The sequence below is a fragment of the Pseudoalteromonas rhizosphaerae genome (genome assembly GCF_902498845.1).
Lineage (GTDB): Bacteria > Pseudomonadota > Gammaproteobacteria > Enterobacterales > Alteromonadaceae > Pseudoalteromonas > Pseudoalteromonas rhizosphaerae.
On record NZ_CABVLM010000014.1, the window covers coordinates 1 to 115,343 of the forward strand.

The window sequence follows — 115,343 nt, forward strand, 5'->3', positions numbered from 1 at the left end:
CTTAACAGCCGCATCGACAGACGAAGTAAACGAATTTGTTTATTGGTTTAGAATTGACCGTCAATTTATAAAAACGGTCAAAAAGAACTCTATTGCCTATTGACAGAGTTAAGGCTCATATGTGTTAGAATACTTTACTACCATCAACGACCTTGGGTTGAGTAGCTATTTCTGGATTCGTTTTTAACATATCAAAGGCTAAAGAAAAATCACTATTCGCAGAGTATACAAAGCGAGTGGAATTTATCACCTGACTTGAGTTACTAAAATCCATGTGACTAGGGGAAACATTGAAAGGTGTTTTATTTTTAAAACACTGAACCATAGTCTCCGCTTCAGATATATCCTGCTGCTTAGCAATACCTAACATTTTAGCTGCCTGATGGTTCATTACCGATTGTTTAAGTTCTGTTGCTACATCGGAACAAAGAAAGCTAAGACAATATTGAGGCGATATTGGAAAATAAATTTCTATACCGTATAACCCAATCCCTAAATTTCCTCGATGTTCCCTAGGAAAATGATTATGTTTAATAATCGGGTGATCTGATATATAAAAGCTACTATTAGGCGGTGCTTTTAATAAAGATAACTCCTTATCAATAAAGTTACCCACAAGCTCTGTTGGTAACGTATTTAACATACCTATGGAGGAACTTTTAACTTCTTCTTTCGACATATTAAAGAGGTTTTCAACTTGAGTATTGGGATCCCCTCCCCAATCTTGAATTTTTTCCGAAAGAATTTCATTAAACTCTTCAAGAAACTCTCTAGTATTATTGGTTCTAAGTAATTGAACAGAAGAAAATAAACAGAGTAACTTATGTTCAGACTCTGTTAGATTTTTAATTGTTCCTTCTGAAAGGATTTTGCTAATTATTGGTGCTGCATCGCCTTCAAGACCAGATAGTTTTATTTCAGTATTATTCTCGTAACCTAGAATTTCATCTTCATAGAAATTATTTTCATGGGCGATGTTTTTAACACTAGAAGGAAAGGACTTATTTGATTTTTTATCAAAGACAAAGATCCTTTTCTTATTACCTTGTGACCAATTTTTTAATAAAAATTGGGGGACGTAATGTTGTTTTTTTGGAACATTGCCCACGGAACCATCCTTAGTATTCTAACGCTTGTAGCAGTTGCCGGAGTAAGTTGGCTTGCGTTTTTGCGTGTTTTTGCAAAAACCAAGACAGCTTACGTAGGTCAACTGACTACACTGGTTAAGTGGCGACTACGTACCTAGCTACATGCACTTTACGAAGCGTTAGCGTAGTGCCACTTGATCATTTAGACCGTAAGAATATACAACTTACCGCCATACTTAAATACCTTATTGGCACATTGAGAAATAAACGCCAAAGGCCAATACGACTAACTTTCTAAAGGCACACCACGACGAAAATGCGGACGCGCCGAGGGCACTAATTTAACTAATGGCAACAGGAACGAAATAGAGAAATAAACGACGAGCGCTTTCCTTGCTGCCTGGATGCATGATTTTATGCACCCACTTTAAATTTAAACATTAACTCTGACGGCAGAGCCATTTAACAGCTTATTGAACACCACTTTGGGGGATTATAACACCCCAAAACGGCGTATATTACATAGCTCAATAATTCCACTAAATAACTCAATTGTAAACATGTAATTACGTGCTATATAAAATAACTCTTGTGCAATTACACCAAAACGACTTTTAATAATGTTATTGGACAAAACACTAATAACTGTCTATACATACAGTACCTTTTTATTGGAAATTGAATATTATTTATGAAATCTCTTTTTCTAAACATGATTCAAGAGCATATGTATAGCAAGCGTTATGCTAAGAGCACCATTGAGGCTTATCTTTTTTGGATAGCTGCCTATATTCGCTTTAATAATATGCAACATCCAAGTTGTATGGGGGATACGGAAGTCGAATTATATTTAAACCATTTAGTAAACACCCAAAATGTTGCTCAAGGCACACAAGCTCAGGCGTTGAATGCGCTTAGCTTTCTATATAAAGAAATAATTAAGGACCCTCTGTCGTTATCATTAAATTTTGTAAAAAGTGAGCGTCCGAGAAAATTACCCGTTGTGCTTACGCAAACTGAAGTAACCGCACTATTTAAACACTGTATTACAAAGCACTATTTAGCTTGTGCGCTACTTTATGGCAGCGGTATGCGGCTAATGGAAGCACTACGTTTACGGGTACAAGATATTGACTTTGATTATAGCTGTGTTCGAATTTGGGATGGAAAAGGAGGCAAAAACCGTATTGTAACACTCGCGATAGAGCTAATTCCTCAATTGCGCGCACAAGTACAATTAGTAAATAGTTATTTACAGCTTGATCTTAAAAATCCTCTATACAGTGGCGTTTACATGCCCCACTTATTACGTAAAAAATACCCCAATCATAACAAGCAGCTGGGATGGCAATATTTATTTCCATCTTATAAGCTCAGTGTTGATCCTGAAAGTAAACAGTTGAGAAGGCATCATATAGATGAAAAGCAAGTACAGCGCGCGGTTAAAAAAGCAGCTAAGGATGCCAACATTAATAAACACGTTACCCCACATACTTTACGCCATTCTTTCGCTACGCACTTACTCCAAAGTGGCGCTGATATTCGAACGGTTCAGGTACAATTAGGTCACACTGATGTGAGAACAACCCAAATTTACACGCATGTTTTGCAGCAAGGCGCCAATGGCGTAATTAGCCCATTTTCACGAATTGGGGCTAACATATGTTAGCCCCAACGGATGAATTTTATTTACAGTGTGTTATTCAGTAACAACAAACCATAAGCTGCGAGTTGCTCGTCATTGAGGTCGTGTTGCCAGCTAGGCGTTAACCCCTGACGTTTTATACCGCTGATGCTTTGCGGGTTAGCGGTTAAATTAAGTATAAACATCGATTTACTGCCGTTTAACTCGCGGGTTATTTCAACCAGGCCGTTGTTGTGTTGAGTTAACGCATAACTGCCTTTAATGCCGAGCTCTGGGCGCTGTTTTTTCTGCGAAATTAAGTGCTGATATAAACGCCAAAGTGAATCAGAGTCTGCTTGTTGCGTTTTTACATTGCGATCGCCTGCGCTAAGCTGCTCGGCTAAAAATTCAGGCCACCAGCTGGTAAAGTCTTTACCAAATAATTCACTTTGTTCAACCCAGCTCGTTTTAGCTTTGGTAAAACCGGCTTGACTGCTGTTGTCCCATTGCATAGGCGCACGTTTATACACATCGTGACCTGTGCCACCTTGTGTTAAGCCTATCTCTTCACCGTAATAAATATACGGCGTGCCAGGAGAGCTAAATAACATGGCGGCGGCAAGTTTTGCTTTATCGTCGTGCTCTGCAAGTTGATAAGCGATACGTTCTTGGTCGTGATTAGTTAAAAACGGTGCAAAAAAATCAAGCGGTGCATTTGAATCAATACGCTGTTGTAAATTTTGTTTGAGCACATTGGCATCAACTGTATTCACTTGTTGATTAGATTGCATAGTGCCAAATTGCGCTTCACCACTGGCATTGGGTTTTAATAAGCCCAGTATTTTATAGCCCACTTCAAAATCAAAGCCCTGATCAAGCCCTTTACCTTCGCCGTAGTATTTTGCCGCCACAGGAATATCTGCCCAGGCTTCACCCACCAAATATGCCTCAGGGTTTACACTTTTTACATACTGATTAAAGTGCTGCCAGTAAGCTATGGTTTCGTCTGTGTCGGCCTGTGTATTGCCGCCGCTTTCCATGGCAAAGCGTACAGCGTCTAACCTAAACCCTGCAACGCCTTTATCAAGCCAAAACTTGGCCATTTTTTCCATTTCGGCAATAACATCAGGGTGGCGTAAATTTAAATCAGGTTGGCTTGCTCCAAACGCACCATAGTAATACTGCTGACGTGTTTCATTCCAATGCCATACTGCGTCGGGTTGGTCGTTATTACTCCATGCGTGGCCCCAACCGCTACCGGCTTTTGGCATATCGTCGCGCCAAATAAAGTAATCAGCATAAGGGGCTTGTTGTTTTGCTGAACGCTGAAACCATTCATGGTTACTTGATATATGGTTTATAACTAAATCAAGTATGACTTTCATGCCTTTATCATCAGCGGCTTTTATAAAGGCTTCAAACTCGGCCATGCTGCCGTAGTCGTTTTCTACTTGGTAAAATTCAGTAAAATCATAGCCATGATACGACGGTGCTTCAAACATGGGGGTTAACCACAGTGCATTTACGCCGAGCTCTTGTAAATACGGGAGCTTTTGGGTCATACCGTTAAAGTCGCCATGACCATCAGCATCGCTATCGTAAAAACTGCGTGGCCAAATTTGATAAAATATCGCATTTTGCCACCAAGGCGTTGCGTGTTGCTCAGTGTTTAATTGCGATCTGGCGATATTGTTAGTGTTGGTATTTAATGATGGTGCGCTTTGGCAGCCTGTTAGCATGATTGCTAATGCTAATGCGCTCAAGGTAAATGTTTTCATTTCAGCCTCGTTATTATTGTAATAAATAACATAGCCGTATTTTACTACGGCTATGTTAATTAACCTGAACTGCGGATAGTTTGCGGTTATTTTAGTGCTTTAGTTACCACTGGGTAATGATCCCATACTTGCTTGTCACTTAATGAGCGCACTAGCTTCACGTATTCAGCATGCGTCCACGCCAGTGGTGTGGCCGAGTTTGTACCCTCGCCTAACGTGTATCCTGCTTTATTTACGCCTACGCCATCCCATACTTGTTCTGGTAGCATCATGCCTTCGTTAGCAAATTGCTCTAGCCCTTTTACATAGCTATTTTTAATAGCCTGCTGTTTTGTTGCATCTAAGGTATTATTAGCATTTGCGGCGGCAATTTCATAATGGCCCCGTTCACCGGTAAAAAATGGCCAAACTCGCCCACGTTGCCCTGGGCTATTTTTTCCACCTTGCGCATAGTTAGCGCCAGTTACTTCGTCTTCACCGTACCCGTCGTTACCATAGCGGCGGTATCCTGCAAATGTGCCGCTGCCATCAGTAAACTCAAAGCTGTATTTAACTTGTAGGTTATCTGTTAGGGTTTCGTCATCATATTCTGGGAGTGTTTTTACTATGCTAGGCGCTAGCGCATCACGTACACCATAGCGAACGAGCTCTAAAAACCCACCATCAAGTATTTGCTTTTTATTAAACCCGTCACGGCCATTATTAGCGTTAATTTTGGTATTTGAGTTAGCGTCTTTGTCTTGGCCAATACGTATAAAATATTCGCCGTCTGATGCGCTTGATTCTAAATTACCTGCGGTGGTAAACATCATACTTTCTATATCGGCGTTGTAACTTTTTGCTGTTGCAAGGTAGCGTTTAGCATTCACCTCATCACCTGCCATTTTTGCAATATCAGCGGCGGTAATTAAACCGGCAATAACAGCAGCGGTGGTTGATGGTGAATACCCTGCTTGCTCTTCCCAACGCTCTTGTTGAGTCGCAGGTGGGGTTATTTGCATGTCGTTCCATAGGATTTTAGCGCGCCCACCGTCTACCAAAAAGTCAGCGGCCGGTTTTAACATGCGGGTATACCAATCAGTTAGCTCAGCATCACTTAACACATCTGCCTGATGAAGCTTCCACGCTAGCATAATAGGCATAGCGGTTTGGTCTAGCTGTACGCCTACCCATTCAAGTTCGCCATCTACGTGCGTTTTTTGTAAAAACCACCCTGTGTCGCCGTTGTTGCCCGGGGTTTTGCTGTTTACTTGTACTTTTTCAAGGTATTCAAATGCGGTTTTAGCTGTTGCAGTATCGCCCATGGCCATAAATGCCATGGCAACTTGATAAAAGTCGCGCACCCATACCGCTTTGTAACCGGTAGAGCCGGTTTTCGCCGATACGGTTTCACCCCATGGGTTAGATAAAGAGGCAATAAGTGCCCCAGCATGAGTTTTGTCTTCTTGCGCTTTTAACACCATAGCACTGGTATAAAGTAATTTGCCGTTATCAGCGGTTTGTTCGCTCATGGTATTAAGTGGTGCAAGGCTTTGCAGGTAGTCTTGCCAACCAAGCGCTTCGCCTTTACCGTTGTAATTATCAAGCACAGCTTGGTAACCTTTGGCTAGCGTAGCTTGCCCTTGTTTAAAGCTTGATTGCTGGTTGTTACCAAAGCTTAGGGTTAAATCGAACTGGCTGTTTTCACCAATTTCACCCAGCTCTGCAAGTAGGCTAACATTACCCGATTGTTCACCGGTATTTTTATAAACGCGGGTAAGCTGCTGAGTTGTTTTAAGCTGGCTTAAACCATCACTCACACCTGTAAAACCAACACTTGTTTGTTTAAATGGCTGTGCACCTTGCAATGACAAGTAATTCTCGCCCTGCCACGCTACCAACCCTTGCTCGGTGGTTTTTGCAAAGTCATCTAAGCCGTTGTTGTTTATATACGGGTTAACCGTTACATAAGCTTTTACACCGTCGAGCTGGGTATTAAAAATACTGCGTACAAATAAGCTTTGCCCGTCTGGATCGGTAAATATATGTTTTTCTAGGCTAAAGCGACCTTGTTTGTCTTTGCTTACTACTTTGTATGCTAATGATAACGGGCGGCCTTTATCGTCTTTGTATAAGTAGTCAATAGTAACGTCTAAATCATCAGCTTCGGTGACTGTAAAATCTTTTCCTACTACAACAAATTGCATGTCTTTAATTTGCGCTTGATGAATAAGCCCGAACATGGTTTCGGTGATCATCCCTTTAGCAATCGAAAACCATACTTTTGACACTTTACCTGTAGGTGCTTCGTTACTGTAATGGCCATTTTGGTATTGCTCAAAAGACGTGCCTATCCCGGTTTTGCCTGCGTATGCCCAAAATGGGGCTTCGCCTGGTGCGCCTGGCGCACTCACTGATGTTTGCGCTACTGCACTGGTTTGCGTATTTTGCACGCCACAACCTACAAGGCCTGCGGCCAATATTGTCGCGGTAATTAGGTTATATTTTTTCATTTTAGACCCTTAAATTAAGACTGTTTAACACGCAGTACGGCAACCGCTGCAAGTACAAAAGACACAGCACCTAGCATCAATGCGTAAATAGGTTGATTTTGGAAAAAGTGACGAAGTATCAGGCCAAGTACACTGGCGGCTAATAATTGTGGGATCACAATAAAAAAGTTAAATATTCCCATATACACACCCATTTTATGACTCGGTACTGAGGTACTTAACATGGCGTAAGGCAATGACAAAATAGACGCCCACGCAAAACCAATACCTATCATTGGCCAAATAAGTAAGCTCGGATCTTGTATAAACATAAAGCTCGCCAAACCTAACGCACCTAAAATAAGGTTAAGTGCATGTGCTAGTTTTAAACCAACACGCTTAACGATGATCGGGATACATAAAGCCGCCAATGCAGCAAAACCGTTGTAAGCCGCAAATAAAATACCCACCCAGTCTGCACCGTTGTTATACGCCGCTGAACTTGTGTCGCTGCTACCATAATGAAAACTGGTTACCGCTGAGGTGGTGTAAATCCACATGGCAAATAATGCAAACCAGCTAAAAAACTGTACCCAAGCAAGTTGTTTCATCGCCTCTGGCATGGTGAATACATCGTTAACGACTTGGTAAAAGCCACCGCTGGTGTGGTTTTTTGCCTGTAGTGCGGCTGCAATAAATTGAATAACGCCAAAACTCACTAAGCCAGCTGCCAATAGGTACAGCTCTTTTTCTAGGTTTAATCCCATGACTAAACCAAGCACAGCAAGGCCTAACACAGTAAATACACTGCCGCCTTTACTAAAGTTAATTTGTGCAGATACAGCCTGTTCAGCCGCAGTTTGCTCTTGTTGATTAAATGCGGCCAATTCTTCAGGTGAATATTCTTTGGTGGTTATAATTGTCCAGCCCACTGCGACCAGCAATACAACTGCACCAAAGTAAAATGAGTACTTTACTGAATCAGGAATTTGCCCTGCAGCGGCGGTGTTAGCAATATCAAACCAGTTCGTCATCATCCAAGGGAGTGCAGAAGCAACCACGGCGCCTACGCCTATAAAAAAGCTTTGCATTGCATAGCCAGTAGCACGCTGTTTGTTTGGTAGGTTATCGCCTACAAGAGCGCGAAATGGTTCCATAGTGACGTTAATCGATGCATCCATTATCCATAACATGCCCGCTGCAATCCAAAGTGTTGGTGAGTTTGGCATAATAAATAACGATAATGTGGTTAAAATAGCGCCGTATAAAAAAAACGGACGACGGCGGCCTAATTTGCCCCAGGTTTTATCGCTCCAGTAACCAATAATTGGCTGTACAATTAACCCTGTGAGTGGTGCTGCTACCCACAAAATAGGAATGTCATCTACATTAGCCCCAAGGGTTTGAAATATTCGGCTTACATTACCGTTTTGCAGTGCAAAGCCAAATTGAATGCCTAAAAAGCCAAAGCACATGTTCCATATTTGCCAAAAACTTAAATCTGGTTTGTTATTTTTCATTATGAGCTCCAGTGGTTAATACTGCACTGCTAAGCGCATTTAAAGTTAAACTAATGTGTGCCTGCTCAGCTGTAATAGTTAGCTCGGCGTTTTGATTCGCCTCTAGCAAATCAAGCAATTGTATTTTTTCGTTGGTATTTTGCGTCAGTGTGTTAAGTGGAATATCAATACTGATCTGACTGACTTGCTCAGCAAAATTACTCACCACCCAAATTTGTTGATTACCGATACTGCGGCTAAACGCAGCAACTTTTTCGCTGCCAGTAACCATCAGTGGTTGCATGTCACCAGCGACAACTGCTGGATGTTTACTCAACGCCATAACGGCTTTGTAATATTCACGTAATTGACCTTGTGCCGGTGTTAATAAAGCACCATCAAACTTGCCGTTGCTCATCCACGCTTGATGCGCTGGCACGCCAATGTAGTCAAAAATACTGGTGCGAGTTGGTTTGCCAAAGCCTGCATCTTCAGAGCCATCTTCACCCACATCTTGAGCAAAATATAATAGTGTTGGCGCACGGCTAATAAGGTTTGATACTACTAATGCGGGTTTGCCCTTTTCACTACTACCTGAAAAGTCAGGGCTGGCGATACGTTGTTCGTCATGGTTTTCTAAAAAGTGCAGCATATGCTGCTCTATGTCAGCCACTTTTTGCTGAGCATTAAAAATAGTTTCTGCCGGTTGCGTGCCTTGCATAACAGCTTTTAAGGTGTCGTAAAAGCCGACTTTATCGTACAAGTAATCCATTTTTCCTTGCTGGATATACGGGCGATATAGTGCGGGATTGTATACTTCGGCTAGTAAAAATGCCTCTGGGTTGTGCATCTTGATTGATGAGTTTAGAAAGCTCCAAAACTCTACTGGTACCATTTCGGCCATATCATAGCGAAAGCCATCTACGCCTTTATCGAGCCAATATAGCGCGATATCACGAAACTTATACCAGCTGTTTGGCAACTCTTTATCCTGCCAAAACTCAAAGTGCGCGCGTAAATCTTTAGTAGCATACTCATCGGGCAGAGTTGGAAAGTCATAACTACCGTCAGGTTTTACGCCATAATTTACTTTAACTGTTTCGTACCAGTCGTTTATATCAGGCTTAGCAGCACGGGCACCATTACCAGTCCATTTTGCAGGCGTTTCAGCAAATAAGTTATCAGCAAGTGGGTGGGCATTACCGCCTAGCACTTGGTAGTTTTCACTGGTTGGTACTTGAAATGACTGCCCAGTAACGTAATAAAAGTTATTATCGCGGGCATACTCTACGCTGGTGTCATCTTGCTCACCAAAATCTTTAACTCCAGCGGGTTTAGCGGTTGATTGATAATGACGCGCCACATGATTTGGCACAATATCAATGACCACTTTCATACCGTGTCGATGGGTGCGCTCAATTAATGCAGCAAACTCTTCGAGGCGGCGCTCTGGATTAATGGCTAAATCTGGGTTTACATCGTAATAATCTTTAATTGCATACGGCGAGCCGGCACGGCCTTTCACTACATCCGGGTCATCTTGGCTAATTCCATATTGGCTGTAATCGCCGACCAAAGCATGGTGTAACACGCCGGTATACCAAATATGGGTGGTACCAAGTTCTTTAATGCCACTTAAAGCAGCATCATTAAAGTCACTAAATGTGCCTACGCCATTTTGCTCTTTGGTTCCCCACGGAATATTGGCTGTTTGCGTATTACCAAATAAGCGCGTGAATACCTGATACACAACCGGCTTTGAATGCTCGTTAACTTGTTCAGCTACCTTTTTGTCAGTACTGGGGGTTGTTGGCTCATCTGAGCAGCTCGACAATAACAAGCTACTAGCTAATACCCATGAGCCATATTTGAATGTACTAATTGTGGTTTTATTTGTTGTCATAATGTTCTTACTTAGATCTGACGTTTTAATGGGTTGTCATTTAAACGTCATTTTTATTATAAATTTAATACTAAAGTGAACTGCCACTGACTGACAGCGGCTGCATACGTATTCACACAGGCTTTATTCAATTATTAATACCGTTGCACTCATAGGCGCTAAGGTCACTGTATCTGTTATATTTATTTGCTGTTCAGTAAAAAGACTCACAGCCTGTTTGTGTTGCCCAATAACCTCTTGCAGATACGCTAATGACCAGTTTTTTGCTGCGGTATTTTTATTTAAAAACACCAACAAAGTTTGCTGCTCACTTATCCGCGCGTAACTGTATATACCTGATTTAGGAATAAAATGAACCAGTTTACCTTGCGCTATTGCTGGGCTTTGCTTTCTAAAATTAAGTAAGGTGGTGATGGTTTGCTGCATATCACGCTGCTCATCTGATAACCCTTGTCCTGTAAAAGCATTACTTGGCTGACCTTTAAAACCACCGGGGAAATCAATACGGATATCACCGTGATCATTACTGCCCGTATTATCAAGCAATACTTCGGTGCCATAATACATTTGTGCAATACCACGAGTGGTAAGCAACATAGTCATCGCCATTTTCGTTTTAGCAAGATCTTGCTTAAGCTGAGTGTAAACTCGGCTCATATCGTGGTTATCGGCAAACACGAGCAAGTTGTCTGGATTTGGGTATAAAAAGTCATTGGCGATTGATTGATACACTTTTACCCAGCCAGTGTTCCAACTCTCCTCTTCATTAAGTGCTTGAATAAGTGACTCTTGTAATGAAAAATCCATCACGCTTGGTAAGCTTGAGGTATAGCCGTCGTTATTTACCTTTCCTGCTTGCCAATATGAAGCAATCGCAGGATTGGTGGTCCACTCTTCGCCAACAATATTAAAAGCGGGATACTCAGTCATTATGGCTTTAGTCCAGTCAGCTAAAAAGGCTTTGTCTGAATATGAATAGGTATCAACGCGAATACCGCTTAAGTCGGCGTATTCAATCCACCAAATAGCATTTTGGATAAGGTAGTTTGCTAATAACGGTTGCCGCTGGTTTAGATCCGGCATTGTGGCTACAAACCAGCCATCGCTAAACTGGCGTTTATCAAACTCACTTGCATGTGGGTCTTGAATGGTTTGACGAGCATGGCTGGTAGCATGTTTACCGTTTGCAAACTCGCCATTAAAATTGATCCAATCTGATGTGGGTTTATCTGTCATCCATTCATGCTCAGAGCCAAAGTGATTAAGCACTAGGTCCATCACTATACCAATACCGTGTTGTTTCGCTTTGGCTGATAACTCTCGATATAACTCATTTGAGCCCATGCGTGGGTCGATAGTGTAAAAATCGGTAATTGCATAACCGTGATAAGAGTAGCTGGGCATATCATTTTCAAGCGGTGGTGTTAACCAAAGCTGGGTTATGCCCAGTTTTTGCAAATACGGCAGTGCGTTAATTACACCTTGAATGTCGCCACCGTGACGCCCACCTCGCTCAATTGGATTTGCAGCCTCAAGCATTCCTTTTACTGTGTCGTTGCTGCTATCGCCATTAGCAAAGCGATCCGGATTAATTAAGTAAATGGTATCACTGCTATCAAAACCGTTACGTTTACTGCTATTAGCTTTACGTGCATGCAATTGATACTCAAAACGCTCCCCTGATTTGCTGCTAAACACTAAAACACCTGGCTTTGCGATTGGATTTATTTCAATATTTAAAAAAGCGTAATTTGGGTTATCGGTTTTAGTTACACTTTTTAAACTCACCCCTGAGTAAGATGCTAATTGCCATTGTTGCTTAGCAATACCTTGATCATGCAGCATAATTTGCAAGGTATTATTTTGCATACCAACCCACCAGTTTTGTGGCTCAACGCGCATTTTTGCGTGCAGCTGAAAACTCAGCATTACTGTTACTAACAGTAATGCGCTTTTTGATAGTCTCATATTAATATCCTGATTATTTTTGCTGCGGGATGATGGGTGTAAGCGCTCTAAAATGGCTTGCACACTGATGGTTAAAATTATAAAGCTCTTTAATTTGCTGTTGTTGCGTATAACTTGGCTTAGCAACGCTAGGAGGGAAAACGCCATAACCGCTCAATAAGGTATGCCACGACAGACTTGAATAGTAGTTTTCAATCCCTTGATGGGCAATTTCGCTGGTTAAATCATTACGCGATAACCAGCACTGAAAAATATTTTTTAGCGAGGCTGATAGCATTTCATTTTGACCATTTGCTTGCCAATACTCTGTATCTCGCCGATTGGATGCGCGATAGTGACATACAATATAATCGCGAATACCTTCTATACGGTTATTAATTTGCGTATTGAACGAATCACGCTTTGCTTCACTCGGTTGGTTATGCTCAAAACATGCGATAAACGATTCGATTGTTTGCTGCACTAAATGTAAAGCAGTTGCTTCAAGAGGTTCAATAAAGCCTTGCGATAAACCTACAGCTAAACAGTTTTTATACCAATGTTGCTTAACTCGTCCTACTTTTATTGTTAGCTTACGTGCAGATACATCGCAATTGAGTAAGCCGAGTGTGGTTCTAAGTTCTGTTTCTGCTTCATCAGCACTGCAAAAGTCTTGGCTGTAAACATAACCATTGCCAATACGATTGGTAAGCGGAATAGCCCATTGCCATCCATATTTTAATGCGGTTGAAGTAGTTTGTGGGGCTTGTAATTGATTACTCATTGTCGGCAGTACAATAGCACTGTCGTTAAATAGATTTTCTTTAAAACTAAGCCAAGGTACGGCTAATGCTTGCTGAATAAGCAATCCTTTAAAACCACTACAATCGATAAAAAAATCAGCTGCAATACACTGCGGTCCATCACTGTTTTCATCGAGAACAAGCTGCTTGATATTGCCTGCGGAATCAAGCTCAACCTGCGCGATGGTGCTTTTTAGGTGCTTAACGCCTTTGCTTGTTGCTCTATTAGCTAAAAATAGCCCAAGCAGTCCCGAGTCAAAATGATAACCATAACTTTGCTGAAATGGAAAGTCCGCTTGAGTATGTGGCCCACGCTGTTGCTTAGCTAAGTAGGCTGCTAAAAAATAGCTGTCGGGATGTGCATCAATCGCTATACCTTGACGTTTTAACAAACAACTTTTTATAAATTGCTGCTGTGTATGTAAATCCGTCTGCCCATAAAATGAGTGAAAATACTGCTCATGACCTGGATGGGTAGACCAATTTTTAAATTCAATCCCCAGTTTGTAGGTTGCATTGCATTGAGGCATCCACTCACTTTCGCTAATATTTAATGTATCGAAGAATTGTTTTAACTGCGCAGTCGAGCCTTCACCAACACCAATAGGCGCAATTGTTGGTGATTCAATTAAAGTGACATGGGTATTAGTGAGAGAATGATTTAATAAATTAGCAGCCATCCACCCTGCTGTACCACCACCAACAATAATAATATTCATACTAGATCTGGCCTTTTGCTAACTCTGAACAACGACAAAATCGGTGTAAATATTGCTCATGTGTTGGTAAGTGAGTAACGTATTGCTGTTGGATAGTCGCTATATTGGATAAGAACTCATCAAGCTCAGAATCTGAAATTGCACGTGCGAGCGGGTGATAACTTTGTGGTCGGATCCCTTGTCCAATTAAAACTTGTAGCCAAGCAACCTCTGAAAAAAGTTCATCTGCTTGTATTGAAAGCGTGCCTGTTCGTTTAAATAGTGCAATACGTTGCTGTAATGAGTCAGGTAATGTCATAGCGCCACACCGTTGCCAAAATGGAGACTGCTTTTGATTAACAGCGTAATGCAAAATAATAAAATCACGAATTTTTTCAAATTCATTTTTGGCTTGTAAATTATAAGCATGCGCCGATAACTCACAATCAGGGTGCGCCGGAAATAACTTAATAAACCGAGCTATACTGGTTTGTATTAAATGTAAGCTGGTAGATTCCAAAGGTTCTAAAAAGCCACTAGATAAACCAATACTTAAACAGTTTTTAAACCACTGCTGTTCGCGTCTTCCTGGCGTGAACTTAATATGTTTTGGGGCCGTTATGGTCTCAGTTTCTAAACTATTTAATAACTGTTGTTCAGCTTGTTCAGCACTCATAAATTGGCTGCTATATACCAGCCCATTCCCCACTCTATTTTGCAGCGGAATTTGCCATTGCCACCCGGCATCTTTTGCAATCGAACGAGTAAATGGCGGCGTATTTTTCAGCGGTTTAGTTTGCACTGCAATTGCACGATCACAGAAAAGCCAATGCTGATAACTTTGGTATTTAACCCCCAACGCCTGTTCAATCAAGTGTGCACTGGAGCCGCTGCAATCAATAAAAAAATCACCTTTTATGGTTTGTTCATCACTGAGTTCAAGTGTTTTAATCAAGCCATTATCGTCTAATTTTACAGACTCCATCGTACCACTGAGATATTCTACACCTTGCGCAATTGCAAACTCTTGTAATAACTTTGCGTATTTGCCCGCATCAAAGTGATAAGCATAAGTAAGCCCAGCTAAAGGCGTTTTACCAATCTGTGGATTTGGGTGGAATTTATTATGGTTTGCCGCAATGGCATTAACACTGAAGTCCCATAAGGTTTGCGTTGTTTTGCTTTGGTTGCTTTTGAGCCAAAAGTGATGAAATGGGGTGATCCCAAGCCCTCTGCCAATATCACCAAATGCATGCTGGTAACTATCGCCTTGTTGGCCCCAATTTTCAAATTGAATACCAAGTTTATAAGTGCCTTGAGTGCGCTTTAAAAAAACGTGTTCATCAAGCCCCAAGACATTGTTGAAAGTCTGTATCGCAGGGATAGTTGCCTCCCCTACACCAACAGTTGGAATATCGGGTGATTCTATTAAAGTGATTGATAGCTGCTTAGAAAACACTTTTGCTAACATCGCAGCGGTCATCCAACCTGCACTGCCGCCGCCTAAGATAACAATTTTTTCTATCGCTTTCATTTATCACTCCTCACAAATAAAAAAGGGATCTCTATTGAGATCCCTAGTATCTTGTCTCAATCGCGTTTAATACAACTGAATCATACTGACTTGGGTATATTTAATTAAAATTTATAAGCAAAGCCTAATAAATAATTAGCCCCATAGCTTTGATAATCACGTACCGTTGCTTTATTGCCGTCATGATAAGTTACAAACGGCTCATCAGTTAAGTTTTGTGCTTGTAGCGATACAGTAAGACCTTGTAATGCTTCAATGCTAGACTCAGAGAAATCGTAACCAATTTGGGCATCCCAGATAGTCTCTTCTGCAACAACGACCGTTGTTCTTGCTAATGATAGACCATTTACTTCACCTAAGAAGTCAGAGCGGTAACGCATACTCACACGTGCTTGAAAACCGTAGTTTTCATAATAAAGTGTCCAGTTATAAACTTTATCTGATAGACCTGGAATTTCTTCTTTCTCACCATTGAGGTTATCAAGCGAAGAATCTAAAAAGGTAGCGCTAATAACTGTACCAAAGCCTTCAAGGCTATCGCTGAGTATATTACCTGGTAATGTCGCTGTTAACTCAAGGCCTGATACTTTTGCATCGCCTACGTTATCCCATGCGCTCACTAGACCTTGGTTAGTGATCGGCACTTCACCATTAGGTGTATCAACATCAGCAAAATCACCCACTATTTGCGTGTTGAACTGCCAATCTTCTATGTCTTTATGAAATAAAGCAGCTGCAAAATAACCTTCCGCACTAAAGTAATACTCATACGATAAGTCGATTTGATTAGCAATAACAGGACGCAAACTTGGGTTACCGCCACTTGCACTCCACGGTGAATTTTCTAGATTAGTCGGTGGTGTTGTAACGTTGTTTTTTGCCGCATCAAAGCTGTAGCTGTTACTTGCATTCATACGATCCATACGTGAACGCGACATTGTACGAGCTAAACCAAAGCGTAGCATTTGATCTTCAGTCAACGATAAGTTCAAGTTCAAGCTTGGTAAAAATTCGGTATACTTGTCGCCTGCTCTATTTGATTGTACACGGACAAGCCCTGTATCCGGATCTGAATCAACCGCATAACCGTCAGAGCTTTGATCTGTATTTACAATTTGCAAGCCCACGTTGCCGCGTGCAGGTAAACCAAACAATTCAGTATCTAAATCAGCTTTAACATAGGCAGTTAAAATATCCTCTTGTACAGTCCAAATATTTGCCCAACGGCCTGTATCAGTATCAGCTTGATTAAATGAATCGTACGCGCCGCTGTTGTATAGGGCTAACGAATCATACGCAATCATGTCACCCATACCAATAAAATCAAGTGATACTGAGCCTAGGTAGTATTCATCTGGGATACGCACCATTTCAGGATACTGCTTGAGGCGCAGGTACTCACCGGTATCTTGTTTATCTTTTTCACGGCTGCTGTAGTTAACACCAAATTCAACTTGGCTTATCGGGCTGTTTTCAATGTAAGTTTTTGCACTTAACTTTAATGATGCTAATTCATCTTCAACATGTGGTCTATTTAAAAAGCCATCTTGACCATCGCCACCAACAACACTATTTCCCCAAGTACGTGCTGCGCCCAGTTGAAATAAATCACGGTCTGAATAATCAAGTGTAGGGGTAAAAATGGCGCCAGCCATACCACTGTCAAGGCTGTATTGTAGGTTATCACCAAGGCCTTCGTTGTCACCACGTCCTGTCGCTGCATAGCTTTCAAGACCCCAGACATCACGTTCAACCTTTGAATAACTCACATCAGCAGCCACTTGCCAGCTGTCATTTATATCGTATTCAACGTTAAAACCAAGCGCGAGTAAATCAGCAGTCCTAAAGTTTACGTCATTACGAACTAAGGTTTTAATATTATTAACTTGGCCTTGAGTAACAACGCCACCATTGGTAGCTAACGATTCATAATTTGTATCTGCACGACCTGAATTTAATGGCAGCTCTATGCCTCGTAATATTTGCTTATCTTCAAAATCAACATACATCGCATCGGCGGTAATATGCAGTTTATCTGATGGTGCAAACTCAAGCACACCTAAAAAGCTATCTCTTGTTAGCTCTGATGAACGTGCATAAGGCTTAGCGCCCGTCAAACGTAAATCGCCATCAGCACCACTTGGATCATAACCCCATGCATTCCAGCGTTGTTCTTGATTTGGTGATTCCATGTGGGCATAAGCAAATGCAACACCAATGGTATCGTCAGCAAATTGATCTACATAACCAAACGAACCACGATAACCTTTATTATCCATTTCTGGATTAACTGCATCCATTTCGTTTTGTTCAAAACGCACATTTGCAGTAATTGATTGTTCACCGGCTGATAGAGGACGCGTAGAGCGTAAATCAACGGTACCGCCAATCCCTTGGGTCGTTAAAGATGCGTCTGGCGTTTTGTATACAACAACTTCGCTGATCACTTCTGACGGGTATAAGTCGTATTCAACACCACGGTTATCACCAATCGATACTTGCTCACGACCATTAAATGTTGTGGTACTAAAGTCTTCGCCCATACCACGAATAGTAATTGAACTTGCACGGCCATCTAATCGTTGCGCGGCAAGACCAGGTAGACGCGCAATTGATTCTGCAATAGACGAATCTGGTAACTTACCAATATCTTCTGCTGAGATTGCCTCTACTACTGAGCTGCTGAAACGTTTAGTGTCGATAGCTTGAATTAAACTACGACGAAAACCTTTCACTTCAATGACTTCTAAATCTTCATTCGCAGTTGTTTGTTGCTCAGCTGCAAAACCTGACATGCTAGTTAAGCCTGCGGTTGCAAGTGCAATTGTTAATATACTTGGTTTGAACATAGACATGATGTGTTTCCCGTTACCCAATTTTATATTACTAACTTTTAGCGAGTTGCTTGTGATAGAAGCAAACCATTTGTTAGCTATTTTGTTGTCAGGATGAATATTAACGCCCGCCTTATTTTTTTAACAACTTTATGCATACGTATTCAGGCTAGTACAAAACCAACAAAGTTAACAAAAAATTCACACAAATAATGGCAACACCTTGTTTTTATAGGTATAAAGAGGGGATAATTGATCATTCTATTTTATAAAAGAAATATGTACTGCTTCGAGCTCCTTCAGCGCGGCGATTTACAGTTTAATACCTTAATTATTAGTGCATTCACACTTTGCATTCGAGTCCCGATCGCCCCCCTCACAAAATGCCAATTGGTAAGACCATTAATGGCGCTGCACCATAACGCTACAGAACCCATATAATATGCACCAAGTTGGATTTGCTACTTTGTTAATGATACGAAAACGAGAATTGGTAAACATCTATTTGCCGCTCACATACCTTTGTTAATAGGTTTTTCAGAAGCTGTTTTCCTTATCAAAGCGATCTATTTAGCATGCATACGTATGCATCCTTTTTACAGTATCAAGCCCTTCACGTATGCTTTTTAAAAAATAACGTAGTTTGCTTTAATTGAACTGCTAACAAGATTACGAACACACCATTTCTAAACAGTAATAATTGCTAGGGTAAAATGGGGAGTGTTGTCACGATGGAGAAAAAAATGGCTCAACAGCAGTGGTATAAGGGTGCCGTGATTTATCAGGTTTATCCGCGCAGTTTTCAAGATACCAACGGTGACGGCATTGGTGATTTAAAAGGGATCATCAGCCGGATAGACTATATTAAAAGTCTGGGTGTTGATGCTATTTGGATCTCACCATTTTTTAAATCACCAATGAAAGACTTTGGCTATGATATCAGCGATTATCGTGACGTAGACCCTCTTTTTGGCGATCTTAATGACTTTGACGAGCTCATTGCACAAGCTCATCAACGTGATATTAAAATTATTATTGATCAAGTATTGAGCCACACATCAGACCAACATCAATGGTTTTTAGATAGCCGAGAAGACAAAACTAACGCCAGATCAGATTGGTATGTATGGGCTGATGCAAAACCAGATGGCACCCAGCCAAACAACTGGCTTTCTATTTTTGGTGGCCCTGCTTGGCAATGGGAGCCGCGTCGTGGCCAGTATTATTTACACAACTTTTTTACTGAACAACCGGATCTTAATTTTCATAATCCAGATGTCCGTCAAGCAGTATTAGACAATGTTGAGTTTTGGCTTAAAAAAGGGGTAGATGGTTTTCGCCTAGATGCAATTAACTTTTGTTATCACGATGCACAGCTACGTGATAACCCAGCCAAACCACCAGAAAAACGCCAAGGCCGTGGTTTTAGCGAAGATAATCCATATGCATTTCAGTATCATCATTATAATAATACCCAACCTGAAAATATCAGCTTTATGCAAGATATTCGTACCCTGTTAGACAAATATCCTGGTACCGTGTCTTTGGGTGAAATATCATCCGAGGATTCACTTGCTACTATGGCTGAATACACCGCTGGTGGCGATAAATTGCATATGGGTTACAGTTTTGAGCTACTAACCAATGATTATAGCAGTGATTATATTCGTACAACAGTTAAAACATTGGAAGAACGAATGACAGAAGGCTGGCCATGCTGGGCCTTTAGTAACCATGATGTAGAACGTGTTGCTAGTCGTTGGAGTAACAATGGTGAAGTAAACTCAGAGCAGTGTAAAATGCTTACCGCCCTACTCGCTTCATTGCGCGGTAGTGTATGTATGTACCAAGGTGAAGAGCTAGGTCTTGGCGAAGCAAGTGTGGCGTTTGAAGACTTACAAGACCCATATGGGATAACTTTTTGGCCAAACTTTAAAGGCCGAGATGGCTGTCGTACGCCTATGCCATGGCACAATGATGACGGTGAACAGGCCGGATTTTCTGCAACGAAACCTTGGTTACCTGTTGACGAAAACCACAAACGCCAGACTGTAAGCAAACAAGATAGCGATAGTGATTCTATTCTAAATGCGTTCCGCCATTTTATAACATGGCGTAAGCAACAAGCTATCTTACTCGAAGGCGATATTGAATTTATTAATACCCCTGAGCCATTGTTAGCTTTTTACCGTCGTTTTGCAGGCCAGACTATGTTGTGCGTATTTAACCTAGCGCAAGAGCCTGCAAGCCTCAACATTGAACACACTGATATTGTGCCACATACAGAACTGAATCATCACAATGGCAGCTTAGATAAACAAACCCTTACCCTACCTGGTTTTGGTTGCTTTTACGCAGCCATTAGTTAATATTTTTTAGTAATATAAAAGGGATTTGCAAGATTGTAATTTCCTTTTCAAAAAAGAGTAATCGGTCATAATCTATATTGTGGCCGATTTTTTTTGGTTCTTTATACGACTATAAACAAGATTCGCTTAACAATAATACAATTCATACAAAATGAGCCGCTCGAAATCAATTTATCTTAACCATTTTTTTACTTTCAAATGCTTAGTTTTTTTATGAATGACTAGTGAAGGATTTACAAATTGGACCTCTACAACTTGCCGAATAACTAACCTATTTCCCCTCGAGTAATATGGTGATTTTAGAGTATGTGCCAGATTAATAAAGCTAAATTACCACTCATCAAAATAATAATTAGCCCAAGTGGTTATAGAACACTCCCACTTACGAAGAAATAGGATGACAAGCATTACGTCGCTTATTTTCCATCAAAGGTAGGGGATTTAATATCAAAAAACCAGTCAGTATTAACTGACTGGTTTTGTTATTACATTGAGTTTAAAATGCTAATTACATTAAAACTTTTGCGTAAAACTTACATAGAAAAAGCGGCCAGGTGTTCTGTATGCTGGATCGTATGTATTAGCAAAAGCAGAGTATGCTTTTGGTGGCTCTTTATCTAACAAATTACGAATACCTACAGAAATCGTACTATTGTAAGGTGTATACCAGCTACCTTGTGCATCTAAATACACAGTTGGGCTTAGCTTATTTTCAGGTAAAGGTTGATTCTCAGTCACTTCAACATTGGTAGTACCAGGAATTAAACGGTAAGTATTGCCTTTATTATCAGGGTCTGAGCATAGGTTTTTCAGTTCCGGTTGTCCCAAACCATCTGCGGCCGTTATTATCCCTGTACAATCCTCAACTAATTTTGAAAAGTATTGCGCAGTTAAAGAAGCAGCAAAGTCATCATTATTCCAAGATAATGTTAGGTTTGATTTGATTCTGTGATTTGAACCACCACCAGATGCTCCCTTAGTTAAACGTCCAGCAGTATTACCTGATGAAATAGCGATATCAGGAGTTAGGTCACCTTCATTTAATTTACCAATATCACCATCATAAATAACATATGCGGTATCTGAGTTAATTCGCCAGTTACCCATGTCATTTGAAAAACGATAATCAATATTAAAATCTAACCCTTCACGCTCATTCCCGCCTAAGAAATTCATAGTCGTGCTAACAAGACGGCTAATTTCACCTATATTACCATTTAATGTGCCTGTAAAGTCTCGAGTAATCAGCTCACAATCCAAGCCTTGTTCATAACAACGGCTTGCGATAGAGCCTGCACTTCGTGACCCAATAAAGTTTTCAATCTCAATACGATACCAGTCAACACTCACACCTAAACCGTCAATAAACTCTGGGCTATATACAAAACCCAATGTATATGATTTAGACGTCTCAGGCTCTACATCTGGATTACCACCAACAACCGCTTCAAATTGTGGTGCTGCTTGAATGAACGTTGGAGAAACACCTTCTGCTGCGCAACGTTCACGAACTGATGCTATTGTTTTGTATTCATTAGAGTCAGTACTACAAGGATCAGTTCCAGGTGGACGACTATCACTTTGGCCTTGATATAAATCACTTAATGATGGTGCTCTAAACCCTTCACTCACACTTGAACGAATAAGTAATTCAGATGTTGGACGATATGTTAATTTAGCACTCGAGTTTGTCGTTGATCCGAAAGTAGAGTAATCAGAATAACGAGTGGCAAGACCAAGCTCTAAAGATTCAACAAATGGCATATCAGCTAAGATAGGAATATTGACTTCTGAATAGTACTCTTTTAGATTGAAACCACCTTTAGTTGGCGTTGCCGCATTATCACCTAATACTTGACCTAATACCGTTAGAGGTTCTGGTGAATCATAGCCTGATTCACGACGGATCTCAGTACCAACAACGAAGCCAACTGGACCTGCTGGTAATTCAAAAAGTTCAGTACCAATATTAGCAGTGTAGTCCCACATTTTAGTATATGTTATATCTCTTGGTGAAACTGTTAGATAATCAAGCATTTCAGGAGTTACACCGTCTGGACCACCAAATATATTGAACGGCACACAACCTGTGATTATATTATCAGCCGTACCACAACGAGCTTCACCATCAGAGTTAATAAATGACTTTCCTAACGACTCGTCTACTCGCCCAGAGTGGAAGAAGCCATTTTTAAGTTGAATCACATTATTATCAGCATACGTCGCTGAAGCATCCCAAGTAAAAAAGCGATCCAGTGCACTAAATTCACCTTGTAAAGCAGTGTTAAAACGCCAAGTAGTAGCTGTTGTAGAATATGAGCGAGGTGAAACGATAGGCCTAAAAGCCGCACCATTAATATCTTGGCCAAATGGATTGTAAACACTGTCTTTTGAGACTGACATGCCGCCTAATGGTTGAGCTGCTAGTTGCGCAGTTGAACTACGCTCATTATACATAGCTGAAAGTGTCCAAAGTACATCATCAAGTACCTCGTATGACGCCTGCCCATAAAGCGAAATGGTTTCTTGAGGCTGTTGAATATAATTCACCGGTGCAAAGTTATATCCATCAGTATTTCGATCGTATAACTTGAAATCTGCTAACTGACCTGTACACGTTTTATTTGGTGCACAACCTTGAGCGTCTTTATTAAGAGTGTACCGTTCTGCAACACCATCACCATCTAAATCAACAGGAAATCCGCCAAATGGAGTTGTTGGACTAGCACGACCACCAGAGCCTGAAATATTCGCTGGTAATCCATAAATAGGAACTGAGGAAATCTCACGATCACCACCCATAATAGCTTCTTGTTTAGTATAACTTACGTTTAGTAAAGCACTGCCTTTATTAGTTGTACTACCAAAGGTTGCAGAATAACTTTCGCGTCGGCCATCACCCTCAGATGTTTCACCTATATAAGCTTTTACTTCAGCGCCATCATAATCGTTACGAGTAATAACGTTTACAACACCACAAATCGCATCTGTACCATATACTGATGAGGCACCATCTTTTAATATATCGATAGTTTTAACAGCAGCAAGTGGAATAGTAGATACGTCTACACCGCCACCTAACTCACTAACCCAGCGACGACCATTAACTAAGACTAAAGTACGTGATGAACCGCAGTTACGTAAATTAACTGTTGAAGTTCCTGAAGTATTACCATTGTTTGTTTGTAGCCCTAATGAAGCTCCATTAGTAGAAATTTCTTTTAATACATCATTTAACCCACTTAAGCCTGAACGGTCAATATCAGCAGACGTAATTGTAAGAATTGGTTGTGAAGTCTCCATATCCGTACGTTTAATGCGCGACCCTGTTACTTCAATCCTTTCAACTTTCTCGACACCTTCATCAGCTGCAATAGAGCTTGCAGAAAACGCAGCTGTTGATGTTGCACCAAAAGCGATCGCTAAGCGAACAGCCTTTGAAACTTTATTATTTAACATTTGATTCTCCCTGGTCATATTTATATATGATTTTATTAGTTTTAATTACTCACAAAAGAGTACGAAAGTACCTTTAAAAGACACTAGTACCCAATCTAGCGATTGTGATATTAATATCACAGACAGCTAAAGGTCAACACTTATTTAACTTTAAAATCAGCGAATTTACAGTTTTGGAACAAAGAAAACAATTTCAACCATTTGTTTATATTGAGAATGTACTTTAAAATTTCGCAAGACTGATGCTTGTTTGTGATAATAAATTAACTAAATAAACCTAATAACTCTAAGAAAGCAATTTAGGCTCAGATAATATGACTGGAAAAAGTGATTAGAACACTCTGTTTGTTCCCCAAATTTGAGGATATATGTTATATACAATGTTGACTAAAATGAGCATCGCTAACACTTTGATTCAACTGTCTTTAATTACATTCTTAAATTAAAAAATTCAATGCAATGAAAAATATTTTCTTTAAAATACTCCCGCGCCCCTAATCTATCTTTTATCTACTTCTATTTTGATTTTTACAATTCAAACACTGGAAATAGATGTCAACTTAGGAAGAAAAAATTACATCAAGATACCTCAAAACCCAACCTATCAACCTCACTTTAAATATAATTAACATAAATAAAAGCTGAGTATAAAACACAAAAAAATGAGTCAAAAAATAATGATTTTTTACAATATTTCAACACTCCCATCTAATTTAGTCTAAATATAGAATAACTTGCTATTTATTTACTTTGTTTTAAAATAAAAATAACAACTTGTAAACTAAAAATTAAAAAGCAACAATATTAACCATGAATTTTTTGTGAATGAAATCATAAAGTAAAAAAAGGAAAACTTATGCTCAAATATATAGTACTCATAGCTGGCATTTATAACTCAATATCAGCAGTATCAGCTGCTCAAGACTTTTATCAACTTCCAGATGAATTTTCTGATTTTAGCTTAAATAGAGACATAACAGTCTCATATGACGATTTAGATGCCCTTCTTGAATTAACTGTCATTGACCTTGGCAAGTCTGATAGATCAAAACGAAATTCACAATCTTCGATAGGCACAAGGATGAAAGCACACAAGAATAACGATACAGCCTTAGAGGCTAATCGCTTTTACTTTGAAGAGGTTACGAAGTCTTCATTAAAAGATGGATTTCATAAAATTCGTGTTAGCTTAGAAAGCTTACCTGATGAAATTTCTCTCAATGAACTAAGTTTGGATGAGCAATTAGCCTATTGGCTAAACCTATACAATACTGCGATGCTTGAGAAACTCATTTCTCACTACCCTGTTAGAAACACCGAAGATCTTTTGTTCGGTGATAAATCTATTTTAGAGGAAGAGTTTATTACTGTCGCAGGGCATCAATTATCATTAAATGATATACAACAGAATATTGTTTTTAAGAAATTCGGTAAAAAGAAAGTTATCGTAATGTATGGTTTTTATCAAGGTAATATCGGTAGCCCTAATATTCGCTCAGAAGCATATAAAGGGAGCAAAGTTTATCATCAGTTAGCAGAAAATGGTGAAGAGTTTGTGAATTCTAACCGTGGTGTAATGATAAAAAATAAAGATCGTGTCTATGTTTCGAAATATTTTGATCAAACGAAAGGATTGTTTGATGATTTTGAAAAAGATTTACGCGCACATCTAATTGATTATGCAGAGTCGCCGATAAATTCAGACATTAAATATGCAAAACGTTTTAATGTTGATATAGAAAATTGGAACATTACGGACTTATATGGTTCAGAACGTGTATTTGGTGCAGGTACTGCTACAAATCCCGCAGCTATGCTTAATGCGGTTGTAGATAATTCAGCGTCACCGGTACAAAGAGGCGAGGGAGCTGACTCTGGTATAGGCGCAACAAATTTAGGTTTTTTATCAGACTCCATAACAGCTCATACAACTGACTATGGTCGCTTTTCACCAGAGGTACTTCAGAAGATTAAAAGCCTTAATTTGAAGAAAAAGGATAATAGTGGCTCAGTCAAAATTAAAGATTTAGAAGATAAAAAGCAATAGAACTTCACATTTTCGTACACCCTGTTACCATAAACTAAAAACAGGGTGTCGATGTGATTAACTACCTTCAACAAGCCTTCAGTGCTTTCAATAATAAGCAGTATTTACAAGTAATAGAAATTCTTAATTCTAATAAAACAAACTCAGCGGACTGGTATATGTTATATACCCTTACCCTAGCCGCACTCAATAACTATAATGAAGCTGAGCTTTGCTATAACAAAGCTTTAACATTACACCCTCTTAATCATGCTCTTATTGATAACTATACAAATTTACTATGTAAGCTTGGTAAGTACCTAGAGTGTATGAACTGGTGTGAAAATTCAACAGAAGCATTAAAAACACAAAAGGCATATTTTAATTACATTGAGAGCTTGATCCAAACAGAACATTTAATACAAGCAAAACACCATCTAAATAAGATTAGCTACAACGATGAGCTACTTACTCGCTTTCACTGGTTACAAATAGCATTGTATGAAGCGCTTGGTGATCTAGAAAAAATTGAACTTCAATTTCAACAGTTACCCGAAGCTATATTTGAACAGTTTCACTTTAAATATAAGCGCGCATGCAATTTTCGTAATTTAGGCCAATTTCAAGAGGCCTTAGCCTTATTTTTATCTCTCGATAAAATCCACTCAAGCGCCGAGCTTAACTATGTAATTGGCTGTACTTACTATGATCTAAAAAAATTAGACTATGCGGAAATACACTTAAAACAATGCTTAGCACAAGCTCCAAACTATATACCAGCTCATGAGAGTCTAAATAAACTCTATTGGGAAAAATCAGCTAAATCGTCACTAATGAGTTCTTATCAAACAACTCTCAAAAAATTCCCTGCAAATCCAGTATTAATTCACTCCCAAATTGGGCAATTATTGCAAATTAATGATCTTGAAAGTGCCATGAAAATATCAATTCAGGCAGTCAATCTATTTAAAGACAATTTAGATTTAAAGCATGCTTATAGCATTGTACTGGATAAGTTCGGTGAACATGAGCAGGCTTTCAATATATTATATACGCTTGTCCAGCAGGCTCCAGAAAATGCACGATATGCAGTAGACCTTAGCAATTTTTACATTCAAAATCATGAATATAAACTTGCTGTAAAACACCTAGAAGAAGCGATAAAGTTTAATCCTTATAATCAAGAGTTGTGGGCTTACTTAAGCACGGCATGGCGCTTATTAAATGATGAAAAGTATTTTTGGCTCACCAATTATCAGCAATTTGTAAGAGTAATGGAACTACCGCCCCCGAAAGGTTACAAGTCAATTGAAAACTTTAATGACGATTTAAAGTCTTTATTGCTCAATCTGCATACAAACGATAAACAGCCTTTAGATCAAAGTGTTCGCAGTGGTAGTCAAACTACTGGGCATCTGCTCTACCGCTCTAATGAGTTGTTAAATTTATTCAAAAAATCTATGACGTCATGTATCAACAATTACTTAATGGCGTTACCAAAAGATCCTACTCATCCATTACTTGTTCGAAATCAACACCGCTTTACAACTAAAGGAAGCTGGTCTGTAAAGCTTGATCATGGTGGTTACCATGCGAATCATATTCATCCTCATGGTTGGTTATCCGCACCAAGTTATATTTCGATACCTGATGAAATGAATAACAGTGATATTACTAAAAGTGGTTGGTTAAAACTTGGAGAAACAAGTTTAGAATTAGGTCAGAGAGAAGCAATAGCCATGGAAGTTTGCCCTGAACCCGGTCAGATCATCATTTTTCCTAGCTATATATGGCATGGCACTCACAAGCTTATAAGTAACCAACCCCGCTTAACTATACCTTGCGATATTATGCCTCTAAGATAAAGAGGCATAACCAATATTAATAGTTTAATTAAGCGCGTATGTACTACTATAAACACGTGTAATTAAATCAACAGTTAAGCATAAAAACCAGCTTTAGCTTTTGAGTAAATCTTTATATTCTCCATTTTCTATACATTCCACAATAAATGGCAAATAATTTAAGTAACGTCCTGATGAGGTATTATATAATGGCTTGCGTACTTGCCATACACTCGCTGTACTGACGTAATTTTTTTGTTGGTGAAAAGTATCTGCTTCCCCCTGATAAGCTAAACCTAAAAAGTTAAATAAAGTTTGCAGTGTTGCTGTTGGAGAAACAACTAATTGGTCATACTCGAGCGTAAAGATATCTTTATCAAAATATCTTTGCCAATGCTTTTTTATAATTTGCTGATGCTCGTAATGATGAATAGTATCATTTAGGTCTGTCGCATAATTCAAATTAGGTCCTAAATGCTGAAAATATGCAGATAAGCTGTTATCTCTTATATCTCGTTCTGTCCAAATGATTTTTGCATTCGGATATAAACTTTTAATAACATCAATATAAAGGTAATTTTCAGGCCGCTTATCTGTAACTAAACTTGTATTTTTAGCACGTAAGGCTAATTCACTGTGATAGCCTTTACTAAATTCACATGACTTCACTTTATGTAAAAAATCATTTTTACTACCAACTAAATTAAATAATTGGCTATGTAAATAAGTAATTTCTCCACCAGCGCTAACATCACAACAACTATTTAGTATTTGCTCAATTAATGTAGAGCCTGAACGAAACATGCCACAAATAATAATAGGCGTTAATTGCTCAGAAGCAGGTGCTTGATGCATACAGTGAGAACGGTTTAAAGTATGTTCGGTAACTTGATCAATCGCATTACGATCATATTTAGGCAGATATTTTTGGTTAAAACTATTTGCTTTAGTGTAGTAACCCCATGCTTTTGAGTAATTTTTAATATCATTAAAGACTTTCCCTAACGCATAATGTAAATCAGCGCATAGCACATCATTTGTTTCTTTTTTTAAAAGCTCTAAACTTCGCTGTTCGTATGCTAAGGCCGAAACTTCATCAAATGTATCTAAATCAGCTAATCGGGCAAGTGCTAAACTATGTTTAGGATCAATAGACAATACTGAATAGAATGCAAATTTTGCTTTTTGTTTTGCGCCTTGCTGTTCAAAAATATTCGCTAAATTAAAATGTGCCTGAATATTACTTGGTTCTGCCTCTATAACCTCTTTAAGGCAGTTAACTGCACTTTTATGATCTTGATAAAGCTCTGAATATACAGTTGCAAGCTCGGTTAGAGCGGTATATTTATTTTCTAAACTAGAATTAGTTACGGCGAGTAAGTGTTTTTTTGCCAGCTCTTTATGATTTGCCTTTTTTGCTAAAACTCCAAGTTCTAAACGGGCTCTATCATGATTGGGGAAAAGTGCTAAGTAGCTTTCTAATGCACTTATCGCGAGATTATACTCATTATCTGATAAATAAAGCTGTACAAGTGTATACACGTAATCAAATTTAGATGAGCAACTATTAATAAGCTGTAAGCAATAGTATTTAGCTTGATTAATATTATTTTGCTTCATTGCAATTTTAAATAACAAGGTTAGTGCTTGCTCAGCGACCTTAGCGTCAAGTGTTAATTCAATCAATAAAGACTTACCACTTTCAATATTGCCTGCATTTAAAAACTGTACTGCAACGGCTAATTTTTCTTTTCCTGATACCATTTTCACCTCATAAAAAAAGCGAGCCTAAGCTCGCTTTATTTTACAATATTCTATTGAAATTAGAACTTCAAAGAAACGCTTGCGTGGAAATAACGACCTAATGTGTCGTAGAAACCAGCAACTGCGTTACCATTGGTAGATAGCGTACCACCAACCATTGGCGGCTCTTTATCTAGTACGTTATTCACACCGACTAATAATGAAGTGTAGTCATTGATAGTAAATGAACCTTTAAGATCTAAATAGCTTTGTGAACCGATACCATCCTGTACTAAAGTATCAGTACCTGAGTAATCGCTAACAGCGCCAAAATAACGCCATTTAGCTGTTGCTCTCCAGAAGCTACCTGTGTCATAACTTGCAGTTAATACATGACGCCATACTGGTTGTGGGAAACAGCCATTATCTAATGTATCCACACAATCATACACTTCACTAACACCTGGAATATTATCAAACTCTTTAGTTAGCATGTACGTACCGATAATATTTGTAGATAACGTACCGCCAGCTACATCCATACTGTAGTTTGCACTTAAATCCACACCTTCGTAATGTAAATTACCTAGGTTAGTATTCGTTGCGACAACTTGACCTGAACCAATCCAAAGGCTACCACTACCTGGTGTACGTTGTATGTTATCACAGAATGCCGCGTCACCAGACTTACCACATTGCTCTACGATAATCTCTGGGTCAATACTACCTATTGCATTTTCAAGTTCAATATCCCAGTAATCAATTGAAAAATTGAAATCTTCAAACGGGTTACCAACAACACCTAGTGTAATCGTATCAGCAATCTCAGGCGCTAGATCTGGATTACCACCGAAGAAACCATTATATTGATCTGCAGGACTCTTATTAATGTTACCGTATTGAGCTGCGCTTACACCTGTATTAGCACACTCTGTAGCGCTTAAGCTAGGCGTAGCTGTTGCACATGGATCTTCACCTGGCCATAAACCTGTGCTTTGCTGTGCGAATAACTCACCATTATTTGCCGCACGTACTGCACGGTTATAGCTCGAACGGATTTTCCAATCGCTCGTTACATCCCAGTTTACAGCAGCTTTGTAAGTAGGCTCTGAACCTGAAGTACTATAATCTGACCAACGGTACCCAAGCTCAACTAATAAGCTCTCAACACCTGTAACACCTTCAACAATTGGAAGACTTAACTCACCAAAGAACTCAGTAACATCATATTCACCGTTTAAGCTCTTAGTAGTACCACCTTGACCAAGCAATAAACCTTGCGCATAAACTTCATCAGCAGTACGGCCAAATTTTTCTTCACGGTACTCAGCGCCAAATACAGCAGCTATAGGGTAATCTGAAGAAGGTAGGCCAAAATCAAACTCACCAGTAACGAAACCACTTAAGATAAACTGTTCAGTTACACCGTTAAGTATTGCAGTACCTGTTAGTGCTTTTGCTGATTCAGCTGTCACACCTTGGTATTGGAATACCTCATAAGGAATACAGCCATCAGTTGTTGCACAATCTTCACCATTTGCAGAAAGTGCCGTAGAAATACGTGGGCCGAAGAAATCGTTTTCATATGCTGATGATGATGAAGTAGAACCATACTGAGCAAACGCTTCATATGACCATAAATCGGTAATTTCACCTTTACTACCTAGCACTATACGGAAAGAGCTATGCTCTAGCGTATCAGCACGTGCGCCACCTTCAACGTTACGCTTACCAATATAAGTTGCAAATTGGTCACCAGAAGCTAAACCAAAACGATCTGTAAGCTGTTGACGTTGAGTGTCATTAAGTAAAGGGCTATCAAAGTCAATTAAGTAATTATCGTTAAAGAAAGTACCTGACTCAGCAATTGCAGCTGTTGTGCTATTACGCATGAACATTGCTTCCATAAATGGTTGGAAGTGATCATTAATTTCATAATTAGCAAAAGTACCTAATGTGTAACGCTCACTTGGGCGCATAAAGTGATTGATTGGCGCATAGTTATATAAGTTACCATCACCAGAAACAAAACTGCTATCTTGGCCTAGTGTCCAATATTCATAATCACCGAAGTCAACCACTCCTGTTGCATCTGGTGCCGAAATATAGAAGTTAGGGTTAACAGCATTGCCTGAACCACCACATGACGTACCTGTTGCACTTAGTGCACAAGATGAGTAATCACGTGCACCTTGGCGTAACTCATTTTGACGATTATAAGTAAAGTAGCCAACTGCATGGCCTTTACCACCATCAAATGAACCACCTAAGGTCGCGGCAAAATCGAAAGATGAACCGTCAAAGCCTGTGTTACCACTTTCGTATTCAAAGCCTTTATCATCCATTAAACCTTGGATGTAGTCATTATCGTTATCATGTTGATATGCAGATGTACCTACATTGACTTCAAAGCCTTCAAACTGGTCATTCATTACAAAGTTTACAACACCTGCTACCGCATCGGCACCGTAAGTAGATGAACCACCACCAGTCATAACATCAACACGTTTAATTAGTGCTGCTGGAATTTGGTTGATATCTGCAGATTGTGTGTAAATACCTCCCGCTTGCATACGACGTCCATTAATAAGAACTAGTGTACGCTGTGAGCCCATACCACGTAAGTCAAGTGTTGCTGTACCGGTAGCACCATTAGATTGAAATGCAGTATTAGAAGCTTCTAACTGAGGAAGACTGTTCATCATGTCTTCGATACGTGTAAAACCTGAAACAGCAATTTCTTCTGCTGTTGTTACTTGCACTGGTGTAGCTGTTTCCATATCTGTACGTCTGATACGTGAACCTGTTACTTCAATACGTTCAACTTTTTCAGCACCGGTATCTTCATCTGCAGCAAATGTATTTGCTGAAAATGCAGCTGACGATACTGCACCAAAAGCGATCGCCAAGCGAACGGCCTTTGAAACTTTATTATTTAACATTTGATTCTCCCTGGACCACTATGTTGTGGATTGTTTTTATTTGGATTTTTGTAAACTATCGCAACATTTATGTTGCAACCGCACATTCATATTAAACAAAAAAACCAAAGTTGCCAACAGTTGTTCACATTAATTTAATTTAAATAACAGTTAAATTCTGAATATACTGAAAAGCAGCACGAATGAAGCTTGATTAGCAACAATAATATTAGCGACACTTTTTAGAAACAAATTATTTAAAATACTGGTATTTGGAATTATCTAAAGAAGTTGTAATTGTGCCTTATTGGACGAGTTGAAATCTTTATTCAAGGGAAGAAGGATCATTTGTGCGATTGGTTTGAGTTGTTTTTCGACATAAATTGCATAATCATATTTTTGGCTTGTCTGGCTTTGCTGCACGTTTGCATAGAGCTCTGCACCAACATGGGTATACACATATTCAACAATTTGGCCTTTCTTAATGACAAATTCAGGGTGAGTTGCTTGATATTTTTTGACAGCTTGGACTTGAGGAGGGATATTTTTTTGATAATCAGCCAAGTGTTGGCCGAGTTTTTTTCTGTATACGAGTTTGTCGTCAAATTCCCCAGCATACAAACGGGTAATGTAACTTTCAATAATGGGTGTTAACATTTCAACAGTAAAACTGTCGCTGAATAAAGTTTCAAATAGTTCGGTTTGAAATTCATGCGCTAATTCTGTCCAGTCACTTCGCACGGTTTCCATACCTTTGAAAATTAATTCTTTTTTATCATCTCCTTGTACCTGGCCAACATAACGTTTTTTTGAACCGGTGGTTTTTCCACGGATAGTCGGCATAAAAAATGGGCTATAAAGTGTTTCGAATTCTATTTCTAAATAACTTTGTGTCGCAAAGCGCTGTTTTATTGTTTGCTGCCATTTTTCATTAATAGTATTAGCTAATTGCTTGCCAATTTCTTTGCAGTTATCTGAATCAAGTTCATCTGGTAGGCTCACAAATGTTGAATCGGTATCACCATAAATAACAGTATAACCAAGCTCTTCGATCCACAATCTGCTGGTTTGCATTATTTCATGACCACGCAAAGTAATAGAGCTTGATAAGCGTGGATCGTAAAAACGACACCCCTTTGAGCCTAACACGCCGTATAAACTGTTCATGATGATTTTTATAGCTTGCGACAGCATGGGCTGAGCAGTATTTTTTGCGTGTTGCCGTGATGAGGCTAACTTTTTTATTAAATTAGGAAGGTGATGTTCAGTGCGAGAAAAAAAAGCGTCTTTAAAACCTGCAATCGCGTTATCAGGCTCCTCTAAGCCGCGAATTAACCCAAGCGGATCAATACAAAACGTTTGCATAATTGATGGATACAAGCTTTTAAAATCTAACACGATAACATTTTTATACAGCCCTGGAATTGACTCCATCACAAAACCGCCTGGGCTTTCAAACGATAAGCCATGATCGCCTGTATTCGGTGCGACATAGCCGCTACGATGTAATAACGGTAAATATAAATTAGTAAAAGCTGCCACGGAGCCACCCATTCGCTCGAGTTCAAGTCCCGTTAACTGGCTTCTTACTACAGTAAAATCTAATAAATTTAATTTTTCAAATAATCGGAGAACTAACAGACAATCCTGTCGATTATAGTTAGCTAGCGACAACTTATCTTCGTTAAATTGCCTAATAATCTCAGATAAGCGATTATCAGAGGTTATAGTTTTTTGCTCCCCAAGCTCTTTTGCTGCTACATTCATTAAGCTAAAACTATCATAACGATAAGTAGCATTTTTTAATGTATCAATGCCATCGATTACAACTCGGCCAGGTATGGTTAATCGGGTAAAATGCCCTTTCCTTAACTGCATTTTTCCATTCTGGCGGCCAAGTCTAAGTACGATACCGAGCGCTTCAGCACGGTTATATAAAACCGTAAAATCAAACTCTATTACGTTCCAACCAATAATTACATCAGGATCATTGTTTTGAATCAAATACTGTAACTGTATTAATAAATCAATTTCATCTACACACCAAGTTATTGAGAAAAATGACCCCTTATTAGCTTGAGGCTCACCAATCATTAATACATGGTCTAATCCATTACCAACTAAACCTATTGAAAACAGGACTCCCTCACCATCACACTCTATATCTAAAGATACTGATTTAAAGTTTACTGTCGTAAGAGGATGTGCTTTAAGTTGCGCATTTATTAATGTGCGCTGGTTATTACTATAAGACAACTCTCCTCGTACCCACGCAACTCCTTTGATGAACCGCTCCATCAAAAACCTGTCTATCGGTCGTATATCGTCTTCATAAACAGTCACCCCATTATCTTTGAGTAATTTAGCGGCACGGTAATAACACTTTAAAGCAGTGAAGTAGCAACCAATCATTTGTTGCTGCTGGAAGTTTTTTAACTCCACTTGCTCTAAGCGTCCATCAACTTGTTGGTGATTTAATAATGCTTGTGCACGGTTTTGATCGACTGCTTTTATAAAGAACAATAACGTTTCAGACTGAGTTACTACTTTTAACGGGCCTGTAGGGGTCAGTAGCCAAATAATAAAGTTAATGCCTGTTGCTGTGTCATAAGTTTCTTTTGAAAGTATGAAACCTGAATCCAAATACATTAACTTTACTACCTTAATAAAATAGAATATGAAACAACCGAACTGTAAAACCAATTATACTTTATTGCGTATCTAAGATACTCTAAATAGAAAATCTGAAGAATTGACTATGAAGCCACTAGATATAATAAATCGCGCGCACCAATTACAAAAACAAGGAGAGCTTCAGCAGGCTAAAGTCCTATTACTCACACTAATCCAATCTGCTCCTGAGCATCACAGTGCATGGTCTTTATTAGCCAACATTCATCAGTCATTAAATGAAGATACTCAAAGCAAAGAGGCTCAAAAACAATTTGAAATGATCGCTTGGTTTAATCAACAATTAGACTTAGCTAATAGTTATTTTCAAAAAAATGACTTACAACGCGCAGAAAATATAACACAAGAGCTACTTAAGCTCGTTAAAAATGAGTTTAGAGCACTTATCTTACTTGGGAAAATAGCTTTTCGCGTTGGCGATTTACAAACCTATTCTGCGATAGCGTTACATAATATCCAACTAAATAAAACTAAACCAGCTGTCCATAACGCTTACGCTGAAGCTCTTTATTATACAAAACAATTTTCACCGCTAGTTCATTTTTATAAAGATACGCAACATCTAGGGAGTTTTTCTCAGCATGCAAAAAGTTTAGTGGCAGCGGCTTACGTGAAACAAATGGCATTTAAAGAAGCAAGTGATCTTTATACCACTCTTTTAAGAGAAAACTATCATCCATCTTTATGCTATTTAAGATTAGGTAATATAGAAAAAATACTCGGCAACAGTGAAAAGGCCATTAGCTATTATCATCAAGCTTTAACAATAACTCCTAATCTTGGAGAAGCATACTGGAGTCTTGCAAATTTAAAGACCTATGTTTTTTCAAAAACTGAAATAACAAACTTAGTTGAGCAGCTAAAACAAGCTGTTAACAATCTTAATACAGCACAACTTCATTTTTCATTAGCAAAAGCTTACGACCAAAATAAATCATATCATGAAGCGTTTAAGCAATTGCAGTCTGGAAATAATATTCACAAGCAACTCACACCTTATAAAAAAAATCAATTTCAACAGCGCTGCATTAAATTTATAACACCGAGTTTATTAAAGGAACTTCCAAAACCTACAACTGATTACTCTCATTTAATCTTTATTGTTAGTCTGCCTAGAAGTGGTTCAACACTCGTTGAACAAATTATTGCAAGCCATCCCAATGTGGATGCAAGCTATGAACTAACAGAAATCAATGCTATCGCACAAGAATTAGAAGCTAACAACATAAATAGCACCGTCCCATATAATCTTAATAATTTAAATCAAGCGCAAGTAGCTAAATATGCACAGCGCTACTTAGATTTTATTAAGCCGCTGCGTGGCAGTAACCAATATTTTATTGATAAGCAGCCAATAAACTTCAATCATATCGGATTAATAAAAACACTGTTCCCAAACGCAAAGATAATTGATGTGCGTCGTGAAAAAGAAGCTATTGCTTGGAGCCTATATAAACATTCATTTTCTGAAGGACATAACTATAGTTATGATCTACAAGATCTCGCATCACATATTAATGAACATAAAGAGTTAATGGCACATTGGCATTTGCTATATCCCGGCAGTATGCACATCCTTAATTATGAAAATATAATTAATAACTTTGAATCTACAATCAATGAATTACTTACCTATTGTGGATTAGAATCCAATAAACAATGTTATGAGTTTTACAATAACCAACGACCAGTACTAACACCAAGCTCAGAACAAGTCCGAAAGCCAATTTACAAAGAAGCACTTACTGATTGGCGAAACTATGCAGAGTACCTAGCACCTCTTATTAAAAGTTTGAAATAACGAACAAGCTGCTTGTGGTTGTTCAAGGATACCTCTAAAATTCGTTATACTGTGATTATATACATACTTTAGGTTATTAACCCATGCTTTCTGATGCATTAAAAACGACGATAAGAAAAATTCACAAGCATGTGGCCGATAACCTCAGTGATTATCGCCCTCGCAGTAGCCAAAATTACTTAGTAGCCGAAATTGCAAAAACACTGGCGGGCGAGTACCACAAAAAACAGCGGATCTGCGTTATTGAAGCTGGTACTGGTACGGGTAAATCGCTGGCTTATTGTTTAGGCGCATTACCGCTGGCGCTTGCACAAAAAAAGAAGTTAATTATTTCTACTGCAACGGTAGCCCTTCAAGAGCAATTAATAAGTAAAGAACTGCCCTTTTTTAAAAAACATTCAGGCCTTGATTTCAAGTTTGATTTAGTCAAAGGCCGCCAGCGCTACCTATGTGCTCACAAACTACATAATGCTGTCAACGGTGATAATCAAACGCAAATGGACTTTATGCCCACCCTGACTTCGCCACTGAGTGCGATGGAAACTAAATGTTTGCAGCAACTCTATGATGCTTACACCAATAAAAAGTGGCAAGGCGATCGAGATAGCTGGGCAGATACTATCCCTGATCGCGTTTGGGGATTAATTGCTTGCGATAAACATGCTTGTCAACGACAAATGAAAGCACATCAAACCTGCCCTTTTCAACTTGCTCGTCAACGCTTGATGCAAATGGATGTATTAGTGATTAACCATTCATTATTATTAGCTGATCTTGATTTAGGTGGCGGGAAAATTTTGCCCGAGCCAGATAATAGTATTTACGTTATTGATGAAGCTCATCATCTTGCTCATATTACGCGTGACTTTTCATCTGCCGCAGCGACGATTAAAGGCACCATTGATTGGCTTGATAAACTCACTAAATTTAGTGGCAAAATGGCCAAAGTATTAGTAGGTCAAAAAGCCATTGGGCAAAATTTTAAGCTCTGTGACAGTATTAATGATGCCAATAAAGACTTAAAAGTTGTTCGCGATATTTTGGATAATGCCGATTTTAACTATTCAAAAGATGATACATACCGATTTGAACATGGTGAAATACCTGAATCGTTACACGCTAAAGCCAAAGATATCAGCGAGGCGACCCTCGATGCTCTGCGCTGCTTAAATAAAATGCACGATACCTTAGTACAAGATGTCAGTGATGGTGATATCAAACCCTATGTTGCCGATCCTATTTTAGGCGAAAGCGGTCATTACATTAATCGTTTAGAGCAACTAAACAAACTTTGGTATAGCTACGCCACCAAGGGTGAAGGCACACCACATGCACGTTGGATAAAGCGTTTAGAATACAAAAACCATCACGACCATCTACTCAGCGATTGCCCTATTGAAGTTGGCTACTATTTAAAAGATAAACTGTGGCGACAATGTGCCGGTGCGGTTTTATGCTCAGCGACCCTGACTGCACTTGGCTCATTCGATCATTTTGCTTACGAAAGCGGTCTTACTAAAGAAGAAGGTGTAAAATACTTAAAAGTACCTTCTCCGTTTGATTATCCTAATCAAGCCACTTTGCACATACCAACATCACACATCGAGCCGACCGATAAAGAATTTAGTGATCATCTGGCCAAAGTATTGCCGGATCACTTAAATACGCAACATGCTAATTTAGTGTTGTTTGCATCTTACTGGCAAATGGATCATGTAGTAAAAGCCTTGCGCGCTAAAAACCTCGATATTTTAGTACAAGGTGAAATGTCCCGTGAAGCACTATTAAAGCAACATACAAAGAATATAGATGCGGGTAAAGGCAGTATTTTATTTGGCACACAAAGCTTATCCGAAGGACTCGACTTACCGGGTAAATACCTTGAGAACTTGGTGATCACTAAAATTCCATTCGCGGTGCCCACCTCCCCTATTGAAGAGGCACAAGCAGAGTTTGTACAAAGCAAAGGCGGCAATCCATTTTTATCTATCACAGTGCCCGATGCGGCTAAGAAATTAGTGCAAAGCTGTGGTAGACTGCTGCGTAAAGAGAACGATCAAGGGCGGATCACCATCCTCGATCGCCGTTTAGTGACCAAGCGATATGGCAAGGCCATGCTTGACACATTACCACCCTTTAAAAGACAAATAGATTATTAATGTTTGAACTTGCACTAGACCCAACAACCTGGGCACTTCTTTGCGCCGTGGCACTTGCCGCAGGCTTTATAGACGCAGTAGCCGGTGGCGGCGGTATGTTAACTGTACCCGCGCTTTTAACCGCTGGACTGCCCCCCCATTTAACACTCGGCACTAATAAACTCGCCGCGAGCTTTGGCTCACTCACTGCAAGTGTGACTTACTTTCGTAAGCAACTATTTAATCCTCGCTTTTGGGCAGCGTCAATTATTGCAACCGCCATCGGCTCATTATTAGGCACATTAATTGTTGACTACCTTAGTATTGAATTTTTAAACAAACTCTTACCCATCGTCATTATTTTAGTCGCTTGTTATAGCTTGTTTGGCAATTTAAGCACGGTAGAGCACGATGATCTTCCACCATTGAATAGAGCAACAAAAATAAAACAATGGTTGCAAGGCTTAAGCTTAGGCTTTTTTGATGGCTTGGCAGGCCCTGGGACCGGGACTTTTTGGACTGCATCAAATAGTTTACTCTACAAAATGAGTTTACTGCTAAACTGTGGTTTAGCCCGTTCAATGAATTTTGTGTCAAATTTTGTATCACTGATTACTTTTGTAGCGCTTGGTCATGTTAACTTTTTACTCGGCATCACAATGGGCTTCTTTTTGATGTTTGGAGCCTGGCTTGGAGCTCATTCAGCAATTCGGTTTGGCAGTAAGTTTATTCGTCCTGTTTTTAATACTGTGGTGATAATTTTAGCGTTAAAACTAATTTACGAGGCTTATTTATAAAATGCGAACAGCTTCTTTTGATAAGCTTTGCCAACAAGTTGCAACCTTAAAGCAGCATGCTGAGCAATTTGATAAAGCCAAGTTATTTGCTAAAAACCGCTATATGCAGGCACAACCCAGTTTATTTGACCGAGGTGTGTTTACTACTAAAAGCATGAAATTAGTTGATTATGTGTTAGAAATTGAAGATGAAGTTAATAGCCTTCCACCACTGGAACGTCGCCATGCTCATAATTATGCTTTAGAGCGGATCGGTAATCAGGTACAAGCCGTATTTAATGTTATAAAATCTACGGCGATTTGGGAAAAAGAAAATAAAAGCACTTACAAAGCCCGCAGTAAAACATTCAATAAATCGGCACCTTACCAACAAGCTGTAAAACAAATTATGCAACCCGCCCATGAGCTATATGACGAACTCAAACAAAATCACGAGTTTGAGCGTCGCTTAGTGCTGATGGTTGAAGAATGTAAGTTAAGAATGCAAAACGTGGGTCCTGTAAAAGCAAAAGCCATTAATTTAGAGATCCTTGCTCTTCATGGCCGCCTTGGTCGCTGCCGTAAGGCAATATCTGCCACCGAAGAAAAAATTCAAATAGTTGAAAAACAACAATTACGCTAGCTATGACTGTTTTTTATCATCCACTATACTCTGCGCTTGAACTGCCTGTACGCCATCGTTTTCCAATCGCTAAATATAAATTGCTAAAACAAGAAATTGCAGAGCTTGGTTTTACTGACTTTATTAGCCCAAATAAAGCGACTAATGAACAGCTCCAGCTTTGCCACAGCCATGAGTATGTTGAACGCTTTATTAGCGGGCAGTTAACTGACAAAGAAATAAAGAAAATGGGTTTCCCATGGTCAAATCAACTGGTAGAGCGCACTTTATTTTCTGTTGGTGCAAGTATTCAAGCCGCTGAATACGCTTTAACAACGCAGCTGGCAGTAAACCTCAGCGGCGGATATCATCATGCTTATAATGCTTACGGCAGTGGTTTTTGTATTTTCAACGACCTCGCGGTTGCCGCCGCTCATCTCATTAACACTGAGCAAGCATCAACGGTGCTGATTTTTGATTGTGATGTACACCAAGGTGATGGCACAGCCGAAATTTGTGGCTCTCTTGATGGAGTGATTAGCTGTTCGATTCATTGTCAGCAAAACTTTCCACGTTTAAAGCAGCATTCTGATTATGATTTCTCACTCAACACTGGCTGCAGCGATAATGAATATTTAAAAACAGTCGCTAATGCCTTGGCTTTTTGTATCCGTCTTCATCAGCCTGATATTATTTTATATAACGCCGGAGCTGATATTTGTAGCCAAGACGAATTAGGCTATTTTGATGTTAGTTTAGAGGGGGTATATCAACGCGATTCGCTGGTTTTAGCAACCTGCAAACAGCACTCAATTCCTTTAATGTGCGCGCTCGGTGGCGGTTATCAGCGAGATACACAAAAGTTAGTTGAGGTTCATAAGCTGCTTTTTCAAGCGATTGTCGATTTATACCCGCACTTGGTATAAACTAAAAACAGCTTAATACTACCAAGGTAGATAACACAGTGCGATTACATGACGACATACACAATTACTATGAAAAAATTATGATTGAAGAAATCATTAAACGACAACTTGAAAAGCACTATAATGAAGATGTAATGGCTGATTTTTGCTGTACTGTATTAAACCAACTACCTGCCCGATACATTCGTTATGATGTGGATATGGAGTTTTACTTACCACAGGTCGAACGCTTTCATATGGAAGAGCGAGTAAATATCGCCATTGATGTAGCAATTAGCCAAATAGCGAAAAAAAAGGGCGGACATGAGTAAAGAGTTAACCCAAGCACCTACACACGTAAAATTAGCCGTAGATTTAATAATGCTGCTTGAGCAACATGAAGTTGCCGCTGATGATGTGCTCAAAGCACTCGAAATAATCAAAAGCGATTATGAAAAAAAACGCCTCAATACTAACATACAGCCAGCATAGTTTACTGGCTGTAGTACATTTGCATAATCGTATTATTCGTCTTTAAAAATTGCCACGTAGGTCGCTTGCGTATTCGATTTACTGGCCCGATACATACCACTGGTATTAAACGGTAAACTGATATTACCTTTGCTATCAACGATGATCACTCCTCCAGTACCACCAATCGGCTTTAGCACACTATTAATTACTTCATCACCCGCTTGTGTAATAGTCTTACTTTGATATTTAACTCGTGCGCAAATATCAGCCGCGACGTTATAACGAATGAAATACTCGCCGTGGCCAGTGGCAGATACCGCACATGACGCATTTTCAGCAAATGTACCTGCACCAATTACAGGGGCATCACCAATGCGACCAAAACGCTTTGCAGTCATCCCACCCGTTGAAGTACCTGCCGCCAAGTTACCATTTTTATCAAGTGCAACAGCACCCACAGTGCCCATTTTATAATTGACGGGTAACGCCTGATGCGCAGCTTGATAATCTTTACTGGTAGCTTTGGCTTTATCTAGTTTTTCTTTTGCTTTTAATAACGCTTTATAACGGTTATCCGTATCAAATAAGTTATTTTCGACCAATGGAATGCCCTGCTCTTTGGCAAACTCTTCAGCACCTTGACCACTGAGCATCACATGAACCGATTCTTCCATCACCAAGCGCGCTAAATTAATCGGGTTTTCAATATGTTTAACACCCGCAACAGCGCCCGCTTGACGATCACGACCATCCATAATTGACGCATCTAATTCATGGCCGCCGTCATAGGTATATACCGCACCTCGACCGGCATTAAAGTATGGCGAGTTTTCTAATACATTGATTGCAGCGGTTACTGCATCTAGGCTTTCGCCACCTTGCTCAAGTACTTTATAGCCAGTTTCTACCGCCTCTTTGAGTTTAGAGCGATAAGCTTTTTCTTGCTCTGGAGTAAAACGGCTTTTTTCAATCGTGCCCGCCCCACCGTGAATAGCTATAGCCAAAGGTGTACTAGCGCTTATGGCTAATGGGCTAAACGTTATACAGCACGCACTAACTAAAGCGCTAAAAAGTGACTTGTTCATGCAGGTAGCTTGTGTTGGAAATAAGTATAACCAATGTGAATAAATTGGCGCTAAATTACAACCCTAACCAGATAAAAGACATAAAAAAAGCGCCCAAAGGCGCTTTTTAATATTTCGTTTAAATTACGCTTGTTGCGCTTTCAAACGAGCTAAACGTGCTACTTGATGCGTAGACGTTAAGAAAGAGAAAATAGGCGCTAAATAACCACGCTTACGAAGCTCTAAAAAGTCTTCGTCGCTTAACTCGTTAAGTTTTTTCTCATCAATAAGGTAAATACCATTGATGTCTTTTTTCTCGCCTTTAATATCAACTGTTAGTGTTTGCGCTACTAAAAGCTCTTTATCAGCAAGATATTTTGTGAATGCTTCAGTTACATGAGAAAACTCAATAAATGATACAAGTGCTTCTTTACGACGTTTTAAGTAATCTGTCTCTTCACCGTTTTCAAATAATGCATTTCCTTCAGTTTCACCCACTAATGGGCTTGCTTCGTCAATCACAATACCGTATTGATCTTCTTGTGGGTGTTTAACTAGACCCAGTGGGTAGCGTGTTGTTGCCATAGGAGCAAACGCTGCAGTCCACTTACCGTCTTTTACAAAAAGGTTTTCGCCAGGCTCTAAACCAAACATAGCTACAGCTTGAAATTGACCAGTCTCGTTATTTTTTACGAAAGACATTGGAAACTCATTTGCTACACGCGCGAACTCATGTGCAACGACAGGCACTAAGTGTTGAGTTTTTAAAAATTCTACATTGATGCCGTTTTGAATTTTAGTGTTGGCATGCTTTTCATTGTGTAAAGGCTGTACTTGTTGCTCCGCCATGTTACTGCTCCGTTATTAATAAGTTTATATTTTTGCTGTTAGTACCCTAAGGCTAAAGGTTTTGCTACAAAAATGGAAGTGAAAATTTTGTGTCAATTTGCATGTTACCAAGTAAAATAAGCCTCTCAAACAGTTGCATACAGATAAAAAGTTTATCGTTATTTTATAGCTTCCTAAAAAGTATATGGCTGCTAATAACCATTTTTAAAAAAACTATGAATTAATTAGTTGACGTTGAGTACTATTAGCTAAATTCCTTAATACTGCTCTCTGTATAGCTTTTTCTTAAATCAATTATATTTTATTCATAAAAAATAAAATTACTGTTAATTTTAATTTTTCGTTATATTAAGTATTTGCAGATAAATCTATAACACGTTGAAATTGACCAAGTGAAACAAGGTGTGAATATATCGCCTCTAGCATCCCTTGTTTTTGCAAAGATAATAAAGACTCATCATCTAGAGATTTTAATAAATCCCTATCAACAGAATAAAGGCCTGAAATTTGCTTTTTTTGACCATCACCTAAATCAAATTTAAAAGAACATTCAGTGAGTAGCCCAAGTTCTACCAGTCGACTAGTGAACTGTGTTGATAACTCCTCTTGTCGAGCAAGTTCTTTTAGTTCAACTTGCTTATAAATCAAATAGTCAGAAGGTTCTCCTACATTGTCAAATAGTGCTTCACCATTCTTTTCTGTATTTAATGCAGCGGTTTCAACAGCAAGAAAAACTTGACCTTCTGGGGTTTTAGCTAGCGTGAATGGGTGTTTTTTAACATGTTGAGGCACGTACATTGCCTTGAAATGACCATCGTTGTAAAAAACATTTCGACCCGATTCAAGCCCTAAAATAGCAACCATTTTAAATGGGTTCTCATCGCTTGATTTCATAAAGCATACAGGAAAATTGAGTGCTACTTTTGCAATTTCAATAGGGGTGATAGGAACAACATGCTGATCCTTTATATGTGAAAAATTAGCATCAACTTTTACATACTGTCCTTTGTGTTTTTCCACGTTAAAAACTTCAAATTTATCTGACATTAAACACCTATTAATATATTATTATTTACTTAAAAATAGCACGTATAAGAGGTAATTTAAAGTATGCAAATAGATAGATTAAGCATTAATAACATAAAAAATATACAAGAATTTTTGTGCAATTTAAATGAGCCAATTATAATAACAGATTTATTTTCTAATTGGCCAAGTGTTACACTTGCAAAACAATCACCTTTAGCACTTCTTAGAAGCCTTGTTACTCAAGCATCTACTGAATTAGTGGATACTTTAATTATTGACAAGAAGTATAAAGGCCTAATTGGTTATACTGATAATAAATTTAAAAATTACACTTTCGAAAAACACAATGCACCACTTATTTCTGTACTTAAAAAATTAATAATTAATTTTAATAATCAAGGTTCAGATACTATTGCAGTGCAAAGTGCACTAATAAATGAATGTTTACCTGATTTTTGTATTAAGAACTCTGCACCTAAATTTTTAGCTAACGTTCCTCCTCGTATCTGGCTAGGCAATGCTGCTACGGTTCCTGGACATTATGACACTGAACATAATATAGCCCTAAACCTCTGTGGTAAAAGAACTTTTTATTTGTTACCCGCAAATGAAATAAAAAATCTTTACGTAGCACCCATTGATAGAACTGTGGCTGGCCCTGCAATCAGCTTAGTGGATTTTGAAAACCCTGATTTTGAAAAGTATCCAAAGTTTAAAGCCACAAAGAAGAAAGTGTTAACTGCAAGTTTAGAGATCGGTGAAGCTCTCTATATACCTCCACTTTGGTGGCATAATGTAAAAGCCATTGATCCTGTTAATATACTAGTAAATTATTGGTGGGATCCGACATCTACAAAATCGGATTTAGGATTAGAGGCAACTGATAGTTTATTACATAGTATATTAACACTTCGTAATTTGCCTGAATCACAGAGACTTGCTTGGCAAGCTATTTTTTCTCATTATGTATTTGAGAAAACAGATGAATTTAAAAATAAAAGTAATGAATATCACGGTATTCTTTCAAACTCTCATGAAAGTCTAAAGTCAGTTGCAAGTGCATTAAAAGAAAGAATGAAATAGTAAAAATAAAAATGCCGCTATACAGCGGCATTTTTTTACACTCTGTTCAATTAGAATCGGAAGTTTGCACCTAGTACGAATCTACGACCATTTTGGTAGATAGATAGTACACGATCTTCACTAGTGTTGAACTCAACAACTTTTTCATCAGTTAAGTTTATAGCTTCTAATACAACCGAAATATTTTCAGTTACATTATAAGTAGTACTAAAATCTAACTGACCGTAGTCATCATTCCACAATTCTGTACCTGATGAATGAAGTCCTTTGTACCATTTAGTACGATAGTTATACATTGCACGAACAGAAAACATATCATTTTCATAAAATGCAGAAGCGTTTAACATATTTTCTGATGCGCCCATAACTAAACCTGAACCAGGGTTTGCTACATCACGTTCGCCATCATTATTTGCATCTGTGTATGTATAGTTAGCAGACACACCAAAACCATTACCTAAATCATACTGAAGTGATGCTTCTAAACCTGTTGTAGTACCACCTTCACCATTTGCAGGACGAGAAACTGTTGCTGTAACCCAGCTAGAAGTTTGCTGATCATAAAAATCTTGCGAAGATGTAGCTGTAGTTTGATAACTTTCAATATCTTTATAGAATAACGTCACAGCGAATAATGACGCATCATCAAAATAGTATTCCCAAGCGGCATCAAACTGGTTTGCTATTTGTGGTGCTAGGTTAGGGTTACCGGCTTGTGCTGTAGGGTTCGTTTCTCCTAAATCACCAGGCGCTGTAATTGGCGATATATCAAAGAAGTTAGGACGAGCCATTGTTCTAGCTGCAGAAAGGCGAACAATTTGGTCTTCTGCTAAGTCATATGACAAGTTAAAATTAGGTAAAATCTCTGTATAGCTGCGAGATTCAGTAACCCATTCAAGTGTTGTTGGTGTTAAATTTGCATTTTCACCTGGATTTTTAACTGTTAATAGACCAGCTGAATCAGAAGAGAATAAGTAACCTGAAGAGTCTTGATCTGTTCTCGCTACACGAATACCAATATTACCGCGGTAATCATCGCCAGAAAAATCACCTTGTACATAATAAGATGTTTTCTTTTCAACTACTTCAAAGATCTCACCTAAGTTTTTATGTACAGCATAAGAGGCATTTGGACCTAAACCAAGTTCTATCATTTGAGCGCTGTTATGCGTTAATTGTTGCGTAATATCACCATTAACAACATCCGCACCTACGCTATCACTACCGACAGCAAGATCACACTTCGCTAAGGTATTACATTGCGAAGACAAGATCTGGGCCATGTAATTAGGGCTTGTACCATCCGTTGCAACACCCCAATGCCAGCTATATGCATTTCTGTCTTGTGTACGTTTTTGATCGCGATATTTCACACCAAATTTAACAGCTGTGAATGCACCTAATTCTACAGGTACATCAAAGTCAACTTGCCCATATGACTCATCATCAGTTGTTGGTTTATTACCACCCCAAATCCAACCACCATTAAATTTAGAAGGATCAGTACCATCAACCCCAGCATTTACTGTAGGTGTAGAGCCTGTTAAATCGAAGTTATAGTCACCTTGTCCACCATATTCCCACGATGTTTCATTTAAAGTACCCCCTTCAGCTGCAGTAGTACCTAACTCAACATTCATAGAGAAAGAATCAGTTGCAAAATCAACATCTAAGTGAATTGAGTTTGTATCTGTTTTTGAAATACGGTTGATGTGATTCCAACGAACATCGGTACCACCAGTGCCTTTAACTGCATTACTGCCTACGTATGTTAAATCAGCTCCTGCGCCAGGATTCATAAGTAAGAAATTAGAGTTAGTGTTATTAACATCCATTTTCGAATCTAAGATGTTTAATGTTGCACTAAAATCATCAGAAGGTGCGAACTGAATTGAACTGAAGAAAGTTGTTCTTTCACGATCTTGACGGAAAACAGGAACGCCCATAGTACGCGGCGCGTAAGTACCGTCAGCTGAATTTGCATCCCAACCTAGTACTTCAAAACCTTCACGACGAACTGTACGGTCAGATTTTGAACCTGAGATCAAAATACCAAACTTTTCGTCTTCGTTTTTCCAAGAATAAAAACCTTCAACTAATGGATCATGTTCTTCTGATGATTCTGAATACTGACTCTGTAACGTGATATGAGTCGTGCCAGAATCTAAATCGAGTGGTTTACGCGTTCTTAAAATAACAGTACCACCAATTGAACCTTCATCTAAACGAGCTTCTGGTGATTTGTATACTTCAAGGCTACTTACTAGTGAAGAAGGTAGCATAGTGAAGTTAAAACTACGTGATGGATTATCAAGTATAAACCAATCAGCTGTACCTACGTTTTGACCATTCAATAAAGTACGGTTTTTAGTCGGATCAGAACCACGAACAGTAATTTTTTCACCTTCACCAAACTCACGGCTAACACCAACACCTGTAATACGTGAAAGTGATTCAGCAACGTTTTTATCTGGGAATTTACCAATATCTTCTGCAGTAATGGAGTCGACAACAGCATTTGCAAAACGCTTATTGTTAATATCAGCTTTAGCTGAAGCGCGAATACCACGTACTTCAATGACTTCTACGTCTTCTTGAACTTTTACTTCGTCAGCTGCATAAACAGCACCAGTGAATCCGGCACTCATTACAAGACCGATATTTACTGCTAATAAGCTTTTTTTAAAATTTTTAGCTAACACAGGATTCCCCTTGAATCATTTTGTTGGTTTTATTTATCACTTCTGCCCAGTGATGATGACAGCGTTGTCATCTAGTAACAAACCATACACTCTAAATTACATTTGTGCTACATCTTTTTAGCCGTTTTGTGCAAAAAAATAGCTATAAAAATAATAACCAATTGAATATTAATACATTAAAAAAATAGAGTTTATAAATTGTTACAGTTTTACGGCGGGAATATAGCATGGTTAAGTTCAAAAAGAGAAAACCAAATGGACTGTTTTAGGTAATTTTATGATTTTAGATAAGTCTTAGTGTAAAAAAAACGTTCCACTTTAACTATACAGAAATTACATTTCGCTTTTTTGCTGATAAGGATATAACTTTAGCTGGATGAACAAAAACACATCTTTTCACATTAATATTGCAGATAAATTAGGGCAAATAATTTATCAAGGGGAATTCATTAATAGTTATCAACACCAATGACAGCGCTGTCATTTTGTATTCTAAAGAGTTACGCTATTAATGTCTACCTTTATTTCCCCCCATAGCCTACCCTTTTCATTGAAAATTTTAGAGAGCTATAGGAACCGTGAAAATTACTCATATAATTGTTCTATATGGATAATTTTTAATGTAGTTAGTGAAGTTTTTTAAACCACTAAGATACTCATGTTTTTAATAAAGTAGACATAAGTAGCCACATTTCAACAAACAACTAGTTAACTCACACTATTTGTGAGGCTTGTTATTTAGTGAAGATAAGTCACTGGCAGATAGATCACATTACGCTCCAAACTTAATAATTGCCGGGCGTTATATAATACCAATCAACTTAAATATTTAACCATTCTAGCGAAGCTATAAATGGTCAGTAACTTAACACGATTGTATAACTGTTGTTTTCGATAAAAATAAATAAGCGAAAATAATAAAGATCTTGCAAGTGCGATACAGATAAATTTAGAAGAGAAACAAAAATGCAGGCTTTATAGCCTGCATTTTAAAGTTTGGGTCGATTGGGGTCGTTACGGAGCCCAATAAACTTCAATATTTATTGTTGGGTGATTTAAAACTGCACGTAGTGGCATGTCGTTTTCATCTCCACCGGCTTTTGCTGCTTTATATACAGCAAGCTTTTCTTCTCCACTGATCAGTAACTTAACCACTTTAGACTGCGCAATCGCTGCTAAAGTTAACGTCATACGTTCGGTAATATTCCCTGTTACTTCACTTTCTATAGCATTAATTGCACATACCAATTGTGATGTTTCAAGCCCTTGCTGTAAACCGCCCGCATGTGGAAATAATGAAGCGGTATGACCATCCGGTCCCATGCCTAATATAGTTACATCAAATGGACGTTTCAGTTGTTGGTACGCAGCTTCACATTCTGCACTACCCTGTTGGGCAGTCTCGGCATTGTTTTTCATAGTAATGAAGTTAGCTGCCGCCCCATGATTTTGTAATAACGTGCTCTTAATAAACGCTTCATTACTTTTTTCATGTGCTGCATCAACCCAACGTTCATCAACCATAGCAACATCTATCTTTGCCCAATCTAATGCTAGATTAGATAAGTGCTTATAAGCGGGTGCAGGTGATGAACCACCTGATACCATCAGTACGGCACGGCCATCAGCTTCAATACCGTTGACTAAACTTTGTTCAAGTGTTGTAGATAACTCAGCGGTTAATGCATCTTTTGAATCAAAAAATTTCTCTACGATGGTTGCCATTGTTATGCCTTATCGCCAGTGTTAAACCAAACATGGTTATTTTCAGCTAATAGTTCATCAGCATCATCAGGCCCCCAGCTACCAGCACGGTATAAAGCAGGCTTACCTTTTTCTTGCCAGCGCTCGATAATTGGGTCAATCCATTTCCAAGCTTGACGTACTTCATCACGATGAATAAACAGGGATGGATTATTTGCAGCTGCATCTAACATCAAGCGCTTGTACGCATCTGAATGGAAACCATTGCTATAAGCTTGCGATAGCTCAATGTTCATGGTTACCGGCTCTAATTGCATCTCTAAATTATCAAGACGCTTTGACATCAAGGTTAATTGAATTGTCTCTTCAGGCTGAAGGCGGATAACCAAACGGTTTGGTTCAATATTGCCAACATTATCACCATAAACATTGTGTGATACTTTTTTGTATTCAACGACAATTTCGGCACAACGTTTTGCCATACGTTTACCTGTACGAAGGTAAAATGGCACGCCCGCCCAACGCCAGTTATCAATATGAGCACGAATAGCAACAAATGTTTCTGTTTTACTTGAACCTTCATTTAACTCTTCTAAGTAACCTGGGACAATTTTGCCATCCAAATCACCGGGTACATATTGACCACGAATGATGTTGTCATCTACATCCGTTGCAACAAGTGGGCGCAATGATTCTAATACTTTCAGCTTTTCGGTGCGAATGCTGTTTGCATTAAGTTTATTTGGTGATTCCATCGCGACTAAACATAACAATTGTAATAAATGGTTTTGCACCATGTCACGTAAAGCGCCGGCTTTATCATAAAAACCAGCACGGCTTTCAAGGCCAACAGTTTCAGATAAGCTGATTTGAATATTATCGATTGATTTAGCATCCCACATATTTTCAAATAATGAATTTGAAAAACGCAGTGCCATTAAGTTTTGTACCGTTTCTTTACCTAAGTAATGATCAATACGGAAGATTTGCTCTTCGCTAAAGTATTCAGCAATTTTTGCATTGATCTCTTCTGCTGAATTACCGCAATAACCAATTGGTTTTTCAACAACGACACGTGATGTAGCAGTGATCAGACCTTTGCTAGACAGTATTTCACAGCAGCTACCATATACCGCAGGTGGAAGTGATAAATAGAACACCCGAGATTTGTCTGCATCGTGCTCATCTAGTATTGTTTTTAGTTTATCCCAATCATCGTCTGCTTCGGTTACATTCGTGACTACTGGCACCAAACACGCTGAAAAAGCTTTCCAATCTTTGGCATTAAACTCACCTTTACCTAAAAATTCTTTTAGCGCTTGATGAGCTGTTTCTATGTATTCCGCACGTTTACTTTCTTCACGAACCGTCGGTAAAATACGCGAACCTTGTGGAAGGTTGCCTTCTTGATATGCGCGATACATTGCAGGTAATAATTTGCGTAATGCAAGATCACCACCGCCCCCAAAAATTACAATATCAAAAGGATTTAACATAATTTACTCTCTACGTTTGCTATGCCCAGTTGTCAACTATCCACTATTGATAGTGCGGGCATACATTCTTGTTGTTTAGTTGATGTCAGCTTTTTGGCATCGTACTCGAGAAAAAGCCTGTTGAATTCGCTTGTTTTTATCGCTGAATATTGATCCAGCTGTATTCATTTCAAACTGGTAATTAAATGAGTCTTAGGGGCTCTGTATATCCTCTCACAAATATACAGGCCCTAAGAACTCCAGCGCTACCCGTTCAAAGGTATTTGGTTACACAGCACAATTGATTGTGCTGTGCGAATTTTTTACTGCGCTCGACGTTGTTTATAATAGCTCATTAAGCCATTTGTCGAACTATCATGTGGATGGTTTATATTATCATCCAGTAACTCAGCTTCAATTTTTGAGGCTAAGCCTTTACCAAGTTCAACACCCCATTGATCGAAAGAACAGATCTCTAAAATGATGCCTTGGCAGAAAATTTTATGCTCATATAAGGCAATTAATCGCCCCACCGTTTTTGCATCAACCGTATCTAACAGCATTGATGTTGTAGGACGGTTACCACGGTGGATTTTATGATTAATTAGCGCAGCTATTTCAGCCTCTGATTTGCCTTTTGCGGTTAAATCAGCGCGAACTTGCTCGGCATCAACCCCCATCATCATCGCTTCTGTTTGTGCAAAAAAGTTCGATAATAAAATGCCGTGATGCTGACCAATATTAACCTGAGGTTTAATAGAGGCAATAAAATCAGCTGGTACAATCACATTGCCTTGGTGCAAACACTGATAAAAAGCATGTTGACCATTAATGCCGGTCATACCCCAAATAATCGGCACTGTAGTATACGGTACGGTATTACCCGCAAAATTAACGTGCTTACCATTACTTTCCATTTCACCTTGCTGCAAATAAGCTGGCAACATGTGTAATGCTTGATCGTAAGGTAAAATAACCTGTGAGTCGAAACCTAAAAAGCTGGTATTCCATACGCTCAACAAAGCCATTAACAATGGTACATTTTCTGCAAATTCGGCCGTTTTAAAGTGTTCATCAACTTCAAAAGCGCCTTCAAGAATCGCTTCAAATGCATCAAAACCTAAATATAATGCAATTGGTAAGCCTATCGCACTCCATAATGAAAAGCGACCACCTACCCAATCCCACATTGTGAATACGTTTTCATCAGCAATACCAAACGCTGCCGTTTTTTCTAAATTAGTGCTCACTGCAACAAAGTGCTTAGCAATGGCTTGCTTGTCATCGGCTGACTCTAAAAACCATGCAACGGCGGTTTTTGCATTGGTCATGGTTTCAGATGTAGTAAAGGTTTTTGACGAAATCACAAACAAAGTTGTTTCAGGATCGATGTCTTTCAATACTGACGCAATTTGTACGCCATCAACATTTGAAACGTAATGTACTTTTAATGAGTCATCTGCATAGCTTTTTAGTGCTTCCGTGGCCATTTGTGGGCCTAAGTTTGAACCACCGACACCAATGCTCACAACATCTTTCACGGCTTTACCGGTATAACCTAACCATTGCCCGCTACGTACTTTTTCAACGAACAACTTAATTTTTTGTAACTCAGCGTTAACCACCGAACTTACATTCTCGCCATCTACAACTAATGATGATGCACTACGGTTACGAAGTGCAGTATGAAGCACGGCTCTATCTTCGGTGATATTAATTTTTTCACCGCTGAACATTTTATCTCGCCAGTTAGCGATATCGCACTCTTGTGCTAAAGACAGTAACTGTGTCATCACACTGTTATCAATCAATTGTTTTGAATAATCAAATAAAACACCTGGGATCTGAGTCGAAAATTGCTCGAATCGCGTGCTGTTATTGGCAAATAAATCTTTAAGATGAACTTCCTTCATCTTATTTGCACTTACTTGTAATGTTTGCCAACTAGCTAACTGTGAACGACAACTCATTTTTAACATCCCCTTAAACTTGCAACAAACTGATTTATAACTATCTTTAGATTAAAAAAGTGTACTAATAGCGTATTAACTTACAAATAAATTTAACGATAAGTTAGAATGACAACGCTATCAACAAGCTAATTTTATATTTTACAATCGAGATAATAACGTACTTTTACTCATTTGACACCGGTATCATAAAAATTATCTCAATTATTTTACTGCTAATTTTACTGAACATTAGATACACTAACTGGTCTTGATGAAGAAATAATGAATAACACGTTTGTTAAGTCTACTTAGGTGTATTCTTATCAGGAACATATCAACACTAAAACAATAACCTAAAAGTAACTCTATGAAAGTAACTATAAATGATGTAGCGAGGCTCGCCGGGGTTTCGATGAAAACGGTTTCACGGGTAATAAATAAAGAACCATCTGTTCGTAAAAAAACTTACGATACAGTCATGGATGCTGTAAAAGAGCTGAACTATCAGCCAAATCTTGCAGCACGAAACCTTGCTGGCACGTCATCATTTACGGTAGGCTTAGTTTATGACAATCCTAATGCGTATTATGTGATTGATATGCAAAATGGTGTGCTTTCTCGCTGTAAAGACGAAGGCTATGAATTGGTGATCCATCCATGCACTTATACAGATGCAAACATGAAAGATGAATTTATCACCATGATAAAGCGCTCTCGCTTAGCTGGGCTTGTGCTTACACCGCCATTATCAGAGCAAAGTAGCATCACCAATTTACTCGATGAGTTAAATATTCATTACGTTAGGGTGTTATCTGGGCGACCATCAGATGATGATCAAGACACCTGTATTTATGTTAACGATTATAAAGCCGCGTATGAGATCACCACTCACCTTTTAACTCATGGACATGAAAATATTGGCTTTATCTGTGGCGATAAAGAACATAAATCGACGTCTGAACGCCTTGAAGGTTATAAAGCAGCGCTGGCAGATCATCATAAAGAATTTGATAAACGCTTTGTTTACGATGGTAAATATTCGTTTGAGTCGGGTGTTGAAGGTGCAAAGCACTTGTTAGCCGAGAATAACACCTTGGCTATAACCGCTATATTAGGTGGCAACGATGAAATGGCCGCTGGCGCCCTATTTGCATCACGCTTAATGGGTATTGCTATTCCTGAACAGTTATCTATTACTGGCTTTGAGGATTCTCCTTTCTCTCGTCAGACATGGCCAAAGTTAACTACCGCTCATCAAGCAAACGATGTTATCTCTCAACATGCAGCACGGTTATTATTTACCAAAACTCGCGGTGCTCGTAACCAAGATAAAGACATCATCACATCATTTACACCATCAATTGTGATCCGTGAAAGTTCAGGGCCTAAACAGTAGCTACAGCCTTGACTGATAATAAATAAGGCGCTAAAAGCGCCTTATTTATTATCAGTCAATTGCCAGTCTTCTGCCCTGTTATTATAACAGTGCCATTCCACCGCTGAGATTATACACGTCAGTAAAGCCAAGCTGAGATAAGTTAGTTGCCGCTTGTTTTGAACGATTACCACTGCGACAAAGTAAAATATATTTACCCTGTGGGTTCAATTGCCTGTCCACTAATGCATTTGCCATTCTACTTAGCGGAATATTCATCACTCGCGCAGGGCTAACTGCAAACAACTGAGGAATATTGTTTGCCCCATGTTCATATGGTTCACGGGTATCAATTAAATAGACATCGCTTGCAGTTAACATATCTTTTGCTTGCACGGCGTTCAGTTCGTAAGCTCTACTGTATTTTAAACTGTCAGCATAACCACACAAAGTTGCAAATTTACATAAATTGTCTTCATCGCTGCGCTGCTTGTTGTTAGCAAATTCAGTATCACTTAGTTCATTGTTCAATAATGCATGCAATAACGGCGTTTGCTGCTGTTGAACTTGCCAATTAATAGCAAAACATTGCTGGTAGTCATGACCAGAACAAATAACTGTCGACTCTGCTAAGCATGTTGATAGTTGACGTAATGAGTGTGCCATAGCTAACGCATCCCCACCGTCAATTGCAGTATTACCAAGCCCAGCAGGCAGCAGCAAATCACCGCAAAAGCAAAATAGCACTTGTTGAGAGTTGTTACACCGCAATAAATAACTAACACTATCTTGGCTGTGCCCGGGTGTTGCTAAACGCTCAATGGTGCATTCAGGTAATGCAATACTCGTTTGCTGCACTGGCCACCCTAATTCATGCTCGTCATGCAAACTGAATTTTAAGGCCTGAGCCAACAATGTAGTCGCACAGCATCGCTCTTGATGGGCATGTGTGTCTAAAATGGCTGCTACCGCTAAATTTTGTGTGTGTACTATTTTTTCAAGCCGCGGGATAAGCTCAATAATTGGGTCAATGATCACTGCTTGTTTATCTTGACTGACATACAACCAACAACACGCACCTTGATGTCTAAATTGTGTTAACCCTAATGCACACGCTTCTTGCTGTGGTGATGACGAATCTGAAACCACCAAACAATTAGCTTGTAATATTGGTTTAAGTGAACGAATACGCGCACAGGCAGTGGTTATTTCAGCCTGTGTTGTCGCCGGTCCAAATGATAAACGTATTGCATTTTCACTACGCCAATCACTCACGCCCATGGCATCTAACACAAAACTACGATTTGCGCCAGAGCTACAGGCTGAGCCACCACTGATACGAATACCTGCCGCATCGAACAAATCCATCACTTCTTTACTACTGAGTTCATCAACAGCAAAATTTAACGTTGTTGGTACTGACAATGCAAAAGTATGATTAAAGGTTATATTACCAAAGGTATCCACTAAAGCCTGATGTAATTGTTCACGATAGCCGTTTAACACATCGATTGATTTAAACGTATCGTTTGTTTTATCCAGCAATAAACAAAACAGTTTGTTAAGACCTGCGATGCCTGGCAGGTTTTCAGTACCGGAGCGCATGCCACTTTCTTGACCACCACCGGCAATAAATGGCGTATAGGCACTGCCTTGACGAATATACAACACGCCTATACCTTTCGGTGCGTAAAGTTTATGGCCTGAAAATGGCGCGTAGTCAATCGTTGTATCACTAAGGGCTAATGCGGTTTTCCCTAGCGCTTGTACGCAATCCACCATCCACGCAACTTCCGTGTTATGTGCTCGTATTACCTTTTCAATCGCTTTTAAATCTTGATAAACACCGGTTTCATTGTTAACTGCCATGGTACAAATCATCAGTGCATCACCAGCGTGTTGAGCAATAAAATCTAAATCTAAAAGGCCATCACTCGATACCGGGATCGCAAGCACGGTTGCGTTTATACCCAATACGGCATTCCAATGTATTAATGTATTAGGTACTGCTTTATGTTCAGTCGCGCCATACAGTAATACTGGCTTTGGTTTAGCATGCTCTTTAGCTGCTATGAGCGTAGACACGACAGCTGTTTGAATTCCTTCGGTAGCCCCAGAAGTGAATAAAATATCCCCCTGCTGTGCACCTATCACATCACGGGCTTTTTGACGTGTTTGCTCTAATAAGTGTTTAGCTTGAATACCGGTAATGTGTGAAGAAGAAGGGTTACCAAAGCAGATTTGCATAGTATGCGAAACAACCTCTGCAATACAAGGTAGCACCGGTGTTGTTGCGTTTGCATCAAGGTAAATTTGTGACGATGAGTCAGTAGGTAATATTAAATCAGACATTAAAAAACGCACCATATTACTAAAAGATATATCTTATAACCCATTCTACATAAAATTAATGGGTCGCGTAAGAATCAATTAGTCTCTCAAGTGCGTTTTCTATACCATTTGATACTATACCCAAAATACCTAAATCTTCAGGTGATTTAGGTATAAAGCTAATTAAACAAAGTTCGTGTTAGCTATGCTCAATCAGTTGTTCTTCTTGTTTCGTTGACCAAGCATTGAGTAAGGCTTTTACCAATGACGCTAGTGGAATTGCAAAAAACACGCCCCAAAAACCCCATAAGCCACCAAAAAACAGTACCGCAACAATAATAAATACCGGGTTCAGATCAACCGCTTCAGAAAATAGTAACGGCACCAGCACATTACCATCTAATGCTTGAATAATGCCGTAGATGATCAGTATGGTCCAAAACTGGGTTTCTAAACCAAATTGAAATAATGCCACGGCCGCAACCGGTATGGTAACAAGTGCCGCACCCACAAAAGGGATCAATACTGATAAACCCACTAATACGCCCAATAGCGCTGCATAACGTAAATCAAAAATAGTGAACGCGATAAACGATACTGAGCCTACAATCAAAATTTCAAACACCTTACCACGAATATAATTCATGATCTGTTGGTTCATTTCGTGCCATACCTGCAAGATTAAGCGTCTTTGTTTTGGAACGAGTTTTTCTGCACTTCTGATCAACTCCAGCTTATCTTTGAGCATAAAGAATACCAGTAATGGTACTAAAATAAGATAGATCAACCACGCCACTACATCTTTTAATGATGTCAACGAGACCGATAATAATACTTGGCCAAACTCAATTGCTTTGGCTTCAACGCTGCTGACCACTGATTGTACTTGCTCTGCATTAATTAAACTGGGGTATTGCTCAGGCAAGTGTAGTAAAAAAGATTTTCCCTGCTCTATCATGTGCGGGCTTTCTTGCACTAAATTACTAGCTTGCTGCCACAGTATTGGGCCCATGCCGATCACTAAGGTCAGCATCAACCCTGAAAAAATCAACATCACTATAATAGTGGCAGTAAAGCGATGTAAGCCAAAACGCTCTAAATGCGCAACCGGCCAATCAAGCAGATAAGCAATCACTAAAGCAATCAGCACAGGTACAATAAGTGCACCAAAGAAATAAAACATCGCCATTAAAGCGAGTAATAAAAACAATAAGGTCACTGAATGCGGATCTGAAAACTTCCTTTCGTACCACATTTTTACATATTCAAACACGATTTAGCTCCACGATTAACAATCCACGTTGTTGCTCTAATTTGTACTGATAATGATTTTTTTGCAAAAAGCGCTCCATATCTTTGGTAGATTGGTCTGCCAAAAGTGTAAATCTTATCGATTGCGCCGCAGCTAAAGCTTGGCGCAAAGCCAACTTAAACTGGATAAATTGCTGCGGGCATTTAAATCCGCGCAAGTCTTGCTCTAGCATAACCAATTATCTACCCTATAAAAATGAATAATACGGTCTTTATCAGTACTATTAATAACAAATGTAACTTTTTCTTAAAACACGCATCGCAATAGTTTATCCTTGTAGCATAGTTTGTAGTAAGGATAAGTTAATGTCTGGCACGCATAATAAAGCGCAACTACCCAGTAATCCAACTCTTAAAGAAATTAACTGGTATAAAAAACAAATAAATTGGGGTGAACTCCCACCCTTCTATCACCTTGTCGCCTCTTCAGTGAGCGAGTCGGAGGGGATATTAGAACACGGTTTTGATAATGCCGTGAAAAAAATAATTGATAGGCGCAATTGGAATCTCGATTTACTAGGAGGTCATGAAGACACTCTTGGGGAGATCCACTGTGAAAATAAGCCAAGAATTGCGTTGCATCAAGTGTTCACCGACCGAGGCTTTGAATTATGGGCACAACCCTACGCAAAAGACGTTACAATAGATAAATACGTTAAAGATAACCGCTTTATGGAGTTTAACGAGTGGGATCCAGTGTCAATGAAAAGTTTGATCCGGATTAACCAATTACATAAGTTTATTGGTTTTTACTTTGAACGTGGTGACAAAGCAGATAAGGCGCTTATTCTCCATGCACACAAGGTAGTACATAAAATCATTAGTTTTTTACAGCGAGAATTGAACGTTGTAAAGCTAGATGGGGTCACAATCAAAGAATTGTATCAATTGTGCGAACGAGATAGCAGAGCATGCAGTGACGAAATCGACATTGCTAAACTCATGCTAGGTGAAAACCATAACAAGGAATAAAATGCAGCTTAAATCAGCCTTTATTACATTATTCAGTACACTTTTAACATTTAGTGTGCTGGTAAGTGAGCCATTAAAGGCACAAACCAATTTTACATTGCCCGATCTTGGTACTTCAGCATTACAAGCTTTGCCGCTTGAAAAAGAACAAGCTATCGGGAAGGTGATGATGATGCAAATTCGTGGCTCATCACCGGTTGTTAATGATCCTGTGCTTGATGAATATTTAACGACAATTGGCCGCAAGCTAGTTGCCAATGCCAATGATGTACGCTTTCCGTTTTCATTTTTTTGGATCAATAATCCGGAAATCAACGCATTTGCTTTTTATGGTGGCCATGTAGGAGTTCACACCGGTTTAATTGCACAATCCGATAACGAAAGTCAGTTTGCCTCAGTACTTGGTCACGAAATTGCCCACGTTACTCAGCGCCACCTTGCACGTCGCATGCAACAACAACAAGATAACAGCGCACTCACTATCGCCGGTATGATTGCCGGTATTTTAGCAACCGTCGTGTCTCCTGATGCCGGTATCGCGATTATCTCAGCGAGTCAAACACAAAGCGCATTTAGTCAACTCACTCATAGCCGCTCAGCTGAGCAAGAAGCCGACCGCATTGGTATGCAAACACTCAATAATGCAGGATTTGATCCTTACGCATCCAGTGAATTCTTAACTAAACTTGCTGCGCAAATTCGTTATAAATACAAACCACCAGCCTTTTTGCTGACTCACCCATTACCTGAGAGCCGCGTGTCTGATGTGCGCTTACGTGCACAGCAATTTGAAAAACGTCAACTTCCGGATAGCTTAGAATTTAACCTTGCCAAAAGCCGCGTAATTGCTCGCTATCACCAAAAACCTGAAGCGGCTGAAAATTTCTTTAGAAAGCTCATACGTGAAAACAGCTTTTATAATAAAACAGCGCTTAATTATGGTTTGGGTATTAGTTTATTGGATCAAAAAAAGCTCGACGAAGCGGCGCCAATTTTAGACGAACTTTTAAAGTCTGATCCTAAAAATTTATTCTATATTGATACGCATACTGATCTACTGATAGCACAAAAAAAAGCCGCCGAGGCAGTAAAGTTTTTAGCCGCGTTGCATGAAAACCGTCCTAACAATCAAGTTATTACCTTAAACTATGCCAATGCTGCACTTGAAGCTGAGCAATACGATGTTGCAGTGCAAATATTAAAATCATTTTTACTCGAAAAGCCTGAACATAATTTAGGCATGCAACTTCTTGCAGATGCCTATAAAAAGCAAGATAACTTAGCCGCTTATCATGAAGCAAATGCCGACGTTCTTGCACAATACGGCGCCTACTTAAAAGCCGCTGACGAAGTACAAAAAGCACTCAACTTTGTAGAACCACAAGAGCTAATTAAACAACAACGTCTCAAAGCATTGTTAACGCAATACAGACAAATGCAAAAAGAGCTCGCAAGGCTTTAAGTCTGGTGCTGCTTGCCCTAAAATAGCCTTACTTTATCTAATTGGATTGTTACTATGTCTGTTACTATTTTTCATAATCCACGTTGTTCAAAATCGCGTGAAACATTAGCTCTACTTGAGCAAAAATCGATTCAGCCAGAGATAATCGAATACTTAAAAACCCCACTGAATCATCAGCAAATCAGCATCTTAGTTAAACAGCTAGGGTTTTCTTCAGTACGTGAACTAATGCGTACTAAAGAAGATATTTACAAAGAGTTAGACCTTAAAAATGAGCATGATGAAAACGTACTCATTACAGCCATGGTTAGCAATCCAAAATTAATTGAGCGCCCTATTGTGGTAAATAACAATAAAGCCGCACTGGGTCGCCCACCAGAAAACGTACTAAGCGTACTTTAATGAGCGTCACTATTGTTGTGTTGTATCATTCAAGTCACGGCTCTGTTGCAGCCATGGCACATGAAATTGCAGAGTCGATTGAATGCCAAGGCGGTACTGCACTGCTAAGAACCTTTGTAGCTAGAGAACCTCACGATATTGTGATCAGCAAAGATGACTTAATCCAGTGTGATGGGTTAGCATTTGGCACCCCTACTCGCTTTGGTATGATGGCCTCACAAGCCAAAGCTTTTTGGGAAACCACCAGCGACTTATGGTTAAAAGGGCAATTAATAGATAAACCAGCCTGTGTATTCTCATCATCAAGTAGCATGCATGGTGGCAATGAAGCAACGTTGCTTAATTTGTCACTGCCGTTATTACACCACGGTATGCTGTTAATGGGTGTGCCGTATGAAGTACCTGAGTTACTTGCCACACAAACCGGTGGCACTCCCTATGGTGCAAGCCATGTTGCTGGTGCACAAAATAGCGCGCAATTAAGTAAAGACGAAATTAAAATTTGCCAAAGCGTTGGCCAACGCTTAGTTAAAATCACGAGAAAATTACAATGACATCGCACAGCGATTTAAACCCACAACTCACACCGAAAAAGGCTATTACTATCCGTTTTCAACGTATTGCAATAATTGGCTATATTGGCTTGTTACTGCTGATGCCACTTTGGTTGTTTTTATTAGAGCCTAGAGAAGGTCATAGCAATGGATTTATTTTTGTTGTGTATATTTTACCGCTTTTACTGCCGCTAAAAGGCATCATTCAAGATAAACCTTATACGTATGCATGGGCAAACTTTATTGTTATGTTTTATTTTATTCACGGTTTTACCCTACTGTGGGTCGCACAAGAACAACTAATATGGGTCGTTTTAGAGCTGCTGTTCGCCAGTATGATGTTTATTGGCTGTACTTATTATGCACGTCACCGCGGTCAAGAGCTGGGGCTAAAAATTCAAAAACTAAAAGATGAGTTAGCAACAGAAAAAGCGGCTCATGAATTTAATAAAAAAGACTAAAGTTAATATCAATCGACTTAAATATTTAACTATTCTAGCGAGCTAAATGGTCAGTAACTTAACACGATTGGTATAACAACTAAAAAACGCGCTTAATTAGCGCGTTTTTTGTCTACGGTACATGCAAGAAGCTTAAACAACTTCACTTAACGTCGCCAATGCCACAATACTTGCTAAGCCTAGCTGCCCAACTAAACTGATCAATGAGCAACAACGCAGTACAAATAACCCCCATGGGTGTTTAATATGCGGGTATAGAGCGCAGCGCTTCAAACTCATTGCAAAAAAGAAGCAGACAATTGCCAACATGGTTAAGCAAAGCGTCAGTTCACTTTTAATTGCAATCGAATCATCAAAAAAGAAAAACAACTGTAGCGGCAACAATAAAGTCACAATGGCATGTAAGGCGTGGACTTTTTTGATCCGCGAAAATTGTCCATCCGGCGATAATTCTTTAATACCAAAATCACGCTCTAAGCATTTCACTAACTGACTGGCTTTAACACTCACTGCTAAACGATAACAACTTAAGCCATCACAGTTACGAACACGAAAGTCATAGCCAGACTTCAATAATAGCACCATCAAAGGTTCATTTTTTGCTAGTACCGCATAATGTAAAGCACTGTTACCAAGGGCATCACGTTGTTTTTTATCTTGTTTATCTAATAAGGTTTGTACTAAATTAACAAACCCTTTTTCAACTGCCCACATAAAGGCCGTTTTACCATTTTCATCCGCCAACGTGCCTGTTGCACCTTGCTCTATAAAACGCATCGCCATCGTTTGTTTAGCTGTATCAAAACGCAAATGCGCCAACAGTGCTTGTTCTAATAGCACCACTGAGTCAACATCTGGTGATACTTGGGTTAATAAGGTGAAATAATCCTTTCCGCCAGCAACTTTTTTCGCCGCTAATTCACTTAACGCATTAACGTCATCGATTGAGTCAGGTATAAAGGTGCTAAAGCGTTCACGAAAATCAACTTCTTTCCACAGTGCCAAAGCATCTTCAGCACTCATTTTACTGCCCGCATTGAGCGCATACTCGATGATGGTAAAATAGCGTTTTGAGAATAACTGAGATAATAACGTGACGGGTGTTTCTATCATCGTTTGTGACGCAACAGCTGCATATTTTTCAAGGCGTTGGCAAAGTAATAGCACTAAACTCTCTGGGCTATACTCGTTATCAAAATAGTAATCTTTAGCTGCCGAAATATACTGTTGAGCGGCTTCATCATATTCACAGATATGTTGGAAAAAACACTCTTCAAATGGCTCAAGGGGAGTTAACCATGTTAAATAATAGATAGGCGGTAGCACAGTGGTACACACGCCATTGTCTTCTTCAGTCGAGCGACAAGCCGGCCATGCTTCTAAAGCGTCTAAAATAAATGCACCGTTTTGCTCAATAAGTCCTTTGACTAATAACGGGTATTCTTTAGGCCAAATAAGTACATTTTCCATTAAAAAAACACAACTCCAGTGTCTATCTTGCTCGGTACAAAGGTCAGTAAAGGAGTTTAACAACTACAAACTGACACTGCGCTTAATATAATTTTAAGTACCCCAGTAAATTAGTGATACCAGTGGGTATGTAAGCGCTTATTCTAGCATACCCAAAACCACACGCTATAGCCAAACCGTGTGATTTTAAAAGAAAATAACAAAGCACCATGCAGTTAACACTGCATGGTGCTTTAGGTTGGAGACTTACTTGGAAATGATTACTTACTGTTAAGCTCAGCTGTCACTTGGTCAAGGCCAACTTCTGAAATTCGTTGAATAACTTCTTTTTGCTTTGCACTGAGTAACGAAATACCTTCAGCGACAATATCATATACTTTCCAGCTACCATCTTTACCTTGGCGAAGCTTAAAGTGTAAGTCAATCGTTGGCGCATTATCTGCAATAATTTGCGTCTTAACCGTGGCAAACTCGCTCTCTGCAGCATCGTTACTTTCTTCGAATTTTATTTCTTGCCCGGTATATTTCATTAATGCACTAGCATAGGTAGTGGTTAAGTAATGCTCCACTGCACTTATAAATGCAGTCGCTTGTTGGCGATCGATACCTTTAATATGCTTACCTAATAATTTATAGGAAACAAATTTAACATCTATATTAGGCATTAAATACTGATCAACAATGTGTGCCATGTCACTTTTGCTCGCTGTGCCTTGGCTGTTTATTTTGCCAATTTCACTAAACAGCTGATCGCCTACCTGAGTTAATAACTGATTAGGTGACTGTTGTGTTTGCGCAAACAAGGAAGCACTAAAAACTAGCGCGATTAATAATAAATAACGACCAAGTGAAATCATTGTTGATAAGTCCTAAGTAAATCTTGTAGCGTAATTTACGCTGTTCATAAGAGATTAAAAAGCCTCAAAATAGCACCTTATTAGTGCCAGTACAGCATCAATTGATTTAATCTTTTTATTTCATATTGTTAGCTAAGCTCATGCAATAACACACAGAGTCTGTGAATTTATGCCACTTGAATTAGCCTCCCCCACGCCCTTATTTTGTAAATAACGTTTTCATCTAAAGAGCTTCTCCATGTTATTTAAAACATTAACTGTATTGATTTTATTATCTATTTCCATGTTCAGCAGACTATCTTATGGCGCGCCCTATACACTTTCCCCTCATGGCTATGCCATTGATTACATTCAGGGGGAAGGTGATGTTAAAGGTTTAAAACTGGCATACCAATACCATGCTCCGGCACTACAATCATTAATTGAAAATACCCATATTTACTTAGAATCAAGTATTAATATTTGGGAATACGGCGCAGATAATAGCCATCAGACAAATGTTGTCCTTGCAATATCCCCGGTATTTCAACATCTGGTCAGCTCAGTGCGCGGTATTCCTTTGTATTTCGAAGCCGGCATAGGGGTTTCATTAGTCAATGACACTCACTTCGCCGGCAAAAATGTGAGTACCCACTACCAGTTTGAAGACCGACTAGGCTTTGTTGCTGATTTTGGAAAAACCAAAGCTGCGGTGCGTTATTTACACTATTCAAATGCAGGGTTTAAAAGACCAAACCCAGGTCTTGATTTTATTTCGCTGTCGTTTTCTAGACGTTTTTAACCCTAGAAATCTTTGCTACACTAAGTACTTATAAATGACTCATTAGAGATCACCATGCAAATTTGGCATATACTCATCATCATCTTAGTGTTGGCAATCATTATCGGTAATATTTTGCTGATCAAACACTCAGCAAAAATGGATTTTAAAAAACCAACCGATGAAGATGAACTCAAATCAGAGCAACAAAAAAAGCCCTAACTAAGTTTTGTTAGGGCTTTACATCGTAGGGGATGTTCTTACTGCAGCTCCTCACGCAGCTCTTTGGTTGCTTTAACCATATTATCAAGAGCTTGTCGCGTTTCTTGCCAACCACGGGTTTTCAAACCACAGTCCGGGTTTACCCATAAACGCGCAACCGGTATTTTTCGTGCGGCTTTATGGATCAACGTTTTCATCCATGCAATATCCGGTACATTCGGAGTGTGAATATCATATACACCTGGACCAATATCATTTGGATAATCAAAATTCTCAAATGCTTCTAGTAGTTCCATGTTAGAACGTGAGGTTTCAATGGTGATCACATCGGCATCCATATCTGCAATCGCGGCAATAATACCGTTAAATTCGGCGTAACACATGTGAGTATGAATTTGTGTTTCATCTTTCACACCGCTTGCTGAGACCCTAAATGCATACGCTGCCCATTCTAAATATGCTTGCCATTGGCTACATTTAAGCGGCATACCTTCACGAAATGCAGGTTCATCAATTTGAATAATATCAATACCGGCATTTTGTAAATCGACCACTTCATCACGTAACGCAAGTGCAATTTGATTAGCGATGGTGGGTTTGTCTAAATCATCACGAATGAATGACCAAAACAGAATAGTTACAGGACCTGTTAGCATGCCTTTCATTTTCTTACTCGTCAGCGACTGTGCGTATTTTGTCCACTGAACCGTCATCGCTTTTTCACGTGATATATCCCCCCAAATTACAGGTGGTTTCACGCATCGCGAGCCGTAGCTTTGCACCCAACCAAACTGGGTAAAAGCAAAGCCTTCTAATAGTTCAGCAAAGTATTCAACCATGTCATTACGCTCCGCTTCGCCGTGCACTAACACATCTAAATCAAGCGCCTCTTGCTCTTCAACAGCGTAGCGAATTTCTGCTTTCATTTGCCTTTGATAATCATCCGCAGATAATTCACCGGCTTTATAATCACGGCGTGCTTGACGAATTACTTGAGTTTGTGGAAATGATCCTATCGTGGTGGTCGGCAGTAGCGGTAAATTAAGTGCTGCATGTTGTTTTTCAATACGTTGAGCAAATGCATGATTACGCTTACCGTCTTTTGCGGTGAGTGCAGTTACACGCTGTTGTACAGCTGTATTATTTACACGAGTAGAGGTTAAGCGTGCTTTAATAGGTGCTGAATAAGCAACGAGCTCACTGCTATCATTGCTTTCAAGCGCGGCTTTTAATAATGACAACTCTTGGCCTTTTTGTTTTGCAAATGCAAGCCATGAACAAAGCTCATCATCGAGCTTTTCTTCTTGCTCTAAATCAACCGGTGTATGCAGTAAAGAACAAGATGGAGCAAGCCATAGATTATCACCGCGCTTTAGCGCAATGTCTTTTATGCTATTAAATACAACCTCTAAATCAGTACGCCAAATATTACGGCCATTTACTACGCCTAATGATAAAACTTGATCTGTACTTAATAATATATCTAGTTTTGCAACATCAACATTTGTTGCAACACAATCAAAATGTACGCCATCAACGGGGTAACCTGCAATATCATCAAAGTAGGCAGTGACTGAGTCAAAATAACTAGCAAGTAACAACTTCACGCCTTGACCTGCAAGTGCACGAAAGCTTGTTTTTAATGCCTCTTGATAATCTTCTGTCAGCTCTAAACCTAATATAGGCTCATCAACCTGTACCCATTCAATCCCTTGCTGCGCTAATTTAGCGAACACGTGTTGATAAACAGCTAATAGTTTTTCAAGTAAGCTAAGTTTATCAAACTCCTCACCTGCACATTTTGCTAAGTAAAGATAAGTGACTGGGCCGACCAATACTACTTTTGCATTGTGCCCCAATGCTTGTGCTTGAGTAACTTGCTCGAATAACTCAGTCCAGGTTAGTTGAAACTGCTGATCATGAGTTAGCTCTGGAACTATGTAATGATAATTAGTATTAAACCACTTTGTCATTTCGCTTGCTGCACATGAACAACCGCTTGGTGCGCGACCACGCCCAATACGAAATAATGTATCAAGATCAATGCTACCATCCGCTTTTTGATGACGCTTGGGCACTGCGCCAATCAATAAAGAGGTAGATAACACATGGTCATACCAAGCAAAGTCACCTACCGGTAATAAATCAATCCCAGCATCTGCTTGAAGAGCCCAATTTTCTGCGCGGATCGTCTTACCTTGTTCAAGCAACTGCGCTTGGCTGATTTTACCAGCCCAGTATGATTCTACTGCAAATTTTAGTTCACGCTTTCTACCTATGCGAGGAAAACCTAAGTTATGTAATTGTGCCATGTTGAAATTCCCTTCCAGCTGTTTAGATAGCTAAAACCATAAACCTATACCTGACATCAAACAATTGATGCTTCCTCAGTTTCAACTTGAGGTAAATTCATGGAAATATTTTTTTGCAAACTCAAAAAATACAATGACAACGCTGTCAAATATGATGCTATAGTATATTTGTAAATTTCACGTAAAAAAATGGGACTTATAGCCATCTAGACGTTGATGCATCTTAATTTAAGGCGTATTATGGCTGTAATCTGAGTTAAACTCACCTTTACCATGAGAATTATTAAAGATGATTGATGTAAAACACTTAAAGACCATCGCAACCTTGAAAGAAACCGGTTCCTTGGTAAATACTGCGCGCGAATTATTTTTGACTCAATCCGCTTTGTCTCATCAAATCAAAGATTTAGAAAACAAACTTGATTGCCAACTATTTGAACGTAAAACTCAACCGGTGCGCTTTACCCCACAAGGTATGCTATTACTTGAACTTGCCAGCGAAGTACTCCCGCGTGTTGAAGCAACCAAATGCCGTTTAAAAGAAAGTCTTAATCAACCAATTTCACAATTACGACTTAGTGTTGAATGCCATGCTTGTTTTCATTGGTTATTACCAACAATTAAAGAATTCAATAACTTTTGGCCTGATATCAAAGTTGATTATGAGCGCGGCTTTAGTTATGACGCTATTCCTGATCTGCTCAGTGATGAATTAGATTTAGTACTCACTTCAGACATTCGTGAACCAGATAAACTTGAATACGCACATTTATTTGATTTTAAACTTAAATTAATTGTTGCTCCTGATCATGAACTAGCGAAAAAAGCCTATGTAACGGCACTTGATTTGAAAAACGAGACGATTATTTCGTACCCTATTCCACGAGAGCGTCAGGATATCTTCAAACATTTTATTCAAAATGCACGTTTTGATGGCACCTTGAAAACCGTAGATCAGGGCTTGCTCATTTTTCAGCTTGTCAGTGCCGGAATGGGGGTTGCAGCATTACCGGATTGGTTAGTAACACCATATGAAAGCCAAGGACTCATTAAGTCGATTCCATTAGGCGCGCTGGGATTAACCCGTCCAATGTATTTAGCCATGAAAAAGAATATGAAAGATAACCCAGTGTATCGCCACTTTTTAAATACCTGTAAGTTAAATAACGGTCGATAAAATAGGTTTAACCCAGTAGCATACAGAAAACCCCTTTATGTGTGCTACTGTGATGTTTGAACTGAAAAAAATCCTCGGTGCAATGCTGATGCCATTGCCTCTGTTTGCTCTACTGTGCTTTGTTTGCTTATTAATCGCACTGCGTACCAAGAAAGTAAGCGTATTTATTGGTTTAATCGCAATCACCAGTTTATTGCTGATCAGTACCCCTTTTATTGGTCAAAAAATAATTGCTCCAAATTCACAGTTAAAGTATATTTTTGATACAAGTAAACAGCCGATACTCGATAAAATAGTGGTACTTGGTTGTGATATAAATCCTAACCCAAAACTTAACGCCAATAGCCAACTTGGTAATTGTGCTAAAAGCCGCCTAATCGAAGGTATGCGCTTAGCATATGTGTACCCACAAGCTCAACTTATTGTTTCAGGTGGCGGTTACAATAAAGTGACCAACAGTAGTTTGATGCAACAAACCGCGATAAGTTTAGGTATTGATGCGCAGCGTATTAAACAAAATCCTACGGCTATGGATACCGCCGATGAAGCACGGCTTTTAGCACCTGCTCTAGTTGATTTTAAAGTTGCACTGGTAACTTCGGCAAGTCACATGGCACGAGCAAAAGATCTATTTAATAGCCAAGGCGTTGATGTTATTCCCGCCGCCACTGATTTTTACGATTTCTCAGCGTGGCCTCATCACAAACAATATATTCCGAGTGTTGAAGTATTAAAGGCAGTCACAAGTTATTGGCATGAAGTAATCGGTAGTACGTGGATAAGTGTGCGCCGCTGGATTGATCCAGAAGCGCTTTAACATCTCACTCACTTAAAGTGAAGTAGCTGGCAACTCAAACTGGGTTGTCTATATCAATAAAGGTTACATCAAAGCCATGTTGCTCAGCCAATAACTCACCGAGCGCTTTTATGCCATAGCGTTCGGTGGCGTGATGGCCTGCGGCAAAAAAATCGATCTTTTGCTCACGAGAACTGTGAATGGTCTGCTCTGAAGCCTCGCCTGTTAAATAGGCATCAATCCCCTGGCTAGCAGCCAAATCAATATAACCTTGACCACCTCCAGTACACCAAGCGATGGTCTCAATTAGCTCATCACGTACTAGGCTAACTAAAGGTTCACGAGCGAGCACTGTTGATATTTTTTGTGCAAATTGCTCACCACTCATTGGGATTTTTAAACGCCCTTTGACTGCGACACTATTTGCTACAGGCTCCAAACCATCGAGTATTTCTAAATCAAGCAGCTGTGCTAATTGCGCGTTATTACCGATTGCTGGATGCACATCAAGAGGTAAATGATAGGCAAATAAATTGATATCATGATTAAGTAACGCAGCTATGCGACGCTTTTTCATACCGGTAATGGGTTGCGCTTCACCTTTCCAGAAATAACCATGATGAACTAATATTGTGTCTGCGCCATGCGCAATTGCAGCATCGATTAATGCTTGACTGGCAGTGACACCTGTAACAATTTTTTTAATCTGTTCACGTCCTTCGACTTGTAGTCCATTTGGGCAAAAGTCTTGAATAGAATCAGGTCTTAAAATGGTATTTAGTAATTGGTTAAATTCTCTGCGCTGCATTATTTTATTCCAGATTAGCGTTAAATTTTGTGCAAATTTTGGCGTTTATAGGGCTAAAATGGAAGGAAAATCGCAAAAAATTGAAAAGTAAGTCAAAAATAGGTATAAATAAATATTCTCAATCTGTGTTTACAACGTATAGGGCCTCTGATGAGCAAACTAGACAAAACAGAAGTATTAAATGCCTTTGAAGCAGCATACCAAGCAGCCAATGGTAAGAAACCTGAAATTACCAGCAAACCTGGTTGGTACAGCATCGACGGCGGCAAAAACTTGCGCCTTGCAGAAGTTGCTGAATTAACAGAGCAGCTAACTTCAGGCGATACGTCTGCACAACCTGCAGCAACAGCACCTGCTAAGAAAACTAAAACTAAATCAGCAGTGCCAGCTAAAGCAGCTGTTAAAAAAGCACCATTTACTATAACAACAGCTAATGGAGAAGGTTACACTGCCGAAGAGTTTTGGATTGTGTACCTAGCTAAAAAAGATCACGATTGCCGCTTACCTCGCGGTGTTGTGTAATAACTTTAGACTCGTAGCATAAAAAAACCGCTTTTAAGCGGTTTTTTTATGGCCAACAACGTTGAGTTTTGTATTCAACCACCCTGATATATACCCACAGATAACAATAAACACGGTACCAACAAGAACTGGCATAATCAAAAAGTCCCAACTTTGACCACTGACCATAATCAAAATAGGGTTGGCCCCTGCTGCAGGATGTATGGTGTTAGTCAACATCATTACGGTCACAGCTAATCCAGTCGCAATAGCAATACTGATCGGATCCACGCCTATAAAACTAATAAAAGCCAAACCTATCACGGCAGTGATGAAATGCCCTACAATAACATTTTTTGCTTTTGCTAAAGGGCTGTTTGGTACACCAAACACCAGCACCGCAGTTGCGCCAAATGGTGCCATAAGCCATACACCATAATTCCCTAAACTTTCTAAATATGCTAATACCGAAAGTGTCAGTGCAGAAAAGATACCCGCGATAACGGCTTTGTAAAATACAACATTCATTAATATTACTTCCTTCAGGGGTAGACCGACTTGTCTACATTTAGATGATAGACAAGTCGGTCTACTTATGTCAAGCTTACTTTTTGACTAGGAGCAACCATGGATAAACGTACCCAGATAATTAATACCGCACTCAGTGCGTTCTATCTAAGAGGGATCCATGCGGTAGGCATTAATGAAATACTTAAAGAAGCAGGTGTTGCAAAAAAAACGCTTTATAATCATTTCGTCAGTAAAGATGAGTTGATCTGTGCGTGTTTAGAGCTCAGAGATCAGCGCTTTAATCAGTGGTTGTATGAACAATTAGAAAACTGCAATACCCCCTTCGAAGTGGCTTATGCACTTTTTAGCGCACTCTCCGCTTGGATAGATAATAAAGTCTCTGAGCTTGGACCTTTTAATGGCTGTTTTTTTATTAATACCGCAGCGGAGTTTCCACACAGCGAGCACCCTATCGCGATGCTTTGCAAAGCACACAAAGAATCAGTTTTACAATTATTGTTCGATAAACTCTCACACACAGAACAACTTAAAGGTCAGTTAGAAAAAACCATACAGTTAGCACAATTATTAATGACCTTAAAAGAAGGTATGATCTGTCAGGCTAGAGTGACGCACTCCAGTAATACACTATTGCAAGACCCAGTATTATTACGCCAACTTATAGCAAGTAGCATATAAAAAAAGCGGCTGTTCAGCCGCTTTTGATTGGGTATAACACTAATAATTACTTATCTTCAAAGTACAATTTGTCGCGTGCTTTTTTGCCAACTTCATTCATAGTCGCGGCATCAAATAACCGACCGTTGATCATCGTATAATCAACTTTATCTGTATCACGAATATTAGTCAGTGGATTACCATCGATCACCATTAAGTCAGCCAGTTTACCGACTTCCAATGAACCAATATTCTGATCAAGGCCGATGTACTTGGCCGGATCAAGCGTTGCCGCACGAATAGCTTCCAGTGGACTCATACCACCTTGAGCAAACATCCAAATCTCCCAGTGCGCTGCAAGGCCTTCGCGCTGACCATGTGCACCTAGATTCACTAAAACACCTAAATCTTGTAGCTCTTTTGCTACCCGTGCATTGTTAAAGTGATTATAGTGGTGATCGGGGGCTTTAACACGGCGCATTGAACGTGGTAATAATTGGTTTTTCGGCACAAATTTACTTAAGCGCGGGTGATTCCACACATCAGTCTTATCATACCAATAGTTTTCTCCCCAGATGCCGCCATATGCCACACCAAGTGTTGGCGTGTAGCCTACATCACTTTGTGACCAAAGCTGCTTGATATCATCATAAATATTCGCCACGGGAATTGAGTGCTCAATACCCGTGTGACCATCAACCACCATCGTTAAATTATGCTGTAATAATGAACCACCTTCTGGCACCACCATCATTTCAAGCTCTCGACCAGCTTCAATTACTTGTTGGCGTTGTTCACGTCGTGGTTGGTTGTATGATTTAACACTAAACGCGCCAACTTTCTTTAATCGCTCTAAGTGAAATTTAGCATCATCTAACGAATCAATGTGTGATGTATAACCTGGCATATTGGCACCATATAAAATAGTACCGGTTGAGAAAATACGTGGGCCTACAATAGTCCCCGCTTTTTGCATTTCGCTGGCTGTAAAAATCTCTGTTGTATCGTTTGATGGATCGTGAATTGTCGTGACGCCTAACGATAGGCCCGCTAAGTTTTTCCAATTTTGCTCAGGAATGATCTCATCGCTGCCTTGTGAACCATGCGCATGCGCATCAACAATTCCTGGCATAATTGTTTTGCCAGATACATCAATTACCTGTGCGCCTTTTGGAATGTTAATATCAGCAGCTGTGCCAACGGCTTTAATATGTTTACCATCGGTTAATAGTATACCATTTTCAATGACTTGCTCACCTTTCATGGTAATAATACGTGCGCCCGTTAAAGCTATCATGCCTTTTGGTTCAGCCATTTTGCTACTAAAGCCAATGTTATCGCCACTTTTTACTTTAAAGTCAGCGTCACCCGCTTTATTGATATCAAATAAACCTGCCAAACTTGCATGATAAAGCTCTGGGCCTAGCGTCCAATACAGTTTATCGCTGCTGGCGCTCCAGCTGATATTCTCACCGGCACGAACAGATAACTGCTCAATTGGAAATTGGCTGTCTTTAGGACCAATATTAATGGTTTTACCACTTTGCACTAATGGCGTAACAAACACTTTAAAACGTTCAGCAAAAGCGAGGTACTTGCCATCAGGCGATACTCTAAACTCAGTCGCATGCTCTGACTCATAAAGCTTAGTGATTTTTTTCGAATCAAGTTCAACCACACTTAGCGTTGGCTTAGGCCATGGGCTCATCACAAAAACTCGATCATTAGCTGATGCAAACTGCGGCTGATAACCACTTTTAGAAATTAACTCAGCTTTCCCGCCTTTGCTACTCACTGCATAAATACCCGGATGCAGTGACCAATCAGGGTTTAAAATGCTGCCTCCTGAGGCTTTACGGTACACTACCGTTTTGCCATCAGGACTAAATGTTGGCTCAACATATTTACCTGGCTCTGTGGTAATATCGTCACCGCGACCACTGCGCGGAGAGACAACTCGTACAGCGCCCTGCTCGTTATCATCCCAGGTTACATAAACTATTTTCTTACCATCACGGGAAAACTGTGGGAACAACTCAAAGTGATCATCTTGTTTTGTTAAACGCTTTATTTTTCCTGACTCTAAATCGCGTTTATAAATATGTCCTAGCGCTTCAAAAATTGCTGTTTCACCATCCGGTGAAATCTGTACATTACGCAACATTTTTACAGCAAACTCATCGCTATCAATGTTTTGTGTAAAACGCACTGCTTGTTGAATTTTTTTACTGGTTTTAACTATAAATGGTACGGTTTCTACATCGCCATCTTGCACATCAAGTTTATGAATAGTACCACCAGCCCAAAATACCAGTTGGTTATTATCTGGTGTCCAGGCAATCGTTGGATACACGCCATGAATAGCCCAAGTCTCTTGCATATCACGTTCAAGCTTGTCATATAGCTTAGTATGCTTACCGCTGGTTAAGTCATATAGGTAGAGGCTAGTTTGAAAATCATCTCGTTTAATATACGCAAGCTTCTTACCGTCTGGCGACGGGGTTGGTCTAATCGCGCCGCCCATACCATCAATAATCGTTTCTATCTCACCCGTTTCGCGATCGTAACGCTTGATTTTATAAATGCCAGCAACCGAATCTTTTGAATAATGAAAGGTTTTACCTGGCGTTGCATCATGTGAAAAATAAACATATCGGCCATCAGGTGAAAACATCGGCTCACCTAAATCTTTTTGATCATTCTCACGTTTAGTGAGTTGTACACCTTTGCCACCCGCTTTATGATAAAGCCATACTTCACCTGCGCCTAATGAACGGCTCGCTGTAAAATGCTTACGAGCAACAATATAGTCGCCGTCGGGACTCCATGCGGGGCTGTTCAATAAGCGAAACGTTTCATCGGTTACCGCGGTTTGATTCTCACCGTTTAAATCCATCAACCAGATATTATCGCCGCCACCTTGATCAGAGGTAAACGCAATATGTTTACCATCAGGACTAAAACGCGGTTGCATTTGCCATGCGATATCAGAGGTCAGTTGGGTGGCAGTGCCACCAGCCATCGGCATAGTGTAAATATCGCCCAGCAAATCAAACACAATGGTTTTGCCATCAGGACTGACATCGATATTCATCCAAGTGCCTTGAGAGACACTAATATTAGCATCAACAAATTGCCCTTGTGGCGCATCCACTTGCCATTTTTTGTCATCATTATCTTGTGCCTGAGCCTGACCATATAGCGCCAGTGACACAGCTACAGCCATTGCTGTATGAAGCATTTGTTTCATCGCCTTCTCGCTTATTTTTATTGCGGTTTTCATCTTATAAACATGATTGCAACAAAAACGGCAGCAAGTTACCAGCGATATCTGATAAAGCGTCGTTATTTGGCGGTTAATGCCATTTTATTGGATCAAACTGATAATAGCCGACCAATAAACTGTATATTTCAGGATCATAATGGCGCAGCTCACTGGGCTTTTCGAGAAAAGTTTCGGTGATCACGGCAAAAAATTCGGCTTCATTAGTTGCACCATAACTATGAATAACATGCGGCATATTATACGCAACATGAGTTTTTAACTGATTATAAGCGCGGCTAAAAACACGGCCCCACTGTTTATAATCTGCCTCTTTAGCTAATATAGGCGTGCCTGTGGTTTTACCTGTTTCTTGATCAAGTTGGTGAGCAAATTCATGAAACACTAAATTATGTCCGTCACTGGGTAAGCGATTCCCTTCAAGCACATCGTGCCAGCTTAGAACTAAAGTCCCTCCAGGCCATGACTCGCCTTGACGAACAGTATTATGATAGCTTACTAATCCGGCACTATCACGAGATGTCTGCGGCGCGTAATAGGCACTTGGGTACAGCAAAATTTCTTTCACATTTTGATAAAGTGGCCATGGTTTATTAAGCACCAACACACATGCATCCGCAGCAATTATTAACTTCATACTCTCGTTTAGAATTAAACCATCACAACCAATAAAGCGTTTTTCATTTAGAAACCAGACAATATGACGCTCTAATTTTTCCCGATCAGCATCCGTCATTTTTTGATAGATAGGCATATACCGTAACAATAATGTTTTTTGCTTTTCATCTAAACGATAATCTTGATACTTTTTTTGCCACAAGCGGTTTTGAATAACCGGCCAACGCCAATAAACAACTACAAACGCAATCAGCGCAAATATTAATAATCCATTTACCATTACGAGGTCCTATCAACAGGTGTAGCTTATTAATATGTCCTGTGAGGATAAAATTCAATCATCTAGCCTAGCAACAGCTAAAAAACCGCCCATAACTATGTTAAAGGCGGTCAACTATATTATTACGTAAAATCAATTATATTAACGATATAAACGGTCCCATGCACAAGTACGGTAACCATTACGCTCAAAGTAGAAACGATTACAATTATCATCGTAGTTGCTATTGCCGACATCAATACGATGACCACTAATATATTGATTATGTAATGACACCTGCTGGCCGTTATACAACAAAGTAAAATGCACGTGAGGACCTGATGATTGTCCCCCTTCACATAGTGCTTGGTTATAATTGTTCGCATAACGACCGAGCCATGCACCTGGCTGCACAAAATCACCGCTACTATACTGCAGATTAGACATATGATAATAGTTGGTTGAATATCCACTCGAATGCGTTACGCGGATATTACATGACGAAAAACGTGTGATAGTACCGCCATGCGCCGCTTGAACATATGGTGTATTTGCGCCCCAACCACCAGAGCCATCATTAAAATCAAGCGATGAATATGGATAACCAGAGCCAGTATTAGAGTGAGCCCCACCGCTGTACCAATAATAACCTGATGACCATGGTAAGTTCATTGAAAAACTAGCCGCAGCAAACTGCTGATTGCTACTTTGTAGTTCACTTTTAGAGGATCTTTGTAACTGAGCGCGACTATCAGGGAATAGACGCTCAAACGTCGCTAAAAAGCCGGTTAGATCGCTCTTAGCGTAATTAACATTATCTTTGCTTAATACTTGTTTTTTAAGAACACTGACCAATGCTACTGTCGCTGCAGTACTGCTGTTGGTATTGACTCTATTGGTGATTTCCTCGCCCGCATACTTTGATGTTTCCGGGGTGGCTTGGCTATCTTGCCACTGTTTATATGCATAAAAACGTTGACTTAACATCATTACCACATCTTCTAGCTGGGCATCAAAACCGTGTTCGTCAGATAAACCTGCAAAAGCATTATTAATATCTGCGTCAGGATCAGAAAGTAAGCCACTTTGCAGCTCAATCAACGCTAAGATAACTTTAGGGTTGATACTTGTATAACCTGCCCAGTGCAAAACACGCTCTTTTTTATCTTCCAGTACAGGCGCATGCAGAGCAAAGAAATTATCCCAATCTTCACGCAACAAGTCATTATTGAACACAAACTGAGTATCGTCCACAGCCACCAAGGAGGTTAACTTAAGTGACTCAATGGACTGTGCAGTAAAGTTAAAATCATTATGCTTATGGCCTTGTGCAAACACCGCTGGCGACACACCTAAAACACCTGCTAAAGCTACATATATCATCTTACTTTTCATCTTTTGTTCCTTCTGTTCACATCAAAAAGATCCCAAAGCGGGAACAAAAGGTATAGCATCAAATCCAATCAAATGTTAATAAAATGTTTTAATGTATGTATTGATATTTATTATGTACCCGAAAAGTAATAGCCTGTAGCGTGTTTAGCTACCAAAAAAACATACACTCATATTGTCAACAAACCAAGCTTCTAGGCGATTTAAATATATAACCTCAAAATTGAATTTGGGATCATCTTAATTATCAATACACAAGTCCATCGTATAGCACTCTTTGTTAATGACACTTACGAGTTTATCTGACCCCAGAATAGTCAATATCTAATAACAGGAAATATATCTGTCGAAAACATTATTAACTCAGTCAGATCCCCCTTTTAAATTAGTCAATTAGAAAGTTAAAAAGTAACGATTGAGTATTTACAGAAGATAAAAAAAGGGAGAGAGTACAAAACTCCCCCCCGTAGAAACAGCTAACCTTTAAAGCACAGGTAAGGTAATTTTGCCTGTAACAATTTCAGAACTGCCTTTTACAGCATACTCATAACCAAAAGTAACATTATTTTTACTGCTTAATTGATTGTCATCAAGATTTTCTATTTGATAAGTATTATTTGATAACTTATACCACTGACGATCAGGAAGGCTTGTGTAGAAATCAACAGAGTAGTCATCAATTAAAATAGTTTCATTAACAGCAACTGAAACTGTATTAATCTCGCTAATATTTATGTTGCCATCAGATACAATTGTGCTCTCAATTAGTGCAGGGTTTACTTTTCCATTGGCTGTATAGCCTAGCAAATTAACTTTAAAATGACTTAAGGTTGCTATTGATGCTGGTAAGTAAAGACTACCATTGTTTGATTTACGCTTAAAACCAACATCTTCATTAGCTGTATTCTTAAGTACTATAGTTTTGCCGTCAGTTAATCCGTTATTATTATCCCAACGCAATTGATTGATATCAAAAGGAGATTGATCTGCAATACGAAATGAGCTTGCGGCTGAGATATTCACGACTTCACCTGTAGACTTCACACTGACTTTTTCAATGTTATACTCATAATGACCGCCGACAAGAGGAGCGGCTGGTGACAGAGTAACAAATGTATCGTTATATTTAAGCGATGAGGTAAAAGGAACAGAAACGTCATTAAACGAAATTTGCGTTACGCCTTGTGCAATAAAATCGTTTTCATCATCAGTACCTTTAACAACCGTTATTTGACGTTTCTTAATTAATGACGCAGCACTATCAACTAACTCAATAGGCGCTTCCATAAACATATAGAAGTTTTGAGATGTTTCATCTGCTATGGCACTAACAACTCGCGGCCTAGAGGAAAACGACGATACTCTTGGCTTTATTACTAGTGATAAAACACCATCGTCTAGTTCATAAAAACGATTTAAATTATTAAAGCTTGAGTTAGTAACTGACACCCCACCATTTGTAGCATAAAGATTTACTTCACCTGTATCATAGCGATTACCTGAACTATCTACGAAACTAGGTAAAAGTAGCTTCATCTTTGAACTACCATTATATTCAAAAATATACTCTTTACTATCAGCATCGAAAGTTGCTGGCGTTCCTTTAGTAAGATTTTTTAATGAAACAAAGTTCAAATTATCAAATGTATTACCAAGTTCATTAATTACTGAAACACGGACTTCAAACTTTGCGTTTTCAGCTGTTTTAGAAACATACAAAGTATTTCCGTTGGTTAACTCGCTTATATTAATTTGGCTAATACTGTCTGACTGATTGTTATAACTAAAATCATCAACAGCATCATTGTCAACATCAAGGTCCATTGATAGCAGATCAGTAAAACCGGCTACTTTAGCAATAGAGTACATACCAGTATCTGCATTATAGGTAGAACGAATAAAATGTTCATTACGATTCGAAAATTCATTGTACATATTAAATGCAGTGGAAATACTGTAACTAAATTCAAGCCCTGCTACAGGTGTATTTTCACCATTAAGCAGTACTTCAAACTGCACAGTTTCAGCACTTGAAACTTCTAAACTTCCCAATTGAGCTATACCGTAATTCGTTTTACCGTAAAAAGCACGCTCCTGAAAAGAACCATCAGCACTGGAGACAAGCAGAACAAAGTCAGAGTTTTTTGGGAGCTCATTTAATTCAAATAAACCGTTTGAAACAGCGACAGGCTCGCTCCAGTCATTACCAATTTTAATTGATACTTGGGCATTATTAACAGACTCACCTGTTAATAAGTGTTTAACTGATCCAGTTAAAGTTACACTTTTTAGCTCAGCTTGAGCATCAGTATTATTTTCAATAGCAGCTACGATATCGTCATTATTATCTTCAACTTCTAGGCAACCAGAAAGGAAAAAACTAGATGAAATAGCAAGTGCAATAGCAGATTTTCTTAACATTTAAACTCCATGTATTTATTATTTTTACCCAGATTAGGCTCATGTGAAGTATACCGAAGTACTTGCTTATAACGCAACAATACAATCCCAAATCAGGGGCTTAAGTATCTGAACATAAGATGAATTGTCTATTTATCCCCCACAACCAACTGGATTGTTTGTTTTTATAGCAATTAATGTACAAAATCGACTGTCCATTTAATATAGAAAATAACATTAGCAATAAGTAAAGTTAAAGTATTCATAGTAAGTAATTTAACTACGAAGGATAACAGTCAAAGAATTTTTTAATAACCTTTTCACTTCACATTTTAATCTTTATATTTTATTTATTTCGACTCGATTTCGGCCATTACTTTTTGCTTGATAAAGCGCTTGGTCAGCTTGCGCCAGTAACCTGTCATAGTCATTAACTGCCAATGAATCTGCGACTCCAAAACTAACCGTTACCGATAACCCGCTAGCTATGTTTGAAAAATCGTAGTTTGCAATTTGCACACCTAATTCTTCACATAATTGAGCGGCTTGTTGCGCGGTTTTATGAGGGAATAGTAATGTAAATTCTTCACCTCCCCAGCGAGCAACTTGACTATCATCACTCTCATTGAGCTCTCCTAGTATATGAGCAACTACGCAAATTACTCGGTCGCCAACAATATGTGACCACCCGTCATTAATTCGCTTAAAATGATCAATATCCATGATCGCAATAGCGAGAGGTGAATCATGTTGCTTAAAGTCAGCAAAATTATCCGCGAGCCAACAATCAAAGGCACGACGATTTGGCAAATCAGTTAGTTGATCATGGGTTGCTTGATGAGCAAAGGCATCTGTTTGTTGTTGCAGATCATTAGTTTGTTGCTCAACCCGCTTGATCAGCTCGATTTCTATTTTTTTATAATGATAAAGTCGGTATCTATAAAGCCCGTAGACCAATGCTAATAAACCGATAAAAACCATGATTTTAAAAGTATTTTTTTGCCAGAAATAAGACTGGATCACAAACGTTAAGGTTTTATCATTATCTTGCCATTGCCCATTAGGGTAGCCAGAACGTACTTTGAACGTGTACTTGCCCGGTGGTAAGTTAGTATATTCTGTAATACTGAGTTGATTACGGTTAACCCACACATTGTTATAGCCAGCCAATTGGGTCTGATAATTCAATCGATGGGGCATAATAAAACTTAAGCCCGCATAATGAAAAGAGAGCCGCGAAACACCCAGCGGTAAAATGATTTCTTCATCTTGCTGCACTAAGGGGGTCATTTTGCCATCTACATACATGGCCTCAATAATTGTCGGTAATGTCTTCTTAGTAGCTTGCTTTAATCGTTCAGGGACGATAGTACTTGCCCCTTGCGCTGTAGCAATCCAAATACTGCCATCTTTATGCAACACCGCAGCAGGATTAGACCCGCCATTAGCCTGGGCGCTAAGCATGCCGTCTCCTTCATCATATAGCTGATACTGGATTGGCAACGCATTATTTTGTGCTAACTGGGCGAGTCGCTGTTTGACTTGCTGTTGATTAACTTGGATCACACCGCGATTACTAGATAACCAAAACGAATCTCCCTGTGCCACAACTTGAAACAACTTATCAACTGGCAAGCCTTGTTCACGCCCAAGAATACTCATCTCTCCGGTTGGGATATGACACCGGACAAGACCACGGTCTGTCGCCATCCAGATATATTCAGATTCAGCATAAAAACCAAAAGCATATGCAGCATCAAAATGGGCTGGAAATACTTTAGCCGTAAACTTTTCTAAACTTGGGCTAAAAAATGCGACCCCAACGCCGGTTCCAATCCATACATTGCCATAATTGTCTTCGCTAAGGGCTATAATAAAATCACCAGGTAAACCATCTACACTTGAAAACTGCTTCAGTGATCCATCCACATCTATTCGTGTCAATCCTGCTGCGGTTCCTACCCATAAGCGCCCTGCACTATCAAATAATAACGCCCTGACTTCATTGCTGGCTAAGCCATTTTTACGATCTAGAACAGGATAAGCTTTACCATTGATGATCCGCATCAAACCTGAGGTATAAGTCCCTAGCCAAATATGTCCTTGCGCATCCTCAGCTAAACTTAAAACCGATAACGGATCATTCCCATAAGCAGCAGGAAATGTGTTTACTTTATTATCTTCAATACGGTTTAAACCTAGGCTGCCGCCTACCCATAAGCTACCATCTGAATGGGACAGCACGGTGCGAACATAGTCCCCTGTTAAACCGCGTTTTGTGGTCCAAGTTGAAAAAGCAGCTTCACGCAATCGGTACAAACCGCCATTTGTGCCAACCCAAATACTATTTTCACGATCTTGTAATAGCGATAAAATCCGATTGGCTGGTAAACCAGCGTCAGCATCAAGTTGTTCAAGTCCTAACGGGCTTAATCGAAACACCCCTTTATTGATCGTACCAAACCAAAGATCATCATGATCATCTTGTAAAATACTTGAGATAGCCTCATCTTTAAGCTGAGCATGAATACTGACAAAACGGTTGTTCACCTGCTTCCATGCGCCTTGTTCACTGCCTACAATGAGTTCACCTTGGCGGGTCAAATACAAGGTGTATATTGGACTTTGTGGTAAACCTGAATCGGGAGTAATTAATCGCGCTGTTTTATTATTAATTTGATACAAGCCTTTGCTGGTTGCAGCCCAAATCATACCTGCTTTGTCTGCTATTAGGCGATAAGCACTGAGGTTTTCTAAAATCGCCGTGTCCGGCGCACTATCAAACTCTCGATATACAACACCTTGGCCCTCAAGAGCTAACCAAGTTTCATCTGAAGGTGTTTTTAATACATGATTTACCATCACAGTGGCATTAGGCTTAGCGTGCCATTGCCCTTGATATAAATGACTGATCCCACCTCGGGCACCCACGATATATAAACCGCCATCAGCTTGTGGGGCTAAACTACGTAAACCAGAATCTGGTAAACCAGTTATTTCCGTGCGTGTAAATAGTTTAAACTCACGGCCATTAAATCGGGCTAATCCTTCCCATGTGGCAATCCATATATAGCCATCATTTGTTTGCACCACACTATTGATACTATTGTGAGGCAAACCAGAACGGGTATTCCAAGTTTCGGCAAAGTAGTCATTAAGAGGTAAACGGGTTTGCTCAGCAGCAAAGCTGCTAAAAACAACAAAAAAGAAAAAGCAAAGACCTAAACGAATCATTATACTAAACGCCTTCGTAATTATGGCGAGCTAACAACTTAGCATTAACGCAAATTAAATAGATAATGATTTACTAGTAGTTAATTATCATTATATTTTCTTGTATAGGAATTATACTAACATAGTCTGAGTTTTATTTTCATTAACTAAATAACACAATTCGTTTACGACTACGCTAAGCACACAGAGCGTCTATGCTTTGCTGCAGCTGGTCAATAAACTTCGCTACATGTAAACCATCCATCAATGCATGGTGCACATCTATTGAGATAGGCAATGTCCCCTTTTGCGCATCAAACTGTCCAAACACTAATTTAGGAATGCCGAAATGATTACCTTGTGTATGTGCGTGAGAGAAGCTTGTAAAGTTCAACCACGGTAAAACCGAAATATGGATCAAATCAGTCTGACCTTCGGTTTGCGCAAAAGCAGTTGAGAATAATGGCTGTTGCTTTGCAGCTAAGCTAACTTTATTTGCATGCACTTGAAAGTCGTTCAACGTAGCTTGTTGTGAAAAATAGCTAAACCTAAAGGTATCATCATCAGCAAGCTCTACCACACTGGCACGTTGAGCAGCTAGTTGCCAAGGTACACCGTCAATGATCCTCAGTAACATTGGTTGATAAGCATTGCTTGCCTGCAATGTTGCATAGATATAGGCATGAAAAAAAGAGCATTGTTGTGATTTACAATACTGATACAGCGCCCCCATATCTAATTCTACACATACATTAAAATAAGGTTGCGTAAACTCTTTAAACAGTGAGAAATGTTGTTGGCGTGGCCATGTGGCTAAATCGATGGGCGTCATATCTTTAGAAAACTATACAGGTCAGGATGACCGTATCGTGAGGGATTTACTGAATAATGTAAAGGCGTGCAATTGCACGCCTAAACGCGTTTATTATAAACCGTTTTTGATGATCTCTTGTGCGAGTTCGTCTGCGATCAAATGCGTTGATTTTTGCTCTTTCTCACTTCGCGAAAAAATTTCAGTTAAGGTTTTGAAAATCCCCTCAACATGTTTATTTGATGCCTCAGCACTGTAACCTTCTGGCGCTGTTTCATAATAAACATTAATAATACCACCTGCGTTAATCACATAATCTGGTGCGTATAAAATACCTTTTTCACGAATGATCTCACCGTGACGAGACTCGGCTAATTGGTTATTTGCACAACCAGCAATAATTGTCGCTTTAATGCGTGGAATAGTCGCATCATTTACTGTTGCACCAAGTGCACACGGTGCATATACATCGACATCAAGGTCGTATATTTCATCAATGCCTACAGCAGTCGCTGCAAAATCATTCACGACTCGATCAATTGCCACTTGGTTGATATCAGTTACAAACAAGATCGCACCCGCGTCATGCAAATGTTTACATAAGCCATAAGCAACAGCGCCTAAGCCTTGTACTGCCACTTTAATGCCACTCAAGTCTTGGTGACCACGTTGATGTTGTAACGCCGCTTTAATTCCTAAAAATGTGCCATACGCTGTAAATGGTGACGGGTTACCACTTTTACCTTCAAGGCCTAATACATAGTTAGTTTCTTTATTCATAATAGCCACATCATCACAGGTGATGTTTACATCTTCAGCAGAATAGTAACTACCATTTAAGCGCTCTAATTGGCGACCAAATGCACGGAATAACTGTTCAGACTTAATTTCTTTGGCATTACCAATGATCACAGATTTACCACCACCAAATGGTAAACGTGCTACCGCATTTTTGTAGGTCATACCCTTTGATAAACGAAGCGCATCGACAACAGCGTCGTCATCACTTGCGTAATCCCACATTCTGCAACCACCAACAGCAGGACCTAAATTAGTATTATGAACGGCAATAATTGCACGAAGGCCTGATTCTTTATCTGAACAAAAAACCACTTGTTCGTGGTTATCAAAATCAACTCGATTGAACACAGCCACTTTATCTTACTCCGAAATTTGTAACCCGTGAGAGGGTATGCACGCTGAAATTGCCGAGACTCTACCACTTCATATTACAGCTTGCCACTATATGAGATGATAAAACCTATCAATATCAGGCGCTGTAATAAATAAGCTAATTTATCGCAATTTTAAACATTTTAAATTCAAAAAAAGTTACTTTTTAGAATAGTTAATTAACTTAACTAAAAATATAGCATGATAACGTTTACGTGAACGTCAATTTGAATATTATTGTAAAGTTTAAATTACAAGGCAATAAACAGCAACAAGAGAGTAATGATGGGTGTTTGCGGGAGATTAGGTGGTTTACATCCAACTGGTCAGAGCTGATAAGCGGTATCTGAGAAGACTCAAATACCGCATAATAAAGCGAATACTTATTTTAACTTAGCGTCTAACTCTGCAATTTTAGCTTTCCAAATTGCTGGGCCTTGGGTATGCGCATTTGCGCCTTCACTATCCACTGCGACAGTGACTGGCATATCTTCTACTTCAAATTCATAGATAGCTTCCATACCTAAATCTTCAAATGCCACTACACGGGCTTTTTTGATTGCTTTAGATACTAAGTAAGCTGCTCCACCTACGGCCATCAAATACACAGATTTATTGTTTTTGATAGACTCAACCGTTGCAGGGCCACGTTCCGCTTTACCAATCATGCCAATAATGCCGGTTTTTTCTAGCATCATGTCAGTGAATTTATCCATCCGAGTTGCTGTTGTAGGACCCGCTGGGCCCACTGCTTCATCACGTACCGCGTCAACTGGGCCAACGTAGTAAATAAACTTATTATCAAAATCAACACCTGCAGGTAACCCTTCACCAGAATTGATCATATCTTGCAGACGTTTATGCGCTGCATCACGACCAGTTAATATAGTCCCTGACAGTAATACTGTTTCGCCCATTTTCCATTCATGCGTATCTTCTTTAGTTAGCGTATTTAAGTCAACACGACGCGTACCCTCACCCACTTCAAATGTGACTTCTGGCCAATCTTCAAGTTTTGGCGCTTTTAAGTTTGCAGGACCTGAACCATCTAATGTGAAATGTACATGGCGAGTCGCCGCACAATTTGGGATCATAACCACAGGTTTTGAGGCCGCATGAGTCGGTGCGGTTTTTATTTTCACATCAACCACTGTTGTTAAACCGCCAAGGCCTTGTGCGCCAATACCGAGCTTATTTGCACGCTCAAATATTTCTAAACGAAGCTTCTCTTCGGTGGTTTCTGCGCCACGTTCCATAAGCTCATGGATATCAACTGGATCCATAAGTGATTCTTTTGCCATTACTGCGGCTTTTTCTGCCGTTCCGCCAATACCTATACCTAGCATGCCTGGTGGACACCAACCAGCGCCCATGGTCGGCAAGGTCTTTTCGACCCATTCAGCCACATCATCAGATGGATTAAGCATCACCATTTTACTTTTATTTTCAGAGCCGCCGCCTTTTGCTGCCACCATTACTTCAACATTGCCGCCTGCCACTAAATCAATGTGCACGACCGAAGGCGTATTATCTTTGGTGTTTTTACGGCTACCTGCAGGATCTGCAACAATAGATGCACGTAATGGATTATCTGGATTCAAATAAGCACGACGCGTCCCTTCGTCAACCATTTGCTGTACGGTTAAATCTGTTTTGTCCCACTTAACATCCATACCTACTTTCACAAAACAAGTAATAATACCTGTGTCTTGGCACAAAGGACGTTTGCCTTCTGCCGACATCCGCGAGTTAATTAAAATCTGCGCAATGGCATCTTTTGCCGCTTTACTTTGTTCTTTGTTATAGGCTTTTTCGAGCGCTTGAACAAAATCAAGTGGATGATAAAACGAAATATACTGCAATGCATCTTCAATGCTATCAATAAAGTCTTGCTGACGAATTGTACTCATAGGGGTTCCTTAAATTACCTTTACGTGAGAACACGTAAACTAGGCCAAACCAGTGACGGTGGTTTGTACAGCGCTTAGGCAACGTCACTAAACGCTGCCAAAAAATTATAACTTATGATACCCTCCTAGCCCGTTTCGAGCCAGTTCTTCAGGGTAAAAAAATAGATGATAAAGCAACAAAAAACCTGTATTCAATTAGACATTTCGCTCAACTGCCTAGAGGTTTTCGCCTATTTTGCCCATTTACCTTATGCCGTTCTGCTGGATTCAGCCAACAGCGACCATATAAATAGTCGTTACGATCTGATTGCTATTGCGCCAAAAATGCGCCTCGAAGTTAAAAATAACCACACCTTTATTGATAACAAGGCAACTGAACAAGATTGTTTTAGCATCATTAAAGCACAGCTAAATACTCTAGATAGCAGTAAAACTCAGCCTAACCTACCTTTTAGTGGCGGCTGGCTCGGGTATTTTGGTTACGACCTTGGCCGAGTCATTGAAAAACTTCCCAGCCAAGCTATCGATGATATCGATATGCCACAACTAGCTATTGGTCTCTATCTGGATGCACTTATCTATGATAAAAAGCTGCACAGTTGGTTTTATGTCGCACAGCCTGATGTTGATAGATCAGCAATGTATCTACAGGAGTTAGCTCACGCCTCTCCAATTACCTCGCCATTTGAAATCACCCGAGGCTGGTCATCAAATATGAGCCGCGCACAATACAGCGCTAAGTTTGCAAGAATTCAGGGGTATTTAAAAAGTGGCGATTGTTATCAAATTAACTTAGCACAGCGTTTTACAGCACAGTATCAAGGCTCACCGTGGCATGCTTATTGTACTTTGCGCGAAGCTAACAAAGCACCATTTTCAAGTTTTATTAATCATCCTGATGGCGCTATTTTATCTATTTCTCCTGAGCGCTTTATTGCCATTAATGATAATCAGGTTGAAACCAAGCCAATCAAAGGAACGCTGCCACGGTGTCTTGATAAAAAAGAAGATGCGTTACAAGCAACTCGATTACAAAATTCAGCGAAAGATCGCGCTGAGAATGTGATGATTGTTGATTTACTGCGCAACGACTTAGGTAAAGTTGCCAAACCTGGTACCGTGCAAGTCCCGTCACTCTTTGCGATTGAAAGTTTTCCTGCAGTACACCACTTAGTCAGTACCGTGACAGCGCAGTTAGCTGACGATAAAACTGCGGTTGATCAGTTGTATGCTGCTTTTCCGGGAGGGTCAATAACCGGTGCACCCAAAATTCGTGCGATGGAAATCATTGAAGAATTAGAACCGCATCGGCGCAGTATTTACTGTGGTTCAATCGGTTATTTAAGCGCTTGTGGCAATATGGATACCAGTATTACCATCCGAACTTTAGTGTGTCACAAACAACATATTTATTGTTGGGCTGGCGGCGGCATTGTTGCTGATTCACAAGTGGATTTGGAATACCAAGAAACTTACGATAAAGTAAATAAAATCTTACCTTTATTGAAGTAACCTGTGTGAATAGCAAACAGCTTATGGCTCGTTTTCAGCTAACTGCGCCTGCCAATGAGTATATACAGCCAGCTGATAAGAGACATTTTAAACAACGTCCCCAACGAGCCAGTGCCGTTATGTTACCACTGATTGATATAGATAACAGCGCGCACATATTACTATGCAAACGCCCGATGTTCTTAAATCACCACCCTGGGGAAATTTGCTTACCAGGTGGTAAGCATGAGTTGAGCGATGCAAACTTACGCCATACTGCACTGCGTGAACTTAGTGAAGAGCTAAATATCGCCCCATCAAATGTCACTGTCATCGGTCAATTAGGCGATTACTCTACTCTTACCGGCTTTACGATTACACCGTTTGTTGGTGTATTAGCCCCAGATACACATTGGCATGCAGACCAAAATGAAGTGGCCGCCAGTTTTTTGCTGCCCGTCAGCGCACTCGCTGATGTAAACAATTGGCAACCCTTACCTTTTCATCGCTTTGGTAAAACTATTACTTTACAAGGTTTTTCAACTCCTTACGGACTACTTTGGGGAGCCACTGCTAGCATTATAAAAAACTTTACAAAACAGCTTGCCATACCAGTTTAAATCTCTATTGCAAAGGGTTACAAGGGTACAATTACGCGTTATTATGTGCGACCGTTCAAAGCCAGCAATCGTGCTGAGTAAAAGTAGAGTAAAGTTATTATGATCAGTGCATTCGATATGTTTAGTATTGGCATTGGCCCGTCGTCTTCACACACCGTCGGCCCAATGCGCGCATCGCGTTTATTTGTTAACGAACTACAACAACAAAACTTATTAACCGATGTCACCAGCATTAAAGTTGAGCTATATGGTTCATTGGGACAAACAGGTATCGGCCATGGCTCAGGCAAAGCAGTTATTTTAGGGCTTGCGGGTTACGATCCAGAAACCATTGATGCCGATTTAGTAGACGATATTCTCGCTAAAATTGAAAATGAACAAGTGATCCACTTAAATCAAGTGCATCAAGCAAAGTTTCCAAAACAAGGAGCGATTGTATTCCACCGTCGTAAAACTTTGCCAAAACACTCAAATGCAATGGAGATCATTGCTTTTAAAGGCGACGAAAAACTCCATAGTAAAGTTTACTATTCAATTGGTGGCGGTTTTATTGTTACCGATGAAGAATTTGAAAACGAAAAACAAGCTGCGCTCACTGTCCGTGAAGAAAATCCAGCCCCCTTTCCATTTGGCAGTGCCAAAGAATTATTAGAAATGTGTAAGGAGTCAGGCTATAGCGTATCAAGCTTGATGATGAAAAATGAAAAAACGCTGCGTACTGAAGATGAAATAAAAGATGAGCTATTCAATATTTGGCAAGTAATGAAAGCCTGTATTGAACGCGGTATGCGCACCGAAGGTATTTTACCCGGCGGCTTGAAAGTAAAACGCCGTGCCCCTAGCCTGTACTTAAAGCTCAATATTGAAGTCAGCAATGACCCCCTTCGCGCAATGGACTGGGTGGATTTGTTTGCCCTTGCTGTTAATGAAGAAAACGCTGCAGGTGGCCGTGTAGTTACAGCACCAACTAATGGCGCAGCAGGTATTTTACCTGCGGTATTAATGTACTACCACACATTCATTAAAGAAATAGACCGCGATATTGCAACTCGTTATTTATTAACTGCCGCTGCAATTGGCATCCTGTATAAAAAGAATGCCTCAATTTCAGGTGCTGAAGTTGGTTGCCAAGGCGAAGTTGGCGTCGCATGTTCAATGGCTGCTGGTGCATTGACTGAAATTGTCGGTGGCAGTGTATTACAAGTAGAAAATGCCGCTGAAATTGGCATGGAGCATAACTTAGGGTTAACCTGCGACCCTGTCGGTGGATTAGTACAAGTGCCGTGTATTGAACGTAATGCGATGGGAGCTATCAAAGCAATTAATGCATCGCGTTTGGCTATTCGTGGCAGTGGCGAGCAAAAAGTATCATTGGATAAAGTTATTAAAACCATGCTTGATACTGGTAACGATATGAAAACTAAATATAAAGAAACCGCTCGCGGTGGCTTAGCTGTAAATATAATTGAGTGTTAAGTTTTATAGTCATTAAAAAAGCCGCAATATGCGGCTTTTTTCAACAGGTTAAAGTCACTTAACCGGTAATTCTATATCTTCAAACAGCTTATCTACGTCATCTTGATTACGTAGTAAACTCGCTCGCTCAACCCGCTCTTTGGTCAAATGTGGTGCAAAACGCTCTATAAAGTCATACATATACGTACGTAAAAAGCTGCCTTTTCTAAAGCCAATTTTAGTGGTGCTGGCTTCAAATAAATGGCTGGCATCAATACACACTAAATCGGTATCTGCAATTTGATCAATCGCCATTGATGCTACAACACCCACACCTAGACCTAAGCGTACATAGGTTTTAATCACATCGGCGTCAGTTGCAGTAAATACAATGTGTGGTTCAAGTCCCTGCGCATTAAATGCTTTATCAAGTTCTGAACGGCCAGTAAAACCAAATACATAAGTAATAAGTGGATACTGGGCAATATCGGCAACGGTCAGCGACTCTGCTTTTTTAGCTAGTGGATGGTCTTTTGCCACCACAATACTGCGATTCCAGTGATAGCAAGGTAACATCACTAAATCAGAGTATAAATGTAGTGCTTCAGTGGCAATTGCAAAATCAGCATCGCCTCGAGCAGCAGCATCAGAAATTTGCTGCGGCGTACCTTGGTGCATGTGCAATGACACCGCAGGGTACTTTTTCATAAATCCTTGGATCACACTTGGCAGTGCATACCGTGCTTGGGTATGTGTGGTGGCAATATTCAACTTACCTTGATCAGGTAATGTATGCTCATTTGCAACCGCCTTAATACCCTCTACTTTAGAAAGGATCTCACGGGAAATATTAATTATTTCAGTGCCCGCGCTGGTAACGTGGGTTAAGTGTTTTCCACTTCGCCCAAAAATCTGCACGCCCAACTCATCTTCCAACATACGTACTTGCTTAGAAATACCTGGCTGTGAGGTAAACAAACTTTCAGCGGTTGCTGAAACATTAAGTTTATGATTTTGGACTTCGACGATGTATCTGAGTTGTTGTAATTTCATGGCTGCATTTTTTAGTGTAGTTATACTGCTTATTTATAAATGCTACATCGCGTCAAGCCAAGTTTTTTCTGATTAACAATAGAAAAAGGCTGTCTGGAATCGTATTTATAAGGTTATCTGCTTAGGCTAGCATAATCCCTCGTCTTGAGGTAGCCATCTTTTGAGCTGACGCGCAAAATGAAAAAATATCATACGCAGATAGTAATAAATGATGAGAAAGTGAATTCTTTTTTACATAAGCCGCGCAAAACTATCCCGTTAGCATATATTTAATGTAAGATTAAAATTATTAGCTTGTGAAATTTGAGACCTAAACCATGATCGTTTCTATTATTATTATGTTGATTGTTGCACTGATTGTCATTGCCCTCTGGGTCAGTGCGGTACAACAGCATAAAGAGAAACAAGAAACAGAACGCCGTAAAGACTTAACCAAACAAAAAAAAATCATTGAAGAATCAGAAGATGTTCTAGTAAATAGCGCCAACATACCTATGTCAGAACATATTTTACGTATTCTGCAACGGCGTATTCATGATGCGTTAGCAGCAATGGTGCAGCTATCTCCTAATTCAAAAGAGTTAAAGAATCGCTTAAAAGAAGCAAATGAACGTTTAGGGAACTCAATCGACACCGCTAACTCAGAAAACTTAGTGTTACCCGATAACGACAAGCAATTAATAGCACTTATTCAAGGTATCAAGAAAGTACGTGCAGTGCTTCGCTCAGAGCATGGTAAAGGAAAAGTAGACAGCCAAATTTTTATTGCTGAAGACAAGCGCTTAGAAAAGCTCCAATTACGAATTAATATTGAAAGCCAGATTAAACGAGGTATCTCAGCGCGCTCTGCGAATATGGTCGGTTCTGCACGCCAATACTTTGAAAAAGCGTACGCAACTGTATCAGCAGTAGCTTATAGCGACGATTATATAACTACAAAACGCCAAGAACTCGAAGGTTATTTAGAAGCAATAAGCACCGACCTTAAAGCCTCCAATGCAACTGCACTGAAGAAAAAAGCAGAGCAAGAACAAGATGATTTAGACGTGCTTTTTGCACCAAAGAAAAAGTGGTAATCCACTTTTTCTTTGTATTAACTTAGGATAAAAACGCAAATTTTATCACAAACATCGCTGTCAATATCCACACACTGATGCTTACTTGTTCTCGTTTACCACACAATACTTTAACAGCTGTATAAGAAATAAAGCCCAGTGCAATGCCATGAGCAATGGAGAATGTTAGCGGCGTCATCAGTAATACCACACTCACTGGAATGGCATCTGTCATATCATCCCAATTTACAAACTTGAGGTTTTGTAGCATTAGCACCGACACGTATAAAATAGCTCCCGCAGTTGCATAAGCTGGCACCATTTTCGCCAAAGGTGCAAAAAACATCATCAATAAAAAGCACATTCCTACAACCACAGCTGTAAGTCCTGTTCTGCCACCCACAGACACCCCTGCAACTGACTCTATATATGAGGTTGTGGTCGAAGTGCCCAATACTGAACCAGCAATGGTTGCGGCACTATCAGCACTTAATGCTCGTCCTAAACGTGGCATATTACCTTTTTCGTCCGCTAAGCCTGCTTTTTGAGTTACCGCAACTAAAGTGCCTGATGTATCAAATAAATCAACGAACAACAATGCAAAAATGACGCTAAGCATTGACAACTCAAACGCCGCTGAAAAATCAAGTTGCATAAAAGTAGGCGCAATTGAAGGAGGCATAGATATCACGCCTTGATACTCTACCAAACCCAGACTTAGCGCGATCACAGTTACTAATAAAATGCTGATCAAAACACCACTTTTAAAATCACGATAAAGTAGCGCTGCAATAACAAAAAAGCTAAGAATGGCCAACAATGGACCGGCAGCCGTAATATCACCTAGTTGCACTAATGTTGCAGGGCTAGCCACAATGATCCCGGCATTTTTAAGCGCAATTAACGCTAAGAACGCTCCAATTCCTGTTGCAATGGCTTGCTTTAACACCAATGGAATAGCATTAATTATCCACTCCCTGACTTTGAACAAACTCAGGAACAAGAAAATACAGCCCGACATAAACACAGCCCCTAATGCTGCTTGCCAGGTATAGCCCATGCCTAACACAACACCATAAGTAAAGAAGGCATTAAGCCCCATACCAGGAGCCAAAGCTAACGGATAATTTGCCCAAAAGCCCATGATAAAACAGCCAATAGCCGCAGCAATACAAGTTGCCACAAACGCAGCACCTTGATCCATACCAGCTTCAGCCAACATAGCAGGGTTGACAAACACAATATAAACCATAGTAATAAAGGTAGTGAGACCAGCAATACATTCGCGGCGCACAGTCGAGTTGTGGTCGCTAATTTTAAATAACGCGTCGAGCATAAGTGAGTTTCATTTTAGATGACAATAATTGCGTGATTTTATCATATATTTCAAGAATAACAGGACAATTAACCTGATATTAGACTAAACTGAGCAGGTAAATGACAACAATAATATGTGTGGCACTATGACAGATACCTCGCCAATTGGCTTAGATTTAGAACAACAGTTAGAAAACGTATTATCGTTTATCACCCAACCGAGCAAAGCCCCACACAGTGCGGTTAAAGCTGATACTCCTGATAACACTGTTAATAAAGCCCTGTATTATTTAAAAAATGATCAACCTCCTCTCGCAGCTAAATGGATGCGCTTAGCTGCAATGTCAGGTAATCAGCGAGCCCAATTTTATCTCGGATTATTTTTTATCAAAGGCCAAGGCGTACCTACTAGTGTTTTTCATGGCGCGGTATGGCTAAGTTTAGCCAGTAGCCAAGGCTATGAGCCTGCAGCAACTGCCTTAACTGATTTACGTAAACATCTAACCACCCGCCGCTTTAAAGATGCCCAGTGTTATGCAGCAACACTGTATGAGCAAATACACCAACAGCAGTTTGCTCACCTGATCCCCAACTCACCTTGAAAAGGGACTAATCTACCCTTTTCATTAAAATCAATTGCCACCTCAATGTAACTAAGTAATATATTGTTTTATAAAATATTATTTTAGTTTATGCACATTTCCAAAGCTGATGGTATCAAATAAATATAAAAATCGTTCAAAAAGATAGCAAAAAACACTTGCACACAAACACTGTATAAACTACTGTATATGAGTACTGTATAAACAACCAGTGAGTGAAACTTATGTTACAGCCAATTACCGTCAGAACAGTTAAAAGCTATCAACAAGATAATTTAAGCGCATCAGTAAATTTGATTCAGATAGAAGATGAGATCTCTGCAACTTTTGAACTTCTAAAGGTGTTACACCATTACAATAATAAAAACGCATGGACGTTACTGATTGCACCGGATCACGTACCAAGTAAAGCTTTACTCGATTCATGTTCTATTGATACCAGTAAACTATTAGTGATCAGGCAAAAGCATCTGGTTAATTTAGAGTATGTACTAAATTCTGCACTACATAACGGTAACTTTGCAGCGGTGATCACCTGGACAGACATTGTGAGAGACAATCAAATAGCTAACCTGTCATTAAAGTTAGATCAAGCCAGTGCAAAACTATACTGTTTTACTAAAACCCAACAAGCTACAGAGATAGCATTAGCACAATAAGCTGTTAAAATGCCGTTTTTTAATAAAGCGTATTTTAATTATGACCTCACTCACTGACAGTCTTTGCTTATGTGGCAGCGAACAAAGCTATAGCGATTGCTGTGAAAAATTGCATTTAGGCAATATACAAGCAACAAGCCCAGAGCAACTAATGCGCTCTCGCTTTGTTGCTTATGCCTTAAAAAATGCTAAGTATATTTACCAAACTTATGCACAAGAAAAACAAGCAGCAAACCCACTCAGAGAAATTGCCGATTTTGCTAATAGTTGCCGCTTTATAAAATTAGCCGTGATCAGTGCAGATCAGCAAGAGTACACTGGTTGTGTTGAATTTTGTGTTAGCTATTTTTATCAAAACTTGTTTTGCCAACTGCATGAAAAATCAAGCTTCATAAAAGAAGATGGCCAGTGGCGTTATCTCGATGGTGAGATCTTCCCTGTTGCAGATATAAAAATTAGCCGCAATGATGAATGCCCGTGTGGTAGTGGTAAAAAATATAAAAAATGCCACAGCGTGTAACACTTTCTTAGAGTATAGTTTTTACCGTAAGTATTTATAAATAATCATAAATTCAAAAAACTCGCAAGCCAACGTGGTCTGTCTAAGTGCGATTAACTCTTTGTTGCTTAACCTAAATTTTGGTTCATGTGTTTTCTAACGCATTGATTTAAAGCACTAATATTACTTTTACTCTCCAGCCAAAATTTTCAGGGAAAATAAGGCGAATTTACGCGTCAATAGCATGCCTATTACAAATAAATTCAACGCAGTTAACATTGAAAAATAGCCGCTGGAGATAGATTTATTATCCGAAGCTCAGATTACTTCCGCCAGTAGAATAACGCGGTAGCAGTAGCGAGCCCACTAGGTTAAAAACCTCTTGTCACGATTAAATCACTCCTAGATTAAACAAATTTTAATTCTGAAAGGTCAACATACTCTAGTACTTCACAACAACACCTATAAACAACTAACTCATCCATAAAACATATCTATACTGCGTTAGAACCAGCCCCGTAGCATGCTAATATCTAGTCATATCAAAAAACAATAAAGGAACAAATGTTAACTAAATTTCAAGTGTCAAAAAAACACTATAATAAAAACTAGAAAATAAATCGTTATTATTTTTATATTTTTTAAAATAATTAAAACAAAACCTAACCCATTAATTTTAATTAAATATATTTATTTAAAACGCATAAAAACAAAACTAAATGATGAAATTAAAACTAATCAATCAGTAATTAGCATTGCAGAAAGTCATTTTTAGCGCAATAATGCCACCGGTAGCACTGCAGTGCAAGCATAAACAGGACTTGATTGTGTTAACATTTTTAACAATTAATTTATTTGATTGTTTTGATCTGAACATACAGTAATTAGGAACAACCAATGAATAAACGTACGTTATTTAAATATTCTTTGCATGCTTTGGCCATAACAACTGCTATATATGGAAACAGTGCACTTGCTAATGCGTCAGGCTTTGCCGCAACGAATGGTGGTACAACAGGTGGTGCTGGTGGCGATGTTGTTTATGCAACAACTGGAACCCAAATTCATCAGGCTTTATGTAACCGAGCATCAAGTGACACACCAATTATCATCCACGTTGAAGGCACCATAAATCATGGCAACACCAGTAAAGTATCTGGAGATAGTTGCAATACTGGGCCAGATCTAATTGAACTAAAAGAAATTAGTAATGTTTCTATTATCGGTGTTGGTAGCGGTGCTCTTTTTGACCAATTAGGCATCCATATTCGTTCATCTTCAAATATCATTATTCAAAATGTTCACGTTAGAAACGTCAAAAAATCTGGCTCCCCCACCTCCAACGGCGGTGATGCAATTGGCATGGAGTCAAACGTCAGAAATATTTGGGTCGATCACGTTACACTTGAGGCCAGTGGTGGCGAAAGTTCAGGATATGATGCTTTGTTCGATATGAAGAGTAATACCAAATACGTGACATTATCTTACAGTATTTTGCGCAACTCTGGACGCGGTGGTCTCGTTGGCTCAAGTGATAGTGACGATACTAACGGCCCTGTTACTTTTCATCACAATTACTATGAAAATATTAATTCTCGCACGCCTTTACTAAGACACGCGACAGCGCATGCTTACAACAACTACTACTATGGACTCGTGTCATCGGGCATGAATCCACGAATTGGCGGTAAAATGCGCGCCGAAAACAACTACTTTAAAAATTCCAAAGATCCACTCGGCACTTTTTATACAAATGACATGGGTTACTGGCAAGTCAGCGGCAACATTTGGGATAATATCGATTGGTCTGAACAAGAAAACAAGCTTCACCCAGCAGGCCCTAATCCAACCTCAACCACAACAATCAACATCCCTTATAACTATCAACTTGATAATGCACAGTGTATACCCAACATCATTGCAGCAACGGCTGGCGCGAACAAAGGCTTACAAACATCAAATGGTCAATGTGGAACAACCACACCCACCGATCCAACACCGGATCCAGATCCAACACCTGAGCCAACACCAGCAGGGGAAAATCTAGCTATTAGTGCCGGTGTTGATGGCAGTTCTAAAGCCAGTGGCTCGAGTTATGGCAATGTGAATGACGGCGATATGTCAACTTACTGGTCACCGTCAGCTACCACAGGCACGATCAATATTAAAAACCTTAACACCACCATTAATGCAGTTAAAATAATTGAAACCCCAGCCAGTAAAGGAAGCATTACAGCTTGGTCTTTAGTGAACTACGATACAGGTGTAACACTTACGAACGGTGGTGCTGTGCCAAATGTAATCACTTTTTCTAACACTAACTTATCCAAAGTAAGTTTTGTGATTCATTCCGCCAATGGCGTAGCGCAAATTGCAGAGTTTGAAGTCTACAATGGTTATACCGACAGCAATAATGACAACCCAACCAATACACAAGTCAATGGTACTTACCGCATTACCCCAAAACACAGTGGTGCATCATTAGATATTGCTAACTGTCAAAGTGAAGATGGGGCAAATGTTAGGCAGTGGTCTTGGCTTAATAATGATTGCCAAAAATTTAATATTTCAACAGTCGATGGGGTGTGGCATCGTATTTCACCAGTCAATGCTCCTTCTAAAGGGTTAGAGGTCTATACGCATTCAACCACAGCGGGTGAAAATATCAATATCTGGACATACACAGGGAGCTATAACCAGCAGTTTCGTTTGCAAAGTGCCGGCTCTGGTAAGTGGCGTATCATCAACCGAAATAGTGAGTTGTGCTTAGACGTCGCAGACAGCAAAACTGCCGATGATGCTAATATTCTGCAATGGACATGTACCGCAGGAGCAGAAAATCAAATGTTTGAGTTAACCAGACAATAACTAACATTTACTGTGAAGGGCTTTGCTAAGCCCTTTATTATCAACCGTGTTCAGTCAGCGCCTCACGAGTAAAGCGTTGTTTATGTAGTCTATAAATAGTCGATAAATTAATAACAATAACAGTCGCTTCCAATAACACGCCGCCAATAGAGCCAACAATTATATTATTTGCCAACCATAAGCACGATCCTGCAAACAGCAAAACACGCATTTTGATGCCCGTTAAGCAAAATAGTGCAAAACAACCCAAACAGGCGGCAACAATCGCAAGGTAATCCGTCCATTGCTGGGCTGTTAGATAACCGATAACCACGGTTAAAATAATAAAAATGGCTGCTATCCACACCGATTTCACCCGCATTGATACGGCTGTACGCCCCGCTGAAAATAAACAGCACAATGATGAAGTGATAGCATTGAGTAAATAAAAGTGCAGTGCATGATTTAGATTCATCACCACCATCATTATTTTTAAACGACGATCATCCTTTTGAAAAAAGCACACTAATGCTAAAACAAAGCTGAGTAAACCAAACCCTTGGGCAATCCAACTATCAACCACCAGCCCTACACCTCACTAAAATAAATATCTCAACCGCTATTGTGGTTAATATACAATCAAATATCTACACGCTATTACAGATTATTTTCAATCATGGTTTTAATGATCCGCGCTTTAACAAAGTGATCTAATTGGTGGGTTTGTATCCACCATGTCGCAGCTTCCATAAGTAATTCTGGATCATCATTTTTGTTGGCAAAAAAAGCATAAAACGACAGCCCAACATTATCTCCCTTCGCCGCTATTTTTTTGTCGCAAACTTGAATGATCTTAGTCCTTAATTCGTCGCGCATTACGGCGTTACCTCACTTCACTTTTTAAACTGCATTGCATTTCAATAAGTTGGTGTTCGCCAACTATTTCAACATCTTTAATATATTTAAAACCATAACTTTCGTAATAGCCTTGCAAATAGGCATGTGCATGAATTTCAATGATCTCAAGGCCAATTTTACCAGCATGTGATAACAAGGCATTAATAACCAATTTAGCAATGCCGGATCCTCGGTATGGCTTTAACACTGCAATCCTTGCCATAACGCCACACCGTGGGTTACGTTTCACTAACCGCGCAGTAGCGACTAAAGCACCGCCATCTGTTACCACCACATGCACAGCTCGTTCGTCGAAACCGTCTAAATCTAACTGCTTAGGAATACTTTGTTCGATCACAAATACCTGGTGGCGAATAGCATGCGCTTGCGCAATCAGTTCAGGGCTAGTGCCTAGCGTAACATCCATTTATTGTGACCTCTTAAACATAATCAACGAGCTAATTTTACTGTAATTGTTGTAGCAGCTGAGCTATTTCAGCTTTCAGCGCTTTATCAGGAATTTTATTTGCGCTAACCTGCGCAGCTTGTAAACTTGCGATAGCAGCTTCGGTTTGCCCTAGTTCAACATGCATAGTTGCCATCGCATAACCAATTGACGACATATAATCTTTCGCATTGATGGCGCTGGCTTTAGCTAATGCTTTTTCATAGATCAACAACGCATCGGCAAACTCATCGGTAAAATCAGCGAGCGTTTCCCACTGTACAGGATGATCTTTCTCAGTATTTTCATGCTCAATACACAGTGCTTTTAGCTGCCCATAGAGTGAATCGAACGTAACTTGATCTTGCTGCTGTGCAGCATTCATTAGCTCACCGGCTAAGTTCAATACTGATTTATACAGTTTTGTATTCATTATTCTTTCATTACCTTTTGTTAGAAATTACAGCCAAATTAACTATCTTGCATGGCTAAGAACAACAACTCAAAGCGAAACGAAAGAAAATACAAGGCCGAGAGCGTACTATTCTAATACACTCGAGACTAAAATGATTCATTCTAAAGCGTATCAAGCCTAAGGCGGGGGAAAAATCTCAGCTCAAATCAGGTGATAACCCCCTGTTACAAGTTATCACCTCAGCCAAATTTTTATTGTTTCAAGGCTAACTCTCAGTTTTTGCTGTATCTTTACCACTTGCATGAATAAAATACAGCGCAATACCCAAACATATTACAGCGCCAATACGACTTGGCGAAAAAGCAATCACATCGTTACCAAGCCAACCAAAATTATCAATTAACATACTCATAAATAATTGACCGAATATTACCGCAACCGTTGCGACTGCAGTGCCAATTCGCTGCACAGCAAACACCATTATCACGATATAGGGTACTCCACACATTGCCCCTAATAATTGCCACTTTGGCACATCCAACAGGGTTAGCGCATGCCTAGGTTCAAAATAAAAGATAAGTAACCCAGTGATCAACGCCCCTACCGAAAAGGTTAAAAATGCGCAGCGAAAAACACCTACTTTACTTCCTAGTTGGCCATTAATGGCAGCCTGAATACTCAAGGTTGCACCACCAATCACCGCCAAAATTATCATAATTATAGTCATCAGCGTCCCCTAACCTTGTGCCATTAAAATTAATGCAATGACAATAAAAAATAATGCCATAAGCCGTTTGCGGTCAATCTGGCGATGTTGACTACCAAATAAACCATAATGATCTATCAGCAAACTTTTCGCTATTTGTCCCATCAAGATACTGATCATCGTCATAGCAATACCTATCACAGGTGCTGTGAACGTCAATATAACGACATAAACAGGCCCCAACACGCCACCTAACAATGTCCATGATGGTTGTTTGAAAAAAGATGGGCTATTCCGAGGACTAAAAAATAGCATCAACATAAAGGTAAGAGCAGCACCAACACCAAACACACTAAATGTGGCCCATAATTCTCCAACCTCACCACCTAAAGGGCCCAATAAGCCTGCTTCTACAGACAGCCCCATTCCTCCCATAACGACAATTAAAATCAAAATAAACTGCATGCAAATCTCCTATTAATAAGGAATACATAATAACCTAGAGCTTTAACGCGAAAAATGGGATTATATAAGAAAGACTTTTGCAGGATTTGCACAAATGAATGATTTCAGTTCGATCAATATCAGAGCGTTAAAATTTTTTATCGCCGTGTATAAATGTAAAAGCTTTTCTGTTGTTGCTCGACATGAAAATGTATCGCCTTCTATGGTCTCTAGAGTAATTTTGCAACTTGAAGATGCCCTTGGTCAGCAACTTTTTTACCGTAACACAAGAGCAATAATGCCAACCGAAGCGGGCCGAATTTTTCATGATTATGCGCGCTCAATGACCGAGCAACTCAACGAAGTACGTAACGAGCTGCAAGATAGAGCAACTCAACCCAAAGGGTTAATAAGAATTAATGCGCCGGTTTTTTTCGGACAAAAACACATAGCGCCTTGGCTTGGTGAGTTTTTAAATCGCTATCCGAAAATTCAAGTAGAGTTGACTCAAACCGATGATTTTATCGATCCGCATATTGATGCCGCTGACGTGATTTTTCGTATCGGATCTCTTGCAGATTCATCGTTACATGCTAAAACATTAGGACTGCAAACTTATCATTTAGCCGCATCCCCTGCTTATCTGAAAAAATATGGCACACCAAAAGTGCCGGCTGATCTTAGTCAGCATCAGGGCTTAATTTATAGCGGTTCATCGGGGCAAAATCGTTGGTTATTCAAAATTAATTCGTCATGGCAGCAGCAAAGTGTAATACCGACTTTAGTATCTAACAATGCTGAAACGCTGTTTATCGGGGCTTTGAACGACATGGGAATTGTATTATTCCCTGATTGGTTAATTGGTGAAAGCTTAAAAACAGGCGCTCTTGTTTCACTCTTAAGTGAATTTGCGCCAACAATAAAAACAGGACCACAAAATATTACTGCAATTTACCCTAATACACGACAACCACCGTTAAATGTTCGAGTATGTATTGATTACTTTAGTGAAGTTTATGGCAACCCGCCGTACTGGAAATACCAAAATTAAGTATCTACGTTATGCTCTAACGGGTGCAAACAGACCAATAGTGATACCTAAAAAAACACACACGCTCAGCACACAATTGCATGCAGCTAAGTGACGCAGTTACTCACTGATTTTTTGGTGAATAATTTACTCTGAGAGTAGATTTATACACTACAACTAGGGGTATACTGGAAATAGGTTTTCAATTGTGGAAAATAGTATGCTCCCAACAACACACCCTATTTTTTGGCGCGACCCCGAGTTACCATTTGTCGAGCTGCGCCAAGTATTAGATGGCCGCAAAGTCACTTATGCTCCCCACTCCCACCAGCAATGGTCAATTGGCGCAATTTTAGCGGGGCAAAGTGAATTCATTTGTGAAGATCGTCTACATCAAGTAACACATGGTAATCTAGTATTAATGAACCCTGATGAAGTCCACGCCTGTAATCCAAAGCAAAACTCAGCGTGGGCTTATTACATGATGCATATAGATAAAAATTGGTTAGCAGCGTTATTGTTCGAGTCTGGCGTCACAAAGCAACAAAACTGGCAAGGAAGTCGCTTGGATACAGTGCTACTACCACAGCTTTATCAGGACTTTGTTATCTTGTGCCAAAACCTAATGACAAATACGTTTACCGCAGCACAAAAGCGCACGTTGCTAAGTAGTTACTTCGTACAATTATTTACGTACCTTGATTGCGTTGAGCCATTACACGAGCAAACGTTATTACCTGAAAATAAGCTATATCAAGTAGCGAACTACCTGAATGAGCACTGTTTTGAAGACCAATCAATTAACACAATCAGTAAACTTTTTGGCTTTAGCAGCAGTTATTTAGTGCGCGCTTTTAAACGTCATTTTAATATGACTCCGCACGCTTATCGGTTAAATCGTCGTATTCAATTAGGTCAGCAAGCACTAAAACAAGGCCAGCCAATAGCAAGTATCGCTCACAGTGCAGGTTTTAGTGATCAAGCGCATTTTCAGCGGGTCTTTAAACAACGCGTAGCGGCAACTCCCGAGCAATATCGCCGTACTTTATCACTGTAAATTAAAACCACTAAATCAATAATAAAAAGCAGCTGCCAGCCAGTAATAGTGCAAGAATTTTATTCATCACTCGCATTTTAGCTGGGCTTTGAAAATGCTGCCCGAGCCGTATACCTAGCCAAACCCAACAGCCAAGTGATAACCAACAAATAGGTAAATATAAACTTGCAAAAGTAACCAGTTCAAATCCTTGCGCCCCTGGACTATATGCTGCAATGCCTGATAAAGAAGCCAACCACGCTTTAGGGTTAAGCCATTGCATGATCACACCTGTCATAAAGGTAGGGGCATTTTGCTTAGCGTCAGCTGTGAGGCCGCCATCATCGATAAATAATTGATAACTGAGATAAAGTAAAAAAGCGATACCGAGCCACTGTAATATACCAGTGATCCAGGCTAATTGCGCAATGAGATAATGCAAACTAAAACCAATAAACAAAAATAATGCAATGAAACCAAAGGTAGCACCAGTCACAAATATTAAGCCTCTTTTTGCCCCATATCGCGCACTACTACTTAACGAAACAAGGTTAACTGGCCCGGGTGATATAGACGCCGCCAAGGCAAATAGTGCCATTGAGATGATCACTGATAAAGTCATAACGTATACTTAGGTTATTTAAAGTGGCGTTTATTATCTGTTGTTGCAATAAGCCATGTATTGAACAAAATTGACCTTGTTGTAAATAAAATAGCATCTGACAAATTACCCCTGCAAAAACACAGCTGCACTAAAAACAATCGGTGATACACTAGAATTAGTCCATCTTACAAATTAGCGAACCATGAAAGAATGTAATCAATGTGGTAAATGCTGTATTAAATACGGTGGTGGCGATCTGAGCGCCACGCAAGAAGAAATTGATCTATGGGAGATATTTAACCCCGAAATCTTTGAGTTCGTTAAAAATAACCAAATATGGTACGACCCACAATCGGGAGTAAAACTAAGCCAATGCCCTTTTCTTGAAATAGCACCAAAAATAAATCCCCTCGCCGCAAATAAATATACCTGCAGTATTTATTTAGACCGCCCTGAAGATTGCCGCCACTATCCTAGCCTTATCACCGAAATGGTAAGAGACGAATGCGAAATGATTGAAGTAATCGATTTAGATAACTATAAAAAAGCACAAAGAAAACTTGATCTATTAATGCAAGACAGTCGCCCTGGCGGCTATACAGAATAAAACAGAGCTTAGCTTTGAGTGAGCTCCTAGCCATTAGACTAAAGACTTAGAACCCAGTAATTCATTAATGCATGCCGTATAACTGGCTTTTTCAAAGCAATAAACAACAAATATGAAAATAAGGTATTGATTATTAACAATAGAAATTAACTTTTGAATATTTTCTTCTCTGCTGGCTATACCTGCGCCAAGCTACTTTAATCCGTCATGCTCGACCTTTGCCTAATCGTAATTGATAAACCTCTACTTTATTCTATCGATTCAATATTCATTGCTTTATACAAGCTGTTTTTTTATTTTGAGTTAGCAACAATGTTGCAGGAGAATTCATGACAACCACGCCAAAAGATGACACGTCCTCCCAAGCTGAGCAGGTAAGCGATACTCAAACCGTTTCCGATAGCTATAAAAATCTTCATAAACCAAGCTCTGAGTTTGCCAGTCGAGACGATTATCTCGAGCATGAACTGCAAATTATGCAGCCAAAGCGCTGGCGTCCTAACTTGCCTTTTCGGGATTACCGCTTCGAATTTGAAGACACGATTCCCGCTATGGCAGGGACAATTGGTAAAGTTGTTATGGTAGGCGCTATTGCCGCCACCTTTGCCGCACCGCTTGGTTTAAGTGACGCCTTTGTGTTAGAAAACGTACGCTATGAGTTACTCATAGTGGCTATTTTTATCATCTTGTTTTCAGGTTTTATTTTACCCACTGCTAACTTAGCGGGAACCCACGGACCACTCATTCCATTAATTCCCATTGTTGTTGCAGCAGGCGGACACCCAATGGCATTCGGGCTACTCATTGGCGCCTTAGGGTTACTGCTTGCCATCAGTAAAGGCGGCAGTTTGTTGGCACGACTAACCAGTAAAGGGGTGTGCGGCGGATTATTACTTTACTTAGGATTCATAGGCACTATATCGCAAGTAAAGAAACTGTTTGCATGGGCTGAACAAATTCAAATGACCCACATTGCCTTCATCGTTATTTTGGCCACTATTTTACTGTACGCGCTACTCGAACATTTTAAAAAACGTTGGTTAGCTGTGCCGCTCAGCTGCCTTATTGGTGGTTTAACGGCCTTTGCCTTAGGTGCGCCGTTTGAATTTAAAACCGCCCCTGGGTTACCAAATATGAACCCTATGTATTGGTGGGGTGAAAACACCGGTTGGATGTTAGGTTTGCCGACTCTTGAAAGCTTTGTAGTCGTATTGCCCTTTGCCATACTGGCAGTGGCCATGTGGTCGCCAGACTTTTTAGGCCATCAAGTATTCCAAAAGATCAGCTACCCAAAACGCACTGAAAAAGTGCAAATGAACATTGACGATACTATGCTCAGTGCATCAGTTAGGCAAACCTTTGGCTCTATTTTAGGTGGGTCTAACTTCACCTCATCATGGGGCACGTATATTGTGCCTGCCGCGATTGCTAAGCGCCCTATTCCAGCTGGTGCAATTTTAACCGCACTTTTTTGTGTAATTGCAGGTATATGGGGTTATCCAATGGATCTCGCCATTTGGCAACCGGTACTGTGTGTGGCGTTAATAGTGGGTGTATTTATCCCACTGCTTGAGGCAGGTATGGAAATGACTCGCGAAGGTAAAACCACGCAATCAGCAGCTATTGTGGTATTTGCTTCAACGTTAGTAAACCCAGCGTTTGGCTGGTCACTGACCATGCTGCTCGATAACTTAGGCTTAATTGGCTGTAAAGAGCGCAGCTCTGAGCTGACCCATATGAGTCGCTGGATCATTCCGCTGTTTATGTTTGTATTATTGACCAGTGTTATGGCCATGGTGGGCATGCTGCCAGGTATTCCAGCGTTGCTAGAAAACTTTAGGCACTAATACAAAAAGGGGGGAAGCCAGTACAGCGCTTACCCCCCCTTTTTAATAACCGTGACTTCGTTTTATTCGTCTTGCAACGCCATAGCAGCAAGTTTCATGGTACTTGCAAATGATTCTGCGCCAGCGATAAACAAGCCATTGTGGCAAAACATTGCGTCATCAATGCCCGTTTGCGCTTGAAATGCAGCATCTGATAAACCAGCCCATGCTTTTGGTAGTGACTTTCTGTCTTCAAATGAACCCGGTTCAACAGGCACCGTTTGCAAAATCCATTTGCCTGAATGCGATGGATAAACCATGTATAACGCTTCTTGCGATAAAGCATGCACGGTTTTTTTCCACGGCGTATATTGCTCTAATACAATCACTCTTGCATCATCTGCGTTATCAATCGCTTTAGCGACGATTGCTTTAGCATTAATGCCGCCACTGGCTGCTGCAATAAAACGTGTTAAAACACGCGATGCAAATTCAACCGCCTCATCAAAACAACGATCAAAGTCACTTTCCTCTTGCCATGTTGGGTTAAACATTGAAATTGTTTGGCTAAGACTGATCCCTTTCGATACACCTTCAACATGACCGCAATCAATCGCATCAATGGTCGATACCAAACCGGCATCAACTGCATGCGCAACATCTTGGTCACCCTGACACAGCTCTAAACCATATTTTTGCCAAATTAAACCAAATGATGAGTATGGGATGCCATTTTCACGCTCGCCGGCACCGCCACGTTGGTGATGATCAAAACGTCCAGCAGCTGGGTCATATTCGCCGCCAACATCAATCACTATGTCAGCTTGCGCGATTAATTCTAAATCACGGGTACGTATAAGTTTAAAAGTAGGAAGAATATGCCTAAGTGCGGCGATACTAAACACATCATCCGCATGAAAATTACCGTTATGAGTTGCTACTGTTATATCATTCATTTATTTAATATCATTTTAGAAAGGAGTAAGAAGACGGCGAAATTTAAACTGATCCGTTAGCACAAAATAGATAAGTCAAAATTACAAGCACAACAGTATACGCTATCGGCGAGCAGCCCACAAAAACAGTGAACCACTTTGTGGTAATTAATCGTCTAGAGGAAGATAAGCGACAGTAATAACAAAGCAACAGTAGATTGATGGTAAAAACATAACCAATCCATACATGAACTGTCTTCAGTAAAACTTTCTCCTCGAGCGATACCTCAGTCTTTGCTAAATAAAATTGCCGAACCCACGGCCATTAAACTAAGTATATTATTTAAAGAGCAAGTTAAATAATATTGTTGCCTTGCTCAGGATCGCGAGAGCGCTCAGCTTGTTCACGAATTTCATCAGCATCACTGCTCACATCATCAATATCAGCATCCAGATGCGCAATCGGTTTGACTTTTTGATCTTGCGTAGTGGGTTGTTCCGGAGTCTTTTGTGCTTGCTCACTTGCCGGTGCATTTAAAATAATCCGTTCACGAGCATCATCAGGCATACTAATACCATGCGCGTTAAAGCTATTAACCATTTCACGCATCAATTGCGACGCTACCTTAACCGGGCTGTTTTGCTCACTATTAACCCAAAAGTAAATACTGAGATTGATAGTGGCTGAGCCTAATTCATCAAGTAACACCTGTGGGGCCGGATCTTTTAGCACAGCAGCTTGTTTATCCATTAAACTCAGCGCTAACTGCTGAGTGTTACGTATATCGTTATCGTAACCTATGCCTATTTTATAGTGACCGCGCATTTTCGGATTAGCAGTAAGGTTTTTAATCACATTTTTATAAACAGTCGCATTAGGTATTTGAATATGATTACCATCAAAATCAACTAATGTGGTCGCCCGCGCAGTGACCTTTTTTACTACCCCTAAGCAGCCATCGACTTCAATAACATCATCAATACGAAAAGGACGTTGCACACTTAATAGCATGCTCGATATAAAGTTCTCTGCAATATCACGAAATGCAAAACCTAAGATTAGCCCGACTAATCCAGTTCCGCTCATTATCGCCACGGCAAATTCACTTAAGCCTGCTAAGCGTAAAAATAAATAAACTCCAAACAAAATGATCACAGTACTAATAAAGCGACGAGCAACAACATGCAATAACCGCCTTTCACTTACATAGCCAATAGGTTTCACTAATAAATAAGACACAGGCTTTGCTAAAAAATAGCACACGATTATTGCTGCTATACCTAAAGTGAGAGCGGGTAACATTTGCCAAGCACTTTGTAAAAAATGCGCAATTTGTGAGTTTATACCTTGCCAAGATACTGGCGCTAAAGGATCCGCGTTGGTACTCGTTGTTTGTATTTTTAATGCGCTAATAATTTGATTATTAATACTATTCATTATTTCCATATGTAACTCATGCGCTCTTTATTGATGAAACCATTAATTCTGTAGAAGCAAATTAAACGCCAACTTAAGCTGGCAAGCACCTTGCACCTTAACTTCTAATAAATAGTGACTAATAACCATCAGCAAGGAATAAAATATGGCACATAAACCACGTGGCTACACAGCAGATAAACCAACCGAGATCCCCTTGCTGGGCTGGTGGGATATCAGCAAGCGGGTATACCAAAGTATGTCGCAAGATAACTTATCCTTTGTTGCCGCTGGTGTCGCCTTTTACGCATTACTCGCTATTTTTCCAGCACTGGCAGCCTGTGTTTCGCTGTATGCTTATTTCGCCTCTACGGCGGATGTTAGTGAACAGATTAGTAAGTTTATTACTTTATTGCCACCGAGCAGCCGAGAAATCGTTCTACAACAGGTATCTGAAGTTACCCAACAATCACAAAAAGTGTTAAGTGTTAGTGCAATAAGCACGTTGTTATTAACCACATGGAGTAGCAGTAAGGGCTGCCAAGCACTGATCACAGCCTGCAATATTACCTACCATGAGCAAACCAAAAGGCAGTTTTTCAAAGCGCTTTTAGTGCGCTTTCTATTCTCTATTGGCGCTATATTGGTCGCAGTAATCGCATTATTAATCATTGGTATATTGCCTATCGCACTCAATATTGTTGGTCTAGAAAACAGTATCGATACGGTGATCAAATTACTCACTTGGCTGTTACTAGCAGCGACTTTTCATTTTGCTTTAGCTTTTGTATATCGTTATGCACCCCATAGAAAAGCGGCAAAGTGGCGTTGGGTTACAACTGGTTCAGTTATGGCGACAGGACTTTGGATCATCGCATCATTAGGGTTTTCATATTATGTGTCACAGTTTGCTTCATACAATGAGACCTATGGTTCGTTAGGAGGGGTCGTGATCATGTTGATGTGGTTGTATATCAGCGCCTATATTATTATTTTTGGCGCTGCGATTAATGCCAGCACAGAACAACAAACCATGGTTGATAGCACCGTAGGACCTGCACATCAGTCTGGCAATCGCGGGGCTTTTGTAGCGGATAACCTAACGAAAAAACAAAAATCAGAACGTTCTGTTAAAACGAATGAATAGTGCTATTTTTACCCATGGTTGTTTAATTTTATTGTGTTTAAATAATACCATACAAGATTCGGAGCAAAGCAATGAAAGTAATAAAGCAACTCAATAGCCATGCAACCCAAGATGGTGATGGCGTAAATATTAGCCGGATACCAGGCTTTGATGGTAAGCATTTAGATCCTTTTTTAATGATCGACGAATTAAAATCCGACGATCACAGTGACTTTATGGGTGGGTTTCCTGCCCACCCGCATCGTGGTATCGAAACCTTTACCTACATTATTAAAGGCGGTTTTGAACACCAAGATCAAATGGGCAATAAAAAAGCTATTCGCGCAGGTGACGTGCAATGGATGAGTACCGGCTTTGGCGTTATCCATAGCGAAATGCCACTTGCCGATGCGATTGAGGGGATGCATGGCTTTCAAATTTGGCTCAATATGCCAAGCACTGAAAAGCTCAGAGCACCGAAATATCAAGATACTACTGAGCACCCTGCACCTGAACATAAAAATAGTCAAGGTGTTGAACTAAAAGCACTGGCTGGCAGTTGGCAATTTGACCAGCAAACTCAGGTTTCAAGCCTACAAGAACTAGCAGCCAATGGCATGCTAGCAGATGTAACATTACCTGTAGGCACTGAGTTTGACCACCCACCTCTGATACAAAGCAAGGTGATGATTTATATTCATACCGGCTCTATCAACACCGAACAAGGTGGTCCAGTAATGGCTGGCAGCCTACTTATTTTAGAGTCCGGTAGTGATATTAAATTTAGCTCGCAAAGCGGCGCTGGGGTACTTATTTTAGCCGGTGATCCGCTTAATGAACCTATTGCTCACATGGGCCCGTTTGTGATGAATACGCAAGCTCAATTACGAGAAGCAATTAGTGATTACCAAAGCGGTAAATTTGGTAGCTTTTAAAACACGATATAGGAGTCAATTATGGGATTACTAGTCAACGGTAAATGGCAAGATAAATGGTACGACACCGATAAAAGCGATGGTGAGTTTAAACGCGAGTCTGCACAATTACGTAACTGGATAACCAAAGATGGCAGCGCAGGCCCAACTGGTGAGGCGGGCTTTAAGGCACAGAAAGGCCGTTATCATTTATATGTTTCATTAGCCTGCCCATGGGCGCACCGCACCTTGATTTTTAGAAAATTAAAAGGCCTTGAAGACTATATTGATGTCTCTGTGGTTAGCCCAGATATGTTAGATAACGGTTGGACGTTTGATAAAAACAACCACAGCACTGGAGATGCACTTTTTGATAAGCAATTTATGCATCAAATATACACCGAAAATAAAGCAGATTATTCCGGAAGAGTAACTGTGCCTGTGCTTTGGGATAAACAGCAAAATAAAATAGTCAGTAATGAATCTGCTGAAATCATTCGCATGTTTAACAGCGCCTTTAATGATTTAACTGGCAATAAACTAGACTTTTACCCAAATAACTTGCACGCTGAAATCGATGCAATTAATGAGCTGGTGTACAACAACATTAATAATGGCGTGTATCGTACTGGGTTTGCGACCACTCAAAAAGCCTATGAAGAGGCATTTAATGACTTATTCACTGCATTAGACAAAGTCGAAAGTATTTTACTCAAGCAGCGCTATTTGGTGGGCAACACCCTAACAGAAGCAGATTGGCGATTATTTACCACGCTAATACGCTTTGACAGTGTGTATGTTGGGCATTTTAAATGTAATCTGCGTACTATCGAAAATTACCCGGCACTGAGTGAATACTTACGTGAGCTTTATCAAGTTGCTGGCGTTAAAGAAACCGTTGATTTTTATCATATCAAACGACATTATTATTTTAGTCATACCATGATCAACCCAACGCAAATCGTCCCTAAAGGGCCCAATATTGATTACGCTCGCGAGCATAATCGCGGTTAACCAATTTATACTACCCCTGCAAAATGGCAGGGGTAGTTTAGGCCTTTTTATAACCACCACAAATCACAATAATGCCTTTTAAAGCTTTGATCACCACTGTATTTCATTGATAATATAACCAAAATAACTTTTTTCACCGACCAGATTTACTCTTTTATTCTTGAGCGTTAATAATTCAGCTTTATCTAAATACCATCTTATTGAATGTGTTTCTTCACTTGTTAAATCGGAAAACTTTAATTCTACGCAGTGCGGCTCATAGTCACTACTACATGTTGTTGCCTCAACTAATAAATATTCTTGCGACCAATACTCAGCCAATTGATAATTTGCCCATAACTGTATTGGGATATTAATGAATGTCCAAAAGTAAAAGTAAATAAACACTGGACTAAAAAGCAGCGTAAAATACTTAACTAAACGCCCCTCAGCAATAAAATGCTCATCTAAGCTTTCCTTCACTTGAGCAAAATTCTTATACTGACTCAAAAGGTAACCAATCGTCAGCACTGTCAGCGAGGGTAAAACCCATTTTAAAATAAAATTGTAATTAGCATTAGGGATAAATGCGGGATCCACACTTTCATACCAGATGAAAAAACCACAAGGCATAAAACAGGTAATCAATAATATTAAAATAATCCAAAAAAGCTGAGGTTTTGCCATAGAAATTGAAAGTCCTTATAATTTATGACCTGAGATAGCGTAACAAATGCCTATTATACAAACTGTTGCAGTTATAGTTTAATACTCTCAATATTTATTATTTGAACAAACTCTTTAAATTTTTACTATAAGTACGACTGACTTTAAGTGTTTTACCACTTTGTAATACAGCCGTGTATTCAGAGTTTCTAAGTGGGTTAAGTTGCTTTATATGGCTTAAATTTACAATCGTTGATTTATGTATTCGCAGGAAATCTTCAGGCAAGGTGTTTTTTTCAAGCTCTTTTAAACGCGCACGCATTACGTGTGTTTCAGCAGGTGTGTGTACACACATATAATCCCCCGCCGCATCAATCCATAAAATATCTTTAAACGGGATAATTTGAATCGGGTTTTTAGCATCTTGAATAACTAAATTCTCAGCTTCAAACTTATAGTCAGAGTTACCCGTAACCTCTACTTCTTGAGCGTCACTGTTAACTAGTGATTGGTGAACTTCAATAAGTTTGGTTTTTCCGTTTAGCTTTTGGGTTTTAATAACTCTTTCAATAGCTTCTGCAAGGCGAGCTAACTTAACGGGCTTAAGTAAATAATCCAGAGCCCTCACCTCAAAAGCTTTAACAGCATGTTGATGAAATGCCGTAACAAAGATAACCGCAGGGCAGCTCTCTGGTTGAAAATGTTTAATTAATTCAAAACCTGACTTTGTTGGCATTTCTATATCTAGAAACACTAAATCTACATCATATTCGTTAAGTACTTTAATTGCTTCATCAACACTTTGTGCACTGCCAATCACTTCAATTTCAGCAAAGGCTTCTAAGCGAATACGCAAACCTTCAATAGCACTGTATTCGTCATCAACGAGCAACGTTTTTAATTGAATCATGATTGCAAACCATTAATTGGAAGAGAGATACAAAACCACGCACCACCGGTAGTCGCATTGCCTTTTTCAATTCGGTGACTATTACCATATATTAATTTTAAGCGTTGCTCACAATTAGCCAAGCCGATGCCTCTTTTGGTTTTTTTATTATCATCAAAGCCTTTACCAGTATCAGCAACTTTAATGAGCAATGCGGATTTTGTTTTTTCAACATTAATGGTGATCACCATTTTTTGATCTGCTCGCATACCATGTTTTAACGCGTTTTCTACCAATGGTTGAATTAATAAAGAAGGTATTAATAAATCGTTGCATGGTTCATCAACGCTAATATTAACCTCTAGCTTGTCAGCAAATCGGCATTGTTCAATATCTAAGTAGGTTCTTAACATTGCAATTTCTTCTTTGATAGCTACTTTTTCAAGTGGGTCGGTATATAAACTATGGCGCAATAAGTCACATAGTTTTTCAAGCATGTTTACTGCCTGCAAGCTTTCTTTTTTCAATATTAACGTGCAAATAGCGTTAATACTATTGAACATAAAATGCGGGTTAAGCTGATATCGAAGCATTTTTAGCTGTGACTCTTTGGCTAAATGGGTTGCTTCTGCGGCTTTTTGAGTTTGCTCAAGATTATCTAAATAAATTTTGATCCCGTAATAAAAGGCAGTCCATGTTGAAAGCATGGTTAACGAGGCTGACGTCCATGTACCAAAGTCAAACCATGACATTGAAAGCCACCAGTTACCATATAACCACTGCAAGGAAATCCATTTAATTTGCGTCCAGAGTAATGTTGCAATTAGAAGCAGCATAATACGTAACGCGACTTTAACTTTGAGCTCTTGCTGACTAAAACAGTTGTAAAATCGTCTTAACGTTAAAGTGATCAAAAAGCCACACGCTACATCAATAATTAAATGCGGTATATGTATTGTCCATGGCTCTTC

Annotated in this window: 89 protein-coding genes (1 of these 89 running past the window's edge); 39 read left to right on the top strand and 50 right to left on the bottom strand. The window is 39.5% G+C overall.

Annotated elements, in window-relative coordinates; all coding sequences use genetic code 11:
* Positions 1–124 precede the first annotated feature (124 nt).
* Entirely contained in the window at positions 125–1,108 is a 984-nt protein-coding gene (locus PSR9079_RS18585) for a DUF4238 domain-containing protein (protein ID WP_149982791.1), read from the bottom strand.
* 671 nt (positions 1,109–1,779) lie between these two features.
* On the opposite strand from PSR9079_RS18585, the gene PSR9079_RS18595 reads away from it, so the two are divergent.
* Positions 1,780–2,757 carry an integron integrase gene (locus PSR9079_RS18595; protein WP_149982792.1) on the top strand — a complete coding sequence of 326 codons (978 nt, stop codon included), beginning with the start codon at positions 1,780–1,782 and terminating at the stop codon, positions 2,755–2,757.
* A 20-nt stretch (positions 2,758–2,777) separates the two neighbouring features.
* On the opposite strand, the gene PSR9079_RS18600 is transcribed toward PSR9079_RS18595, so the two are convergent.
* From PSR9079_RS18600 to PSR9079_RS18635, 8 genes are all read right to left on the bottom strand, one after another.
* Positions 2,778–4,490 carry an alpha-amylase family glycosyl hydrolase gene (locus PSR9079_RS18600; RefSeq protein WP_149982793.1) on the bottom strand — a complete coding sequence of 571 codons (1,713 nt, stop codon included), beginning with the start codon at positions 4,488–4,490 and terminating at the stop codon, positions 2,778–2,780.
* Between the two features lie 86 nt (positions 4,491–4,576).
* Positions 4,577–6,982, bottom strand: a complete 2,406-nt coding sequence (locus PSR9079_RS18605; protein ID WP_149982794.1) for a glycoside hydrolase family 15 protein — start codon at positions 6,980–6,982, stop codon at positions 4,577–4,579.
* A gap of 14 nt (positions 6,983–6,996) precedes the next feature.
* Positions 6,997–8,481 (bottom strand): MFS transporter, encoded by a 1,485-nt coding sequence (locus PSR9079_RS18610; RefSeq protein ID WP_149982795.1) that lies wholly within the window; start codon positions 8,479–8,481, stop codon positions 6,997–6,999.
* Complete coding sequence (locus PSR9079_RS18615) at positions 8,471–10,363, bottom strand: alpha-amylase family protein (protein WP_149982796.1); 1,893 nt, start codon at positions 10,361–10,363, stop codon at positions 8,471–8,473. The genes PSR9079_RS18610 and PSR9079_RS18615 overlap by 11 nt, the downstream gene beginning before the upstream one ends.
* Before the next feature lie 123 nt (positions 10,364–10,486).
* Positions 10,487–12,292 (bottom strand): glycoside hydrolase family 13 protein, encoded by a 1,806-nt coding sequence (locus PSR9079_RS18620; RefSeq protein ID WP_149982877.1) that lies wholly within the window; start codon positions 12,290–12,292, stop codon positions 10,487–10,489.
* Positions 12,293–12,344: 52 nt separating this feature from the next.
* Positions 12,345–13,832: a tryptophan halogenase family protein gene (locus PSR9079_RS18625; RefSeq protein WP_149982797.1), complete on the bottom strand. Its 1,488-nt coding sequence runs from the start codon at positions 13,830–13,832 to the stop codon at positions 12,345–12,347.
* A 1-nt stretch (position 13,833) separates the two neighbouring features.
* On the bottom strand, positions 13,834–15,345 hold the full coding sequence (locus PSR9079_RS18630; RefSeq protein WP_149982798.1) for a tryptophan halogenase family protein: 1,512 nt from the start codon (positions 15,343–15,345) through the stop codon (positions 13,834–13,836).
* 104 nt (positions 15,346–15,449) lie between these two features.
* Positions 15,450–18,200, bottom strand: a complete 2,751-nt coding sequence (locus PSR9079_RS18635; protein ID WP_149982799.1) for a TonB-dependent receptor — start codon at positions 18,198–18,200, stop codon at positions 15,450–15,452.
* A gap of 722 nt (positions 18,201–18,922) precedes the next feature.
* On the opposite strand from PSR9079_RS18635, the gene PSR9079_RS18640 reads away from it, so the two are divergent.
* Complete coding sequence (locus PSR9079_RS18640) at positions 18,923–20,548, top strand: alpha-glucosidase family protein (RefSeq protein ID WP_149982800.1); 1,626 nt, start codon at positions 18,923–18,925, stop codon at positions 20,546–20,548.
* A gap of 513 nt (positions 20,549–21,061) precedes the next feature.
* Here PSR9079_RS18640 and PSR9079_RS18645 read toward each other — a convergent pair.
* Positions 21,062–24,007: a TonB-dependent receptor plug domain-containing protein gene (locus PSR9079_RS18645; protein ID WP_179959221.1), complete on the bottom strand. Its 2,946-nt coding sequence runs from the start codon at positions 24,005–24,007 to the stop codon at positions 21,062–21,064.
* 856 nt (positions 24,008–24,863) lie between these two features.
* Between PSR9079_RS18645 and PSR9079_RS18650 the strand changes: the two genes are divergently transcribed.
* Positions 24,864–26,054, top strand: coding sequence for a DUF547 domain-containing protein (locus PSR9079_RS18650; protein ID WP_149982802.1), 1,191 nt, complete (start codon positions 24,864–24,866; stop codon positions 26,052–26,054).
* Between the two features lie 476 nt (positions 26,055–26,530).
* On the top strand, positions 26,531–27,898 hold the full coding sequence (locus PSR9079_RS18655) for a 2OG-Fe(II) oxygenase family protein (protein WP_179959222.1): 1,368 nt from the start codon (positions 26,531–26,533) through the stop codon (positions 27,896–27,898).
* A gap of 93 nt (positions 27,899–27,991) precedes the next feature.
* On the opposite strand, the gene PSR9079_RS18660 is transcribed toward PSR9079_RS18655, so the two are convergent.
* The 3 genes from PSR9079_RS18660 to PSR9079_RS18670 form a co-directional block, all read right to left on the bottom strand.
* The gene (locus PSR9079_RS18660) at positions 27,992–29,641 is read right to left on the bottom strand and encodes a tetratricopeptide repeat-containing sulfotransferase family protein (protein ID WP_149982804.1); all 1,650 of its coding nucleotides are present in this window, start codon (positions 29,639–29,641) and stop codon (positions 27,992–27,994) included.
* A 59-nt stretch (positions 29,642–29,700) separates the two neighbouring features.
* Positions 29,701–32,562 (bottom strand): TonB-dependent receptor domain-containing protein, encoded by a 2,862-nt coding sequence (locus PSR9079_RS18665; RefSeq protein ID WP_149982805.1) that lies wholly within the window; start codon positions 32,560–32,562, stop codon positions 29,701–29,703.
* A 261-nt stretch (positions 32,563–32,823) separates the two neighbouring features.
* A complete protein-coding gene (locus PSR9079_RS18670; protein WP_149982806.1) occupies positions 32,824–35,190 on the bottom strand; it encodes a DNA polymerase II in 2,367 nt (788 codons plus the stop codon).
* A 109-nt stretch (positions 35,191–35,299) separates the two neighbouring features.
* On the opposite strand from PSR9079_RS18670, the gene PSR9079_RS18675 reads away from it, so the two are divergent.
* From PSR9079_RS18675 to PSR9079_RS18705, 7 genes are all read left to right on the top strand, one after another.
* A complete protein-coding gene (locus tag PSR9079_RS18675) occupies positions 35,300–37,033 on the top strand; it encodes a tetratricopeptide repeat-containing sulfotransferase family protein (protein ID WP_149982807.1) in 1,734 nt (577 codons plus the stop codon).
* Positions 37,034–37,116: 83 nt separating this feature from the next.
* On the top strand, positions 37,117–39,192 hold the full coding sequence (dinG, locus tag PSR9079_RS18680; RefSeq protein ID WP_149982808.1) for an ATP-dependent DNA helicase DinG: 2,076 nt from the start codon (positions 37,117–37,119) through the stop codon (positions 39,190–39,192).
* Complete coding sequence (locus PSR9079_RS18685; RefSeq protein WP_149982809.1) at positions 39,192–39,968, top strand: sulfite exporter TauE/SafE family protein; 777 nt, start codon at positions 39,192–39,194, stop codon at positions 39,966–39,968. Before dinG ends, PSR9079_RS18685 begins: the two co-directional genes overlap by 1 nt.
* A 1-nt stretch (position 39,969) precedes the next feature.
* Complete coding sequence (locus PSR9079_RS18690) at positions 39,970–40,590, top strand: primosomal replication protein (protein WP_149982810.1); 621 nt, start codon at positions 39,970–39,972, stop codon at positions 40,588–40,590.
* Positions 40,591–40,592: 2 nt separating this feature from the next.
* The gene (locus PSR9079_RS18695) at positions 40,593–41,495 is read left to right on the top strand and encodes a histone deacetylase family protein (protein ID WP_149982811.1); all 903 of its coding nucleotides are present in this window, start codon (positions 40,593–40,595) and stop codon (positions 41,493–41,495) included.
* A 38-nt stretch (positions 41,496–41,533) separates the two neighbouring features.
* Entirely contained in the window at positions 41,534–41,806 is a 273-nt protein-coding gene (locus PSR9079_RS18700) for a late competence development ComFB family protein (RefSeq protein ID WP_149982812.1), read from the top strand.
* Positions 41,799–41,966, top strand: coding sequence for a DUF2496 domain-containing protein (locus PSR9079_RS18705; RefSeq protein ID WP_145240969.1), 168 nt, complete (start codon positions 41,799–41,801; stop codon positions 41,964–41,966). Before PSR9079_RS18700 ends, PSR9079_RS18705 begins: the two co-directional genes overlap by 8 nt.
* Positions 41,967–41,998: 32 nt before the next feature.
* On the opposite strand, the gene PSR9079_RS18710 is transcribed toward PSR9079_RS18705, so the two are convergent.
* The 3 genes from PSR9079_RS18710 to PSR9079_RS18720 form a co-directional block, all read right to left on the bottom strand.
* Positions 41,999–43,033 carry an isoaspartyl peptidase/L-asparaginase family protein gene (locus PSR9079_RS18710; protein ID WP_149982813.1) on the bottom strand — a complete coding sequence of 345 codons (1,035 nt, stop codon included), beginning with the start codon at positions 43,031–43,033 and terminating at the stop codon, positions 41,999–42,001.
* A 123-nt stretch (positions 43,034–43,156) separates the two neighbouring features.
* Positions 43,157–43,861, bottom strand: a complete 705-nt coding sequence (locus PSR9079_RS18715; RefSeq protein WP_145240973.1) for a SapC family protein — start codon at positions 43,859–43,861, stop codon at positions 43,157–43,159.
* Between the two features lie 348 nt (positions 43,862–44,209).
* Positions 44,210–44,908 carry a SapC family protein gene (locus tag PSR9079_RS18720; protein WP_145240975.1) on the bottom strand — a complete coding sequence of 233 codons (699 nt, stop codon included), beginning with the start codon at positions 44,906–44,908 and terminating at the stop codon, positions 44,210–44,212.
* 63 nt (positions 44,909–44,971) lie between these two features.
* Here PSR9079_RS18720 and PSR9079_RS18725 point away from each other — a divergent pair, with 63 nt between their 5' ends.
* Positions 44,972–45,973 carry a cupin-like domain-containing protein gene (locus PSR9079_RS18725; RefSeq protein WP_149982814.1) on the top strand — a complete coding sequence of 334 codons (1,002 nt, stop codon included), beginning with the start codon at positions 44,972–44,974 and terminating at the stop codon, positions 45,971–45,973.
* A gap of 50 nt (positions 45,974–46,023) precedes the next feature.
* Here the strand turns inward: PSR9079_RS18725 and PSR9079_RS18730 are convergent, their stop codons facing one another.
* The 4 genes from PSR9079_RS18730 to pgi all read right to left on the bottom strand — a co-directional run bounded on the left by PSR9079_RS18730 (position 46,024) and on the right by pgi (position 53,824).
* Positions 46,024–48,675, bottom strand: a complete 2,652-nt coding sequence (locus PSR9079_RS18730; RefSeq protein ID WP_149982815.1) for a TonB-dependent receptor — start codon at positions 48,673–48,675, stop codon at positions 46,024–46,026.
* A gap of 1,014 nt (positions 48,676–49,689) precedes the next feature.
* Positions 49,690–50,400, bottom strand: a complete 711-nt coding sequence (gene pgl, locus PSR9079_RS18735; RefSeq protein WP_149982816.1) for a 6-phosphogluconolactonase — start codon at positions 50,398–50,400, stop codon at positions 49,690–49,692.
* 2 nt (positions 50,401–50,402) lie between these two features.
* A complete protein-coding gene (zwf, locus tag PSR9079_RS18740) occupies positions 50,403–51,875 on the bottom strand; it encodes a glucose-6-phosphate dehydrogenase (protein WP_145240983.1) in 1,473 nt (490 codons plus the stop codon).
* Between the two features lie 302 nt (positions 51,876–52,177).
* On the bottom strand, positions 52,178–53,824 hold the full coding sequence (gene pgi / locus PSR9079_RS18745) for a glucose-6-phosphate isomerase (RefSeq protein WP_149982817.1): 1,647 nt from the start codon (positions 53,822–53,824) through the stop codon (positions 52,178–52,180).
* 349 nt (positions 53,825–54,173) lie between these two features.
* Between pgi and PSR9079_RS18750 the strand changes: the two genes are divergently transcribed.
* On the top strand, positions 54,174–55,202 hold the full coding sequence (locus tag PSR9079_RS18750; protein WP_149982818.1) for a LacI family DNA-binding transcriptional regulator: 1,029 nt from the start codon (positions 54,174–54,176) through the stop codon (positions 55,200–55,202).
* 81 nt (positions 55,203–55,283) lie between these two features.
* On the opposite strand, the gene PSR9079_RS18755 is transcribed toward PSR9079_RS18750, so the two are convergent.
* The 3 genes from PSR9079_RS18755 to PSR9079_RS18765 all read right to left on the bottom strand — a co-directional run bounded on the left by PSR9079_RS18755 (position 55,284) and on the right by PSR9079_RS18765 (position 58,996).
* On the bottom strand, positions 55,284–57,533 hold the full coding sequence (locus PSR9079_RS18755; protein ID WP_149982819.1) for an aminotransferase class V-fold PLP-dependent enzyme: 2,250 nt from the start codon (positions 57,531–57,533) through the stop codon (positions 55,284–55,286).
* A 178-nt stretch (positions 57,534–57,711) separates the two neighbouring features.
* Positions 57,712–58,785: an AI-2E family transporter gene (locus tag PSR9079_RS18760; protein ID WP_149982820.1), complete on the bottom strand. Its 1,074-nt coding sequence runs from the start codon at positions 58,783–58,785 to the stop codon at positions 57,712–57,714.
* Positions 58,778–58,996, bottom strand: a complete 219-nt coding sequence (locus PSR9079_RS18765) for a sulfurtransferase TusA family protein (RefSeq protein WP_149982821.1) — start codon at positions 58,994–58,996, stop codon at positions 58,778–58,780. The genes PSR9079_RS18760 and PSR9079_RS18765 overlap by 8 nt, the downstream gene beginning before the upstream one ends.
* Positions 58,997–59,129: 133 nt before the next feature.
* Between PSR9079_RS18765 and PSR9079_RS18770 the strand changes: the two genes are divergently transcribed.
* From PSR9079_RS18770 to PSR9079_RS18790, 5 genes are read left to right on the top strand one after another with little or no spacing between them, the layout of a single operon-like run.
* Positions 59,130–59,795, top strand: coding sequence for a hypothetical protein (locus tag PSR9079_RS18770; protein ID WP_149982822.1), 666 nt, complete (start codon positions 59,130–59,132; stop codon positions 59,793–59,795).
* A 1-nt stretch (position 59,796) separates the two neighbouring features.
* Positions 59,797–61,257 (top strand): beta-barrel assembly-enhancing protease, encoded by a 1,461-nt coding sequence (bepA, locus tag PSR9079_RS18775; RefSeq protein WP_149982823.1) that lies wholly within the window; start codon positions 59,797–59,799, stop codon positions 61,255–61,257.
* Positions 61,258–61,311: 54 nt separating this feature from the next.
* Positions 61,312–61,659: an arsenate reductase (glutaredoxin) gene (gene arsC / locus PSR9079_RS18780; protein ID WP_149982824.1), complete on the top strand. Its 348-nt coding sequence runs from the start codon at positions 61,312–61,314 to the stop codon at positions 61,657–61,659.
* A complete protein-coding gene (wrbA, locus tag PSR9079_RS18785) occupies positions 61,659–62,213 on the top strand; it encodes an NAD(P)H:quinone oxidoreductase (protein ID WP_145241001.1) in 555 nt (184 codons plus the stop codon). The genes arsC and wrbA overlap by 1 nt, the downstream gene beginning before the upstream one ends.
* On the top strand, positions 62,210–62,674 hold the full coding sequence (locus tag PSR9079_RS18790; RefSeq protein ID WP_145241003.1) for a DUF2069 domain-containing protein: 465 nt from the start codon (positions 62,210–62,212) through the stop codon (positions 62,672–62,674). Before wrbA ends, PSR9079_RS18790 begins: the two co-directional genes overlap by 4 nt.
* Before the next feature lie 132 nt (positions 62,675–62,806).
* On the opposite strand, the gene PSR9079_RS18795 is transcribed toward PSR9079_RS18790, so the two are convergent.
* Together PSR9079_RS18795 and PSR9079_RS18800 are read right to left on the bottom strand one after the other, a co-directional pair.
* Positions 62,807–64,144: an ankyrin repeat domain-containing protein gene (locus tag PSR9079_RS18795; protein WP_149982825.1), complete on the bottom strand. Its 1,338-nt coding sequence runs from the start codon at positions 64,142–64,144 to the stop codon at positions 62,807–62,809.
* Between the two features lie 260 nt (positions 64,145–64,404).
* The gene (locus tag PSR9079_RS18800) at positions 64,405–65,001 is read right to left on the bottom strand and encodes an MlaC/ttg2D family ABC transporter substrate-binding protein (RefSeq protein ID WP_149982826.1); all 597 of its coding nucleotides are present in this window, start codon (positions 64,999–65,001) and stop codon (positions 64,405–64,407) included.
* Positions 65,002–65,239: 238 nt separating this feature from the next.
* On the opposite strand from PSR9079_RS18800, the gene PSR9079_RS18805 reads away from it, so the two are divergent.
* Together PSR9079_RS18805 and PSR9079_RS18810 are read left to right on the top strand one after the other, a co-directional pair.
* On the top strand, positions 65,240–65,782 hold the full coding sequence (locus tag PSR9079_RS18805) for an acyloxyacyl hydrolase (RefSeq protein WP_149982827.1): 543 nt from the start codon (positions 65,240–65,242) through the stop codon (positions 65,780–65,782).
* 54 nt (positions 65,783–65,836) lie between these two features.
* Positions 65,837–65,983 carry a DUF2897 family protein gene (locus PSR9079_RS18810; RefSeq protein WP_145241011.1) on the top strand — a complete coding sequence of 49 codons (147 nt, stop codon included), beginning with the start codon at positions 65,837–65,839 and terminating at the stop codon, positions 65,981–65,983.
* A gap of 38 nt (positions 65,984–66,021) precedes the next feature.
* Here the strand turns inward: PSR9079_RS18810 and metE are convergent, their stop codons facing one another.
* A complete protein-coding gene (gene metE / locus PSR9079_RS18815) occupies positions 66,022–68,295 on the bottom strand; it encodes a 5-methyltetrahydropteroyltriglutamate--homocysteine S-methyltransferase (RefSeq protein WP_149982828.1) in 2,274 nt (757 codons plus the stop codon).
* Positions 68,296–68,584: 289 nt separating this feature from the next.
* On the opposite strand from metE, the gene PSR9079_RS18820 reads away from it, so the two are divergent.
* Positions 68,585–69,472, top strand: a complete 888-nt coding sequence (locus PSR9079_RS18820) for a LysR family transcriptional regulator (protein WP_145241014.1) — start codon at positions 68,585–68,587, stop codon at positions 69,470–69,472.
* Between the two features lie 52 nt (positions 69,473–69,524).
* Complete coding sequence (locus PSR9079_RS18825; protein WP_149982829.1) at positions 69,525–70,289, top strand: ElyC/SanA/YdcF family protein; 765 nt, start codon at positions 69,525–69,527, stop codon at positions 70,287–70,289.
* Positions 70,290–70,323: 34 nt separating this feature from the next.
* Here the strand turns inward: PSR9079_RS18825 and PSR9079_RS18830 are convergent, their stop codons facing one another.
* Positions 70,324–71,076, bottom strand: coding sequence for a Nif3-like dinuclear metal center hexameric protein (locus PSR9079_RS18830; protein ID WP_149982830.1), 753 nt, complete (start codon positions 71,074–71,076; stop codon positions 70,324–70,326).
* 150 nt (positions 71,077–71,226) lie between these two features.
* Between PSR9079_RS18830 and PSR9079_RS18835 the strand changes: the two genes are divergently transcribed.
* On the top strand, positions 71,227–71,598 hold the full coding sequence (locus tag PSR9079_RS18835) for a hypothetical protein (protein WP_149982831.1): 372 nt from the start codon (positions 71,227–71,229) through the stop codon (positions 71,596–71,598).
* 33 nt (positions 71,599–71,631) lie between these two features.
* On the opposite strand, the gene PSR9079_RS18840 is transcribed toward PSR9079_RS18835, so the two are convergent.
* On the bottom strand, positions 71,632–72,105 hold the full coding sequence (locus PSR9079_RS18840) for an HPP family protein (protein ID WP_149982832.1): 474 nt from the start codon (positions 72,103–72,105) through the stop codon (positions 71,632–71,634).
* A 99-nt stretch (positions 72,106–72,204) separates the two neighbouring features.
* On the opposite strand from PSR9079_RS18840, the gene PSR9079_RS18845 reads away from it, so the two are divergent.
* Complete coding sequence (locus tag PSR9079_RS18845; RefSeq protein WP_149982833.1) at positions 72,205–72,786, top strand: TetR/AcrR family transcriptional regulator; 582 nt, start codon at positions 72,205–72,207, stop codon at positions 72,784–72,786.
* A gap of 46 nt (positions 72,787–72,832) precedes the next feature.
* Here PSR9079_RS18845 and PSR9079_RS18850 read toward each other — a convergent pair whose 3' ends face one another.
* From PSR9079_RS18850 to PSR9079_RS18885, 8 genes are all read right to left on the bottom strand, one after another.
* Complete coding sequence (locus PSR9079_RS18850) at positions 72,833–76,015, bottom strand: amidohydrolase family protein (RefSeq protein ID WP_149982834.1); 3,183 nt, start codon at positions 76,013–76,015, stop codon at positions 72,833–72,835.
* Between the two features lie 106 nt (positions 76,016–76,121).
* Complete coding sequence (locus PSR9079_RS18855; protein ID WP_149982835.1) at positions 76,122–76,946, bottom strand: M90 family metallopeptidase; 825 nt, start codon at positions 76,944–76,946, stop codon at positions 76,122–76,124.
* Positions 76,947–77,087: 141 nt separating this feature from the next.
* Complete coding sequence (locus PSR9079_RS18860) at positions 77,088–78,320, bottom strand: M23 family metallopeptidase (RefSeq protein WP_149982836.1); 1,233 nt, start codon at positions 78,318–78,320, stop codon at positions 77,088–77,090.
* A gap of 480 nt (positions 78,321–78,800) precedes the next feature.
* A complete protein-coding gene (locus PSR9079_RS18865; RefSeq protein WP_149982837.1) occupies positions 78,801–80,738 on the bottom strand; it encodes a hypothetical protein in 1,938 nt (645 codons plus the stop codon).
* 318 nt (positions 80,739–81,056) lie between these two features.
* Positions 81,057–83,951 carry a ligand-binding sensor domain-containing diguanylate cyclase gene (locus PSR9079_RS18870; protein WP_149982838.1) on the bottom strand — a complete coding sequence of 965 codons (2,895 nt, stop codon included), beginning with the start codon at positions 83,949–83,951 and terminating at the stop codon, positions 81,057–81,059.
* A 175-nt stretch (positions 83,952–84,126) separates the two neighbouring features.
* Complete coding sequence (locus tag PSR9079_RS18875; protein WP_149982839.1) at positions 84,127–84,762, bottom strand: CatA-like O-acetyltransferase; 636 nt, start codon at positions 84,760–84,762, stop codon at positions 84,127–84,129.
* A 93-nt stretch (positions 84,763–84,855) separates the two neighbouring features.
* Positions 84,856–85,896 carry a Leu/Phe/Val dehydrogenase gene (locus PSR9079_RS18880; protein WP_149982840.1) on the bottom strand — a complete coding sequence of 347 codons (1,041 nt, stop codon included), beginning with the start codon at positions 85,894–85,896 and terminating at the stop codon, positions 84,856–84,858.
* 401 nt (positions 85,897–86,297) lie between these two features.
* A complete protein-coding gene (locus PSR9079_RS18885; protein ID WP_145241038.1) occupies positions 86,298–87,824 on the bottom strand; it encodes a fumarate hydratase in 1,527 nt (508 codons plus the stop codon).
* 165 nt (positions 87,825–87,989) lie between these two features.
* On the opposite strand from PSR9079_RS18885, the gene pabB reads away from it, so the two are divergent.
* The 3 genes from pabB (at position 87,990) to PSR9079_RS18900 (ending at position 91,411) form a co-directional block, all read left to right on the top strand.
* Positions 87,990–89,336 (top strand): aminodeoxychorismate synthase component I, encoded by a 1,347-nt coding sequence (gene pabB, locus PSR9079_RS18890; RefSeq protein WP_149982841.1) that lies wholly within the window; start codon positions 87,990–87,992, stop codon positions 89,334–89,336.
* Between the two features lie 5 nt (positions 89,337–89,341).
* The gene (locus PSR9079_RS18895; protein ID WP_246175607.1) at positions 89,342–89,935 is read left to right on the top strand and encodes an NUDIX hydrolase; all 594 of its coding nucleotides are present in this window, start codon (positions 89,342–89,344) and stop codon (positions 89,933–89,935) included.
* A 99-nt stretch (positions 89,936–90,034) separates the two neighbouring features.
* Positions 90,035–91,411, top strand: a complete 1,377-nt coding sequence (locus PSR9079_RS18900; RefSeq protein WP_145241045.1) for an L-serine ammonia-lyase — start codon at positions 90,035–90,037, stop codon at positions 91,409–91,411.
* A 54-nt stretch (positions 91,412–91,465) separates the two neighbouring features.
* Here PSR9079_RS18900 and cysB read toward each other — a convergent pair whose 3' ends face one another.
* Positions 91,466–92,443 carry an HTH-type transcriptional regulator CysB gene (gene cysB, locus PSR9079_RS18905; RefSeq protein WP_145241047.1) on the bottom strand — a complete coding sequence of 326 codons (978 nt, stop codon included), beginning with the start codon at positions 92,441–92,443 and terminating at the stop codon, positions 91,466–91,468.
* Between the two features lie 317 nt (positions 92,444–92,760).
* Between cysB and PSR9079_RS18910 the strand changes: the two genes are divergently transcribed.
* Positions 92,761–93,519 (top strand): hypothetical protein, encoded by a 759-nt coding sequence (locus PSR9079_RS18910; RefSeq protein ID WP_149982843.1) that lies wholly within the window; start codon positions 92,761–92,763, stop codon positions 93,517–93,519.
* 22 nt (positions 93,520–93,541) lie between these two features.
* Here the strand turns inward: PSR9079_RS18910 and PSR9079_RS18915 are convergent, their stop codons facing one another.
* Positions 93,542–94,834: an NCS2 family permease gene (locus PSR9079_RS18915; RefSeq protein ID WP_149982844.1), complete on the bottom strand. Its 1,293-nt coding sequence runs from the start codon at positions 94,832–94,834 to the stop codon at positions 93,542–93,544.
* A gap of 127 nt (positions 94,835–94,961) precedes the next feature.
* Here PSR9079_RS18915 and PSR9079_RS18920 point away from each other — a divergent pair, with 127 nt between their 5' ends.
* The 4 genes from PSR9079_RS18920 to PSR9079_RS18935 all read left to right on the top strand — a co-directional run bounded on the left by PSR9079_RS18920 (position 94,962) and on the right by PSR9079_RS18935 (position 99,443).
* On the top strand, positions 94,962–95,417 hold the full coding sequence (locus PSR9079_RS18920; RefSeq protein ID WP_149982845.1) for an SEL1-like repeat protein: 456 nt from the start codon (positions 94,962–94,964) through the stop codon (positions 95,415–95,417).
* A 224-nt stretch (positions 95,418–95,641) separates the two neighbouring features.
* On the top strand, positions 95,642–96,076 hold the full coding sequence (locus tag PSR9079_RS18925; protein WP_149982846.1) for a SulA-like leucine-rich domain-containing protein: 435 nt from the start codon (positions 95,642–95,644) through the stop codon (positions 96,074–96,076).
* A 40-nt stretch (positions 96,077–96,116) separates the two neighbouring features.
* Entirely contained in the window at positions 96,117–96,596 is a 480-nt protein-coding gene (locus tag PSR9079_RS18930; protein WP_149982847.1) for a YchJ family protein, read from the top strand.
* A gap of 876 nt (positions 96,597–97,472) precedes the next feature.
* On the top strand, positions 97,473–99,443 hold the full coding sequence (locus tag PSR9079_RS18935; RefSeq protein WP_149982848.1) for a pectate lyase family protein: 1,971 nt from the start codon (positions 97,473–97,475) through the stop codon (positions 99,441–99,443).
* A 40-nt stretch (positions 99,444–99,483) separates the two neighbouring features.
* Here the strand turns inward: PSR9079_RS18935 and PSR9079_RS18940 are convergent, their stop codons facing one another.
* From PSR9079_RS18940 to PSR9079_RS18965, 6 genes are all read right to left on the bottom strand, one after another.
* Positions 99,484–100,005, bottom strand: a complete 522-nt coding sequence (locus tag PSR9079_RS18940; RefSeq protein ID WP_149982849.1) for a YgjV family protein — start codon at positions 100,003–100,005, stop codon at positions 99,484–99,486.
* 74 nt (positions 100,006–100,079) lie between these two features.
* Positions 100,080–100,298, bottom strand: a complete 219-nt coding sequence (locus tag PSR9079_RS18945; RefSeq protein ID WP_145241061.1) for a DUF6500 family protein — start codon at positions 100,296–100,298, stop codon at positions 100,080–100,082.
* 7 nt (positions 100,299–100,305) lie between these two features.
* Positions 100,306–100,746 (bottom strand): GNAT family N-acetyltransferase, encoded by a 441-nt coding sequence (locus PSR9079_RS18950; RefSeq protein ID WP_149982850.1) that lies wholly within the window; start codon positions 100,744–100,746, stop codon positions 100,306–100,308.
* Positions 100,747–100,783: 37 nt separating this feature from the next.
* Entirely contained in the window at positions 100,784–101,200 is a 417-nt protein-coding gene (locus tag PSR9079_RS18955; RefSeq protein WP_149982851.1) for a tetratricopeptide repeat protein, read from the bottom strand.
* A gap of 244 nt (positions 101,201–101,444) precedes the next feature.
* Positions 101,445–101,906: a DMT family transporter gene (locus tag PSR9079_RS18960; protein ID WP_145241067.1), complete on the bottom strand. Its 462-nt coding sequence runs from the start codon at positions 101,904–101,906 to the stop codon at positions 101,445–101,447.
* 9 nt (positions 101,907–101,915) lie between these two features.
* The gene (locus PSR9079_RS18965; protein ID WP_145241069.1) at positions 101,916–102,350 is read right to left on the bottom strand and encodes a DMT family transporter; all 435 of its coding nucleotides are present in this window, start codon (positions 102,348–102,350) and stop codon (positions 101,916–101,918) included.
* Positions 102,351–102,444: 94 nt separating this feature from the next.
* Between PSR9079_RS18965 and PSR9079_RS18970 the strand changes: the two genes are divergently transcribed.
* Together PSR9079_RS18970 and PSR9079_RS18975 are read left to right on the top strand one after the other, a co-directional pair.
* Positions 102,445–103,380, top strand: a complete 936-nt coding sequence (locus PSR9079_RS18970; protein ID WP_149982852.1) for a LysR family transcriptional regulator — start codon at positions 102,445–102,447, stop codon at positions 103,378–103,380.
* A gap of 199 nt (positions 103,381–103,579) precedes the next feature.
* Entirely contained in the window at positions 103,580–104,416 is an 837-nt protein-coding gene (locus tag PSR9079_RS18975; RefSeq protein WP_149982853.1) for an AraC family transcriptional regulator, read from the top strand.
* Positions 104,417–104,426: 10 nt separating this feature from the next.
* Here PSR9079_RS18975 and PSR9079_RS18980 read toward each other — a convergent pair whose 3' ends face one another.
* Entirely contained in the window at positions 104,427–105,017 is a 591-nt protein-coding gene (locus tag PSR9079_RS18980) for a LysE family translocator (protein ID WP_149982854.1), read from the bottom strand.
* Between the two features lie 184 nt (positions 105,018–105,201).
* On the opposite strand from PSR9079_RS18980, the gene PSR9079_RS18985 reads away from it, so the two are divergent.
* Positions 105,202–105,606 (top strand): YkgJ family cysteine cluster protein, encoded by a 405-nt coding sequence (locus PSR9079_RS18985; RefSeq protein ID WP_149982855.1) that lies wholly within the window; start codon positions 105,202–105,204, stop codon positions 105,604–105,606.
* A gap of 329 nt (positions 105,607–105,935) precedes the next feature.
* Positions 105,936–107,453, top strand: a complete 1,518-nt coding sequence (locus tag PSR9079_RS18990; RefSeq protein WP_145241079.1) for a DUF3360 family protein — start codon at positions 105,936–105,938, stop codon at positions 107,451–107,453.
* A 62-nt stretch (positions 107,454–107,515) separates the two neighbouring features.
* Here PSR9079_RS18990 and PSR9079_RS18995 read toward each other — a convergent pair whose 3' ends face one another.
* Positions 107,516–108,388, bottom strand: a complete 873-nt coding sequence (locus tag PSR9079_RS18995) for an MYG1 family protein (protein WP_145241081.1) — start codon at positions 108,386–108,388, stop codon at positions 107,516–107,518.
* 334 nt (positions 108,389–108,722) lie between these two features.
* Complete coding sequence (locus PSR9079_RS19000; protein WP_149982856.1) at positions 108,723–109,814, bottom strand: mechanosensitive ion channel family protein; 1,092 nt, start codon at positions 109,812–109,814, stop codon at positions 108,723–108,725.
* Between the two features lie 136 nt (positions 109,815–109,950).
* Here PSR9079_RS19000 and PSR9079_RS19005 point away from each other — a divergent pair, with 136 nt between their 5' ends.
* The 3 genes from PSR9079_RS19005 to PSR9079_RS19015 all read left to right on the top strand — a co-directional run bounded on the left by PSR9079_RS19005 (position 109,951) and on the right by PSR9079_RS19015 (position 112,838).
* Positions 109,951–110,931: a YihY/virulence factor BrkB family protein gene (locus PSR9079_RS19005; RefSeq protein ID WP_145241085.1), complete on the top strand. Its 981-nt coding sequence runs from the start codon at positions 109,951–109,953 to the stop codon at positions 110,929–110,931.
* Positions 110,932–111,002: 71 nt separating this feature from the next.
* Complete coding sequence (locus PSR9079_RS19010) at positions 111,003–111,845, top strand: pirin family protein (protein ID WP_149982857.1); 843 nt, start codon at positions 111,003–111,005, stop codon at positions 111,843–111,845.
* 21 nt (positions 111,846–111,866) lie between these two features.
* The gene (locus PSR9079_RS19015) at positions 111,867–112,838 is read left to right on the top strand and encodes a glutathione S-transferase family protein (protein WP_149982858.1); all 972 of its coding nucleotides are present in this window, start codon (positions 111,867–111,869) and stop codon (positions 112,836–112,838) included.
* Between the two features lie 90 nt (positions 112,839–112,928).
* Here the strand turns inward: PSR9079_RS19015 and PSR9079_RS19020 are convergent, their stop codons facing one another.
* The 3 genes from PSR9079_RS19020 to PSR9079_RS19030 all read right to left on the bottom strand — a co-directional run.
* On the bottom strand, positions 112,929–113,504 hold the full coding sequence (locus tag PSR9079_RS19020) for a hypothetical protein (RefSeq protein WP_149982859.1): 576 nt from the start codon (positions 113,502–113,504) through the stop codon (positions 112,929–112,931).
* A gap of 97 nt (positions 113,505–113,601) precedes the next feature.
* On the bottom strand, positions 113,602–114,393 hold the full coding sequence (locus tag PSR9079_RS19025; protein WP_149982860.1) for a LytR/AlgR family response regulator transcription factor: 792 nt from the start codon (positions 114,391–114,393) through the stop codon (positions 113,602–113,604).
* Positions 114,390–115,343, bottom strand: the 3' portion of a protein-coding gene (locus PSR9079_RS19030) for a sensor histidine kinase (RefSeq protein ID WP_246175609.1). Its footprint extends 102 nt past the window's final position; the window shows 954 of its 1,056 coding nt (coding positions 103–1,056); the start codon falls outside the window, past its right edge; it ends in the stop codon at positions 114,390–114,392. The genes PSR9079_RS19025 and PSR9079_RS19030 overlap by 4 nt, the downstream gene beginning before the upstream one ends.

Excerpts from the sequence above, each read along its gene's own strand:
- PSR9079_RS18595 (WP_149982792.1), top strand. The coding sequence starts at position 1,780 with ATGAAATCTCTTTTTCTAAACATGATTCAAGAGCATATGTATAGCAAG.
- PSR9079_RS18600 (WP_149982793.1), bottom strand. The coding sequence starts at position 4,490 with ATGAAAACATTTACCTTGAGCGCATTAGCATTAGCAATCATGCTAACA.
- PSR9079_RS18605 (WP_149982794.1), bottom strand. The coding sequence starts at position 6,982 with ATGAAAAAATATAACCTAATTACCGCGACAATATTGGCCGCAGGCCTT.
- PSR9079_RS18610 (WP_149982795.1), bottom strand. The coding sequence starts at position 8,481 with ATGAAAAATAACAAACCAGATTTAAGTTTTTGGCAAATATGGAACATG.
- PSR9079_RS18615 (WP_149982796.1), bottom strand. The coding sequence starts at position 10,363 with ATGACAACAAATAAAACCACAATTAGTACATTCAAATATGGCTCATGG.
- PSR9079_RS18620 (WP_149982877.1), bottom strand. The coding sequence starts at position 12,292 with ATGCTGAGTTTTCAGCTGCACGCAAAAATGCGCGTTGAGCCACAAAAC.
- PSR9079_RS18625 (WP_149982797.1), bottom strand. The coding sequence starts at position 13,832 with ATGAATATTATTATTGTTGGTGGTGGTACAGCAGGGTGGATGGCTGCT.
- PSR9079_RS18630 (WP_149982798.1), bottom strand. The coding sequence starts at position 15,345 with ATGAAAGCGATAGAAAAAATTGTTATCTTAGGCGGCGGCAGTGCAGGT.
- PSR9079_RS18635 (WP_149982799.1), bottom strand. The coding sequence starts at position 18,200 with ATGTCTATGTTCAAACCAAGTATATTAACAATTGCACTTGCAACCGCA.
- PSR9079_RS18640 (WP_149982800.1), top strand. The coding sequence starts at position 18,923 with ATGGCTCAACAGCAGTGGTATAAGGGTGCCGTGATTTATCAGGTTTAT.
- PSR9079_RS18645 (WP_179959221.1), bottom strand. The coding sequence starts at position 24,007 with ATGTTAAATAATAAAGTTTCAAAGGCTGTTCGCTTAGCGATCGCTTTT.
- PSR9079_RS18650 (WP_149982802.1), top strand. The coding sequence starts at position 24,864 with ATGCTCAAATATATAGTACTCATAGCTGGCATTTATAACTCAATATCA.
- PSR9079_RS18660 (WP_149982804.1), bottom strand. The coding sequence starts at position 29,641 with ATGGTATCAGGAAAAGAAAAATTAGCCGTTGCAGTACAGTTTTTAAAT.
- PSR9079_RS18665 (WP_149982805.1), bottom strand. The coding sequence starts at position 32,562 with ATGTTAAATAATAAAGTTTCAAAGGCCGTTCGCTTGGCGATCGCTTTT.
- PSR9079_RS18670 (WP_149982806.1), bottom strand. The coding sequence starts at position 35,190 with ATGTATTTGGATTCAGGTTTCATACTTTCAAAAGAAACTTATGACACA.
- PSR9079_RS18675 (WP_149982807.1), top strand. The coding sequence starts at position 35,300 with ATGAAGCCACTAGATATAATAAATCGCGCGCACCAATTACAAAAACAA.
- dinG (WP_149982808.1), top strand. The coding sequence starts at position 37,117 with ATGCTTTCTGATGCATTAAAAACGACGATAAGAAAAATTCACAAGCAT.
- PSR9079_RS18685 (WP_149982809.1), top strand. The coding sequence starts at position 39,192 with ATGTTTGAACTTGCACTAGACCCAACAACCTGGGCACTTCTTTGCGCC.
- PSR9079_RS18690 (WP_149982810.1), top strand. The coding sequence starts at position 39,970 with ATGCGAACAGCTTCTTTTGATAAGCTTTGCCAACAAGTTGCAACCTTA.
- PSR9079_RS18695 (WP_149982811.1), top strand. The coding sequence starts at position 40,593 with ATGACTGTTTTTTATCATCCACTATACTCTGCGCTTGAACTGCCTGTA.
- PSR9079_RS18705 (WP_145240969.1), top strand. The coding sequence starts at position 41,799 with ATGAGTAAAGAGTTAACCCAAGCACCTACACACGTAAAATTAGCCGTA.
- PSR9079_RS18710 (WP_149982813.1), bottom strand. The coding sequence starts at position 43,033 with ATGAACAAGTCACTTTTTAGCGCTTTAGTTAGTGCGTGCTGTATAACG.
- PSR9079_RS18715 (WP_145240973.1), bottom strand. The coding sequence starts at position 43,861 with ATGGCGGAGCAACAAGTACAGCCTTTACACAATGAAAAGCATGCCAAC.
- PSR9079_RS18720 (WP_145240975.1), bottom strand. The coding sequence starts at position 44,908 with ATGTCAGATAAATTTGAAGTTTTTAACGTGGAAAAACACAAAGGACAG.
- PSR9079_RS18725 (WP_149982814.1), top strand. The coding sequence starts at position 44,972 with ATGCAAATAGATAGATTAAGCATTAATAACATAAAAAATATACAAGAA.
- pgl (WP_149982816.1), bottom strand. The coding sequence starts at position 50,400 with ATGGCAACCATCGTAGAGAAATTTTTTGATTCAAAAGATGCATTAACC.
- zwf (WP_145240983.1), bottom strand. The coding sequence starts at position 51,875 with ATGTTAAATCCTTTTGATATTGTAATTTTTGGGGGCGGTGGTGATCTT.
- pgi (WP_149982817.1), bottom strand. The coding sequence starts at position 53,824 with ATGAGTTGTCGTTCACAGTTAGCTAGTTGGCAAACATTACAAGTAAGT.
- PSR9079_RS18750 (WP_149982818.1), top strand. The coding sequence starts at position 54,174 with ATGAAAGTAACTATAAATGATGTAGCGAGGCTCGCCGGGGTTTCGATG.
- PSR9079_RS18755 (WP_149982819.1), bottom strand. The coding sequence starts at position 57,533 with ATGTCTGATTTAATATTACCTACTGACTCATCGTCACAAATTTACCTT.
- PSR9079_RS18765 (WP_149982821.1), bottom strand. The coding sequence starts at position 58,996 with ATGCTAGAGCAAGACTTGCGCGGATTTAAATGCCCGCAGCAATTTATC.
- PSR9079_RS18770 (WP_149982822.1), top strand. The coding sequence starts at position 59,130 with ATGTCTGGCACGCATAATAAAGCGCAACTACCCAGTAATCCAACTCTT.
- bepA (WP_149982823.1), top strand. The coding sequence starts at position 59,797 with ATGCAGCTTAAATCAGCCTTTATTACATTATTCAGTACACTTTTAACA.
- arsC (WP_149982824.1), top strand. The coding sequence starts at position 61,312 with ATGTCTGTTACTATTTTTCATAATCCACGTTGTTCAAAATCGCGTGAA.
- wrbA (WP_145241001.1), top strand. The coding sequence starts at position 61,659 with ATGAGCGTCACTATTGTTGTGTTGTATCATTCAAGTCACGGCTCTGTT.
- PSR9079_RS18790 (WP_145241003.1), top strand. The coding sequence starts at position 62,210 with ATGACATCGCACAGCGATTTAAACCCACAACTCACACCGAAAAAGGCT.
- PSR9079_RS18795 (WP_149982825.1), bottom strand. The coding sequence starts at position 64,144 with ATGGAAAATGTACTTATTTGGCCTAAAGAATACCCGTTATTAGTCAAA.
- PSR9079_RS18800 (WP_149982826.1), bottom strand. The coding sequence starts at position 65,001 with ATGATTTCACTTGGTCGTTATTTATTATTAATCGCGCTAGTTTTTAGT.
- PSR9079_RS18805 (WP_149982827.1), top strand. The coding sequence starts at position 65,240 with ATGTTATTTAAAACATTAACTGTATTGATTTTATTATCTATTTCCATG.
- PSR9079_RS18810 (WP_145241011.1), top strand. The coding sequence starts at position 65,837 with ATGCAAATTTGGCATATACTCATCATCATCTTAGTGTTGGCAATCATT.
- metE (WP_149982828.1), bottom strand. The coding sequence starts at position 68,295 with ATGGCACAATTACATAACTTAGGTTTTCCTCGCATAGGTAGAAAGCGT.
- PSR9079_RS18820 (WP_145241014.1), top strand. The coding sequence starts at position 68,585 with ATGATTGATGTAAAACACTTAAAGACCATCGCAACCTTGAAAGAAACC.
- PSR9079_RS18825 (WP_149982829.1), top strand. The coding sequence starts at position 69,525 with ATGTTTGAACTGAAAAAAATCCTCGGTGCAATGCTGATGCCATTGCCT.
- PSR9079_RS18830 (WP_149982830.1), bottom strand. The coding sequence starts at position 71,076 with ATGCAGCGCAGAGAATTTAACCAATTACTAAATACCATTTTAAGACCT.
- PSR9079_RS18835 (WP_149982831.1), top strand. The coding sequence starts at position 71,227 with ATGAGCAAACTAGACAAAACAGAAGTATTAAATGCCTTTGAAGCAGCA.
- PSR9079_RS18840 (WP_149982832.1), bottom strand. The coding sequence starts at position 72,105 with ATGAATGTTGTATTTTACAAAGCCGTTATCGCGGGTATCTTTTCTGCA.
- PSR9079_RS18845 (WP_149982833.1), top strand. The coding sequence starts at position 72,205 with ATGGATAAACGTACCCAGATAATTAATACCGCACTCAGTGCGTTCTAT.
- PSR9079_RS18850 (WP_149982834.1), bottom strand. The coding sequence starts at position 76,015 with ATGAAACAAATGCTTCATACAGCAATGGCTGTAGCTGTGTCACTGGCG.
- PSR9079_RS18855 (WP_149982835.1), bottom strand. The coding sequence starts at position 76,946 with ATGGTAAATGGATTATTAATATTTGCGCTGATTGCGTTTGTAGTTGTT.
- PSR9079_RS18860 (WP_149982836.1), bottom strand. The coding sequence starts at position 78,320 with ATGAAAAGTAAGATGATATATGTAGCTTTAGCAGGTGTTTTAGGTGTG.
- PSR9079_RS18865 (WP_149982837.1), bottom strand. The coding sequence starts at position 80,738 with ATGTTAAGAAAATCTGCTATTGCACTTGCTATTTCATCTAGTTTTTTC.
- PSR9079_RS18870 (WP_149982838.1), bottom strand. The coding sequence starts at position 83,951 with ATGATTCGTTTAGGTCTTTGCTTTTTCTTTTTTGTTGTTTTTAGCAGC.
- PSR9079_RS18875 (WP_149982839.1), bottom strand. The coding sequence starts at position 84,762 with ATGACGCCCATCGATTTAGCCACATGGCCACGCCAACAACATTTCTCA.
- PSR9079_RS18885 (WP_145241038.1), bottom strand. The coding sequence starts at position 87,824 with ATGAGTACAATTCGTCAGCAAGACTTTATTGATAGCATTGAAGATGCA.
- pabB (WP_149982841.1), top strand. The coding sequence starts at position 87,990 with ATGATAAAGCAACAAAAAACCTGTATTCAATTAGACATTTCGCTCAAC.
- PSR9079_RS18900 (WP_145241045.1), top strand. The coding sequence starts at position 90,035 with ATGATCAGTGCATTCGATATGTTTAGTATTGGCATTGGCCCGTCGTCT.
- cysB (WP_145241047.1), bottom strand. The coding sequence starts at position 92,443 with ATGAAATTACAACAACTCAGATACATCGTCGAAGTCCAAAATCATAAA.
- PSR9079_RS18910 (WP_149982843.1), top strand. The coding sequence starts at position 92,761 with ATGATCGTTTCTATTATTATTATGTTGATTGTTGCACTGATTGTCATT.
- PSR9079_RS18915 (WP_149982844.1), bottom strand. The coding sequence starts at position 94,834 with ATGCTCGACGCGTTATTTAAAATTAGCGACCACAACTCGACTGTGCGC.
- PSR9079_RS18920 (WP_149982845.1), top strand. The coding sequence starts at position 94,962 with ATGACAGATACCTCGCCAATTGGCTTAGATTTAGAACAACAGTTAGAA.
- PSR9079_RS18925 (WP_149982846.1), top strand. The coding sequence starts at position 95,642 with ATGTTACAGCCAATTACCGTCAGAACAGTTAAAAGCTATCAACAAGAT.
- PSR9079_RS18930 (WP_149982847.1), top strand. The coding sequence starts at position 96,117 with ATGACCTCACTCACTGACAGTCTTTGCTTATGTGGCAGCGAACAAAGC.
- PSR9079_RS18935 (WP_149982848.1), top strand. The coding sequence starts at position 97,473 with ATGAATAAACGTACGTTATTTAAATATTCTTTGCATGCTTTGGCCATA.
- PSR9079_RS18945 (WP_145241061.1), bottom strand. The coding sequence starts at position 100,298 with ATGCGCGACGAATTAAGGACTAAGATCATTCAAGTTTGCGACAAAAAA.
- PSR9079_RS18950 (WP_149982850.1), bottom strand. The coding sequence starts at position 100,746 with ATGGATGTTACGCTAGGCACTAGCCCTGAACTGATTGCGCAAGCGCAT.
- PSR9079_RS18960 (WP_145241067.1), bottom strand. The coding sequence starts at position 101,906 with ATGACTATAATTATGATAATTTTGGCGGTGATTGGTGGTGCAACCTTG.
- PSR9079_RS18965 (WP_145241069.1), bottom strand. The coding sequence starts at position 102,350 with ATGCAGTTTATTTTGATTTTAATTGTCGTTATGGGAGGAATGGGGCTG.
- PSR9079_RS18970 (WP_149982852.1), top strand. The coding sequence starts at position 102,445 with ATGAATGATTTCAGTTCGATCAATATCAGAGCGTTAAAATTTTTTATC.
- PSR9079_RS18975 (WP_149982853.1), top strand. The coding sequence starts at position 103,580 with ATGCTCCCAACAACACACCCTATTTTTTGGCGCGACCCCGAGTTACCA.
- PSR9079_RS18980 (WP_149982854.1), bottom strand. The coding sequence starts at position 105,017 with ATGACTTTATCAGTGATCATCTCAATGGCACTATTTGCCTTGGCGGCG.
- PSR9079_RS18985 (WP_149982855.1), top strand. The coding sequence starts at position 105,202 with ATGAAAGAATGTAATCAATGTGGTAAATGCTGTATTAAATACGGTGGT.
- PSR9079_RS18990 (WP_145241079.1), top strand. The coding sequence starts at position 105,936 with ATGACAACCACGCCAAAAGATGACACGTCCTCCCAAGCTGAGCAGGTA.
- PSR9079_RS18995 (WP_145241081.1), bottom strand. The coding sequence starts at position 108,388 with ATGAATGATATAACAGTAGCAACTCATAACGGTAATTTTCATGCGGAT.
- PSR9079_RS19000 (WP_149982856.1), bottom strand. The coding sequence starts at position 109,814 with ATGGAAATAATGAATAGTATTAATAATCAAATTATTAGCGCATTAAAA.
- PSR9079_RS19005 (WP_145241085.1), top strand. The coding sequence starts at position 109,951 with ATGGCACATAAACCACGTGGCTACACAGCAGATAAACCAACCGAGATC.
- PSR9079_RS19010 (WP_149982857.1), top strand. The coding sequence starts at position 111,003 with ATGAAAGTAATAAAGCAACTCAATAGCCATGCAACCCAAGATGGTGAT.
- PSR9079_RS19015 (WP_149982858.1), top strand. The coding sequence starts at position 111,867 with ATGGGATTACTAGTCAACGGTAAATGGCAAGATAAATGGTACGACACC.
- PSR9079_RS19020 (WP_149982859.1), bottom strand. The coding sequence starts at position 113,504 with ATGGCAAAACCTCAGCTTTTTTGGATTATTTTAATATTATTGATTACC.
- PSR9079_RS19025 (WP_149982860.1), bottom strand. The coding sequence starts at position 114,393 with ATGATTCAATTAAAAACGTTGCTCGTTGATGACGAATACAGTGCTATT.